Annotated in this window: 114 protein-coding genes, 4 tRNA genes, 2 pseudogenes and 1 riboswitch (2 of these 121 only partly in view); of the genes and pseudogenes, 75 read left to right on the forward strand and 45 right to left on the reverse strand. The window is 65.4% G+C overall.

What is annotated here, in order from left to right; genetic code table 11:
• Together BLP83_RS03830 and nagA are read left to right on the forward strand one after the other, a co-directional pair.
• Positions 1-860, forward strand: partial view of an L-threonylcarbamoyladenylate synthase gene (locus BLP83_RS03830; RefSeq protein ID WP_091239031.1) — the 3' portion only. It extends 106 nt beyond the left edge of the window; 860 of the gene's 966 nt are visible here — the last part of the coding sequence; its start codon lies beyond the left edge, outside the window; the stop codon is at positions 858-860.
• Positions 861-1137: 277 nt separating this feature from the next.
• Positions 1138-2280 (forward strand): N-acetylglucosamine-6-phosphate deacetylase, encoded by a 1143-nt coding sequence (gene nagA / locus BLP83_RS03835; RefSeq protein WP_091239033.1) that lies wholly within the window; start codon positions 1138-1140, stop codon positions 2278-2280.
• A 205-nt stretch (positions 2281-2485) separates the two neighbouring features.
• On the opposite strand, the gene BLP83_RS03840 is transcribed toward nagA, so the two are convergent.
• From BLP83_RS03840 to ppsR, 4 genes are all read right to left on the reverse strand, one after another.
• Positions 2486-2561, reverse strand: a tRNA-Glu gene (locus tag BLP83_RS03840).
• A gap of 8 nt (positions 2562-2569) precedes the next feature.
• Positions 2570-2645, reverse strand: a tRNA-Ala gene (locus tag BLP83_RS03845).
• A gap of 69 nt (positions 2646-2714) precedes the next feature.
• Positions 2715-3215: a DUF1249 domain-containing protein gene (locus tag BLP83_RS03850; protein WP_091239035.1), complete on the reverse strand. Its 501-nt coding sequence runs from the start codon at positions 3213-3215 to the stop codon at positions 2715-2717.
• A gap of 127 nt (positions 3216-3342) precedes the next feature.
• Positions 3343-4164 carry a posphoenolpyruvate synthetase regulatory kinase/phosphorylase PpsR gene (gene ppsR / locus BLP83_RS03855; protein WP_091239037.1) on the reverse strand — a complete coding sequence of 274 codons (822 nt, stop codon included), beginning with the start codon at positions 4162-4164 and terminating at the stop codon, positions 3343-3345.
• A 150-nt stretch (positions 4165-4314) separates the two neighbouring features.
• On the opposite strand from ppsR, the gene ppsA reads away from it, so the two are divergent.
• Positions 4315-6687: a phosphoenolpyruvate synthase gene (ppsA, locus tag BLP83_RS03860; protein ID WP_091239039.1), complete on the forward strand. Its 2373-nt coding sequence runs from the start codon at positions 4315-4317 to the stop codon at positions 6685-6687.
• Between the two features lie 217 nt (positions 6688-6904).
• Here ppsA and BLP83_RS03865 read toward each other — a convergent pair whose 3' ends face one another.
• The 7 genes from BLP83_RS03865 to BLP83_RS03895 form a co-directional block, all read right to left on the reverse strand.
• Positions 6905-7672 (reverse strand): oxygen-binding di-iron domain-containing protein, encoded by a 768-nt coding sequence (locus tag BLP83_RS03865; protein ID WP_091239041.1) that lies wholly within the window; start codon positions 7670-7672, stop codon positions 6905-6907.
• Positions 7673-7783: 111 nt separating this feature from the next.
• On the reverse strand, positions 7784-8860 hold the full coding sequence (alr, locus tag BLP83_RS03870) for an alanine racemase (protein WP_091239043.1): 1077 nt from the start codon (positions 8858-8860) through the stop codon (positions 7784-7786).
• A complete protein-coding gene (locus BLP83_RS03875) occupies positions 8857-10269 on the reverse strand; it encodes a replicative DNA helicase (RefSeq protein WP_091239045.1) in 1413 nt (470 codons plus the stop codon). Before BLP83_RS03875 ends, alr begins: the two co-directional genes overlap by 4 nt.
• A gap of 217 nt (positions 10270-10486) precedes the next feature.
• Complete coding sequence (gene rplI, locus BLP83_RS03880; protein ID WP_091239047.1) at positions 10487-10936, reverse strand: 50S ribosomal protein L9; 450 nt, start codon at positions 10934-10936, stop codon at positions 10487-10489.
• Between the two features lie 105 nt (positions 10937-11041).
• Positions 11042-11266: a 30S ribosomal protein S18 gene (gene rpsR, locus BLP83_RS03885; RefSeq protein WP_091239049.1), complete on the reverse strand. Its 225-nt coding sequence runs from the start codon at positions 11264-11266 to the stop codon at positions 11042-11044.
• Positions 11267-11284: 18 nt separating this feature from the next.
• Positions 11285-11689 carry a 30S ribosomal protein S6 gene (gene rpsF, locus BLP83_RS03890; protein WP_091239052.1) on the reverse strand — a complete coding sequence of 135 codons (405 nt, stop codon included), beginning with the start codon at positions 11687-11689 and terminating at the stop codon, positions 11285-11287.
• Between the two features lie 183 nt (positions 11690-11872).
• The gene (locus BLP83_RS03895) at positions 11873-12202 is read right to left on the reverse strand and encodes a HesB/IscA family protein (RefSeq protein WP_091239054.1); all 330 of its coding nucleotides are present in this window, start codon (positions 12200-12202) and stop codon (positions 11873-11875) included.
• 122 nt (positions 12203-12324) lie between these two features.
• Between BLP83_RS03895 and asnS the strand changes: the two genes are divergently transcribed.
• The 3 genes from asnS to BLP83_RS03910 are packed head-to-tail and all read left to right on the forward strand — an operon-like array spanning position 12325 to position 14362.
• Positions 12325-13725: an asparagine--tRNA ligase gene (gene asnS, locus BLP83_RS03900; RefSeq protein WP_091239056.1), complete on the forward strand. Its 1401-nt coding sequence runs from the start codon at positions 12325-12327 to the stop codon at positions 13723-13725.
• A gap of 9 nt (positions 13726-13734) precedes the next feature.
• Complete coding sequence (locus BLP83_RS03905; RefSeq protein WP_091239059.1) at positions 13735-14022, forward strand: hypothetical protein; 288 nt, start codon at positions 13735-13737, stop codon at positions 14020-14022.
• Positions 14023-14047: 25 nt separating this feature from the next.
• Complete coding sequence (locus BLP83_RS03910; protein ID WP_091239062.1) at positions 14048-14362, forward strand: hypothetical protein; 315 nt, start codon at positions 14048-14050, stop codon at positions 14360-14362.
• A 99-nt stretch (positions 14363-14461) separates the two neighbouring features.
• On the opposite strand, the gene BLP83_RS03915 is transcribed toward BLP83_RS03910, so the two are convergent.
• Positions 14462-16162 (reverse strand): SUMF1/EgtB/PvdO family nonheme iron enzyme, encoded by a 1701-nt coding sequence (locus BLP83_RS03915; RefSeq protein WP_143006531.1) that lies wholly within the window; start codon positions 16160-16162, stop codon positions 14462-14464.
• Positions 16163-16540: 378 nt separating this feature from the next.
• Between BLP83_RS03915 and rnd the strand changes: the two genes are divergently transcribed.
• Both rnd and BLP83_RS03925 read left to right on the forward strand, forming a co-directional pair.
• Entirely contained in the window at positions 16541-17644 is a 1104-nt protein-coding gene (rnd, locus tag BLP83_RS03920) for a ribonuclease D (protein WP_176763996.1), read from the forward strand.
• Positions 17645-17717: 73 nt separating this feature from the next.
• Positions 17718-17793, forward strand: a tRNA-Ala gene (locus tag BLP83_RS03925).
• Between the two features lie 315 nt (positions 17794-18108).
• On the opposite strand, the gene BLP83_RS03930 is transcribed toward BLP83_RS03925, so the two are convergent.
• A complete protein-coding gene (locus tag BLP83_RS03930; RefSeq protein ID WP_091239070.1) occupies positions 18109-19290 on the reverse strand; it encodes an MFS transporter in 1182 nt (393 codons plus the stop codon).
• Positions 19291-19465: 175 nt separating this feature from the next.
• Positions 19466-19546, forward strand: a riboswitch (Fluoride riboswitch).
• Between the two features lie 78 nt (positions 19547-19624).
• On the opposite strand from BLP83_RS03930, the gene crcB reads away from it, so the two are divergent.
• The 3 genes from crcB (at position 19625) to BLP83_RS03945 (ending at position 21355) form a co-directional block, all read left to right on the forward strand.
• On the forward strand, positions 19625-20026 hold the full coding sequence (crcB, locus tag BLP83_RS03935) for a fluoride efflux transporter CrcB (protein WP_091239073.1): 402 nt from the start codon (positions 19625-19627) through the stop codon (positions 20024-20026).
• Positions 20023-20346 (forward strand): DUF190 domain-containing protein, encoded by a 324-nt coding sequence (locus BLP83_RS03940; RefSeq protein ID WP_091239460.1) that lies wholly within the window; start codon positions 20023-20025, stop codon positions 20344-20346. Before crcB ends, BLP83_RS03940 begins: the two co-directional genes overlap by 4 nt.
• Positions 20347-20458: 112 nt before the next feature.
• Positions 20459-21355: a 5'-nucleotidase, lipoprotein e(P4) family gene (locus BLP83_RS03945; RefSeq protein WP_091239076.1), complete on the forward strand. Its 897-nt coding sequence runs from the start codon at positions 20459-20461 to the stop codon at positions 21353-21355.
• Positions 21356-21508: 153 nt separating this feature from the next.
• On the opposite strand, the gene BLP83_RS03950 is transcribed toward BLP83_RS03945, so the two are convergent.
• Together BLP83_RS03950 and BLP83_RS03955 are read right to left on the reverse strand one after the other, a co-directional pair.
• Positions 21509-22429: a hypothetical protein gene (locus BLP83_RS03950; RefSeq protein ID WP_091239078.1), complete on the reverse strand. Its 921-nt coding sequence runs from the start codon at positions 22427-22429 to the stop codon at positions 21509-21511.
• Positions 22430-22432: 3 nt separating this feature from the next.
• On the reverse strand, positions 22433-23659 hold the full coding sequence (locus BLP83_RS03955) for a hypothetical protein (RefSeq protein WP_091239081.1): 1227 nt from the start codon (positions 23657-23659) through the stop codon (positions 22433-22435).
• A 238-nt stretch (positions 23660-23897) separates the two neighbouring features.
• On the opposite strand from BLP83_RS03955, the gene BLP83_RS03960 reads away from it, so the two are divergent.
• The 19 genes and pseudogenes from BLP83_RS03960 (at position 23898) to BLP83_RS04055 (ending at position 39692) form a co-directional block, all read left to right on the forward strand.
• Positions 23898-24245 (forward strand): helix-turn-helix domain-containing protein, encoded by a 348-nt coding sequence (locus BLP83_RS03960; RefSeq protein WP_091239084.1) that lies wholly within the window; start codon positions 23898-23900, stop codon positions 24243-24245.
• Entirely contained in the window at positions 24242-25171 is a 930-nt protein-coding gene (locus BLP83_RS03965) for an ImmA/IrrE family metallo-endopeptidase (RefSeq protein WP_218121176.1), read from the forward strand. Before BLP83_RS03960 ends, BLP83_RS03965 begins: the two co-directional genes overlap by 4 nt.
• Before the next feature lie 1123 nt (positions 25172-26294).
• Entirely contained in the window at positions 26295-26756 is a 462-nt protein-coding gene (locus BLP83_RS03975) for a DUF2924 domain-containing protein (protein ID WP_245679942.1), read from the forward strand.
• Positions 26753-28165, forward strand: coding sequence for a recombinase family protein (locus tag BLP83_RS03980; RefSeq protein WP_091239093.1), 1413 nt, complete (start codon positions 26753-26755; stop codon positions 28163-28165). The genes BLP83_RS03975 and BLP83_RS03980 overlap by 4 nt, the downstream gene beginning before the upstream one ends.
• Positions 28162-28623 carry a hypothetical protein gene (locus tag BLP83_RS03985; protein WP_091239095.1) on the forward strand — a complete coding sequence of 154 codons (462 nt, stop codon included), beginning with the start codon at positions 28162-28164 and terminating at the stop codon, positions 28621-28623. The genes BLP83_RS03980 and BLP83_RS03985 overlap by 4 nt, the downstream gene beginning before the upstream one ends.
• 184 nt (positions 28624-28807) lie before the next feature.
• The gene (locus tag BLP83_RS03990) at positions 28808-29056 is read left to right on the forward strand and encodes a helix-turn-helix transcriptional regulator (RefSeq protein WP_091239098.1); all 249 of its coding nucleotides are present in this window, start codon (positions 28808-28810) and stop codon (positions 29054-29056) included.
• 144 nt (positions 29057-29200) lie between these two features.
• Positions 29201-29545: pseudogene (locus BLP83_RS18840) on the forward strand (DUF7173 family protein); the annotation flags it as partial.
• A 4-nt stretch (positions 29546-29549) separates the two neighbouring features.
• The gene (locus BLP83_RS04000; RefSeq protein ID WP_091239100.1) at positions 29550-30302 is read left to right on the forward strand and encodes a BRO-N domain-containing protein; all 753 of its coding nucleotides are present in this window, start codon (positions 29550-29552) and stop codon (positions 30300-30302) included.
• Positions 30299-31129, forward strand: a complete 831-nt coding sequence (locus BLP83_RS04005) for an ATP-binding protein (protein WP_091239103.1) — start codon at positions 30299-30301, stop codon at positions 31127-31129. The genes BLP83_RS04000 and BLP83_RS04005 overlap by 4 nt, the downstream gene beginning before the upstream one ends.
• A gap of 3 nt (positions 31130-31132) precedes the next feature.
• Complete coding sequence (locus BLP83_RS04010; protein WP_091239104.1) at positions 31133-31780, forward strand: hypothetical protein; 648 nt, start codon at positions 31133-31135, stop codon at positions 31778-31780.
• A gap of 9 nt (positions 31781-31789) precedes the next feature.
• Positions 31790-32263: a DUF6511 domain-containing protein gene (locus BLP83_RS04015; protein WP_091239107.1), complete on the forward strand. Its 474-nt coding sequence runs from the start codon at positions 31790-31792 to the stop codon at positions 32261-32263.
• Positions 32260-33000, forward strand: coding sequence for a PD-(D/E)XK nuclease family protein (locus BLP83_RS04020; RefSeq protein WP_091239108.1), 741 nt, complete (start codon positions 32260-32262; stop codon positions 32998-33000). The genes BLP83_RS04015 and BLP83_RS04020 overlap by 4 nt, the downstream gene beginning before the upstream one ends.
• Positions 32997-33227, forward strand: coding sequence for a DNA-binding protein (locus BLP83_RS04025; RefSeq protein WP_091239461.1), 231 nt, complete (start codon positions 32997-32999; stop codon positions 33225-33227). Before BLP83_RS04020 ends, BLP83_RS04025 begins: the two co-directional genes overlap by 4 nt.
• The gene (locus BLP83_RS04030; protein ID WP_091239111.1) at positions 33220-35502 is read left to right on the forward strand and encodes a phage/plasmid primase, P4 family; all 2283 of its coding nucleotides are present in this window, start codon (positions 33220-33222) and stop codon (positions 35500-35502) included. Before BLP83_RS04025 ends, BLP83_RS04030 begins: the two co-directional genes overlap by 8 nt.
• 143 nt (positions 35503-35645) lie before the next feature.
• The gene (locus BLP83_RS04035) at positions 35646-36110 is read left to right on the forward strand and encodes a crossover junction endodeoxyribonuclease RuvC (RefSeq protein ID WP_091239113.1); all 465 of its coding nucleotides are present in this window, start codon (positions 35646-35648) and stop codon (positions 36108-36110) included.
• Position 36111: 1 nt separating this feature from the next.
• Positions 36112-36315: a hypothetical protein gene (locus BLP83_RS04040; RefSeq protein WP_091239115.1), complete on the forward strand. Its 204-nt coding sequence runs from the start codon at positions 36112-36114 to the stop codon at positions 36313-36315.
• A gap of 22 nt (positions 36316-36337) precedes the next feature.
• Positions 36338-36700 carry a DUF6362 family protein gene (locus BLP83_RS04045; protein ID WP_245679943.1) on the forward strand — a complete coding sequence of 121 codons (363 nt, stop codon included), beginning with the start codon at positions 36338-36340 and terminating at the stop codon, positions 36698-36700.
• A 353-nt stretch (positions 36701-37053) separates the two neighbouring features.
• Entirely contained in the window at positions 37054-38454 is a 1401-nt protein-coding gene (locus BLP83_RS04050; RefSeq protein WP_091239119.1) for a site-specific DNA-methyltransferase, read from the forward strand.
• A gap of 44 nt (positions 38455-38498) precedes the next feature.
• Positions 38499-39692, forward strand: coding sequence for a site-specific DNA-methyltransferase (locus BLP83_RS04055; RefSeq protein ID WP_281187101.1), 1194 nt, complete (start codon positions 38499-38501; stop codon positions 39690-39692).
• Here BLP83_RS04055 and BLP83_RS04060 read toward each other — a convergent pair.
• The 8 genes from BLP83_RS04060 to BLP83_RS04090 all read right to left on the reverse strand — a co-directional run bounded on the left by BLP83_RS04060 (position 39652) and on the right by BLP83_RS04090 (position 42573).
• Entirely contained in the window at positions 39652-39876 is a 225-nt protein-coding gene (locus BLP83_RS04060) for a hypothetical protein (RefSeq protein ID WP_091239463.1), read from the reverse strand. The genes BLP83_RS04055 and BLP83_RS04060 overlap by 41 nt on opposite strands.
• Complete coding sequence (locus BLP83_RS04065) at positions 39876-40247, reverse strand: hypothetical protein (protein WP_091239125.1); 372 nt, start codon at positions 40245-40247, stop codon at positions 39876-39878. The genes BLP83_RS04060 and BLP83_RS04065 overlap by 1 nt, the downstream gene beginning before the upstream one ends.
• Before the next feature lie 101 nt (positions 40248-40348).
• Positions 40349-40561, reverse strand: coding sequence for a hypothetical protein (locus BLP83_RS18150; protein ID WP_143006533.1), 213 nt, complete (start codon positions 40559-40561; stop codon positions 40349-40351).
• A gap of 10 nt (positions 40562-40571) precedes the next feature.
• A complete protein-coding gene (locus tag BLP83_RS04070; protein WP_091239128.1) occupies positions 40572-40880 on the reverse strand; it encodes a hypothetical protein in 309 nt (102 codons plus the stop codon).
• A gap of 63 nt (positions 40881-40943) precedes the next feature.
• The gene (locus tag BLP83_RS04075; RefSeq protein WP_091239130.1) at positions 40944-41150 is read right to left on the reverse strand and encodes a DUF6900 domain-containing protein; all 207 of its coding nucleotides are present in this window, start codon (positions 41148-41150) and stop codon (positions 40944-40946) included.
• 89 nt (positions 41151-41239) lie between these two features.
• Entirely contained in the window at positions 41240-41836 is a 597-nt protein-coding gene (locus BLP83_RS04080; RefSeq protein WP_091239132.1) for a DUF3489 domain-containing protein, read from the reverse strand.
• Positions 41837-41941: 105 nt separating this feature from the next.
• Positions 41942-42211: a hypothetical protein gene (locus tag BLP83_RS04085; RefSeq protein ID WP_218121180.1), complete on the reverse strand. Its 270-nt coding sequence runs from the start codon at positions 42209-42211 to the stop codon at positions 41942-41944.
• An 89-nt stretch (positions 42212-42300) separates the two neighbouring features.
• The gene (locus tag BLP83_RS04090; protein WP_091239134.1) at positions 42301-42573 is read right to left on the reverse strand and encodes a hypothetical protein; all 273 of its coding nucleotides are present in this window, start codon (positions 42571-42573) and stop codon (positions 42301-42303) included.
• 97 nt (positions 42574-42670) lie between these two features.
• On the opposite strand from BLP83_RS04090, the gene BLP83_RS04095 reads away from it, so the two are divergent.
• The 31 genes from BLP83_RS04095 (at position 42671) to BLP83_RS04245 (ending at position 69158) form a co-directional block, all read left to right on the forward strand.
• Positions 42671-43207, forward strand: coding sequence for an elements of external origin (locus BLP83_RS04095; RefSeq protein WP_091239137.1), 537 nt, complete (start codon positions 42671-42673; stop codon positions 43205-43207).
• Complete coding sequence (locus BLP83_RS04100; protein WP_245679945.1) at positions 43204-45162, forward strand: phage terminase large subunit family protein; 1959 nt, start codon at positions 43204-43206, stop codon at positions 45160-45162. Before BLP83_RS04095 ends, BLP83_RS04100 begins: the two co-directional genes overlap by 4 nt.
• Positions 45163-45191: 29 nt before the next feature.
• Positions 45192-45683 carry a hypothetical protein gene (locus tag BLP83_RS04105; protein WP_091239140.1) on the forward strand — a complete coding sequence of 164 codons (492 nt, stop codon included), beginning with the start codon at positions 45192-45194 and terminating at the stop codon, positions 45681-45683.
• Position 45684: 1 nt separating this feature from the next.
• Complete coding sequence (locus BLP83_RS04110; RefSeq protein WP_091239142.1) at positions 45685-46077, forward strand: hypothetical protein; 393 nt, start codon at positions 45685-45687, stop codon at positions 46075-46077.
• Positions 46077-46298, forward strand: a complete 222-nt coding sequence (locus BLP83_RS04115; protein WP_091239143.1) for a phage head-tail joining protein — start codon at positions 46077-46079, stop codon at positions 46296-46298. Before BLP83_RS04110 ends, BLP83_RS04115 begins: the two co-directional genes overlap by 1 nt.
• 1 nt (position 46299) lies before the next feature.
• Positions 46300-47802 (forward strand): phage portal protein, encoded by a 1503-nt coding sequence (locus BLP83_RS04120; protein WP_091239145.1) that lies wholly within the window; start codon positions 46300-46302, stop codon positions 47800-47802.
• A 20-nt stretch (positions 47803-47822) separates the two neighbouring features.
• A complete protein-coding gene (locus BLP83_RS04125; protein ID WP_091239147.1) occupies positions 47823-49052 on the forward strand; it encodes a S49 family peptidase in 1230 nt (409 codons plus the stop codon).
• 1 nt (position 49053) lies between these two features.
• Positions 49054-49431 carry a head decoration protein gene (locus BLP83_RS04130; protein ID WP_091239149.1) on the forward strand — a complete coding sequence of 126 codons (378 nt, stop codon included), beginning with the start codon at positions 49054-49056 and terminating at the stop codon, positions 49429-49431.
• Between the two features lie 3 nt (positions 49432-49434).
• Positions 49435-50439, forward strand: a complete 1005-nt coding sequence (locus BLP83_RS04135) for a major capsid protein (protein ID WP_091239152.1) — start codon at positions 49435-49437, stop codon at positions 50437-50439.
• The gene (locus tag BLP83_RS04140) at positions 50439-50741 is read left to right on the forward strand and encodes a head-tail joining protein (protein WP_091239155.1); all 303 of its coding nucleotides are present in this window, start codon (positions 50439-50441) and stop codon (positions 50739-50741) included. The genes BLP83_RS04135 and BLP83_RS04140 overlap by 1 nt, the downstream gene beginning before the upstream one ends.
• Before the next feature lie 3 nt (positions 50742-50744).
• Positions 50745-51191 carry a hypothetical protein gene (locus BLP83_RS04145; protein ID WP_091239158.1) on the forward strand — a complete coding sequence of 149 codons (447 nt, stop codon included), beginning with the start codon at positions 50745-50747 and terminating at the stop codon, positions 51189-51191.
• Between the two features lie 4 nt (positions 51192-51195).
• Complete coding sequence (locus BLP83_RS04150; RefSeq protein WP_091239160.1) at positions 51196-51438, forward strand: DUF7210 family protein; 243 nt, start codon at positions 51196-51198, stop codon at positions 51436-51438.
• Positions 51435-52187 (forward strand): phage tail tube protein, encoded by a 753-nt coding sequence (locus tag BLP83_RS04155; protein WP_091239163.1) that lies wholly within the window; start codon positions 51435-51437, stop codon positions 52185-52187. The genes BLP83_RS04150 and BLP83_RS04155 overlap by 4 nt, the downstream gene beginning before the upstream one ends.
• Positions 52188-52195: 8 nt before the next feature.
• A complete protein-coding gene (locus tag BLP83_RS04160) occupies positions 52196-52588 on the forward strand; it encodes a DUF6631 family protein (protein ID WP_091239470.1) in 393 nt (130 codons plus the stop codon).
• 50 nt (positions 52589-52638) lie between these two features.
• Complete coding sequence (locus BLP83_RS18845) at positions 52639-52794, forward strand: hypothetical protein (protein WP_218121181.1); 156 nt, start codon at positions 52639-52641, stop codon at positions 52792-52794.
• Positions 52769-53413: a DUF6441 family protein gene (locus BLP83_RS04170; protein WP_091239169.1), complete on the forward strand. Its 645-nt coding sequence runs from the start codon at positions 52769-52771 to the stop codon at positions 53411-53413. Before BLP83_RS18845 ends, BLP83_RS04170 begins: the two co-directional genes overlap by 26 nt.
• Positions 53414-53416: 3 nt before the next feature.
• The gene (locus tag BLP83_RS04175) at positions 53417-57475 is read left to right on the forward strand and encodes a tape measure protein (RefSeq protein WP_091239170.1); all 4059 of its coding nucleotides are present in this window, start codon (positions 53417-53419) and stop codon (positions 57473-57475) included.
• Positions 57476-57485: 10 nt separating this feature from the next.
• On the forward strand, positions 57486-57893 hold the full coding sequence (locus BLP83_RS04180) for a hypothetical protein (RefSeq protein WP_091239173.1): 408 nt from the start codon (positions 57486-57488) through the stop codon (positions 57891-57893).
• Between the two features lie 12 nt (positions 57894-57905).
• On the forward strand, positions 57906-61511 hold the full coding sequence (locus tag BLP83_RS04185) for a hypothetical protein (RefSeq protein ID WP_091239174.1): 3606 nt from the start codon (positions 57906-57908) through the stop codon (positions 61509-61511).
• Positions 61512-61540: 29 nt separating this feature from the next.
• Positions 61541-62806, forward strand: coding sequence for a hypothetical protein (locus BLP83_RS04190; RefSeq protein WP_218121182.1), 1266 nt, complete (start codon positions 61541-61543; stop codon positions 62804-62806).
• 3 nt (positions 62807-62809) lie between these two features.
• The gene (locus BLP83_RS04195; protein ID WP_091239177.1) at positions 62810-63781 is read left to right on the forward strand and encodes a hypothetical protein; all 972 of its coding nucleotides are present in this window, start codon (positions 62810-62812) and stop codon (positions 63779-63781) included.
• Positions 63778-64167, forward strand: coding sequence for a hypothetical protein (locus tag BLP83_RS04200; RefSeq protein WP_091239179.1), 390 nt, complete (start codon positions 63778-63780; stop codon positions 64165-64167). Before BLP83_RS04195 ends, BLP83_RS04200 begins: the two co-directional genes overlap by 4 nt.
• Before the next feature lie 57 nt (positions 64168-64224).
• Positions 64225-66060 carry a hypothetical protein gene (locus BLP83_RS04205; protein WP_143006534.1) on the forward strand — a complete coding sequence of 612 codons (1836 nt, stop codon included), beginning with the start codon at positions 64225-64227 and terminating at the stop codon, positions 66058-66060.
• The gene (locus BLP83_RS04210; protein WP_091239183.1) at positions 66053-66274 is read left to right on the forward strand and encodes a hypothetical protein; all 222 of its coding nucleotides are present in this window, start codon (positions 66053-66055) and stop codon (positions 66272-66274) included. Before BLP83_RS04205 ends, BLP83_RS04210 begins: the two co-directional genes overlap by 8 nt.
• Before the next feature lie 81 nt (positions 66275-66355).
• Positions 66356-66655 carry a DUF6127 family protein gene (locus BLP83_RS04215; protein WP_091239185.1) on the forward strand — a complete coding sequence of 100 codons (300 nt, stop codon included), beginning with the start codon at positions 66356-66358 and terminating at the stop codon, positions 66653-66655.
• Positions 66652-66879, forward strand: coding sequence for a DUF7940 domain-containing protein (locus tag BLP83_RS04220; protein WP_091239188.1), 228 nt, complete (start codon positions 66652-66654; stop codon positions 66877-66879). The genes BLP83_RS04215 and BLP83_RS04220 overlap by 4 nt, the downstream gene beginning before the upstream one ends.
• 35 nt (positions 66880-66914) lie before the next feature.
• On the forward strand, positions 66915-67379 hold the full coding sequence (locus tag BLP83_RS04225) for a lysozyme (RefSeq protein ID WP_245679946.1): 465 nt from the start codon (positions 66915-66917) through the stop codon (positions 67377-67379).
• Entirely contained in the window at positions 67376-67876 is a 501-nt protein-coding gene (locus BLP83_RS04230) for a hypothetical protein (RefSeq protein WP_091239192.1), read from the forward strand. The genes BLP83_RS04225 and BLP83_RS04230 overlap by 4 nt, the downstream gene beginning before the upstream one ends.
• Positions 67860-67982, forward strand: a complete 123-nt coding sequence (locus BLP83_RS19355) for a glycoside hydrolase family protein (RefSeq protein ID WP_425388956.1) — start codon at positions 67860-67862, stop codon at positions 67980-67982. Before BLP83_RS04230 ends, BLP83_RS19355 begins: the two co-directional genes overlap by 17 nt.
• 89 nt (positions 67983-68071) lie before the next feature.
• Positions 68072-68398 carry a helix-turn-helix domain-containing protein gene (locus BLP83_RS04240; RefSeq protein ID WP_091239195.1) on the forward strand — a complete coding sequence of 109 codons (327 nt, stop codon included), beginning with the start codon at positions 68072-68074 and terminating at the stop codon, positions 68396-68398.
• A 10-nt stretch (positions 68399-68408) separates the two neighbouring features.
• A complete protein-coding gene (locus BLP83_RS04245; protein WP_091239197.1) occupies positions 68409-69158 on the forward strand; it encodes a DUF5131 family protein in 750 nt (249 codons plus the stop codon).
• Here the strand turns inward: BLP83_RS04245 and BLP83_RS04250 are convergent.
• The 14 genes from BLP83_RS04250 to BLP83_RS04315 all read right to left on the reverse strand — a co-directional run bounded on the left by BLP83_RS04250 (position 69153) and on the right by BLP83_RS04315 (position 89702).
• Positions 69153-70067, reverse strand: coding sequence for a three-Cys-motif partner protein TcmP (locus tag BLP83_RS04250; RefSeq protein WP_091239199.1), 915 nt, complete (start codon positions 70065-70067; stop codon positions 69153-69155). The genes BLP83_RS04245 and BLP83_RS04250 overlap by 6 nt on opposite strands.
• Positions 70068-70165: 98 nt before the next feature.
• The gene (locus BLP83_RS04255) at positions 70166-73015 is read right to left on the reverse strand and encodes an ATP-binding protein (RefSeq protein WP_091239202.1); all 2850 of its coding nucleotides are present in this window, start codon (positions 73013-73015) and stop codon (positions 70166-70168) included.
• On the reverse strand, positions 73012-74730 hold the full coding sequence (locus BLP83_RS04260; RefSeq protein WP_091239203.1) for a GmrSD restriction endonuclease domain-containing protein: 1719 nt from the start codon (positions 74728-74730) through the stop codon (positions 73012-73014). The genes BLP83_RS04255 and BLP83_RS04260 overlap by 4 nt, the downstream gene beginning before the upstream one ends.
• 12 nt (positions 74731-74742) lie before the next feature.
• On the reverse strand, positions 74743-77634 hold the full coding sequence (locus tag BLP83_RS04265; protein ID WP_091239206.1) for a DUF1156 domain-containing protein: 2892 nt from the start codon (positions 77632-77634) through the stop codon (positions 74743-74745).
• Positions 77635-78687: a hypothetical protein gene (locus BLP83_RS04270; protein ID WP_091239209.1), complete on the reverse strand. Its 1053-nt coding sequence runs from the start codon at positions 78685-78687 to the stop codon at positions 77635-77637.
• A complete protein-coding gene (locus tag BLP83_RS04275) occupies positions 78684-82211 on the reverse strand; it encodes a helicase-related protein (protein WP_091239211.1) in 3528 nt (1175 codons plus the stop codon). Before BLP83_RS04275 ends, BLP83_RS04270 begins: the two co-directional genes overlap by 4 nt.
• A gap of 31 nt (positions 82212-82242) precedes the next feature.
• Positions 82243-82449 (reverse strand): hypothetical protein, encoded by a 207-nt coding sequence (locus BLP83_RS04280; protein ID WP_091239214.1) that lies wholly within the window; start codon positions 82447-82449, stop codon positions 82243-82245.
• Between the two features lie 63 nt (positions 82450-82512).
• The gene (locus BLP83_RS04285) at positions 82513-83454 is read right to left on the reverse strand and encodes a WYL domain-containing protein (RefSeq protein ID WP_425388957.1); all 942 of its coding nucleotides are present in this window, start codon (positions 83452-83454) and stop codon (positions 82513-82515) included.
• 170 nt (positions 83455-83624) lie between these two features.
• Positions 83625-85016, reverse strand: coding sequence for a DUF3987 domain-containing protein (locus tag BLP83_RS04290; RefSeq protein ID WP_218121183.1), 1392 nt, complete (start codon positions 85014-85016; stop codon positions 83625-83627).
• The gene (locus BLP83_RS04295; RefSeq protein WP_091239218.1) at positions 85013-85897 is read right to left on the reverse strand and encodes a plasmid partitioning protein RepB C-terminal domain-containing protein; all 885 of its coding nucleotides are present in this window, start codon (positions 85895-85897) and stop codon (positions 85013-85015) included. The genes BLP83_RS04290 and BLP83_RS04295 overlap by 4 nt, the downstream gene beginning before the upstream one ends.
• Positions 85894-86814 (reverse strand): ParB/RepB/Spo0J family partition protein, encoded by a 921-nt coding sequence (locus BLP83_RS04300; RefSeq protein WP_091239221.1) that lies wholly within the window; start codon positions 86812-86814, stop codon positions 85894-85896. The genes BLP83_RS04295 and BLP83_RS04300 overlap by 4 nt, the downstream gene beginning before the upstream one ends.
• Positions 86811-88475: a recombinase family protein gene (locus BLP83_RS04305; RefSeq protein WP_218121184.1), complete on the reverse strand. Its 1665-nt coding sequence runs from the start codon at positions 88473-88475 to the stop codon at positions 86811-86813. The genes BLP83_RS04300 and BLP83_RS04305 overlap by 4 nt, the downstream gene beginning before the upstream one ends.
• A gap of 55 nt (positions 88476-88530) precedes the next feature.
• On the reverse strand, positions 88531-89004 hold the full coding sequence (locus BLP83_RS04310; protein WP_218121185.1) for a hypothetical protein: 474 nt from the start codon (positions 89002-89004) through the stop codon (positions 88531-88533).
• Positions 89005-89090: 86 nt separating this feature from the next.
• On the reverse strand, positions 89091-89702 hold the full coding sequence (locus BLP83_RS04315) for a type IV toxin-antitoxin system AbiEi family antitoxin domain-containing protein (protein WP_091239228.1): 612 nt from the start codon (positions 89700-89702) through the stop codon (positions 89091-89093).
• Between the two features lie 288 nt (positions 89703-89990).
• Here BLP83_RS04315 and BLP83_RS04320 point away from each other — a divergent pair, with 288 nt between their 5' ends.
• The 3 genes from BLP83_RS04320 to BLP83_RS04330 all read left to right on the forward strand — a co-directional run bounded on the left by BLP83_RS04320 (position 89991) and on the right by BLP83_RS04330 (position 92227).
• Positions 89991-90323, forward strand: a complete 333-nt coding sequence (locus BLP83_RS04320; protein ID WP_091239229.1) for a YegP family protein — start codon at positions 89991-89993, stop codon at positions 90321-90323.
• A gap of 112 nt (positions 90324-90435) precedes the next feature.
• A complete protein-coding gene (locus BLP83_RS04325; protein ID WP_245679947.1) occupies positions 90436-91164 on the forward strand; it encodes a restriction endonuclease in 729 nt (242 codons plus the stop codon).
• Positions 91165-91393: 229 nt separating this feature from the next.
• Entirely contained in the window at positions 91394-92227 is an 834-nt protein-coding gene (locus tag BLP83_RS04330; RefSeq protein WP_143006535.1) for a DUF3800 domain-containing protein, read from the forward strand.
• 305 nt (positions 92228-92532) lie between these two features.
• On the opposite strand, the gene BLP83_RS04335 is transcribed toward BLP83_RS04330, so the two are convergent.
• Together BLP83_RS04335 and BLP83_RS04340 are read right to left on the reverse strand one after the other, a co-directional pair.
• Complete coding sequence (locus tag BLP83_RS04335) at positions 92533-93081, reverse strand: hypothetical protein (protein ID WP_091239236.1); 549 nt, start codon at positions 93079-93081, stop codon at positions 92533-92535.
• A gap of 256 nt (positions 93082-93337) precedes the next feature.
• Positions 93338-93414, reverse strand: a tRNA-Arg gene (locus tag BLP83_RS04340).
• 137 nt (positions 93415-93551) lie between these two features.
• On the opposite strand from BLP83_RS04340, the gene amaB reads away from it, so the two are divergent.
• The 4 genes from amaB (at position 93552) to BLP83_RS04360 (ending at position 98289) form a co-directional block, all read left to right on the forward strand.
• The gene (gene amaB, locus BLP83_RS04345; RefSeq protein WP_091239239.1) at positions 93552-95087 is read left to right on the forward strand and encodes an L-piperidine-6-carboxylate dehydrogenase; all 1536 of its coding nucleotides are present in this window, start codon (positions 93552-93554) and stop codon (positions 95085-95087) included.
• Positions 95088-95270: 183 nt separating this feature from the next.
• Positions 95271-96317, forward strand: coding sequence for a quinone-dependent dihydroorotate dehydrogenase (locus tag BLP83_RS04350; RefSeq protein ID WP_091239241.1), 1047 nt, complete (start codon positions 95271-95273; stop codon positions 96315-96317).
• On the forward strand, positions 96314-97372 hold the full coding sequence (gene murB, locus BLP83_RS04355; RefSeq protein WP_091239244.1) for a UDP-N-acetylmuramate dehydrogenase: 1059 nt from the start codon (positions 96314-96316) through the stop codon (positions 97370-97372). The genes BLP83_RS04350 and murB overlap by 4 nt, the downstream gene beginning before the upstream one ends.
• Positions 97369-98289, forward strand: a complete 921-nt coding sequence (locus BLP83_RS04360; RefSeq protein ID WP_281187096.1) for a DMT family transporter — start codon at positions 97369-97371, stop codon at positions 98287-98289. Before murB ends, BLP83_RS04360 begins: the two co-directional genes overlap by 4 nt.
• Positions 98290-98302: 13 nt before the next feature.
• Here BLP83_RS04360 and BLP83_RS04365 read toward each other — a convergent pair whose 3' ends face one another.
• Positions 98303-99148: an FHA domain-containing protein gene (locus tag BLP83_RS04365; protein ID WP_091239247.1), complete on the reverse strand. Its 846-nt coding sequence runs from the start codon at positions 99146-99148 to the stop codon at positions 98303-98305.
• Between the two features lie 193 nt (positions 99149-99341).
• Between BLP83_RS04365 and BLP83_RS04370 the strand changes: the two genes are divergently transcribed.
• Entirely contained in the window at positions 99342-99626 is a 285-nt protein-coding gene (locus tag BLP83_RS04370) for a polyhydroxyalkanoic acid system family protein (protein ID WP_091239249.1), read from the forward strand.
• Positions 99627-99643: 17 nt separating this feature from the next.
• Here BLP83_RS04370 and BLP83_RS04375 read toward each other — a convergent pair whose 3' ends face one another.
• Positions 99644-100231 (reverse strand): hypothetical protein, encoded by a 588-nt coding sequence (locus BLP83_RS04375; RefSeq protein WP_091239251.1) that lies wholly within the window; start codon positions 100229-100231, stop codon positions 99644-99646.
• Positions 100232-100464: 233 nt separating this feature from the next.
• On the opposite strand from BLP83_RS04375, the gene BLP83_RS04380 reads away from it, so the two are divergent.
• Together BLP83_RS04380 and BLP83_RS04385 are read left to right on the forward strand one after the other, a co-directional pair.
• A complete protein-coding gene (locus BLP83_RS04380; protein ID WP_091239252.1) occupies positions 100465-101568 on the forward strand; it encodes a Glu/Leu/Phe/Val dehydrogenase dimerization domain-containing protein in 1104 nt (367 codons plus the stop codon).
• A gap of 132 nt (positions 101569-101700) precedes the next feature.
• Complete coding sequence (locus BLP83_RS04385; RefSeq protein WP_091239254.1) at positions 101701-102858, forward strand: isovaleryl-CoA dehydrogenase; 1158 nt, start codon at positions 101701-101703, stop codon at positions 102856-102858.
• Between the two features lie 326 nt (positions 102859-103184).
• On the opposite strand, the pseudogene lolA reads toward BLP83_RS04385, so the two are convergent.
• Together lolA and BLP83_RS04395 are read right to left on the reverse strand one after the other, a co-directional pair.
• Positions 103185-103815, reverse strand: a pseudogene (gene lolA, locus BLP83_RS04390) (outer membrane lipoprotein periplasmic chaperone LolA).
• 107 nt (positions 103816-103922) lie between these two features.
• Positions 103923-106277 (reverse strand): DNA translocase FtsK, encoded by a 2355-nt coding sequence (locus BLP83_RS04395; RefSeq protein WP_091239257.1) that lies wholly within the window; start codon positions 106275-106277, stop codon positions 103923-103925.
• A 175-nt stretch (positions 106278-106452) separates the two neighbouring features.
• On the opposite strand from BLP83_RS04395, the gene trxB reads away from it, so the two are divergent.
• The 4 genes from trxB (at position 106453) to infA (ending at position 109727) form a co-directional block, all read left to right on the forward strand.
• The gene (gene trxB, locus BLP83_RS04400; RefSeq protein WP_091239259.1) at positions 106453-107418 is read left to right on the forward strand and encodes a thioredoxin-disulfide reductase; all 966 of its coding nucleotides are present in this window, start codon (positions 106453-106455) and stop codon (positions 107416-107418) included.
• 111 nt (positions 107419-107529) lie between these two features.
• Positions 107530-108666: a GNAT family N-acetyltransferase gene (locus BLP83_RS04405; RefSeq protein ID WP_091239260.1), complete on the forward strand. Its 1137-nt coding sequence runs from the start codon at positions 107530-107532 to the stop codon at positions 108664-108666.
• Positions 108663-109397, forward strand: coding sequence for a leucyl/phenylalanyl-tRNA--protein transferase (aat, locus tag BLP83_RS04410; protein ID WP_091239262.1), 735 nt, complete (start codon positions 108663-108665; stop codon positions 109395-109397). The genes BLP83_RS04405 and aat overlap by 4 nt, the downstream gene beginning before the upstream one ends.
• 111 nt (positions 109398-109508) lie before the next feature.
• A complete protein-coding gene (infA, locus tag BLP83_RS04415; protein ID WP_091239265.1) occupies positions 109509-109727 on the forward strand; it encodes a translation initiation factor IF-1 in 219 nt (72 codons plus the stop codon).
• 205 nt (positions 109728-109932) lie between these two features.
• Here the strand turns inward: infA and BLP83_RS04420 are convergent, their stop codons facing one another.
• Both BLP83_RS04420 and BLP83_RS04425 read right to left on the reverse strand, forming a co-directional pair.
• A complete protein-coding gene (locus tag BLP83_RS04420; protein ID WP_143006536.1) occupies positions 109933-111978 on the reverse strand; it encodes a hypothetical protein in 2046 nt (681 codons plus the stop codon).
• Positions 111979-112094: 116 nt separating this feature from the next.
• Positions 112095-112323, reverse strand: the 3' portion of a protein-coding gene (locus tag BLP83_RS04425; protein WP_091239268.1) for a hypothetical protein. The gene runs 1625 nt beyond the window's last position; the window shows 229 of its 1854 coding nt (coding positions 1626-1854); the start codon falls outside the window, past its right edge — the gene reads right to left on this strand; its stop codon occupies positions 112095-112097.

Raw genomic sequence — 112323 nt, forward strand, 5'->3', positions numbered from 1 at the left:
GCGCGCGCGCACTCGATCCTACGGCGGTTGCACGCGTCTACGCGGCCAAGCAGCGGCCCCCGACCAGCCCCGTGATCGCCCATGTCGAGTCCATCGACCAAGCGCGAAGCCTTCTGCGAGAGTGGCCGCAGGCCGCCCAGCGGCTTGCGCAAGCCTTTTGGCCGGGCCCGCTTACGCTGGTCTTGCCCAAAGCCGACCATGTGCCAGACGTGTTGACTGGCGGCGGCCCGCGTCTTGGCGTGCGGCTGCCATCGCACCCTGTAGCCTTGGCCTTGATCCGAGCGCTCGGCGAACCCATTGCCGCACCGAGCGCCAACCGCTTCATGCAACTCTCGCCGACGCGGGCCGAGCATGTCGAGCACAGTTTGGGCGACGCCGTGGACCTGATCCTCGATGGCGGCGATTGCGCTTACGGTATTGAGTCGACCGTGGTGCGCATTGAGCCCGATGGAGCCACCCTGCTCCGCCATGGCGCCATCCCAGCCGCTCTGCTCGAGCAGGTGTTGGGTGCAGCCCTGAAGCACCCTCCTCGGCCCAGCAACGCATCTGGTGCAGTGCAGGACTCCCCCGGCCAGCATCAGCGGCACTACGCGCCACGCACGCCGCTGTTCCTGTGGCAGCGGGGTCAGGCACTGCCGCCTGGCCGTGGCGGGATGCTTGCGCTGGGCGAGCCCCCGGTGCAAGTGCAGGCCAAGGTGCGGATGCCAAAGGAGGCCGCGGCCTACGCGCAGCGGCTGTATTCCGAGCTGCACACCCTGGATGGCGCCTCGCTCGACTGGATCGCCGTGGAGGCGCCGCCGTCGGACCCCGCCTGGGCCGCCGTGCATGACCGTTTGCAGCGTGCCACATACGTTGACTGACCCGGTTGACCGCGCGTTGCGCGCTGGAGCCTTCAGCCCCGCTGAATCCTTCTCTCTCGAAACCAGCCAGAGCGCAGGCTTCGCTTCGGCCGACTGGGCGAGCTCCTTTCGGGCCCCACAGGCTGCACTGGGCTGAGCATTTGATGGCACGCGTGGGCGCGACCCGCATCACGCGCGCAAAGCAGGCAGAGTTGACGCCACGCCTGGGGCGGCTTGCGCCCTACCCTGTGCCGCCTCGTGCACCCGCCGGATCCCCCAGACTTACGGAGTCGTTTCGATGCAACAGCTCGTTCGCGCAGCCCGCGTCCTCAGCACTCAGGGCTGGTTGGAGCAGGCCGCGGTCGGTATCGACGGCGGCCGCATTGCCTGGCTCGGCCCCTCTGCACGGGCGCCGCAAGCGCAGACCGAATGGGATCTGGGCGAGGCCATGCTGGCGCCGGGCTTCATCGACCTGCAGGTCAACGGCGGCGGCGGCGTGCTGCTCAACGATGACTCCAGTGTTTCGGCGATGCGCCGCATCGCCGCGGCGCATCGCCGTTTTGGCACCACGGGCATTCTCCCGACGCTGATCAGCGACACCCCAGAGGCCACGCGCGCGGCGCTTGCTGCGGCGCGCGAGGCCGTCACCCAGCGCGTACCGGGGGTGCTCGGCCTGCATCTTGAGGGCCCCTATCTGTCGCCCGAACGGCGCGGCGTGCACCGTGCGGAGAACTTCCGGCAGATACAGGCGGAGGAGCGCACGGCGCTGCTCGCACACGGGCTGCCGCATTTGCTGATCACGCTGGCTCCCGAGGCGGTCGCGCCGCCCCTCCTGCGCGAACTGCGCGCAGCCGGAATCCGCCTCTCCGCAGGCCATAGCGCGGCAACGTTCGAGCAGGCCGAGGTTGCGTTTGCAGCCGGAGTCGACGGCGTCACGCACCTGTTCAATGCGATGAACCCGATCTCGGCACGGGCACCCGGTCTGCTCGGCGCAGCGCTTCTGAATACGGACGTGTGGGCAGGTCTGATCGTCGACGGTCACCATCTGCATCCGGCCAGCCTGCAGCTCGCGCTGCGCATGAAGCCCGAGCGCTGTTTTCTGGTCAGCGACGCCATGTCGCCGCTGGGCACGTCAATGCGCGAGTTCATGCTCGACGGCCGCCGTGTGCTGGTCCGCGACGATCGTCTGGAAACGGAAGACGGCACCCTTGCCGGCGCCTGCATCGACTTGTGCACGGCTGTGCGGGTCTGCCGCGAGCAGAGCGGCATCGCGCTGGAGGAAGTGCTGCGCATGGCCACCACCTACCCCGCCGACTTCCTTGGCCTGCCTGAACGCGGACGCATCGAAGTGGGCGCTTGGGCAGATCTGGTGCACCTCTCCCCCGATCTGCGTGCCCAAGCAACATGGCTCGAGGGCCAGCACCAACCCAGCGTGGGCTAGATCCACGGCGCGGCGCTTCGGCGCGCATGGCCGAGGTCATGCAGTGTGGCAACCGCGCAGTGCGATTCGATGTCGCGGAGCTTCCTCGGCCTTGCGTGTGTCTCGCCGACAGCGGCCGAATTGCCCTGCATTCGGCGAGTCGGGAGGCATTCGACGCGCAAACGAAAAGAGCCGCACCTTCCGGTGCGGCTCTTTTCGTGCCTGATGGCGTCCCCACGGGGATTCGAACCCCGGTCGCCTCCGTGAAAGGGAGGTGTCCTAGGCCTCTAGACGATGGGGACTAGGAAGGTGGTGGAGCCAGCCGGGATCGAACCGGCGACCTCTACAATGCCATTGTAGCGCTCTCCCAGCTGAGCTATGGCCCCACGTGCTGGAAAGACCGCCATCTTAGCTGAGAAATTCGATTCGTCAAGCCCTGTCCGAGAGGTTTTTTCTCAGGCGGCGCTGTCCGCACCCGCGGAGCCGGCTTCGAGCGCGATGGCCGAGCGCAGAGTGAAGCGCGAGTGACCGCGCTCCTCCAAGTATTCCAACCAGCGCCCGAGAAAACTGTTCATTCGCATGCGCGCATCGACCAGTTCGCGCGCCACGCTGCGAAGGCCCAGCATGTCCTCCCAGCGCTGGCTGACCTCGCAGTGGGTGACTTCCGCAAGGCGGGCATCCGTGTAGATGCGCACCATGGCCGACGGGTCGCGACGGCCACTGGCAGGGTCGATCAGTCCGTAGGTGAGGCGCAGCTCCAAGGTGTAGCTGTGGCGCTCGATCACCTCAAGTTGCAGTTCGATGCCATCACTGGCGAGCGAGCGATAGCCGCCGGGCACGAGATCGAGCAGAGGAAACAGACGCACCAAACGCCAATAGTTGTCGGCGTAGCGATCCATGAGCTGGCCCAATCGATTGGGCAGCGCGGTGACGGGGAGGACGGACAGTCGGGACATGCGCGCGAGCCTAGCACGTGGCCCGAGTCTCACTGCGTGACCGCAGGATGCCCGAACACGCGTGAGCTTGATCACCCGGCAGGTAAGCGTGGCGCCCGTCGCTGTCCCGGCCGTGCGGGAAGCCGCCTCAGTAGAGCTGACGCTCGATGCCCAGCGTCGACATCAGCTTGCTGGCGATCTCTTCGATCGAGGTGTGGGTCGTGCTGAGCACCGGAAGGTTCTCCTGCCTGAACAGCGCTTCCGCTTGGGCCACTTCGCTGCGGCAGGTTTCGATCTTGGCGTAGCGGCTGCCGGGACGCCTTGCCTCGCGCACCTGGCGCAGGCGTTCGGGGTCGATGGTCAGGGCAAACAGCTTCCTCCGGTAGGGGCGCAGGCGCTTTGGCAGTTCCCTGCCCTCCAGGTCTTCCTCGGTCAGCGGGTAGTTCGCCGCCTTCACACCGAAGTGCAGGGCCAGGTAAAGGCAGGTAGGTGTCTTGCCGGAGCGCGAGACTCCCACGAGGATCACATCCGCATCGTCGTAGTGCACGTCGATGCCGTCATCGTGAGTCAACGCGTAGTTGGTGGCGTTGATGCGGGCCTCGTAGGCGTTGTAATCGACCACCGCATGGGCCTTGTTGACCCGCGGCTGCCGGGGCTGTGCAAGCTCGGTTTCCAGGGGGCTGATGAAAGGCCGGAACACGTCGAGGATCAGCGCGCCGCTCTCGGCGATGATGTCGGTCAGGGTGCCGTCGACCACGGTGTTGACGACGATCGGCCGCTGGCCGCATTGCTGGCCACGCTGACGGATCCGTTCAGCGGCCTGCTGGGCCTTGTCGTAGGTATCCACGAAGGGGATGCGCTGGGTATCGAAGCTGACGCCTTCAAACTGGGTCAGCAGCGCGTGGCCGATGGTCTCGGCCGTGATGCCGGTGCCGTCCGAGATGAAGAACACCGGGCGCTGCGAGCTCATCCGCTATCTCCTTGATTCTAGCTGCTTGCGTCGGACTGGACTGGAATTGGCCTTGTGCCTCCCGGACGCGCCCATCATCATACGCGGCCTCGGCTGCCGCGCCGCAGCATTTGAAGCTGTTCACGCTTTCCCATCGAAGGAGCCCCTCCATTGAACGCGCACGTGCTCTGGCTGCATGAGCTTCGTCTGTCCGACCTCGCCCAGGTGGGCGGCAAGAACGCCTCGCTCGGCGAGATGATCGGCAATCTGAGCGGACTGGGCGTCTCGGTGCCTGGCGGCTTCGCGACCACGGCTTCGGCGTTTCAGGAGTTCATCCACGAGAACCAGTTGGCCGAGCGCATCCAGGCCAAGCTGGCGTCCTTCGACGTGGAGGATGTCGATGCACTCGCTGCCGCGGGCAATGAAATCCGCGGCTGGGTGATCGACGCGCCGCTGCCCAAGGTGCTGGACGCGGAGATTCGCACTGCCTACGCACGCCTCTGCGAGGAGGCCGGCGCGACCGAGGTTTCGGTCGCCGTGCGCTCGTCCGCCACGGCCGAAGACCTGCCCGATGCGAGCTTCGCAGGCCAGCAGGAGACCTTCCTCAACGTGGTCGGGGTCGATGCGGTGGTGCATCGGGTGAAGGAGGTGTTCGCTAGCCTGTACAACGATCGCGCCATCGCCTACCGCGTGCACCACGGCTTCAAGCACGAGGATGTCTTCCTCTCGGCTGGCGTGCAGCTGATGGTGCGCTCGGACATCGGCGCTTCCGGCGTGTTGTTCACCCTCGACACGGAGAGTGGCTTCCGCGACGCGGTGTTTGTCACCTCGAGCTACGGGCTCGGCGAGATGGTCGTGCAGGGCGCGGTGAATCCGGATGAGTTCTACGTCTACAAGCCCACCCTGCGCGCGGGCAAGCCGGCCGTGCTGCGTCGCCAGATCGGCGCCAAGCAGCAGCGGATGGTCTACTCCGACCAGCCCGGCGAGCGCGTGCGCATCGAAGCCACGCCCGAGGCCTTGCGCCGCAGCTTCTCGATCAGCGATGCCGACGTCGAAGAGCTGGCGCGCCAGGCGCTGACCATCGAAGAGCACTACGGCCGCCCGATGGACATCGAGTGGGCCAAGGACGGACAGACCGGCAAGCTCTACCTCGTTCAGGCGCGCCCGGAGACGGTGAAGTCGCGCGCCCGCGCCACCCAGATCGAGCGCTTCCACCTCTCTGGAAAATCCGATGTGCTGGCTCAGGGCCGCGCCATCGGCCACAAGATCGGCAGCGGTGTCGCCAAGGTCATCCGCTCGCTCAAAGACATGAACCGCGTCGAGCCCGGCGATGTGCTGGTGGCCGACATGACCGATCCCGACTGGGAGCCGGTGATGAAGCGCGCCTCGGCGATCGTCACCAATCGCGGCGGCCGCACCTGCCACGCCGCGATCATCGCGCGAGAGCTGGGCGTGCCTGCGGTAGTGGGCTGCGGCGATGCGCTGGATCGGATCCCGGACGGCGCACGCGTGACGGTCAGCTGTGCCGAGGGCGATACGGGTCTGATCTACGACGGCGAGTTGGCCTTCGAGCGCATCGTCACTGACCTCGAAAACATGCCCCCTGCCCCGCTCAAGATCATGATGAACGTCGGCAACCCCGAGCGCGCCTTCGACTTCGCCCAGCTGCCGCATCAGGGCATCGGCCTTGCGCGCCTCGAGTTCGTGATCGCCCGCCAGATCGGTGTGCATCCGAAGGCGCTGCTGGAGTACGCCAAGCAGCCAGCCGACATCAGGGCCAAGATCGACGAGCTCTCGGCCGGTTATGCGGACCCGGTGAGCTTCTATGTCGAGCGACTGGCCGAAGGCATCGCGACCTTGACGGCCGCATTTGCGCCGCATCCGGTGATCGTGCGCCTGTCCGACTTCAAGTCGAACGAGTACGCCAACCTCATCGCCGGCACGCAGTACGAGCCCCACGAAGAGAACCCGATGATCGGCTTCCGCGGCGCCAGCCGTTACGTCGACCCGAGCTTCCGCGACTGCTTCGCGCTCGAATGCCGGGCGATGAAAAAGGTCCGCGACGAGATGGGCCTGACCAATGCCTGGGTCATGATTCCGTTCGTTCGCACGCTGGAAGAGGGCCGCAAGGTCATCGAAGTGCTCGAAGAGAATGGCCTCAAGCGCGGCGAGAGCGGCCTCAAGATCATCATGATGTGCGAACTCCCCTCGAACGCCCTTCTGGCCGAGGAGTTCCTGGAACTGTTCGACGGCTTTTCGATCGGCTCCAACGACCTGACCCAGCTGACTTTGGGACTGGACCGCGACTCGGGCATCGTCGCCCACCTCTTCGACGAGCGCGACCCCGCGGTCAAAAAGCTGCTTTCGATGGCGATCCGCACTGCGCGCGCCAAGGGCAAGTACATCGGGATCTGCGGCCAGGGCCCTTCCGATCATCCGGACCTGGCCGAGTGGCTGCTCGATCAGGGCATCGAGTCGGTTTCGCTCAATCCCGATACCGTGGTCGATACCTGGCTGCGGCTGGCGAAGCACAAGGGCGCCTGACGGCGCCCTCGGGATTGGGGATTGGGGATTCGCAGCAGCGGGTCGCCTCGCCCCATCCGGCTCGCTCTTATCCAACTCGTTTCCGAGGGCCCGCTGATGCGGGCCCTCGACTTTTCGAGCCGCCTTGTCGCGGCCCCGTACCAGTCAGGCTCGCCGCAGCCCGCTCTTTCGAATACCCAATCCCCAATCACGAATCCCCAACCCCCGATCCCGGCTTTCAAACCCGGTAATTCGCCGGTCCCAGCAGATCGATGCCGCATTCCAGCTGCTCCAGCCAGCTCAGAAAGTCGCCGATGGCGGCACCCTTCATCGGCAGGCCGTGCTGCGGGACGATCATCTCGGGCTTGAGCTTGCGCACCATGCCGGCCCACAGCCGGCAGACGCGATTCCCGGCCATGTAGCGGCGGTGGAAGCCCTCCATGCGGCCGACCATTGAACTGAAGTCTTGGTAGGGCGCGTAGGCGGTGCCGGAGGCCACCATCGATGCGCCGACGTCGCCCGAGAACAGTATGCGGCTGACCGGATCCCAGAAGCTCAGGTTGCCCACCGAATGCAGGAAATGCGCTGGAAGTGCGCGCAGATGGGCGCTGCCCATCGGGATGTCGATGCCCTCGTCCGGCACGAGCAGGTAGCGGTCGCCGCCCGCGCCCTTCTGGTAGTGCGGCACGCTGTGCGGGATGAAGCGGCCCCACAGCTTCGAGCAGACGATGGTGCAGTCGCTGTACATCAGCCAGCGATCCACCGAGCCGATGATGTCGGGATCCTGGTGGCTGGCGAGGATGTAGGTCAGTTCGCGGGTCTGGACGTAGCGAGACATCGCGAGGTTGAGCGGGGTGTAGAGCAAGGCGCCGCCCGGATCGATCAGCGCGGATTTGTCGCCGTGCACCACCAGGAACTGGTTGGCCTGCACGCCGTCATCGCCGCGTACCAGATCGGGAAAGACGATGCACTTGTGCTCGGACGTGCTGAAAAGTTCAACGGCCATGGCGCAGACTCCGGATTCGAATGCGCGGCAGTCTAAGTGGCCGCTACCGGCGCGCTTTGATCGAGCGCAAGCGCCTTTCTCCAACCTGTCGGAAGTCCGCGAGGAAGATCGCTATTCCTCGATGAAGCGTACGCGCCGGGTGATACCACAGGCCAGCTCGTATCCGAGCGTTCCAGCGCTGCCCGCTACGGTTTCGATGGCCAGCCCCCTGCCCCAGGCCTCGACGGGAGAGCCGACCCGCGCCTGTGGCAATGCCGTAATGTCCACGGCGATGAGGTCCATCGAGACACGCCCGACGGTCGGCACTTGCACGCCCTCGACCAGAACCGGACTCCCGCTTCCGGCATGTCGGGGATAGCCGTCGCCGTAGCCGATGGCGGCGATTCCAATCCGCATCGGCGCCGGCGCGACGAAGCTGCCGCCGTAGCCGATCGCTGCCCCCGCGGGGATCTCCTTGACCGAAATCAGCCGCGTTGACAGGGTCATGGCCGGACGCAGACCGAGTTCCGCACCGGTTTGCCCTTCCACCGCGGACAGCCCGTAGAGCGCCCCACCCGGGCGCACCCAATGCCGATGCGCTTCCGGCCAGCCCAGCACGCCCGCTGAATTGGCGAGCGAGTGCTCCCCGGAAAGGCCTGCGGTCGCCGCATCGAAGCGAGCGATCTGTTCGCGCGTGGCCGGACACTTGAACTCGTCCGAGCGCGCGAAGTGGGTCATGAGCACGATGTCGGGATCGATCGTGGGCATGCCGCGCAGGGTGGCGTGGATCTTGGCGGCATCCTCGGCCGGAAAACCGAGGCGATGCATGCCGGTGTCGAGCTTCAGCCAGACCCGCAGCGGCGCGCCGCCGGCGTCGCTGCGCAGCAGCTCGATCTGGCTGGCGTGATGGATGACGGCGTCGACCTGCAGGCGACGCAGCAGAGCGAGATCGTCCGGCTCGTCAGGACCTGATAGCAGCACGATGCGCTGCGACAAGCCCGCCGCGCGCAGGCGCTCGGCGTCGGAGAGTGCGGCCACGCCGAAGGCATCCGCCCCCTGCAGGGCGCGCGCCACGCGCTCCAGGCCGTGCCCGTAGCCATCCGCCTTGACCACAGCCATGACCTTGCTGCCGGGCGCGCGGCGCCGGATCAGCTGCAGGTTGTGGCGTAGCGCGTCGGTGTGGACGGTGGCCGAAGTGGCGCGGCTCACTCGAAGCTCCCAGCAAAGCCTCCGGAGGCCAGGTTGTCGAAGCGGGTGTACTTGCCGTGGAAAGCCAACTTGACCGTGCCGGTGGGGCCGTGGCGATGCTTGCCGATGATGATCTCGGCGACGCCCTTCTCACCCGACTCGGGGTGGTAGTACTCGTCGCGATAGATGAACACGATCATGTCGGCGTCCTGCTCGATCGCGCCGGACTCGCGCAGGTCGGCCATGACGGGGCGCTTGTCGGTGCGGCTTTCCAACGAACGGTTCAACTGCGAGAGCGCGATCACGGGCACGTTCAGCTCCTTGGCAAGAGCTTTCAGGCTGCGCGAGATTTCTGAAATTTCGGTGGCGCGGTTCTCGCGATTGCCCGGCACCTGCATCAGCTGCAGGTAGTCGATGACGATCAACCCGAGGCCATGCTCTCGCGCAAGCCTGCGGCAGCGCGCGCGCAACTCGGTCGGCGACAGCGCCGGGGTATCGTCGATGAAGATTTTGGCCTCTGACAGCATGGTGATCGCATGCGTCACCCGGCTCCAGTCCTCGTCCTCGAGCTGGCCAGTGCGCAGCGCCTGCTGGTTGACGCGACCGAGCGAGGAAATCAGACGGAAGGCCAGCTGCGAGGCCGACATTTCCATTGAGAACACCGCGGCCGGCTTCTTGGTCTTGAGTGCCGCGTATTCGGCGACATTGAGCGCGAACGAGGTCTTGCCCATCGCCGGGCGTGCGGCGAGGATGATCAGGTCGGACGGCTGCAGGCCGGCCGTGTGCTCATCGAAATCGATGAAGCCGCTGGGCAGGCCGGTGATCTTGCCCTGGTTCTGGTAGCGCTCCTGCAGCACGCGAAAAGCGTCCTTCACCGCCGCGCGCATGCTCTGGAAGCCCTGTCGCCCGCGGCTTCCCGCTTCAGCGATGCGGAACACCTGCTGCTCGGCGACTTCCAGCAGCTCCCGCGCCGGCCTGCCGGCCGGCTGGTAACCGTCGTTGGCGATGTTGGTCCCAATGTCGATGAGCTGTCGCAACACCGACTTCTCGCGCACGATCTCCGCGTAGGCCGCGATGTTCGCAGCGCTGGGCGTGGTGCTGGCCAGTTCGACGATGTAGGCGCCACCGCCGATCAGCTCGCTCTCGCCCTGGCTGTCGAACCACTCGCCCAGGGTGACCGCGTCGCAGGGTTGGCCCTGTTCCGCCAGCTGGCCGATGGCACGGAAGATGAGCTGATGGTCGCGCCGATAGAAGTCTTCTTCGGTGAGCTTGTCGGCGACCTTGTCCCAGGCCTCGCCCGACAGCATCAAGCCACCGAGGACCGCCTGTTCGGCCTCGATCGAATGCGGCGGCACGCGCAGGCCATCGGCCCGCTCGTCGTGCGACTGGAAATTGCGATCGGGCTTGCGCCCCGGAAAGACTGCGGCCATGGGCTGTGGATTCTCTGCGGCGAGCGGCGCGCGGTGGCGCAGCGCGCGGACCCGGGATCATACGGGGGGCATCGGCTGCGCCGTTGCGCATAAGCCTGTGGATAAACTGGGCACATCTCATCACTTGAGATGGCTCCGACATCCGGCTCGGCTTGGCGCAACAAAAACGGGCGCCTTTCGGCGCCCGTTCGTGTTCGCTCGATGGCGCGTCGCCCTATCAGGCTTCGGGCACCACGATGACCTTGACCGTGGCTTCGACGTCGGCGTGCAGATGCACCACCAGGTCGAACTCGCCAACGCGACGGATCGGGCCTTCACCCATCACCACTTCGCTCTTCTCCAGCGGCAGGCCGGCGGCGGTGAAGGCCTCGGCGATGTCGCGCGGGCCAACCGAGCCGTACAGCTTGCCTTCGGTGGAGGCGTTGGCGGCGATGGTGACGCTGGCGCCTTCCAGACGCTCGCGGCGGGCTTCGGCGCCGGCCGCCAGTTCACGGGCGCGGGCTTCATACTCGGCGCGGCGCGCTTCGAACTCGGCGACGTTGGCAGCGGTGGCCGGCACGGCCTTGCCCTGCGGGACGAGGTAGTTGCGGCCGTAACCCGGCTTGACGTTGACCTGGTCGCCCAGGTTGCCGAGGTTGGTGACTTTTTGCAGCAGAACAAGCTTCATGAGGTGCTCCTGATCGTTAGCGGCGGTACTGAGACCGCCGCAGCCCCGAGGGCTGTCCGATGGATGGGAAGAAGCGCGCGGCCCAGCAGGGCGCGCGCGACCTGCTTAATGGTTGTCGCAGTACGGCAGCAGCGCCAGGAAGCGGGCGCGCTTGATGGCCGCAGCCAGCTGGCGCTGGTACTTGGCCTTGGTGCCGGTAATGCGCGAGGGCACGATCTTGCCGGTTTCGGTGATGTACTGGCGCAGGGTGTTGAGATCCATGTAGTCGATCTCGGTGATGCCCTCGGCAGTGAACTTGCAGAACTTGCGGCGACGGAAGAACTTGGACATTTCGATGCGCTCCGGGACTTAGACGGCTTCTTCGCTGGCGCGCTCGGCGCCGACGGACTCACCTTCAGAATCGTCGTCGCGGCGACGACGCTCCGGCTTCTCGTCCTTGCTCTTCAGGATCAACGAGGCTTCGGTCACCGGGCCTTCGCGACTGATCACCAGGTGGCGCAGCACGGCATCGTTGAAGCGGAAGCCCGCGACCAGCTCATCGAGCACGGCCTGCGAAACTTCGATGTTCATCAGTACGTAGTGGGCCTTGACCAGATTCTCGATCGGGTAGGCCAGCTGGCGGCGGCCCCAGTCTTCGAGGCGGTGGATCTTGCCGCCGTCGTTCTCGATCAGCGTCTTGTAACGCTCGACCATCGCCGGGACCTGTTCGCTCTGGTCCGGGTGGACCATGAACACGATTTCGTAGTGACGCATGGATGACTCCTTGTGGATGACGCTCCGGCGTTGGCCGGCGCGAAAGCCTTCCGCCGGCGGCGGTAAGGCAAGGTTGCCCGCGCAGGACGCAGGCAAGCCGCGCAAGATAGCGCAAGCCCGCAGGGCTGGCAAGGCTACGCCCTCCAGGGCCAGGGAAGGCCGTCGGGAATCGCTCCGCCGGGCTCAGCCGGCGGTGGTGAAGCTCTCGCCACAGCCGCAGGCGGCGGCGGCCTGCGGATTGCGGAAAGCGAACTGCTGGTTGAGCCCTTGGCGCACGAAGTCGATCTCGGTGCCGTCCACCAGCGGCAGGCTTTGCTCATCGACCAGCACCTTGACGCCGTCCTGCTCGACCACGGTGTCGCCGGCCTTGAGCTCGCGCGCCACGTCCACGGTGTAACCCCAGCCGGAACAGCCGGTGCGCTTGACGCCGAAGCGCAGGCCCAGGCTGCCGGGCTCACGCTCGATGAACTGGCGGACGCGCTCGACGGCGGCGGGTGTCAGGTGGATACCCATGGTCTGATTCCTTTCTGAGGCTGCGGTCTGGTGTGGCGCTTCGGGCGCAGGGGCTTCCGCTATGATTGCGGGCTGTCTGCAAACCTGCAAATCCTTTCACTAGCGGTGTTCAAGAGGAAGTCATGACGGTGCTCAGCGTGGTGGACGCCCTGCAGGGCGATGAATATGTCGGCCAGACCGTCAGCGTGCGCGGCTGGGTGCGCACTCGGCGCGATTCCAAGGCTGGTCTGAGCTTCGTCAACGTCTCGGACGGCAGCTGCTTCGACCCCATCCAAGTGGTGGCGCCGGCGGAGCTTTCCAACTACGAGTCGGAAGTGAAGCACCTCACTGCCGGCTGCGCGCTGATCGCCACCGGCGAGCTGGTGCCGTCCGCGGGCCAGGGTCAGCGCTTTGAGCTCAAGGCCGAGCGCATAGAAGTCGTCGGCTGGGTCGAGGACCCGGAGACCTACCCGATCCAGCCCAAGCCGCATTCGCTGGAGTTCCTCCGCGAGGTGGCGCATCTGCGTCCGCGCACCAACCTGTTCGGCGCGGTGACCCGCATCCGCCACTGCCTCGCGCAGGCCGTGCACCGTTTCTTCCACGAGAACGGCTTCTACTGGATCAACACCCCGATCATCACCACGTCGGATGCCGAGGGCGCGGGACAGATGTTCCGCGTATCCACGCTGGATCTCGCCAACCTGCCGCGCACCGACAAGGGTGCCATCGATTTCAGTCGCGATTTCTTCGGCAAGGAAGCCTTCCTGACGGTGTCGGGCCAGCTCAACGTCGAGGCCTACTGCCTCGCGCTCAGCAAGGTCTACACCTTTGGGCCGACCTTCCGCGCCGAGAACTCGAACACCACCCGCCATCTGGCGGAGTTCTGGATGATCGAGCCGGAAATCGCCTTCGCCGACTTGAACGACGATGCCAACCTGGCTGAGGCCTTCCTCAAGTATCTGTTCCGCGCGGTGCTGGAAGAGCGCGGCGACGACATGGCCTTCATCGCCGAGCGCATCGAAAAGACCGCCATCAGCCGCCTGCAGAACTTCATCGACTCGCCCTTCGAGCGCCTCGACTACAGCGAGGCCATCACGCTGCTGCAGAAGTCCGGCCGCAAGTTCGACTTCCCGGTCGAGTGGGGATTGGACCTGCAGACCGAGCACGAACGCTGGCTGACCGAGGAGCACGTCGGCCGTCCGGTGGTGGTGATGAACTATCCCGAGCACATCAAGGCGTTCTATATGCGCCTGAACGACGACGGCCGGACGGTAGCCGCCATGGATGTGCTGGCACCGGGCATCGGCGAGATCATCGGTGGCAGCCAGCGCGAGGAGCGTCTCGACCTGCTCGACAAACGCATGGCGCAGTTCGGCCTCGACCCCGCCCACTACCAGTGGTACCGCGACTTCCGTCGCTACGGCACGGTGCCCCATGCAGGCTTCGGGTTGGGCTTCGAGCGACTCGTCGTCTACACCTGCGGCTTGTCCAACATCCGCGATGCCATCCCCTACCCGCGCGCGCCGGGTCAGGCCGAGTACTGAGGATCAGCGATGGACATCCTCAGCATGTTCCTGCTTCTGCTGGTGACCGGCATTGGCCTCTCGGGCGCGACCGGCTATCTGATCTTCGGGCCGCTGGCCTATCGGCATCTGCAGGACCGCAAGGCCACCGTGGGCGGACACGCGTTCTCTCCGGCCTATCTTGGCTTCCTGCTGCAGGGGCGCTTCCGTGCGCTGCAGGATCGGAATTTGAACGGCCTGGCGACCCCAGCCCAGGTGCTGCTGTGGTGCGCGATCTTCGGTGCGGTCGGCGCAGTCCTGCTGCTGCTCGCCCTCTGAACCACAGTACAACTGGAGCAGCGCAATGAGCGACGTGGAAAGCGTGATCTCCACTCAGTGGTGGGTGGCCAGCCTCGGCAAGACCCTGATCTGGGCCCGTCTGGACCTGCTGTCCGAAGGCACCGCCCGGGTGTTTGACTGCGACGGCCGACAGGTGGCGTACGACAGCGAGGACTCCGCCCGCGCGGCCCTGCTGGATGCGGAGTTCCGGGCCTATGACGGGCTCGATGCCGAGGATGCCGAAGGGCTCGGGTTCTCTTTGGAGGCGGTGCAGCCGCCGCAGGCGGATTCGGATGAGGCGCTGCGGGAATTGATGGTGCAGCAGCTCGGCAAGCACTGAGGCCCGCTGCCTGCGCCTTGCTCGACCCACGAAGCCTTACCCGCCAAAAGCAAAGGGCCGCCGGAGGGCGGCCCTTTGCTTTGCGGTGATGCCCTGCGATCAGAGTTCGCGCGCGACGCGGAAGCCAAGACGCGCATTGGTCGTCGTGGGCGAAGCCGTCAGGCGGAAGGCAGAGCGCGCCTGGTCCGGCGAACTGGCCCAGGAGCCGCCGCGGATCACGCGCCGGTTGCATCCCGGGTTGACCCAGGCCGATCCGTCGCTGGGTGCGCGCTGATAGTTGTCGTGCCAGCAGTCCTCCACCCATTCCGAGACGTTGCCGTTGACGTCATGGATGCCGAAGCGGTTGGCCTCGTAGCTGCGAACCGGGGCTGGGCCCCAGTAGCCGTCCTCGTAGTCAGGGAAAGCATTGACCCAGTTGCGGCGGGTATCGCTGCGATCGCGGTCGCCGGTGAGGTTGCCGACCAGGCGTGTCGGGTTGCCCTCGCCCCACGGATAGCGCGTCTGCGTGCCGGCGCGAAGCACGTACTCGAACTCGGCCTCGGACGGCAGCCGATAGCGCTTGCCGGTTTGCTGCGACAGCCAGTCGGCGTAGGCCTTCGCATCCACCCAGGACACATGGATCACCGGCAGGTTGGCGGCGGCAGGGCGGCCGTTGTGGTCGCTCTCCCAGGTCACACCGCTGCGCGCGGTCATGCTGCCGCTGCGCTCGTCATAGATGGTCGAGCTGCCGTTCTGGCTGGCGCTGGGCGTATAGCCAGTGGCCTGGACGAACTCGCGGAACTGCCCCACCGTCGTCTCCGAGCGGGCCAGAGCGAAGCCGCGCTGGATGCGCACGCTGAAGCGCGGGCCCTCATTGCCCTTGCGGTCCGGCTCGTTGTCGGGCGAGCCCATCTGGAAGCTGCCCAGCGGGATCACCACCAGTTCGGGTGCGCTTCCGCCGGCGCTGAGCGGATCACTCAAGCTCTGCCCCGGACGCAGCGAGGCATAGCTGCGGGCGCTTTCGATCGCGGTTTTCAGCTGCTCGATGCCATCGGCGCTTGCGGACTCGCTTTCAAGCTGCGCCAGTACTGCCTGGGCCTGATCGACATTGCCAGCTTCCAAGGCGGCGTTGGCCTCGCCCAGCAGCTCGCGTACGCGCTGCTCGCGCAGCTCGTTGACGCGGGCACTGGCGTCCTGGACCGCTTCCGATCCTGGCGCGACCCGACCGGCATCAGCGAGCATGCGCTCGGAGTCACCGAAGTTCCCCGACTCTGCGGCCCTGGCGGCGCGTTCCACCAGCAATCGCTCCACGCGTGCCAGACCGTCCTGTGCGCCCGGATTGTTGGGGTCTCCGCGGAGGATCTGGCGATAGATCTCGGAGGCGTTCTCACCGGCCGGTTCGACGAGTTGGCCGGCGCGCTCCAGGCGCAGGGCTTCGGCCAGCAGGCTGGCGACCTCGCGACCTGAGTCGAGCTTGGCGCGCAGCGAGGCCAGCGCCGGACTGTCGGGGCGCAGTGGAGTGACCACACCGATGATGCGGACGGCCTCGTTGAAGCGCGCTTCCGCAAACGCCTGCTCGCCACGCTCCAGCAGCGCGTTCACGGTGCGGTCGATTCCCGCGCGCGCGGCGGCGTTGTCCGGTTCGTTCTGCAGTACCGCGGTGTACAGGCCGAGGGCGGTGTCGTCGGCGCCGTCCAGGCGCCCCGCTGCGAGCGCTCGCTCGGCTGCCGCCAGGGTCTCGGTAACGTTGAAATTGGGCAACGGGGCGTATTCCGGCGTCCACTCCTGGGCGACCGTGGCATCCATCAAGCGGCGGCGCATGCCTGCACCGCTCTCAGTCGTCTCGGTGCTTTCGTTGGCTGCAGTCTGCCGCGGATCCTCTTGTTGCGCGGCGCCGGCCCCGGCGGAATCGGGCGCGGAGGGCTCGGAGCCACCGCATCCGGACAACAAGATCAGGAGTGCAGCCAGACTGCTGCCTGCACCGATGAAACGCTTTGCCACCCTGCCTCCTCCCCGCCCCTGTGCGGGATTGTTGAATCCTCGGATCGCGGCCACAGGCACGCGGATACCGGTCTCACGCCGCTGTCAGGCGGCCGACCCGCGATCTTGAGGGGGTACGAAGCCGGTGAGCGTGATCCAGTTCAAAGGATGCAGGCAAAACGGCTATCTTGGGCGCCTCTCCGAGCCAGGAACCGCCGCATGCAGTGGATCGACACGCCCGCCGACGCCTCGCGCCTCTCCGCGTGGACCAGGGATTCAGGACCGATCGCCATGGACACCGAGTTCATGCGCGAGAAGACCTTCTATCCCGAGCTCGCCCTGGTGCAGCTCGGGCGTCCCGGCGAGGTGCTGCTGCTGGACGCGCCGCGGCTCGGGCGTTTGCCCGAGATGCGCGCGCTGCTTGATGCGCCCACGCTGAAGGTCATGCACAGCGCCAGCGAGGATCTGCAGGCGCTTCATCACGCCTACGGCTGCCTGCCGGCGCCGCTGTTCGATACCCAGATCGCCGCGGGCCTCGCGGGGTTGGATCCGTCGCTGAGCTACCAGAAGTTGGTGGCCGAGCTGTGCGGCGTCACCTTGGAGAAAGGCGAGACGCGTAGTGACTGGCTGCGCAGGCCCTTGAGCGAATCGCAGCTGCATTACGCGGCCGATGACGTGCGCTACCTGCTGCAGCCCTTTGAGGAGCTCTCCCGCCGGCTTGAGGCGCTGGGGCGTAGCGAATGGCTGCGCGAGGACTGCGAGCGTTCCCTCCAGCAGGCTGTCGAAGTCGACGACCCTCTGCCCCACTTGGCCGTGCGCCCCGCGCAAGGCCTGCCGCGCGCAGCCCAGGCCAGGTTGCGACGCCTTCTGCTGTGGCGCGACCGGCAGGCGAGAGTCGGCAACCGGCCGCGTAGCTGGATGCTGGATACCGGGCTCGCCGTGGACATCGCCCAGCGCGCGCCCCTGGACCGAAGCGCCTTCGAGCAGCTGCTCGACCGCAATCCCAAGTCGCCGCGACGCCGTCGTGACGAGCTCTTCGACCTGGCGAATGCCGAGCCGACCGCCGAGGAGCTTGATATACCGCTGGCCGAGCTGCCGGAGCCGAGTGAGCGTGATTTCCTGCGCAAGCTGCAGCAGGCAGTCGCCACGGTCGCAGCCGAACTCAAGATTGCGGATTCCATGCTGGCCTCGCGTCGGCACCTCGAGACGCTGCTGCGCGAGGGGCGCTGGTCGAAGCACCTGTCAGGCTGGCGCCGCGGGGTTCTCGAGGCCCGCCTGGCCCCGTTGCTGCCCCCAGAACAGGCGCGACGGGCGCAGGCCTGAGAACGGTCGACGGTTCGCTGCGCCCTGCCCCTCTTGGCAGCAGGTGCAGCGCTGGCTATCATTCGCCGCTCTTGGGGCGGTAGCTCAGCTGGGAGAGCGTCGCGTTCGCAATGCGAAGGTCGGGAGTTCGATCCTCCTCCGCTCCACCAATCCGTAGACAAGAACCGGCCCTCAAGGCCGGTTTTTTGTTGCTCGAAATCGCGTGTCGTTGCGGGATTTCGCGCGGTTTTGCCGGTGCCACGCGTACCAGGAACACCGCCAGAGTGTGGCCCGGTTCGCCTCCCTTTTCCTCTCTCTTCTCCACTTGCCCTCACCAACCGGCCGCGGTCGGCACCGGCAGAACCCTTGTCGTGGCGCGCAGTTACGCGGGTGTCGCGGAGATCGGTCGGAATTGAAGATTGGAGCAGCAATCGGGTTGTGAGAACCGAGGGCCGGCGCTTGCCGAACGGCGTGGGATCCGATGCTCACCGCGGACGTACCCACCACACCAACAACACGGCTGCGGCCGTTGCGCAAACTGCGGAGAACAGGAATGCCGCTTCGGCATTCGCTCCCTCGTAGATCCAGCCGAACACCACCGAAGCGGGCAGCAGCATCACGCCAGCCGTCATGTTGAACCAGCCGAATGCTGTGCCGCGCAGATCCTCGGGAGCAACGTCGGCCACGAGGGCTTTCTCGACCCCCTCCGTGGCCGCCAGAAACAGACCATAAAAAGCGAACGTCGCAAACAGTGCCAAGCCGTGCAGAGGCCACAGGCCCATCGCCAGGTAAAACAGGGCATACGCCAGATAGCCCGAGACCAGCAGGCGGCGACGCCCGTACCGGTCGGACAATGCCGATAGTGGCGCAGAGAAAAGCATCGCAACCGCGGACACTGCCGCCCATAGCAGGGGTATCTGCGCCTGCGGCACGCCCAGTTCGCTGGCGCGCAGCAGGAGGAACATGTTCGAGGAGTTTCCGAGCGTGAACAGCGCCACGACGAGCAGGTAGCGTCGGTAGGCTGCAGGCATGGCCGCCAGCCCGCCAGTCAGTCCAATCGGCGTCACCGGCCGACCGGCAGACTCAGGCTTGGTCGACGGTTCCTGCAAGGACATCGCCAGCCCCACGCAAGCCACCGCAGGCACCAGGGTCCACAGGAACACATCCTTGAGTGCCGCACCGCTGGCGAGAAGCGCTGCCGCCAGCAGCGGGCCGATCACGGCGCCCGCGTTGTCCATCGCGCGGTGCACACCGAATGCCAGTCCGCGGCGGCTGGCATCCACGCTGCCCGCCAGCAGGGCATCACGCGGGGATGTGCGCAAGCCCTTGCCCAACCGATCCGCGAACCTGATGGCCAGCAACCCCGGCCAACTCGTCACGAACGCGGTCAATGGACGTCCGAGGGCGGCCAGGCCGTAACCCACCACGATCCAGGGCTTGGTGTGTCGAGTGCGATCAACCAGCACGCCGGAAAACAGCTTCAGCAAACTGGCCGTGGCTTCGGCGATGCCTTCGATGATGCCGAGCGCCCTGGGGCCGGCCAGAAGCACCGATGTCAGGTACAGGGGCACCAGTGGGTACACCAGCTCGGATGCCGAATCGTTCACCAGGCTGATGAGTCCGATCAGCCAGACAGTGCGCGGCAGAGTTCGCAGGGATGTCAGCATGGAGGCGAATTGTGCCCTGGGTGCATCACGGGTGCCCGATTCTGCGCGCTGTCCAGGTGCTGCGCTCCCAAACTCTCGCTCGCCGAGGAGCCGTGTCCAGCCATCTGCACGACCGGCACGATGCGTCGGCGTGTGTCCCTGCCGGCCATTGACCGCGGTGCCGGACTCCGTGATGATCCGCTCTGGAGATGGCATTCCTCCATTCCTGCGCCGCAGGACAAACCGCCGCTTTCCGGCTGATGATGCCCGCCCTTTCGGTCACCCGAGGAGCAGGCGCGCCCATGAAATGCACGCCACGAGTCCTCGATCACAGCGAACGAGGAGTCGCGTCGTCATGGATTTCGCTTCCGTCTCAGGCATTTTCGTTGGCGCTGGCATTGGCGCACTCGCTCGTTGGGGGCTCGGGTTGGCCTTGAATCCCGTTTTCCCTACGCTCCCGCTCGGCACATTGGCTGCGAACGCGGTGGGATGCCTGCTCATGGGTATCGCGCTAGGCCTTTTCGACCACTTCCAGTCCCTCTCCCCGGCGTTGCGCCTGACCATCACCACTGGTTTCCTGGGCGGAATGACCACCTTCTCGACGTTCTCCGCCGAGACCACGACCCTGCTGTTGCGTGGCGAGTTCGTGTGGTCTGCGGCGACGATCCTGGCTCACGTCTTCGGCTCGTTGTTGGCGACCTTTACTGGCATTGCCGCGGTCAAGTTGATTCTGGGCCGCGTGGGAGGATGGGCATGAACGGATGGCATCTGCGTTTCTACACCTACGAGAACCGCAAGCATGGCGGGCTGTTGGTGTACGAGTGGCTGTTGGAGCAAGCCAAGCGGATGGGCATCCGCGGCGGCTCCGCCTTTCGCGCCATTGCCGGATACGGCCGCGACGGCCGCCTGCATGAGCAGCACTTCTTCGAACTGGCTGGCGAGCAGCCGGTGCTGGTGGAGTTTGTGGTCACCGAGGTCGAGGCGCGCGATCTCCTCGCGCTGCTCAGTGCGCATTCGCTGCATCTTTTCTATTCCCGGCAGGTCACGGAATACGGTGTGGTCGGCGATTCGGGCTGAACGATGTTGGGAACTGGATGAACTGGATTGAATTCGCGCGACGCGGTGAAATCGAAGCGCCGCGAAAGCACTGACTGCGGGTGGATCTCCCGCTGAAACCGGAGAGCGAACGATGAACTTCAAACCGAGCATCCTTGTCCTCGCACTGGCGTCGATGCTCACCGCGTGCCAGAGTCTGCCAACCCAAGAGACATCCGGCGCATCGAATCCTTCGGGCGTTCCTGATGCGCTGGCCTCGCCACCAGCGGATGACCGACTCAACGCGGTCGTGTGGCACCAGACATCGCAGGAATACCGACTGTCCGCACTCGGCATCTATCGGGCGGCCGAACGGCAACTGGACCGCGCACTGTCCAATCCGGATTGGGATGCACTGACCCATGAGGACCGGGACCGCCCCTTCGCCGGATTGCCGCCGGCAGTCATCGTCGATGTCGACGAGACTTGCCTGGACAATTCGCCATACCAGTCGCGGATGTTGCGCCAACGACGCGACTTCAGTGCGCTCACCTGGGCCGACTGGGTGCGCGAAGAATCAGCCGTTCCCGTGCCCGGAGCGCTCACCTTCGCGAAATCGGCAAATGCCCGCGGCATTCGAGTCTTCTACATCAGCAACCGTGATCACTCGCTCAATGCATCCACTCTTGCCAATTTGCGGACAGTAGGCTTTCCGGTCGAGAACGACGACCAGTTCCTGGGTCTAGGTGCCAGCCTGTCCGGCTGTGTGGATGTCGGCTCGGAGAAAGGATGTCGGCGCCGACTCGTGGGCCGCGAGTATCGCGTGCTGCTGCAGGTCGGTGACCAGATCGTCGACATGGTCACCGTTCATGACAACTCGCCTTCGGGACGCGATGCGGCCGTGGCGCCATACCTGCCATGGGTCGGTGAACGGTGGTTCGTCCTCCCGAATCCCAGCTATGGCAGTTGGGAATCTGCCCTCTACCGCGACGACCGATCGCTTCCCCAGGAACGGCGGCGTGCAGCGAAACTGGATGCTCTGCGCGATTGAGCCTGCGCGAGAAACCTGCGATGAGGTTTTTGGGGGATTGGCGCGGCTTGCCAGCGCCAACTTCCTGGTCTGACGAGCCGGACTTAGTTGCCTGGTAGCAACAGGCACTGATTGACTTCATACATGCTCTTTCGCTGCGATGCCGGCCAGCAACTACTGGTTCGCACATGGCATGCGGTAGAGGCCTTCCTTCTGGTTGGTGACGACCAAGGCTTCGTAGGCGCGCTTGGGCTCGGGATGCGCCTTGAACACGTCGATGGGCTTCGCGCTCTTGCGCCCGGCGCGGGTCATCACGTCCTCCGCCGAGCGGTCTTTGCCCTCGAACTCCCAGAGCGCGCGGAACACATCCGCCTGCGCCTTCGTGCACCGAATCGGCGCGCCGTCGTCGCCTTCCAGGTGCACGAGCCGGAAGTCCGCCGAAAACGGCCCATGCACGGGTGCCGTCGGATCGTTCCTGCGCCGTGTGGTGGTGACCGTCCCACGAGCGCCCAGGAACGAGATTGCTTCGCCGTGCAGCCGGAACCGTTCTTCCAGCGCCAGCCACTCCACGCCCGCATCCGTGGGCACACCGGCGGCAATCTGATGCGCCGGCGCGATCACATGCACCGGACCGTTGGCGGCGCGCACGCGATCCAACAGCCCAGGCTCTCGCCACAAACGGCGGATGTCGCGCGTCAGAACCACGGGAGTCTTCCCGGCATGACCCAGCATCCACGCGCCCGCGGCAAGCGCCGCAGACCCGCCATCCGACTCAATGCTCAGCGCTGCGCGGAGCCTCCGGTGTAGCCAGTTCTCGTCGAGCATGAGTGCTGCCAGGTCATCGGCATCAATTGGAACCGCACCGCACCCGGCGCAGCAGCATTCCAGATCGCCGTCTCGACCGCGCCGCACCTCGCCGCCATTCATTCCGCAGTAAGGGCATGGAACGATGCTGACGTTGTGCGACGTCGGCTTCACAGCCTTCGCCAGCGCGGGCAGGACGTCGACCTCGCTCTCCGACAGCCGCATCTTCATCACGGGCGCGCCGGTTGAGAACAAGCGGCACACCAGCGCCCACTGCGCATGCGCCGACAACGGTCAGCCCTCGATCATCGAGTGCGGCTGGGCGTCGGCCTGCGGGAAGTCGTCTGCATCCAGCGTCTGGCCGCGCGCCAGGATTCCCTTCTCGACGAGGTAGCGCTCGACGTTGGCCTTCATCACCGGATCGCGCATCGGAAGCCTCAACCGGCCCATGCTGGTCAATTCAGCGGTGACCACCCGATTCCTGCGCCCGGCCTCGCCCGGGTAGTAGAGGTTGATCTGCACCGCGGTCACCGTCCAGCCGCCCTCCAGTGGCGCCGACATCTCTTCCTGCATCAACTCGGTGACCGACTGATGCTGAGCCATCGCCGTCGCCGTGGCTTCGACCTTGAGCTTGCCGGTCGGGCTCAGCACCGTGATCTGCTTGAGTTGCACGGCGACGAAGCCATCCTTGATGGCCTGCGGGAAATCGACGCCTGCGCGGAACTGCGTGAGGTCGAGCTTCTCCGGCTTGATGCGCTTGGCATCGACGATCTGGCCCAACACGTGGGTAGCGAATTCGCTGGCCAGCATCTGGTGGAAGGCGGCGCCACCCTTGATCAGCGTGCGCACCACACCCGTCTTCTCGGAGTACTCCAGCATCCCGTGGATGCTCGGGTTGCCGACGCGGCGCGTCAGCGACGTGCCCTGGAACTCGAGGTGCAGCATCGCCAGACCCTTGACGTGCGCGGTCAGCAGGAACACGCCAGGGCTACGCTGGAAGATGGTGGTCTCGACACCGTCGCCGCAGCTCAGCATGCGCTGATAGAACTTCGAGACAGCCTGACCGAAGGCTGCGAGCGCGGGCTTGGTCATGTTCGGATGACGCTTGATACCCAGCGCATGCTGCTGGACCTGACTGCCCCGACGCTCGATGAAGTCGGCATCCAGCGCGTGGCGGAACAGGTCGGGATGGTGCCGGTAGAGCCAGAAGGCGCGATGCAGGTCGCTCTTGCAGCTCGCGAGCCCGATGAGGGCGCTGCCGCCGCTGGCGGCCGCCTGGAAGATAGCCTGCTGCCCCGGCCCGTCTGCCAAAGGCAGGCACGCATTCAGTTCGCCGACCAGGCGATCCTTGGCATCGATATCGGACCACTGGCGGACGCAGTCGAGCAGCGCACGCGAGGTTTCGGGGGTGTCGTCCCAGGCGAAGCCCAGCGGCACAGGCAGCGCGTGCTCAGTCAGGAGCTGATGGAGCGTGGCGTCGACCGGGAGTTCGAGCAGCACATCGACAAACGTTTTCTTCATTGCGGGGAGTTCCTTCAAAGGACTGGCAGTCGGGAGCTGGACAGCACGAGATCAGGCACAACGGGTGTCAGTGTTTGAAGGCAATGCTCCCTGCGTTTGTCGTGTAGCGAGATACAGCGAAAGGCTAGTACCCGGACTTCCGCTTGTCAATTATCGAGAGCGCCTCACCCCGCTGATGTATCTCGTGGCTATACTTCCGGCTCACGTCTTGAGACGCCTGTCCAGTAGAAGCAGACCGATGGCAACCACACTCGGAACCCGGCTTCGGCGCCTACGCGAAGCCAAAGGCATGACCTTGCAGCAGGTGGCCGACGCCGTCGGTTGCACCCGCGGCTACATCTGGGAACTGGAGATGAAGGACGGCCAACGGCCGTCGGCCGAGCGCGTGCTCCTGCTCGCGAAGACCTTCGGAGTCACGGTCGAGGACCTGATGGAGGAAACGCCTCGCCCAGTTCACGAAGCCAAGCCCGAGGACGTCGCGTTCTTTCGCGAATACGCTGGCATGACCGACGAGGAGAAGGAGCGCTACCGCCAAGCGCTCAAGCTGATGTTCCCGGGTCGCGGCGAGGGTGACGCGAAGTCGTGAGTGCGACGGCCCTAAACGGTTTCACCGCGGCCGCCACGGTTCTGAAGTGGTTGCGTGCCTGGCATGGAGACAACATGCCTGAAGCCACCGATCTCGACGTCGTGCGGCAGATGCTGCCGACCACGCCCTACGGCGCCGGCGTCCGAGAAATCAAGGCGCCGACGCCGCTCGACGTCAGCGGCTTCGAGGGCTGCTTGGTGCGCAACCCGGACGATCCCGCCGAATGGGGCATCCTCTACAAGCAACACGCAACACCCGAGCGCAGCCGCTTCACCGTCGCGCATGAGTTGGGCCACTTCGTTCTGCACCGTGCGCTGCAGAACCGCTTCGAGTGCGACAACCGCGGCGTTACGTCCGGCCAGTTCGACGGGCGGAACATCGAGCGCGAAGCCAACGAATTCGCCAGCAATCTGCTGATGCCGCTGGATCTGCTGCGGCGCTTCCTCGGCGATCAGCGCAAGGTCACGCTGCACTTGCTGAGCGACATCGCCCGCACCTTCGAGGTCTCGTTCGAAGCCTTGTGCCTGCGCTTCATCGAAGCCACCGACCAGCGCGCGATCTTGATCCACTGGGATCAGGGCTTCCTCAAGTACCAGCGGGCCAGCCGCAACGCACGCAAGACCGGCGCCTTCGTCCGCCAGCTAGAGTCTGCGCAAGAGCCGTTCGCCGGCACCCTGGCCGCTGACGCAAGCGTGGTGCAATGCTTCGATGGTGAGGAATGTTCCGCCGCGATCTGGTGCGCCGAGGAAGGCGCGCACATGAAGTTGCGGGAGTTCAAGCACACGTTCGTTAACCGGGATCGCGTGCTCACCCTCCTGCTACTCGAAAGTGCAGAGCCGCGAGACTGGGACGACTCTTGGAAGGACGAGTGCGTACCAGATACCTCAGATCGCTTCGCAGATTCCGGTCAATTTCCTGCCCACTGATCGTCGAAGGATTCCTTCCAAATGCACCAAGACTGGCCGGCAAGTTGCGCAATGGTCAAAGACGCAATGCGTGATCTGGTGATGCGTTTCGTCACCCCAATCAGCATGTCACTCGAGCATGGACACGGAGTGTCTTGGGCGACCGGGAACTATCTCGAGGTCTCGGGAAGTCGAATCCTGTTGACCAACCAACACGTCGTGGATGATGTGCCGACCGGCGGAGTACTCGCACACCTTCCAGGCCCCACTGATGACTACGTGGCTGTCACGCAACCTTGGTGCCGACGCTCCTACCCCGTCGACGCAGCTTGCGCGCCCACGCTATATCCTCAGTCAACAGGCATGAAGGAGGCGGTGCCGTTCGAACTTATTGACGGGCAAATGTTGGCGGAGCAGGACGAGTTGCTTTTTTGGATTGGATTCCCGGGTTACTCGGCCAATCGGCACGACGTGCCAACTGAAGGTCGGTTGCGCATGACTCGCTTTGGTGGGCCTCTAGAAACACGGGGATTGCCGATGCTGTCTCAGGTAATTCGTGGCTGGAACGGGGAAGGCGAAGATCTATTCAATCCCGACCTTCACGTTGCCGTCCACTACCCAAGTGAAGCGCAGCGTACGGCAAACGGGGAATTGACAGCACTGCCTCACGCAAAGGGCATGAGCGGTAGTTTGCTTTGGGACACGAAGTACTTGTCGCGCATGCGCCGTTCGGAAACTTGGTCTCCGGGCGATGCTCGGGTATGCGGATTGGTGTGGGGCGCCTTGGACCGCCCAGAGGTCGTGCTAGCCACAAAGATCGAGCATGTTCGAACGGCACTGGGTTGGCCATAAGGGCTTGCTGGCCCCGTTACTGCGCGCATTCCCGTTACAGCATAAGTTCTCGGCCAATAGCATGGGCGGCGTTGCAACACTGATCGCTAACCATGTTCCGTCAAGAACTCTTCTCAGATCACGATGAACCCCGCCACCCGCATCAGGAGGTAGCTGACATCCTGGCCGCCGCCTTCTTGCGCCTGTGTCGACGCGCTTCGTCATCGACAACCGCCGAGAGCGCGGTTGACCTTGGCTTCGGTGGCCAGCAGCGTGTTCATGCGAACCCCTCTCAACCGAAAGGAGTTCGCTGATGCCCATGCTCAACAAGCACCTCGATGCCGCGACTGTCGCCGCCCGCGTCGCTCAATTGCCGCACCTATCGATGGAGCAGCTGTGGGCGCTGTGGGATGACCACTTCGACGAGCGACCCGGCCACCACCAGCGCGTCTGGCTCGAATCGCGGCTCGCGTACCGAATGCAGGAGCGAGCTTTCGGTGGACTGAAGCCTTCGGTGCGCAAGCAACTGGAGGAGATCGGCCAGACCGGTCTACTGCCGCGGGCGATGCGGCGCGACGCCAACCGACTTCTGCCGGGAACGATGCTGACGCGCGTGTTCGACGACGTCGAGCATCGCGTGCTGGTCCGCGGGCCCAACGACTTTGAATACGACGGTCGGCGCTACACCAGCCTGACCGCCATCGCCTGCCACATCGCCGGCACGCGCTGGTCCGGTCCTGCCTTCTTCGGACTCACCACCAAGGAGCGCGCATGAAGCCGCAGCGCACTGCCTACGCGCCGCCGGCGCCGGTCGTCACCAAGAAGCGCTGTGCGATCTACACCCGCAAATCCAGCGACGAAGGGCTCGACCAGGAGTACAACAGCCTCGAAGCCCAGCGCGATGCTGGTCTGGCGTTCATCGCCAGCCAGCGCCACGAGGGCTGGATGGCGCTGGACGACGGCTACGACGATGGTGGCTTCTCGGGCGGCAACATGGAACGCCCGGGCCTGCGGCGCCTGCTCGCCGACATCGAGGCCAAGCGCGTCGACATCGTGGTCGTCTACAAGATCGACCGACTGACCCGTTCGCTTGCGGATTTCGCCAGGCTCGTCGATGTGTTCGACCGCAACAACGTGTCCTTCGTGTCGGTAACGCAGCAGTTCAACACCACGACGTCGATGGGCCGGCTAACCCTCAACATCCTGCTGTCCTTCGCGCAGTTCGAGCGCGAGGTCACCGGCGAGCGCATCCGCGACAAGATCGCCGCCAGCAAGGCCAAGGGCATGTGGATGGGCGGTGTTCCTCCGCTCGGCTACGACGTCGTCGAGCGCAAGCTCGTGGTCAACCCGCCCGAGGCGGCGCTGGTGCGCGATCTGTTCCGCCGATATGGCGAACACGGGTCGGCGGCGCGGATCGTGCGTGAACTCGCCGAGGAAGGTGTGACCACCAAGGCATGGGTGACCCAGACCGGCCGCCACCGGTCGGGCAGCCCCATCGACCAGAAGTTCCTGTTCAAGATGCTGCGCAATCGGATCTACCTGGGCGAACTGACCCACCGCGGCCGCGCCTATCCCGGTCAGCATCAAGCCATCGTCGCGCGAGAGGCGTGGGACGCGGTGCAGGCCTTCATGGAGCGCCGCAAACAAGGCCCGCGCGATGCACTGCAGAAGAATCCCGCGTTGCTCGCCGGCCTGCTGTTCGCGCCGGATGGTCAACGCATGATTCACTCGTACACCCGCAAGAAGAACGGGCGTTGCTACCGGTACTACGTCCCGCAGATGCACAAGCGCCATGCCGCGGGAACCCAGCGGAACGCCAACGTCCCTAACCTCGGCCATCTACCCGCTGCCGACCTCGAAAACGCAGTGCTGGCGCAGGTGCATGCCGCGCTCGCCGCGCCGGAAGTTCTGATCGGCGTGTGGCGCGCCTGCTTGCGCCATCCCGAAGGCGCCGGTCTGGATGAGGCGCAGGTCGTGATCGGCATGCGCCGCATCGGCGACGTCTGGGCGCAGCTGTTCCCGTCCGAGCAGCAACGCATCCTTCGGCTCCTGATCGAGCGCATCCAACTGCACGGCGATGGCCTCGACATCCACTGGCGCGAGGACGGCTGGATCGGCCTTGGCCGCGACGTCTGCGCCCACCCACTCGTCGAGGAGCATCGCGACCTGGAGGCTGCCGCATGAACACGCAGGCACGGAGGTTCGCCGTCACCATAGAAACCAAGGAGGATTCACGCAGCTACGTCAGCAACGGACAACGGGTCACGGTGGTCCCGCTGACGATCAAGCGCCGCCAGAACCGCAAGGTGCTGACCCCGCCACCATCCTCGGCGCCGGATTCCACGGTCGGCGGCTTCGACGAATCCATGATCCGAACGCTCGGGAAAGGCTTCCATTGGCAGAGGCAACTCGACGAGGGCCGTTACCCGCATGTCAGCGATCTGGCCCGGAAGCAAAAGCTCGAGCGCGGCTGGGTTTCAGAGATCTTGAGGATGACGCTGCTTGCGCCCGACATCATCACCGCCATCGTCGAAGGTCGGCAGCCTCGCCACGTCAACCTGCATGCGTTGCGCGGCCGCATCGACATCATCCCGCGCGACTGGAACGAACAGCGACGCCTGCTCGGTTTTCCCGAACGTTGACCTGATCCGAACACGCATCCACCCCAACGGCGAGCCTCGAGCTCGCCGTTGTCGTTTCTGGCGTCGGCGAACTACCGGCGAATATTTGCCATCGAGAAAATTCGCCAGTGCGTCCATCGGCAATTCGCCACTGAAAACCTGAAATGCCTCCACCGATTCCGCAGCGGAATCACAGGAGGAACAGATGCAAGCGCAAGCCCGCACCACCCCGCCCATCAGCGAACTGGCTCCCGGCGACCGCCGGGTTCTCAACGAAAACGAGGTCGCGAACCGCTGGGGCGTGAGCCCCAAGACCCTGCAGCGGTGGCGCTCGGAGGGCCGCGGCCCGAAGTACCTGAAGCTGTCCAAGCGCGTCGGCTACCCGCTGGAGTCGGTGATCGACTTCGAACGCCGGGTGCTGCACGAGTCCACCTACCAGCACGCGTCGGCGTGAGGTGGGGCCATGACTGCAATGACCGTTCTGCCCGACCGCCTCACGGCACTCAGCGTCGCTGACCTCGCCGCACTTCCGGCGCCTCAGCTCGCCGAGATCGTCCGCAACCTCGACGACCTTCTTACCTGACACAAGCAGCAGCGCGCCAAGGTCGATGCGGCACTCGACCAAAGCTACGCCGAGCGCATCCAGAAAGTTCGCGCCGATGCTGGCAAGGACTTCGGCACCGTGCACATCGACGACGGCGCCGTCCGCATCACCGTCGATGTCCCGAAGCGGGTGTCCTGGGACCAGACCAAGCTCGCCGCCATCGCCCAGCGCATCGCCGCTGCCGGCGAAAAGGTCGAGGACTTCATCGACGTCGACTACGCGGTCAGCGAATCGCGGTTCAACAACTGGCCGCCCTCGCTCCGCGAGCAGTTCGCCAGCGCCCGCACCGTGAAACCGGGCAAGCCGACCTTCCGCCTGACCACCATCTCCGAGGACTGAGTCCATGAGTACGCAACTCGCGCCCTTCAGCTTTGAAGGGCAATCGCTCCGCGTCGTCACCGATGAACAGGATCAGCCTTGGTTCGTCGCGGCCGATGTCCTGGCATCCCTGCAGTTGGATCGCAAGGCGCTCGAACGCCTCGACCCCGACGAGAAGGGGGTGAGTTCAATTCACACCCTTGGTGGTGATCAGGACATGACCACCGTCAACGAACCCGGTCTGTACGCGCTGATCCTCGGCAGTCGCAAGGCCGAAGCCAAGCGCTTCAAACGCTGGGTCACGCACGATGTGATTCCGGCCATTCGCAAGACCGGGTCGTACCTGACGCCGGGCACGCTTGCCACACTTCCGGCGCCGACCCACGACCGCGTCAGCGCCATCCTGCTGATCGGCGAAGCGGTCGCCAAAGTGCCGGGCGTCAAGGCCGGTATTGCGGCGGCGGCGACACTCACCTGCATCCAGGAAAACACCGGCATCACCACTGAGATGTGGCGGCGCGCGCTGCCGGCGGCGAACGAGCCGATGTGCGCCTTGAACGCCACCCAGCTCGGGAAGCTGCTGAATCGCTCGCCCAAGGCGACGAACCGGCTGCTGGCGGACAACGGTCTGCAGATCCGCAACGAGCGCGACGAGTGGGAGCTGACCGAGGCCGGCGAGGCCTGGGCGGAAGCCATGCCTTACTCTCGCAACGGCCACAGCGGCTACCAGATCCTCTGGAATCCCGCGGTCGCCGAGATGCTGAAGGAGGCCGCATGAGCCTCCCCATCATCTCCGCGCAGCAGCGCATGGCCGAGCGCAAGGGCGTGAAGCTGTTGATGCTCGGCAAGTCGGGCATCGGCAAGACCACTCGCCTGCGCGATCTCGATCCGTCGATGACGCTGTTCATCGACATCGAGGCCGGCGATCTCTCGGTGGCCGACTGGCCCGGCGACACCATCCGCCCGGCCTCCTGGCCGGAGTGCCGCGACCTGTTCGTCTACCTCGCCGGGCCGGACCGCTCGCTGCCGCCAGAGGCGGCGTTCTCGGTCGCCCACTACGAGCACGTCGTCGGCCAGTTCGGCGACGTTGCTCAGATCGACCGCTACGCGACCTTCTTCGTCGATTCGATCACGCAGATGTCGCGGCTGTGCTTCACCTGGTGCAAGTCGCAGCCGGGCGCCATCAGCGACCGCTCCGGCAAGCCCGATCTGCGCGCAGCCTACGGACTGCTCGGCCAGGAGATGGTCGGCGCACTGACCCACCTGCAGCACGCCCGCGGCAAGAACGTGGTGTTCGTCGCGATCCTCGACGAGCGCCTCGACGACTACAACCGCAGGGTCTTCGAGCCGCAGATCGAGGGCAGTAAGACCGGCCTGCAGATGCCCGGAATCGTCGACGAGGTCGTGACCCTCGCCGAGATCAAAGCCGAGGACGGCAGCGCCTACCGCGCCTTCGTCACCCACACGCTCAACCCCTACGGCTTCCCGGCCAAAGACCGGTCGGGACGCCTCGACCTGCTCGAACCGCCCGACCTCGGCGCACTGATCGCCAAGTGCGCGGCCACTGCCGCGCCGAACCCTGCCTCTGCCACTTCCAAGGAGTAATCCATGACCACGTCCAATGCTTCGAGCTGGAATGACTTCAACGACGCCGACACCCAGAGCGGCTTCGACCTGATCCCCAAGGGCACGTTGGTACCGGTGCGCATGACCATCAAGCCGGGCGGCTTCGATGAGCCGGCGCAGGGCTGGACGGGCGGCTACGCCACGCAGTCCTTCGAGACCGGCGCGGTGTACCTCTCGGCTGAGTTCGTCGTCACCGGCGGCGACTTCGCCAAGCGCAAGCTCTGGAGCAACATCGGCCTGTACTCGGCCAAGGGCCCGACCTGGGGCCAGATGGGCCGCAGCTTCCTCCGGGCCGCGCTCAACAGCGCACGCAACGTCCACCCGCAGGACAACTCGCCGCCGGCGGTCGCCGCGCGCCGCATCGCTGGCTTCCACGAGCTCGACGGCCTGGAGTTCCTCGCCCGCGTCGACGTGGAGAAGGACGCCAAGGGCGGCGACCGCAACGTGGTGAAGCTCGCGGTGGAGCCCGACCACCCCGACTACGCGCGCCTCATGGGCGTGCCGGCCCGCGGCCACGGGGCACCGTCGGCGCCCACGGCGCGCGCCGCCGCAGCACCGGCGCATTCCCCCGCACCGGCCATCGCCGCGCCAGCACGCGCGCCCACCGGCAAGCCGGCGTGGGCGAGCTAAGGAGGACCCTTGAAATGCTGGGTCTGCAAACGACAGGCACGCGGGTTCGGCCATGCCGACACCCGCTTCAAGCCGACCGATCCGCGCCACCACCACTGGGACTGGGTCTTCTGCTCGCGCCGCTGCCAGGACGCCTTTCACGCCCTGTACGGCCGCTGGAAGAACGCGCGCACTCAGGGAATCACCATTCCGGAGACCGACATGATCGATGCCACTGAGATCGAGCGCGCGTGCCTGCAGAAATGCTTGAAGGCTTTCGGCGCCGCCGCCGAAGCGATCGGATTCGACAAGCCGCTCGGCGAGTATGCCGAGCCCGAGGCCTTGCAGGTGATCGGCGCCATCGTCACCTGCTTCACCAACGCGATGGCGGCCCACCACGAGATGGCGAAGTACCCGCCCGTGCGCGGCATGCCCGAGGTGCGCGACCCGCTGACCGACTTTTCCGATCTGGAGGACAAGGCGTTCTGGGAGAAGTCGCCATGACGCTCGACTTCAATGCAACGGCAAGCGTCAGTGGCCAGGTCACGGCGCGCATCGACCGCGGCATGCAGGCGGCGCGCGCGAAGGAGAAGTCGCGCGACTACCTCGGCGCGTCGCGTCTGGGTGTCGAGTGCGAGCGCGCGCTGCAGTTCGAGTACGCCAAGGCGCCGGTGGACTACGGCCGCGACATCGACGGGCGGATGCTGCGCATCTTCCAGCCTGGCCACGTGATGGAAGACTGCATGGTGGCCTGGCTGCGCGATGCCGGCTTCGACCTGCGCACCCGCCGCGCCAACGGTGAGCAATTCGGCTTCGCCGACGCCGACGGCCGACTGCGCGGGCACGTCGATGGCGTGATCGTCGGCGGACCGGACGGCTTCGCCTACCCGGCGCTGTGGGAGAACAAGTGCCTCGGCGCCAAGGCCTGGCGCGAAGTCGAGTCCAAGGGGCTCGCCGTGGCCAAGCCGGTCTATGCGGCGCAGGTGGCGCTGTACCAGGCCCATCTCGAACTCCACGAACACCCGGCGATCTTCACTCCGATCAATGCCGACACGATGGAGATCTACGTCGAGCGCGTGGCGTTCAATGCGGCGCTGGCGCAGCAAATGACGGATCGCGCCGTGCGGGTGATCACCGCCACCGAGGCCGGTGAACTGCTTCCCCGCCGCTTCTTCGATGCGACCCATTTCGAGTGCCGGATGTGCGCCTGGCAGGACCGCTGCTGGAGGGCCGCAGCATGACGACGCCTTCGGACGACCACGTGCTTGGCGAGAAACTCGTCGACGCGCGCAGCGCTGCCATGAGTCTCAACCTGCCGTTGCACTGGCTGGCGCAAAAGCAGCAGCGCAAGCACCGCGGCATTCCGCACTACCGCGTCGGCAAGCTGGTGCGCTTCAAGCTCGGCGAGTTGCTGACCTGGATGCAGGCCCAGCAATCGGATGCCTCCGAGGAGGCTGCCCATGCTTGATTTCAACGAAGCCGACGCAGCTCCGCTCCCGGACCGCAGCGCACAGCGTGACGCCGTACGTGCGGCGCTGATCGCGCGGATCGACAGCGTGCTGTCGGCACTGTTCCCGGCTGGCAAGAAGCGCAAGGGGCTGTTCCTGATCGGCGACGTGATCGGCAGCCCCGGCGACAGCCTTGAGGTCGTGCTCACCGGCGACAAGATCGGGCTGTGGACCGACCGCGCCACCGGCGATGGCGGAGATCTCTTCGATCTGATCGCTGCGGCGCGCGGCATCGATCCGGTGAGCGACTTCCCGCGGCTGCTCGACGCGGCAGCGGACCTCGCGGGGCGTGTCCCGGCAACGCCGAGCAAGGCGTCGCGCAAGGAAGCGCCGGTCGATGATCTTGGGCCCGCCACGGCGAAGTGGGACTACCTCGACGCCGCCGGCATGCTGATCGCGGTCGTCTACCGCTACGACCCACCCGGGCGGAAGAAGGAATTCCGTCCCTGGGACGCGCGCCGCCGCAAGACGGCGCCGCCCGATCCACGGCCGCTCTACCACCAGCCGGGAATCGTCGCTGCCGCGCAGGTGGTCCTGGTGGAAGGCGAGAAGTGTGCGCAGGCCTTGATCGATACGGGCATCTGCGCGACCACGGCCATGCACGGCGCCAACGCGCCGGTCGACAAGACCGATTGGTCACCGCTGGCCGGCAAAGCCGTGCTGATCTGGCCCGACCGTGACAAGCCGGGCTGGGAGTACGCCACGCTCGCCGCGCAGGCGATCTTGTCGGCCGGCGCCAAGACCTGCCACATCCTCTACCCGCCCGAGGAAGCTGCTGACGGTTGGGACGCAGCCGATGCCATAGCGGAAGGCTTCGATGTCGCCGCCTTCCTCACGCATGGCCCGCGCCTGCAGATGCATGACGTGGCGGACGAAGCCGAGCCGGTCATCAGCAGCGACGAATCGGTGTGGGGCACCGAGGATGCGCTGGCGCTGGCCTTCACCCGTCGCTACCACCGCGACTGGCGCTACGTCGCGGCGTGGGGCCGCTGGCTGGTCTGGGACGGTCACCGCTGGCGCACCGAGGACACGCTGGCAGCGACCGACCTGATCCGCTGCGTCTGCCGGCACGCCGCCGTCCATGCCGACAACCCGAAGATTGCCGCCAAGCTCGCGACCTCGGGCACCGTCGGTGGCGTCGAGCGACTGGCGCGAGCGGATCGCCGGCACGCGGCCACCACCGCCGAGTGGGACGCCGACCCCTGGCTACTCAACACGCCCGGTGGCGTGATCGACCTCAAGACCGGCCGGCAACGCTCCCACGACCGCGCCGACCGGATGACCAAGATCACTACGGCGACGCCCAGCGGCGACTGCCAGATCTGGCGCCAGTTCCTGGCCGAGGTCACCGGTGGCGATGCTGACCTGCAGGCCTACCTGCAGCGGATGGCGGGCTACACACTGACCGGCTCGACGCAGGAGCACGCGCTGTTCTTCCTCTACGGCACGGGCGCCAACGGCAAGTCGGTGTTCGTGAACACCCTGGCCACGATCCTCGGCGACTACGCCGCCAACGCGCCGATGGACACCTTCATGGAGACGCGCACCGACCGGCACCCGACCGACATGGCGGGCCTGCGCGGCGCTCGCTTCGTGGCCGCCATCGAAACAGAACAGGGTCGGCGCTGGGCCGAGTCCAAGGTCAAGAACCTCACCGGCGGCGACAAGATCTCCGCACGCTTCATGCGTCAGGACTTCTTCGAGTTCTTCCCGCAGTTCAAGCTCGTCGTGGCCGGCAACCACAAGCCGGCCATCCGCAACATCGACGAAGCGATGAAGCGTCGCCTGCACCTGATCCCGTTCACGATCACGGTGCCGCCCGAGCGTCGCGACAAACATCTGCAGCAGAAACTCCTGGCCGAGCGCGACGGCATCCTCGCCTGGGCCGTGCAGGGCTGTCTCGACTGGCAGCGACTGGGTCGGCTCGATCCACCGCAGCAGGTCCTCGAGGCCACGGAAGAGTACTTCGAAGCCGAGGACGCGCTGGGCCGCTGGCTCGACGAGCGCTGCGTGCGCGAGGCCAACGCCAAGTCGCTGAGCGCCGAGTTGTTCACCGACTGGAAGCAGTGGGCCGATGCCGCGGGCGAGTTCATCGGCTCGCAGAAGCGGTTCTCCGATCTGCTGATCACGCGCGGCATCGAGAAGTGGCGCAACCCGTCTGGCCTGCGCGGCTTCCGGGGCATCGGCCTCAAGAGCCCGCCCAAGCCCGCTTACACCCCTTACGCCGACGACTGACGGCCATGCCGACGCATCCGACTGACGCATTTGACGCACGACGTCGTTACCTCTCCCGCGCGGGCGCGCGTGCACACGCCTCATGGGAGTTTCGACATAGCGCGTCGGATGCGTCAGTCCACACCGAATTAAGGACTGAACTCATGACGACGACGATTCTCGCCCTAGATCTGGGCACCACTACCGGCTGGGCGCTGCGCAGCAGCGACGGCGCCATCACCAGCGGCAGCGAGAGCTTCCGACCGCAGCGCTTCGAAGGCGGCGGCATGCGCTTCCTGCGCTTCAAGCGCTGGCTCGCAGAACTCAAGGACGTGGCCGGCGGCATCGATGCGCTGCACTTCGAGGAAGTGCGCCGGCATGTCTCGACTGACGCCGCGCACGCCTACGGCGGCTTCCTGGCCACACTCACCGCGTGGTGCGAGCACCACCAGATTCCCTACCAGGGCGTGCCGGTCGGCACGATCAAGAAGCACGCGACCGGCAAGGGCAACGCCAGCAAGGACCACGTGATCGCGGCGATGACCGCCCTCGGGCACGCGCCGGCCGACGACAACGAAGCCGACGCCCTGGCCCTGCTGCACTGGGCCATCGCCAGCCAGGAGGCGTGAGATGAAGATCCCGACGCCCACCTATCGCTGCCCCTTGGCGCGCATCCAGCCCGAGATCACGGACTTGGAACTCATGAAGCAACGCGGCTGGCGCGACCAGCACATCCTCGTCGCCCACCTGACCGACGACCGGCTCGACTACTTCGAGCGGGAGTTCGTGAAGGCCATTGGCGAGCGGCTATACGGAGGCGCGCGCCGTGGCTGACCGGACCTGGACGATTGACGCAGTGGCCGCGCGCTTCGAAGAAGCAGCCAGTACCAGCCGTCGCCTGCCACCCGTGCGTGTGCAGGGCTACTTCAATACCTGGCCGGTGATCGCCCGCAGCGCGTGGGAAGCCTTCTCGGCCGACGAGAAGGCTTATCGCCCGTTCCCACCGTCGCCGGCCGCCATCGACCGCATGCTGGAAACGATGCACTGGGTGCAGTGGCTTGAAGAGGAGCAGCGCCACCTGGTGTGGATGCGCGCCAAGCGCTACGGCTGGCGCGACATCACCATTCGCTTCGCTTGCGACCGCAGCACGGCGTGGCGGCGTTGGCAGGCAGCACTCGCACACGTTGCCGCCAAGCTCAACGGTGCGTGCATCGCGTAGGGTTTTGGCGTGTTTTGGCGGACCGCTCACCGCGATTGCGGTGACGGTGGGAAATGCGCGGCGATGAGTCCGCGCAACATTTTCGGCGATCCGTCGTAGGATTTCCTCCATGCTCGGGAGCAGTGGCGATGAAGCCACAGTGGCTTCGCCGCGACGCTCTTGGGGAAAAAGGGGTCCTTCCTGCCGGAAGTGCCATGCGGGGGGCGCGAGCGCGATGCATCGCTAGCGTGAGGGTGCGAACCAAGGTTCGCACGGTTCGCGGTTCGCACCCGGTTCGCACACCCACCATCGATTCCACTCCACCCGCCACGGCTTTCGTCGGCGGGTTTTTCATTTTCAGGACCCGCATCCGCGTGAACCCGCTGCACGTCGAGTACCGCCAGGTCGAGACGCTGATTCCCTACGCCCGCAATCCGCGCACGCACAACGATGCGCAGATCGCCAAGATCGCCGCGAGCATCGCCGAGTTCGGCTGGACCACGCCGATCCTGATCGACGCCGATCACGGCATCATCGCTGGCCACGGGCGTTTGGCGGCGGCGCGCAAGCTGGGTCTGGCCGACGTGCCGGTGATCGAACTGACCCACCTGTCACCGGCGCAGAAGCGCGCCTACGTCATCGCCGACAACCGCCTGGCGCTCGACGCCGGTTGGGACGAGGAACTGCTGGCGCTGGAACTCGCGGACCTCACCGAGGCCGGCTTCGATCTCGCGCTGACTGGCTTCGACGATGCCGAGCTGCAGTCGCTGCTCACCGATGCCGAGGCCGGCGACCCGGAGGCAACCGATGAGACGCCCGAGGAAGACGATGCGGCCGACGAGGTGCCCGACGCACCGGTGATTGCGGTATCGCGCCCGGGCGACGTCTGGCTGCTCGGCCCGCATCGCCTGATCTGCGACGACGCCAGCGACCGCGACGTGATCGCTGCGCTGATGCAGGACGACCGGGCGCAGTTGTGCTTCACCTCGCCGCCCTATGGCAACCAGCGCGACTACACCACCGGCGGCATCGCCGATTGGGACGCGCTGATGCGCGGCGTGTTCGCGCCACTGCCGATGGCCGACCAGGCCCAAGTCCTGGTCAACCTCGGCCTGATCCATCGCGACAACGAGTTCATCCCGTATTGGGATGCCTGGCTCGGGTGGATGCGCACGCAAGGTTGGCGGCGCTTCGCGTGGTACGTCTGGGACCAGGGCCCGGGTATGCCGGGCGACTGGGCCGGCCGCTTGGCGCCGAGCTTCGAGTTCGTCTTCCACTTCAACCGCGACACCCGCAAGCCGAACAAGATCGTGCCCTGCAAGTTCGCCGGGCAAGACACTCACCTGCGCGCCGATGGTTCGTCCACGGCCCTGCGCGGCAAGGACGGCGACGTCGGTGGTTGGACCCATGCCGGCCAGCCCACGCAAGACCACCGCATTCCCGACTCGGTGATCCGGGTCATGCGCCACAAGGGCAAGATCGGTGAAGGCATCGACCACCCTGCAGTGTTTCCGGTGGCGCTGCCGGAGTTCGTGATCGAGGCCTACTCGGCCGAGGGCGAGATCGTGTTCGAACCGTTCTGCGGCTCAGGCACGACGATCCTGGCGGCGCAGCGTACGGGCCGCATCGCGCGCGCCGTCGAGATCGCGCCGGAGTATGTGGACGTGGCGATCCGCCGCTTCCGCCAGACCTTTCCGGAGGTGCCGGTGCGCCTTCAGTCCACTGGCGAGAGCTTCGATGCGGTCGCCGCGGCGCGCGCAGGATCACCGGCATGACGCGCTCCTGGCTGGCTGAGAAGATCGAGCCGTGGCCGACCGACATGCTCATCCCCTACGCCCGCAATGCGCGCCAGCACTCGGACGCGCAGGTGGCACAGATCGCCGCCAGCATCGCGGAGTTCGGGTTCACCAACCCGATCCTCGCCGGCAGCGACGGTGTCATCGTCGCCGGCCACGGGCGTCTCGCCGCGGCACAGAAGCTGGGACTGGTTACGGTGCCGGTGGTCGTGCTGGACCATCTGTCCCCCACACAGCGCCGCGCGCTGGTGCTTGCCGACAACCGCATCGCTGAGAACGCGAGTTGGGATGAGGATCTCCTGCGGGTCGAGCTCGCGGACCTGCAGGACGCTGGCTTCGACCTGGACATCACCGGCTTCGACGCCGACGCGCTTGCAGAACTGATGGCCGGTGACGAGCCCGATGTGTCAGGGCAGACCGATGAAGATGCCGTCCCGGAAGTGTCGGATACGCCGGTGTCCCGTGCCGGCGACATTTGGCAGCTGGGACAGCATCGCCTTCTGTGCGGCGACGCGACCCTGACGGCGAGCTACGACGCACTGCTCGGCGAGGAGCGAGTGGCTATGGTCTTCACCGATCCACCGTACAACGTGAACTACGCCAACAGCGCCAAGGACAAGCTGCGCGGCAAGGACCGCGCGATCCTCAACGACAACCTGGGAGATGGCTTTTCGGACTTCCTCTTGGCGGCGCTGACGCCGATGGTCGAGCGCTGCGACGGCGCGATGTATGTGGCCATGTCGTCGAGCGAGTTGGACGCGCTGCAGACTGCCTTCCGTGCGGCCGGCGGCCACTGGTCGACGTTCATCATCTGGGCCAAGCACACCTTCACCCTGGGCCGCGCCGACTACCAGCGCCAGTACGAGCCGATCCTCTACGGTTGGCCCGAAGGCGCCGAGCGCCACTGGTGCGGCGACCGCGACCAGAGCGACGTCTGGCAGATCAAGAAACCGCAGAAGAACGACCTGCACCCGACCATGAAGCCGGTCGAACTGGTCGAGCGCGCGCTGCGCAACAGCTCACGCCCCGGCGATGTGGTGCTCGACCCATTTGGCGGTTCTGGCACGACGCTGATCGCCGCGGAGAAGTCCGGGCGCGTCGCGCGGTTGATGGAGTTGGACCCGAAGTACGCCGACGTGATCGTGCGGCGCTGGGAGGACTTCACCGGCAAGAAAGCTATTCGCGAGGCGGCAAACCAGGACTCATGCGCCAGTTGAATCGGCGCGAAGGCTCTTTGGTGTCTTCCTCCTCCGCGATGCGCCGCAGCAGTTGCATCGTGGTGAGATCGCGGGGCAGCACCGCGCACATTAAGCGCACGGTCTGTTCGATGGAGACGTCCTGACGCCGGTTGGCTATCAGCCACCGCAGCGCCTGCTCCCTTTCGGCAGCAGGCGTATTCATCAGGCGGCGCACGCCTCGTCGATGATGCCGCAGTGGATGACGAAGCCGGTGAGGTACGGCAACCCGCGCGGGATGCCGTAGTCCTTGCTGGCCTGGCGGCCAATCGTCCATCCCATCCACTTGCGCGTGGCGACGTTGATGGCGTCCGCCAGGGCGTTGCCTTCGTCGACGGCGTTGAGGACGTCGTCCGCGAAGTGGCGGCCAAATCGGCTGTCGAGGAAAACGCGCACGATGTCGAGGGATTCGCCGGTGGCGGTGGCGACCGCGGTCATGGCCAGGGGCCAGGCGGCCTCGGCGCGCTCGTTCATGGTCCCAAAGAAGCCCCAGCCCTCGTTGTGGGTGGCGGGGATCGTGTCGTGGGTCTGGCTCATGGTTGACTCCGTGGTGTGGGTGGCGACGCGTCCATGAACGCGCTGTTCCGCCCCAAAGCCAAGCGTTCTTGCGAAGAATCTTCGATCATTCTCGCGCCGAGTCAATCGGCGATCTCGACGGCGCCCGGGCCATTGCCTTCGGGGTCGGACAGGATCAGCAGGGTCCGCTGCTGACCATCCGGCATGGTCAGCACCAGCCCGAAGTATTCGGGCTCGAAGTCATCCTCGCCTGGCGCGGTCCGCGCCAGGGCAGTGACCGTCGCGCCCAGCAAAGGGCGCAACTGGTGCAGTTGGAAATCGACGTGACTGGGCATCGCGTGGACCTCACTCGGCTCGGACGCCGACGTACCGCCCGTAACGTGATCCGGACGGATCGACGTAGAGCGTCGTGCGATTGGGTGCGGTGACTTCCACCACGCTGCGCCCGCCGCCGTCCAGGAACCCGCCGCGCCCCGCCAACCAGTCGCGGTCAGCGAGCAACGCGGCGGTGAACGCGTCGTACTCGGCCTCCGTCATCGCGTGGCGCGACTCGATCTCGACGTAGTTCGCGAGGTCGCCGAAGCGAAGGCTGGCCAGGACCTCGGCGAGGTCGTTGGGCTTGCGGGCAAATCGGACTCTGATGTTCTCGATCATGGGGATCTCCGTGGCGTTGGGTGTGGATGCATGAACGCGCTGTTCGCGCGGGAAGCCAAGCAATTACTGCTTGGCTTCGTCCTGCTTCTGCATCCGGCCCGCCTGGCGGCGACCCTCCGCGATGCCCGCCTCATAGGCGGCCTGCAGCGCGTCGCGCAGGCACCACACGCCCACGTCGTGGAAGTCCAGGCTGTCGCGGTGGCGCGTCTCCAGGGTCTCGATGGAGAGGTGCGTCTGGGCGATGCGGGTGAAGAGTTGGTTGGCGGTCATGGCGGGTCTCCGGGTCGTGTGGCAACGACTCCATGAACGCGCTGTTCAAGCGAGAAGCCAAGCGTTTCCACCCGGCTTCTCGATCATGTTCAGGCGACGCGGTACACCCGCTCCGCGCCCTCGGCCTTCTCGGAGGTCAGGACCAGTCCGAGCTTCTTCTTGAAGGCGCCAGCGAAAGTGCCGCGCACGGTGTGTGCCTGCCAGCCGGTGCTCTCGCAGATCTGGCTGATCGTCGCGCCCTCGGGGCGACGCAGCATCCGCAGGACTTCGGCCTGCTTGCTGTTCTCGCGGGTGCGCGGCACGCGTGGCGCGTCGTTCGCCGTGAAGCTTGCCTCGGCGCTGGCGACCGCGGCCTCCATCGCCGCGTCGTCTGCCCCATCGGGCGCGATCTCCGCCGTCGCCGCCTCGGCGTTGGCGATGATCCGGTCCAGATTGGCCTCGAAGGCCGAGATCCGTTTCGGATTGATGCCCGGGCGCGGGTGGTTCATCGCGTCGTAGCCTTCGGCAGCGACGCACCAGCCGTCGCCATCGCGCGTGATCAATGCGCGGTTGAAGAGGCCATCGAGCACCTTGCTGCGGGCGCCGCCCTTGATGTTGTCCGGGAAGCGCTCGATGCGCCCGCCGGTGTGCTGGATGGCGGCGTCGAGGATGAGACGCTGGGTTTGGGTGAGTTCGGTCGTGCTCATGCTGTTGCTCCTGGTTTGGTTGGGGTGCGCGTGATGAACGCGCTGTTCGTCAGTGAAGCCAAGCGGAAAGCTGGCCGAGCGGGTCGCCCCGCCCGGCGCCGTGACTCAGTCCTCCGCGGTGTCGTCGTCCTCGCCCTCCTCGATCTCGTCGATGGTGTCCTGCAGGCTCACCATCGATTTGCCGAGGTAGCCGTGATCGTTGGTGACCGCGGTCGTGATGTGCGCGATCCAATAGGACTCGGCGCGCATCAGCGCCCCGTGCAGGCCGTTGCGGCGCAGCAGGCCGCGTGCTTGTTCGACCAGTTCCAGAATCTGGGACTGGATCTCGACAAGTTCGTCGATCACGTCTTGTCGGCTCTGGGTGGTGGTGCTCATGGGGTGCTCCGTGATGGTGTGGATGTGCTCGTTGCGGGGCACATGAACACGCTGTTCGCCAGTGAAGCCAAGCGTTGTTCGCAGCAAATTCAGGCTTCAGAGGACTTCAGCGCGGCGATGCCGGACTGCGCCAATTCCAGGGCTGCGGCGGCGAAGGCCGCCTCGGCCACCCAGGGCGCGGCACGGGCGTCGTCGAGCAGTTGGTCGAGCACGGGGCGCGCCTTGGCGCGCATCGCGGCGCAGGCCGACTCCAGGCGCGCGTGGCTGGCGCCAGCAACTTCCTTGCGGCAGGAGCGCACCAGCACCGTCATCGCGGCGTTGGCCAGCGCCTTCGCCACCGTGTCCAGATCAAGTTGGCTCATCGGTTCGTCCTCGTGATGGGGGACGGCGATGAACGCGCTGCGCGGAGGTGAAGCCAAGCGCTTTTCGTCGCTTCTTCGATGGGATTGAAAAGGGCCGATGGGACTGTCGATTCGCGCATACGCGCGGCACCGAGGTGTATCGGATGCCGCCGTTCGCAAAGCCATTGCTGCAGGCCGCATCACGCCCAACACCGACGGCACGCTGGACCCGGCGCAGGCCGACGCCCAGTGGTCACGCAACACCGAGGCCCCGCGCGTCGGTTCGCGCACACCGGCCGCTCGGGCGCCGGTGCCCACCGACGCTGCGCCGAGCGCCGATGCCGGCGCCGCCTTGCCCGCGGGCGGCGCATCCCTGCTGCAAGCGCGCACGGTCAACGAGGTGGTCAAGGCGCAGACCAACAAGGTTCGCCTCGCCCGCCTCAAGGGCGAGTTGGTCGACCGCAACCAGGCCATCGCCCACGTCTTCAAGTTGGCGCGAACCGAGCGCGATGCCTGGTTGAACTGGCCGGCGCGCATCTCGGCGCAGATGGCCGCGCGCCTGGGCGTAGATCCGCACACCTTGCACGTCGCCTTGGAGGCGGCCGTGCGCGAGCACCTGCAGGAGTTGGGCGAGCTGCGCCCGCGCATCGAATGATCGACACGATCTATGAGGGCGCTGCCGAGTTGGAGCGTGCCTGGCGCGAAGGCCTGCTGCCCGATCCACTGCTGACCGTGTCGGAGTGGTCGGATCGGCACCGGATGCTGTCGAGCAAGGCCTCGGCTGAGCCTGGGCGTTGGCGCACCAGCCGCACGCCGTACCTCAAAGCCATCATGGACTGCCTGTCACCGACCTCCGCGGTCGAGCGCGTGGTGTTCATGAAAGCCGCTCAGCTCGGTGCGACCGAGATGGGTTCGAACTGGATCGGCTACGTGATCCACCACGCGCCGGGACCGATGATGGCGGTCTGGCCGACCGTCGAGATGGCCAAGCGCAACTCGAAGCAGCGTATCGATCCGCTGATAGAAGAGTCCGGCGTGCTGGCTGAACTGATCGCCCCGGCGCGTTCGCGTGACTCGGGCAACACGATCCTGGCCAAGGAGTTTCGCGGAGGCGTGCTGGTGATGACCGGCGCCAACAGCGCAGTCGGGCTGCGCTCGATGCCGGTCCGCTACCTGTTTCTGGACGAGGTCGACGGCTATCCGCTCGACGTCGAGGGCGAAGGCGATGCGATCTCGCTCGCCGAAGCGCGCACGCGCACCTTCGCGCGGCGCAAGATCTTCATCGTCTCGACGCCGACGATTGCCGGTGCCTCGGCCATCGAGCGCGAGTACGAGGCCAGCGACCAGCGCCGGTACTTCGTGCCGTGCCCGCACTGCGCGCACCGGCAATGGCTGCGCTTCGAGCAACTGCGCTGGGACAAGGGTGCACCCGAGACCGCCGCCTACATCTGCGAGGCCTGCGACACTGCGATTGCCGAGCACCACAAGACCTGGATGCTCGAACACGGCGAGTGGCGTGCGACGGTAGACGTCGCCGGCAAGACCGCAGGCTTCCACCTGTCCTCGCTCTACAGCCCGGTGGGCTGGCGTGCCTGGCGCGATATCGCCGCGGCCTGGGAAGCCGCGATCAACAAGGAGTCTGGATCAGCCTCGGCGATCAAGACCTTCAAGAACACCGAACTTGGCGAGACCTGGGTCGAGGAAGGCGAAGCGCCGGACTGGCAGCGTCTAGTCGAGCGCCGCGAGGACTACCGCATCGGCACCGTGCCGCTCGGCGGCCTGCTGCTGGTGGGTGGCGCCGACGTGCAAAAGGACCGCATCGAAGTCTCGATCTGGGCCTTCGGACGCAGCAAGGAGTCCTGGCTGATTGAGCATCGGGTGTTGATGGGCGACACCGCGCGCGAAGGCGTATGGCGGGCGCTCTCGGCCCTGCTCGATGAGCACTGGACACACACGTCCGGCGCGTTGATGCCGCTGGTGCGCTTTGCGCTCGACACGGGCTTTGCCACGCAGGAGGCCTATGCCTTCGTGCGCGCCTGCCGCGACGCACGCGTCATGGCGGTGAAGGGTGCTGCGCGCGGCGCGGCCCTGATCGGCACGCCGACCGCAGTCGATGTCTCGCGCGATGGCAAGCGTCTGCGCCGCGGCATCAAGGTGTTCTCGGTCGCGGTCGGCATCGCCAAGCTCGAGCTCTACAACAACCTGCGTAAGAGCGCGGCGGTCGGCGACGATGGCGTCAGCCTCGTGTTCCCGACCGGCTTCGTACACCTGCCGCAGATCGATGCCGAGTTCGTGCAACAGCTCTGCGCCGAACAGCTGATCACCCGCCGCGACCGCAACGGATTTCCGGTCCGGGAGTGGCAGAAGGTGCGCGAGCGCAACGAAGCGCTCGATTGCTACATCTACGCGCGCGCTGCCGCCGCTGCGGCCGGACTCGACCGCTTCGAGGAACGCCACTGGCGCGACCTGGAGCGCTCGCTTGGCGTCGAACGCGCGCCCGAGCCCGCCTTCGCACTACCGATCCACGACCCGACCACCCCACGCGGTGGCCAGGCCCACCCGGGCGCGCCCATCCGGCGGCGCGTCGTCAAAAGCCGTTGGCTGTCGTAGCCCATCCATCCCACCTCAAGGAGTGCTTCATGAGTCTTGCTTCCCGTATCGAAAGTCTGGTCGTCCGCGTCGCCCAGGAGTTCATCGACGTGCGCGCCAAGACCGGCAACCTGGCCCAGCTCGCCACCACCGACAAATCCAACCTCGTCGCCGCGATCAATGAACTCAAGGACGCCGTCACCGCCACCAGCGGCATCGACGACGGCCAGATCTCGACCAGCACCACCTACTCGTCGAGCAAGATCGTCGATCTGCTCGACACCCTGAAGGCCGAGATCCTCGGCGGCGCCGATGCCGCCTACGACACGCTGCTGGAGATCCAGGAACTGCTGACCTCGGGCAGCACTGGCCTCGATGCGCTGCTGGCGGCGGTCAACAATCGCGTCCGCTTCGACGCGGCACAGGCGCTGACCTCCGAGGAGCAGGCGCAGGTGCGCGCCAACATCGGCGCCATCGCGAGCACGGAGGTCGGCGATCCCGAAACCGACTTCAGCGCGGTCTTCGAGGCGGCGCTGGCCTGACATGGCGCTGGTCGACCGCATCGCTGACCTCGCCATCCGCATCGGTCGGGTGCTGGCGTCGAAGATCGACGCCACGCATCCGGGCGTGGCCCGGGCGTGGGTGTGCTTTGGCGCGATCGATGGCGAGGTCGTCATCCGCGCAGCGCACCAGGTGCTGGCGGTCGACCGCACCGCGCCGGGGCGCTACCGCATCCACTTCGCCGTGCGCCTGCCAGACACCCACTACTGCTGGACGGCGCTCGCGCGCAGCTCCGTGGACCGCGGCCAGCAGCGGTTCGCCGTCGTGCGCGCCAAGGATGACCTCAAGACCGCGCGTTTCGTCGATGTGAGCTGCGCGACGGCCGCGTCGACCTTCACCGACTCGACCGAAATCAACGTCGTGGTGTACCGCTGATGGCCTTCACCTCCGACCACCTGGAGGCGCTGGAGTCCGCCCTGGCCAAGGGCGAGCGCCGCGTCACCTTCGGCGGCAACACCGTCGAGTACCGCTCCGTCGAGGAACTCCTGGCGGCGATCCGCGAAGTCAAACGCGGCATCGCCGAACAGGCGGCGAGCACCGGCCTGTGGCCAGGTGCGCCGCGCCAGATCCGGGTCACGACCCGCAAGGGCTTCTGAGATGACCTGGTTCGGCAAACTGCGCAGCTTCTTCGGTGGCCCGGTCCACGAAGCCTCGGGTCGTGGGCGCCGGTCGCTCGCGTGGATGCCCGGCAATCCGGGCGCGGTCGCGGCAATGCTGGCGACCGGCGTCGATTTGCGCATCAAGAGCCGCGACCTGGTGCGCCGCAATGCCTGGGCGCAGGCGGCGCTGGAGGCCTTTGTCGCCAACGCGGTGGGCACGGGCATCAAGCCGCAAAGCCTCTCGCCCGATGAGCGTTTCCGAGCCGACGTTCAGTCGCTCTGGCGCGATTGGACGGACGATGCCGACGCCGCCGGCCAAACTGATTTCTACGGCCTGCAGGCGCTCGCCTGCCGGGCCATGCTCGAAGGCGGCGAATGCCTGATCCGGCTGCGCCCGCGGCGGCCCGAGGACGGGCTCGCCGTGCCGCTTCAGATCCAGTTGCTCGAACCCGAGCACCTGCCAATGCACATGAACACCGATCTCGCGAACGGCAACGTCGTGCGCGCCGGCATCGAGTTCGATGGGCTCGGGCGGCGCGTCGCCTACCACCTCTACCGCGCCCATCCCGAAGACGGCCGCCTCGCGCCGATGTCCGGTCAGGGCGGTCTCGACACCGTGCGCGTCGATGCGCGCGAGATCGCCCACCTGTATCGCGTGCTGCGCCCGGGCCAGATTCGGGGCGAGCCGTGGTTGTCGCGCGCGCTGGTCAAGCTCAATGAACTCGATCAGTACGACGACGCGGAACTGGTGCGCAAGAAGACCGCGGCGATGTTCGCCGGCTTCGTGACGCGTCAGAACCCCGAAGATTCACTGATGGGCGAAGGCGCGCCGGATGCCGAAGGCATCTCGGTGGCGAGCCTGGAACCCGGCACGCTGCAGATCCTGGAGCCCGGTGAGGACATCAAGTTCTCCGATCCGGCCGATGTCGGCAGCGCCTACTCGGAGTTCCTTCGCACGCAGTTTCGCGCGGTGGCCGCCGCGATTGGCATCACCTACGAGCAGCTGACCGGCGACCTCACCGGCGTCAACTACTCCTCCATTCGCGCCGGCCTGCTGGAGTTCCGCCGCCGCTGCGAGATGGTGCAGCACGCCGTGCTGGTCCATCAGCTGTGCCGCCCGATCTGGGCGGCGTGGATGAAGCAAGCCGTGCTATCGGGGGCTCTCGTCGCGCCCGGCTTTGCGCACGGCGGCTCGGCGAGGCGCCGCCACTACCTGCAGGTGAAGTGGATTCCGCAAGGTTGGCAGTGGGTCGATCCCGAGAAGGAATACAAGGCGATGCTGCTGGCGATCCGCTCGGGCCTCATGAGCCGCTCGGAAGCGATCTCGGCGAACGGCTACGACGCCGAGGACATCGACCGCGAGATCGCGGCCGACAACCAGCGCGCCGACGACCTCGGCCTGGTGTTCGACTCCGATCCGCGCCACACCGCCAAGGATGGCGGCAGCACCCAACCGCCGGGCCCCGCGCCGTCGCCTGACGACGCCGACGCCGGAACCTGATCCACCAAGCAAGGAATTCCATGACCGTGCTGCCCCACCTGGCGGCGCGCCTCTTCGGCGTGCCCCTGGCCATCCATCGCCCAAAGCTCGACGTGATCGTGTCGGTCCTCGGCGCCCGCATCGGCGTCACCGACCACGATGCGCCATTGCCTTCGGCGCCGCCCCTGCGCGCCCACGGCGCCCACCCACCGCATATCGCCGTGATTCCGATCCACGGCACGCTGGTGCGCCGCACCGTGGGCCTGGAAGCGAGTTCGGGCCTGACCAGCTACCTGGCGTTGGCCGATCAACTCGATGCCGCACTCGCCAACCCGCAGGTTCGGGCAATCCTGCTTGATGTCGACTCCCCGGGTGGTGAGTCCGGGGGCGTGTTCGACCTCGCCGACCGCGTGCGCGCCGCCACACGATCCAAGCCGGTGTGGGCAGTCGCCAACGACCAGGCCTTCTCGGCGGCCTACGCGCTCGCCTCGGCGGCCACGCGGGTGTTCGTCGCGCGCACCGGCGGCGCTGGCTCGGTCGGCGTCATCGCGCTACACGCCGATCACTCGGTCAAGGATGCCAAGGACGGCATTCGCTACACGCCGGTGTTTGCCGGCGCACGCAAGAACGACCTGTCGCCCCACGAGCCGATCACCGATGCGGCCCACGCGATCCTGAGCCGCGAGGTCGAGCGCGTGTTCGGCCTGTTCGTGGACACCGTCGCCAAGCACCGCGGCCTCAGCGCCGAACAGGTGCGCGCCTGGGACGCCGGCCTGTTCTTCGGTGCCGACGCCGTGTCGGCCGGCCTCGCCGATGCCGTCGGCAGTTTCGACGACGCCTTGGCACAACTCACCGCTTCACTGTCTCTCCCGACGCCCACCTCGGGCGCGTCGGGCCTTGCTCGTTCCCTCCTGTCGGAGTCTTCCATGTCTGCTGAAACCGAACCCGTTGCCGCCGTCGTGGCGGACAGCGCCACCCCGCCTGCGCCGGTCGTGTCGGCCAGCGCCTTCGGCGTCGCCGAGTCGCTGGAGATCGCCCAGATCTGCACCCTCGCCGGTCGCCCGAACCTCATCGCCGGCTTCCTCGAAACCCAGACCGCACCCGATGCCGTGCGCCGCCATTTGCTCGCAGTGCTCGCCGACGACAGCCCGGAGATTTCCAGTCGCATCGCCCCCGATGCGCAGGCGCCGAGCTCAGCCGCCAGCAATCCGCTGATCGACGCCGCCCGCAAGCTCGCGGCGACCGCGACCGCCACCACCGGAGGTCACTGACATGGCCGAGATGATCGAGTCTCTGAACCTCGGCGACCTGCTCAAGTACGAGGCGCCGCACTTCTACTCGCGCGACCGCGTCACGGTCGGCGCCGGCCAGAGCCTGCCGCTCGGCGCGGTCGTCGGCCTGGTGACCGCAACCGGCCACTACGCGCGCATCGACCCGTCCGCGACCGATGGCCGCCAGGTCGCCGCGGGCGTACTGCTGCAGGCCTGCGACGCCACCCTCATCGACCGCGACGACGCTTTGATCGTCGCGCGCCACGCCATCGTCGCCCAGCACGCGTTGCAGTGGCCCGAAGGCATCACCGCCGCTGAAACCCTGACTGCGCTCGCGCAGTTGAAGGCGCTCGGCGTGCTCGTTCGCCACGGAGCCTGACCCATGAACAACCCCTTCGCCAATCCCGCGTTCTCGATGGCCTCGCTGACCGCGGCCATCAACCTGCTGCCCAATCGCTACGGCCGGCTGGAGCAACTGAACCTGATGCCGGCCAAACCCGTGCGTCAGCGCCAGATCCTGGTCGAGGAGCGCAACGGCGTGTTGAACCTGCTGCCGACCCAGCCGCCCGGTTCGCCGGGGACGGTCGGTCGGCGCGGCAAGCGCACGCTGCGCTCCTTCGTCGTGCCGCACATTCCGCACGATGACGTCGTGCTCCCGGACGAGGTCCAGGGCCTGCGCGCGTTCGGGTCGGAGACGGAAGCCGAGACGCTGGCTGGCGTCATCGCGCGACACCTCGACACCATGCGCAACAAGCACGCGATCACGCTCGAACACCTGCGCATGGGCGCGCTCAAGGGCGTGATCCTCGATGCCGATGGCTCGGTGCTCTACGACTTGTTTGCCGAATTCAAGATTGCGCCCAAGACCATCGCCTTCGACCTCGGCAACGCCAACACCAAGGTCAAGCCCAAGTGCATCGCCACGCTGGCCGCCATCGAAGACGGGCTCAAGGGCGAGTACATGAACGGTGTTCACTGCCTCTGTTCGCCGGAGTTCTTCACCGCGCTGACCAGCCACGGCAACGTCGAGAAAGCCTTCGAGAACTGGCAGAACGGCGCCATCCTGATCAACGACGTACGCCGCGGCTTCACCTTCGGCGGCATCACCTTCGAGGAGTACCGGGGCCAGGCCAACGATCCCGAGACCGGCGACGCGCGTCGCTTTATCGCGGCCGGCGAAGCGCACGCGTTCCCGCTAGGCACGCTCGATACCTTCGGCACCTACTTCGCGCCCGCCGACTTCAACGAGACGGTCAACACGCTTGGCCAGCCGCTGTATGCCAAGCAGGAACCACGCAAGTTTGACCGCGGGACCGATCTGCATACGCAGTCGAACCCGCTGCCGATGTGCCACCGCCCGGGCGTGCTGGTGAAGTTGACGCTCTGATGGGCTTCGTCGAACAGATCTTCGCCGCGGCCGCGCGGGCAGGCCTGCTCAAGACCGCCGTCTGGCAACCCGCCGATGGCAGCGCACCGCAGACCCAGGCGGTCGGTTTCTCGGCACCGGATACGACGTTGCTCGATGGTCTCGCGCTCGGCACCGACCTCGAGATGTCGTTTCCGGCATCGGCGTTCGTCGGCATCGCTGTGCGCGATGGCGTGGTCATCGACGGCATCGCGTTCCAGGTGCGCGACCTGCGTGCGGTGGGCGATGGCTCCGAACGCCGCGCGCGTCTGTCTCGGCTCTGACCCATGGCGGCCAACTCGCTGCGCGAGCGGATTCTGCTCGCGGTGCTCGATGCCGTGCGCGCGCCACTGCAGGCACTTGGGGCCACGGTGTATCGCTCGCCGACGGTGGCCATCACCCGCGAGCAGTCGCCCGCGCTGGTGGTGTTCCCCGAATCGGACGCGATCAGCGAGCGCGCCAATGACCGCGTCACCCGGCTGCTGACGATTCGGCTGGTGGCGCTGGCACGCGCTGTGCCGCCAGCGATCCCCGAGTCGGAAGCCGATCGTCTGCTCACTGCGGCACACGCCGCGCTGATGCGCGACGGAACGCTTGGCGAACTTGCGCTCGGCATCCGCGAGCAGGACGGCGAGTTCGAAATCGAAGACGCCGACGACCTCGTCGTCGCGCTGCCTGCGCGCTACGCCATCACCTACCGAACCCTGGCCCACGACCTCTCGATCCAAGGATGAGCCCATGACCCGACTCGTTGTGCTGCGCCCCCATACCCATGCGGGCAAGGCCTATGCCCCCGGCGACGCCATCGCGGTGTCGCCCGCCATCGCGGACTGGCTGATCGCCCAGGGCATCGCGCAACGCGAGGCCGCGACCGACGCGACCAGAACCCCGCTTGAAAAGGACTACGAGGAGGTCGGCACCGCCGCCGCTTCGCCGTCCACCACCAAGACTCCTCACCGCATCAAGGAATCCAAAGCATGAGCACCTACGCCAGTTTTCAGGGCCGCGTTTACCTCGGCAAGCGCGATCCCGCGGGCCATCCCATCGAAGTGCGCTCGCCCGGCAACGTCGCCGAGCTGAAGCTCTCGCTCAAGACCGATGTGCTCGAACACTTCGAGAGCCAGACCGGCCAGCGCTCGCTCGACCACCGTATGGTCAAGCAGAAGTCGGCGACCGTGAACCTCACCATCGAGGAGTTCACCAAGGAGAACCTGGCGCTCGCGTTGTACGGCAACCACGTCACCGGCGCGGGCGGCTCGGTCACTGACGAACCGGTCGGCGCTCTCATGCCGGTGGTCGGCGACCGCTACTTCCTCGCGCACCCGAAGGTCGCCGCGGTCGTGCTGACCGATTCTGCTGCGAGCCCGGCGACGCTGACCGCGGGCACGCACTACACCGTCGATACCGACTTCGGTGCCCTCCAGTTTCTTGACATCACCGGCTTCACGCCACCCCTCAAGGCCAGCTACACCTTCGGCACGGCGACCGAGATCGGCATTTTCACCCAGGCGCTGCCCGAGCGCTTCTTGCGCCTGGAGGGCATCAACACCGCCCAAGGCAATGCGAAGGTCCTCGTCGAGCTCTACCGCGTCGCCTTCGATCCGCTGAAGGAGATCTCCTTCATCTCCGACGAGTACAACAAGTTCGAGCTGGAAGGCTCGCTGCTCGCCGACACGACCAAGCCCTTCGATGCGGTGCTGGGTCAGTTCGGCCGGATCGTGCAGCTGTGAGCATGACCATGAGTGAACTGGAGAAACTCCTCCCGCAAGGCGTGTCCCTGACCATCGCCGGCGAGACCCTGACCGTGAAGCCGCTCAAAGTCGGGCAGCTGCCCGGCTTTCTGCGCGCGATCACCCCGGTGATGCAACAGATCACCGGGACCGGCATCGACTGGTGGGCGGTGATCGGCGAACGCGGCGGCGATCTGTTGTCGGCCATCGCGATTGCGGTCGGCAAACCGCGCGAGTGGGTCGACGACCTCGACGCCGATGACGCGGTCCTGCTCGCTTCCACGGTCATCGAGGTCAACGCGGATTTTTTTACCCGCCAGGTGATGCCGCGCCTCAGCGCGCTGTTCGCCCAGGTGGGCGACGCGACGAGCCCGGGTGGTTCGACGCCGCCCAGTCCCTGATCGGCCACGGCCACCGCCTCACCGACATCCACGACTACACGCTGGCGCAAGTGCGCGGTTTTCTGGCGGCCGTGAGCCGCGAGGACGCCGCGCGCGATGCGCGGCTGTTGTCGTTGATCGCGCTCGGTGCCCGTGGCGACGCCCGCCACCTCGACCAGACCCTCGACCGACTCACCACTCATGCGCATCTCGATCCGCATCGATAGTGCCGCCGCCAAAGCGCAACTGCGCCGCTGGGGCGGCGAGTTCCGCGACAAGGCGCACAAGGCAGTGTCGCGCGGCATCGCGGGTCAGGCAGTGGAGGTCAAGCAGGCGGTGCGTGCCCATGTGGCCGAGCGCATGACCGTGGTGCGGAAGTCCTTCGTGAAGGGCTTCACCGCCAAGGTGCTCGACCGCGACAAGAACCGGCTGCCGGCCCTGTACGTTGGCTCGGGCATCCAGTGGGCAGGCCTGCACGAGCGTGGCGGCCAGATTGCCGGGCGCATGCTGATCCCGCTGCATGGGCGCGTCGGTCGCAAGAAATTCAAGGCGCAGGTCGCCGCCTTGATGCGCGGCGGCAACGCCTACTTCATCAAGAACAAGCGCGGAAACATCGTCCTGATGGCCGAAAACATCAAGGACCACGACCGCACGCTCTCGGGCTTCAAGCGCCGGTACCGCAAGGCCGAAGGCATCGGCAGGCTCAAGCGCGGCGATGACATTCCCATCGCCGTCTTGGTGCCGCGCGTGGCGCTGCGTAAGCGACTCGACATCGAGCGGCTGGTGGCCGGGCACATCCCGCGTCTTGCCGCAGCAATCCAGCACCACCTCGAAACCCTGGACTGATCCGTGGCCAAACGCATCTCGGTCCTCGTCGCGCTGGATGGCGCCGACGAGGGTCTCAAGCGCGCGATCAACTCGGCCGAGCGCAGCCTCGGCGACCTCGCGTCCAGCGCCAAGACTGCCGGCGACAAAGCTGCAGCCGGCATGGCCGAGGTCAAGGCCGGCATGTCGGCCTTCGGCGATCAGATCGCGCGCGCCAAGACCCAACTGCTCGCGTTCCTGACGATCAACTGGGCCGCGGGTCAGGTGCAGGAACTGGTCCAGATCGCTGATGCCTGGAACATGATGTCCGCGCGCCTGTCGCTCGCGACCGCCGGACAGCGCGAATACCTCACCGCCCAGCGTGAGCTGTTCGCGGTCGCCCAGCGGATCGGCGTGCCGATCCAGGAGACGGCGACGCTGTACGGCAAGCTGCAACAGGCTGTGCGCCAGTTGGGCGGCGAGCAGCGGCAGGCTATCGAACTCACCGAGAGCATTTCGCAGGCGCTGCGCATCTCTGGTGCATCGGCGTCCGAGTCCCAGTCCGCGCTGCTCCAGTTCGGCCAGGCGCTGTCGGCCGGCGTGCTGCGCGGCGAGGAGTTCAACTCCGTCGTCGAAAACAGCCCACGGCTTGCCAAGGCACTCGCCGATGGCCTCGACGTACCCATCGGCCGCCTGCGCAAGCTGGCCGAGGAAGGCCGGCTGACCGCCGATGTCGTCATCGACGCCTTGATGAGCCAGAAGGATGTGCTGGCCGCCGAGTACACCCAGCTGCCGCAAACCGTCAGCGCGGCGTTCACCCGCCTGAGCAATGCCTTCGGCCAGTGGATCAGCCGCGTCGATGAGTCGACCGGGTTCACCAAGAAGCTGGCGGAAGCCCTCACGTGGCTGGCTGACAACCTCGACACGGTGATGGCGTGGCTCACGCGGGTCGCTGAGATCGGCCTCGGCGTGCTGATCTACCGGATGATCCCGGCCTTGATCATCGCCTGGCAGACCGCGGGCGCCGCCGCCGTCACTGCGGCGACCACCACCAGCGCCGCCTGGGCCGCGGCCAACCTGTCGCTCACGAATGCCATCGCCACCGTTGGCAAGCTCCGCGCGGCATTCGCGGTGCTGGCCGCCGCGATCATCGGGTGGGAGATCGGCACCTGGCTGCGAGAGAAGTTCGCCGTCGTGCGCGTGGCCGGTGTGGCCATGGTCGAGGTGCTCATGAAGAGCATCGAGTTCCTGCAATACCAGTGGGAGTCGTTCGCGGCGATCTTCACCGGCGACACGATGGCCGAGGCCACGGCGCGACACGAAGCGCGCCTCGCGCAGATGAACCAGATCTTCCGCGACATGTACGCCGACGCGCAGCAAGGCAGCGAAGCCGCCCAGGGCGCGATGAACACGGCGGCCAGTGCAGCCGAGGAAATCGCCAAGCGTCTGGAAGCCGTGCGCCAGGGCACGCAGGAAGCGGTTGGACGCGGCATCGAGGCCGTGCACGTCGCCGTCGAGAAGCTGAAGGCGCGTCTTGGCGAAGTGGAACAGGCGGCCGGCGCGGCATCGGGCACAGTCAACGATGCCACCGCCAAGATGGCCGAGGCCTACAAGGGCTTCACCGCGCTGGTCGAGGCCAACCTGCAGCAGCAGGTCACCGCGGTGAAGGCCCGCTTCGCCCAGGAGCAGGCGGAGCTGCAGACCACGCGCACGACCGAGCGCGAGCGCATCGTCGAGTCGACCAAGAACCTGTCGGAAGCCCTGACGCAGCAGGCGACGTTGCGCCAGCAGGCCTCGACCCAAACGCTGCAGCTGATCGACGCCGAGACCAGTGCTCGTCGTGAAGCGGCGATGCGCCAGGGCCAGACCGAGCAAGAGCGCATGGCCAACGTCCAGCGCGTCGAGAACGACATTCTGGCAACCAAACGCCAGACACTCGTGCAAGCGCTGAACGAGTACCGGCAACATATCGATGCGCTGAACGCCGAAGTCAATCGCCATCTCGCCGAAGTACAGCGCATCGAGGAGGCCAAGCGTCAGCTCACGATGTCGACGGAGGAACGCATCCGCGAGATCCGCCGCCAGGGCATGAGCGAGTACGAGGCCACCGAGGACCGCAAGCGCCAGATCACCGAGCTGCAGCAGAAGGCACGCGAAGCCCTGGCCCAAGGCGAGTTCGAGCAAGCCCGGCAGTTGGCGCAGAAGGCCATGGATCTCGCTGTGCAGGTGGCCAACACCCAGTCTGCGGAGGCCAAGCGCGGCGAGCAGGCGCGCCAACAGGCCGAGCAGTCGGCGACACAGATCGCGCAACTGCAGGCGCAGGCGCGCGAAGCCAGCGCCCGCAAGGAGTTCGAAACCGCGAACAGCCTGATGCAGCAGGCCGGCGAATTGCGCGCGCAGCTGGCGGCCAAGGCGCGCGAAGCCGATCAGCAGATCGCCCAAGGCAAGGACGGCGTGCGCCAGTCCATCGACCGCATCCGCGAGGCCGAGGAGATCTTGAACCGCGCGCTCGACGCCGAGGCGCAAGCGCACCGCAGCGCGGCCGATGCCGCGCGCTCGGCGCGCAACGAAATCCAGCGCACGCTGAGCGATACCGAGTCGCAGATCGACTCGATCACCGCGAAGCTGCGCGATGGCCTGACCCTCACCATCAACGCCGACACCGAGCGCCTGGACCAGGCGCTCGACCGACTGGATGCGGCGCTGGAGGAGAAGGAGTACCTGCTGAAGATCCAGGCCGATCTGCAGCAGGCCGAGCAGACGCTGCGCGAGTACGAGCAGCGGCTGAAGGACGGCCAGACTCTGCCGGTTAATGCCGACTTCACCCAGGCGCAGGAAGCGCTGGACCGGCTCAAGGCGTACGCCAATGAGTCGGCGCAGTTCGAGCTCAAGGTCTCCACCGAGAAGGCGCAGGCCGCAGTCACCAACGTCGAGCGCCAGATCGGCGCGCTCTCGCAGTTGCAGACCGAGTCGCGGCACCTGGTCCAGCACAACGCCGATGCGGCCCGCGCCGAGGTCATGAGCCTGGCCGGCATGCACACCACCAGCACGCACACGATCTACGTCACCAAGGTCGAGACCAACGCCACCGGCGGCCTGGTCGGCCGTGGCCTGCCGCGCTTTGCCCGCGGCGGCTCGGTGGCGCCGCCCGCTGTTGCATCACTATTCCCGCGGATGGCGGGCGGCAAGGTACCGGGCAGCGGCGATGCGGACACCGTGCCGCGCACGCTGGATGCCGGCGCCTTTGTGATTCGCAAAGCGGCCGTGCGCAAGTACGGCATCGCGGCATTGGCGCGGCTGACCAAGGTCGCGCGGTTCGCCAGTGGCGGCCCGGCCGGGATCTCGCCGGAGCCGCCACCACCGCCCTCAGCACCGAATCGGGCGCCGCCCGAGCGCCCCAAGCGCAACCGCTCCGTCGTCGAAGCCCTGAAACTTGTCGAGCTGGGTTATCAGGGCATGATGAGCTACGCCTCGGCCCTGTCCCGGTCCGGCGGCGCAGCCATCAGCCCGTTGTTCAAGATGAACACCGAGCGGAACTACGGCCGGCAGGCCAGCGTCGACAAGCGCTACCTGGAGCCGCTGCTCGGCATCAAGACGCTGACCGGACTCGAAGGCGGCATGGTCGAGGGCATCAAGCGTCGCTGGCGCTCGGCGATGGCGCAAGCGCTGCTGGTCGGCAAAGACCTCGAGCGCGACCTGATCACCTACATGGAAAGCCTCGAAGGCCAGTTCTTCGCGCGCGGCGGCATCGCCTCGTCCGACACCGTGCCGGCACTGCTGACGCCGGGCGAGTTCGTCGTGAACCGCGCGACGGTGTCCAAGTTCGGCGTCGGCTTCTTCGAGGCGATCAACGGCATGAAGGCGCCTACCCAAGCGCTGGCCGCGCGCACGCTGCGCAGTGTCCAAGGTTTCGCCACAGGCGGTTTGGTGAAGCCCACCGGCGCGGGCGTGCAGCGTCCCTCCCTGCTCGGCGAGCACGCGCCCACGCGCACGGTGCGCGTCGAACTCGCAGCGGGCACCCACAAGGTGGCCGCGACCATCGACGAACGCGACGAAGCCCGACTGCTGCGCGTGCTCAGCGCGGCACGCACCCGCACGCTCTGACCGGTTCCCCATGCAACTCCAACACCTCGCCACCAGCGACGTCCTGACCTTGCCCGACGATCTGCTGTGGGTCGACGAGCACGCGTGGACGCCCGCAGTGGCGTCGATGAGCTACCTGATCACTGGCGCGCTGCTGGTGCAGTCGGCCACGCGGCAGGCCGGGCGGCCGATCACGCTGGAAGGCGCGTTCGACATGGCTTGGGTCACACGCGCCACGGTCGGCACCCTGCACGCGTGGGCGAGTGTGCCGTTGACCGCCGACGACGGGCGCTTCGAGTTGCGTTTGCACGACGGCCGCAGTTTCGAGGTGGCCTTTCGCCACGACGAGATCTGCGTCGAGGCCGAACCCGTGCTCGGCTTTCCGGCGCGATCCGATGCCGACCGCTACCGATTGACGCTGCGCTTGCTGCAGCTCTGACTAGGACTCCCGATGCCCATTCTTGCAGGCGACGTGAAGCTCGTTGCCAGCCAGGTCATGGACGACGTCGCCGAAGGCGGCGGCGCGCCCACGTCCACCGTCATCGTCGATGGTGCGAGCAACTCGCTGTTCAACGACATCTCGGAGATGGATCGCGCCGGTGGCCGCGTGAACCTGCGCAAGGTCTTCGCCAGCGTGCAGACCGGCACCACCGACACGTATCTGGGCGGCAACGTCATCGTCGCCGAGGCGCCGAGCGATCCGCGCGTCGCGGTCACGATCTTTTCGACCGAAGAGATCTTCGACCGCCGCACCAACGCGCGCGACCGCATTGAGGCCTACCTCAACAAGGGCTCGCTTTGGAACGGCTACCTGCTGGAGAACCACATCACCGGCCAGCGCAGCGTCCAGTTGTTCCAGCGCGTTGGCGCCGAGTTGCCCGCCATCGGCAAGACCCTGTACCTGGTCGCCAACGAAGGCCTGGCGAACGAGTTCTCGCAGTACATCCGCGTCACCCGCGTCGCCTCGGAAACACGCACCTTCAGCTATGGCTCGGGCAGCGGCATCGTCGACTACGAAGCGGTGGTCGTCACCTGCGATCTGTCGGACGCACTGCGCTTCGACTTTCCCGGTTCTCCGCCAGATCGCCTGTTCACGATGGCGCCGGGCAAGACCAAGACCCGCGACACGGTGGTCGCCGATGCCGCCAAGTATTGCGGCGTGGTCAAGACCACCCAGCCGATCGCCATCGGCGATGTTGCCGCCAGCGTCAGTAGCATCTTCACCCAGCTGGTGCCTTCGGCGCAGACCGAAACGCCGCTGCTCGATCTGACCGCAGGCGGCACCTCCGAAGCCCTGGTCGAGTCGGCCAACGGCACCGTGAGCTACACGACCTCGGTCGGCTTCAACGCCTCTACCGTGCTGTCGGTCGGCAATGCAATCCAGCCCGGCACGCTGTCAATCAGCGTCAGCGGCGCCACGCTGACCGACAACGGCGGCCAGCTGATGGCGGGCGCCACCGTCATCGGCACCGTGAACTACGCTCGCGGCCAAATCGCGATGGCGACCAGTGCGCCGAACTACGGCGGCACCAAGACCATCACCTTCCGGCCCGCCGCCGCACCGATCCGTGTCGCCGACACCGCGGGCGTGCGCGTCGACATCGAGAACCGCGCCTACAACTACGTGCTCACCATCCTGCCGAGCCCGGCGCCCGGCACCTTGCAGGTGAGCTACCGCGCCCAGGGCAAGTGGTACGACCTGCGCGACAACGGCGCCGGCGTGCTCAAGGGCAGCAGCCCGGAGTACGGGGTCGGCACCGTGAACTATGGCTCCGGCACGGTGGCGGTGACCGTGGGCGCGCTGCCCGATGTCGGCAGCGAGATCGTCTATGCCTGGGGCGGCAAGGCCAACTACTTCAACCGATCCGACCAGACCATCGCGCCGCCCGCTGTCTCCTTGCAGCTGGCGCAGTCCGGCATCACGCCGCAGTCGGTCACGATCACCTGGAACGACGGTGCACCGCGCACCGCCACCGACGATGGCGCTGGCCGCATCACCGGTGCGGCGACCGGCACCATCCACTACCAGTCGGGCCTGATCCAGTTCACACCCGCCGCGCTGCCGGCTGGCGGCCAGACCTACAACGTCGCCTACACCTGGGGACCACCGACCGAGGAGGAGTTCCACGCGCCGATGCGCGATGGCACAGGTCGCATCGACGTCGAAGTGGAATTCGATGGCTTGATCCCGGGTACGGTCGAGCTGGAATGGAACCTGCTGATCGAGACCTTCGACTACATCTCGACGACGCCGGCCGAGCTGCAGCTCGTGCGCCCGGTCGATCCGATCAAGATCGTCCGCGACGACCGCAACGGCAATCTCAAGGACACGCAAGGCTTCGTCTATGGCACGGTGAACTACGCCACCGGCGTCGTGCGCTTCCTGCCCGACACCATCGTGCGCATTCCCGTGGGGCGCTATTCGGTGACCCAGATCGGGCTCACGCGCAATGCCGATGGGACCCTCGTGCCGGTCTATCGCAATGTGTTCTCGCATTGGGAGTACGTGACCGCGGGCGCGTCCATGCCCATCGACGAAACGGCGTGGGCGAAGGTGCGCTATCGCGCCACCGGCACCTCGAACTCGGTCGCCGAGACGTTCACCGCCAGTGGCCTGGCGTTGGATCTGACGCCGAGCTTCGCCGAGCCCATCGTGCCTGGCAGCGTCGGCTTCACGCTCGGTGGCAAGACCTACTTCGACCGCCTCGGCAGCCTGTACTACGACCTGAACCCGGTGAACGGCGCGGCGACGCTTGCCGGCGCCATCAACTACGCCACCGGCGCGGTGACCTTGAGCGCGTGGGTACCGGGCCAAGGCACGGCGGTCCAACTGCGCTCGCTGCTCACCAGTCTCGATGGCACGCCGGTCGACGAGGTCACCTTCCGCATTCCGGCCTCGCCGGTGCGGCCGTCGAGCCTGCAGTTACTGGCCACGCGGTTGACCGGCGGCACGATCAACGTGAGCGCCGACAACCACGGGATCATTGCCGGGGCGGGCATCACCGGTGCCATCGACTACGAGACCGGCGTCGTCCGCGCACGCTTCGGGTCGTGGGTGGTCGCCGCCGGCAACGAGGACGAGATCTGGTTCGATCCCGATGGTGTGGTCGTGCTCGATGGCGTGCCCAAGGTGTTCAAGCCGGCGCCAGTGTTCGCCGACACCATCAAGTACAACGCCGTCGCGTACTCCTACCTGCCGCTTGATGCCGACCTGATCGGGCTTGATCCGGTACGACTGCCGCAGGACGGGCGCGTGCCGATCTTCCGGATGGGCGACTTTGCGGTGATCGGCCACACCGAAACGGTCGGCCCGCTGACCGCCAGCGTCGGCCAGGTCATCGACTGCAATCGCGTGCGCCTGTCGCGGGTGCGAGTGCTTGATGGCAACGGTGTGGTCGTTACCGCCGGCTACACCGTCGACCTGGAAGCGGGCCGCGTGACGTTCACCGACGTCACCGGCATCGCCCAACCGGTCACGGTCGAGCATCGCATCGAAGACATGGCGCAAGTGTCCGACGTGCAGATCTCCGGGCGCCTGGCCTTCACCCGGCAGATCACCCACGACTACCCCACCGGTTCCAACATCTCTTCGGCGCTGGTCTCCGGCGACCTGCGCGCCTACGTGTCGCGGCTGTTCGATCAGGCGACCTGGAACGGCGCATTCACTGACGCACTGGTTGGCAATGCGGCCACCGCCACGTTCAACGATGTGCTGGCGCCGATCACGGTGACCAACGCCGGCGCCATCACCGAGCGCTGGGCGATCCAGTTCACCAACACCACGGCGTTCCAGGTCATCGGCGAGCACGTCGGCGTGATCGCCACCGGCACCACCGCCAACGATCTGGCGCCGACCAATCCGGCCACCGGCAAACCCTACTTCACGCTGCGCGCACTCGGCTGGGGCTCGGGCTGGGCAGCCGGCAACGTGCTGCGCTTCAACACCATCGGCGCGCTGTTCCCGGTCTGGGTCGTGCGCACGATCCAGCAAGGCCCGGAGACCGTCACCCGCGATGCCTTCACCTTGCTGGTGCGCGGCGACGTGGACCGCCCCTGACGCACCCCTGATTTCGAGGAGTCTGATTCGTGAGCAACAAGGTCAAGTGGATGCACAGCGGCATGACCGGCGCGCCGGTGCTGACCAACAACTGGGGCAGCCTCACCGCGCTGCTCGACGCACTGCTCGTCAACGGATTCCACCTCAAGGCGGTGTCGTCGTTGACCCGCGACGGCGCCACCGCGACGGCCGTCGTGGGTTCCGCGCACGGCTATCTCGTCGACCAGGTAGTGCGCATCGAAGGCTGCGAGGAGCCCGAGTACAACGGCGACTTCACCATCACCGCCATCACTCAGGACAGCATCCAGTTCAGCGTTTCGGGCGAACCGGCCACACCGGCGACGACGGTCCTTGGTATCAGCGCCAAGATCGCGCCGCTCGGTTTCGAGATCGCCTTCACCGGCGAGAACAAGCGCGCGTACCGCACGCCCAATCCACTCTCGAATCGACCGCTCCTGCGCGTCGACGACAGTCTGCCCGAGGGCTACACGACGACCTGGGCGAAGTTCGGACGCGTCACCCTGGCCGAGAACATGGTCGACATCGACACCTTCGTGGGTGCTCGCGCGCCCTTCGATCCGGCAGCGCCCACCCGCAACGAACTGCCTTCAGGCAGCGGCACTTCGATGTACTCGGGCTGGTTCAAGTGGTACTTCGCCCGCAACAACACGCCCGAGACCTACGGCGACAACGGCGCCGGCGCCCGTAGTTGGGTCCTCGTCGGTGATGACCGCGGATTCTTCCTCGCCTGCGCCTCTGGCTGGGGTGGCGACCGCCGCGTGCTCTACACCTTCACCGACTTCGATAGCTACAAGCCGGGCGACAACTACGCGTCGTTCCTGACCGCCTCGGACCGCTACCGCACCGTCAGCGAGTGGCCGAACAGCTACCCGAACCAGGATTCCTACTCGACGCACTCGCTGGATACCACCGGCAAGATCTGCATGCGCGACTACACCCAGGTCGGCGGCAATGTGCGCCTTGGGCTGTTCTCGTTGAACGACGGCAACAACCAGAACGTCTCCGGGCGCTCGGCCAGCATCCCGTTCCCGAACGGTCCCGACTACGGACTGATCCTGCATCCGATCTACCTGCGCGAGAGCAGCGGACACCTGCGCGGGATGCTGCCCGGCATGTACTGGATCCACCAGAACCAGCCCTACGCGCATCTGACGCTGATCGACCAGGTGCTCGGCTACCCCGAGCGCAAGTTCCTGATCGTCACGCTGGACTACGCGCATGAGGGCAACACCAGCGGCTTCGCCTTTGACATCACCGGGCCCTGGAGACCCTGAGTCGTGGCCTATCCCTTGGACGAGGATTTCCTCGCGGGTATTCCTGCCGGATTCGCCAGCGCGGGCGGCGCCGGTGGCGTCACGCCCATCTGGAATGAAGCGGCGCAGGCCGTCGATCTGGTGTTCTCGCAGGCGCAGAACTTCTGGCGCATCGACGCGGCCGAGATCACGGAGAACTTCTGGTTCGAGATCGAAGCCGAGGTGATGGCGATCACCTACTCATCGGCCTGCTTCGGGTTCTGGCTCTGGACCGGCTCGGGCGCCTACGAGGGTCACCGGCTGATCGCCTGGCAGCAGCAGTGGCATCACAGCTTCTGGGATGCCGGCGGAAACCAGTACGAGCTGACAGCGCACGCCGCTGCACCGTGGGCGGTGACTGGCGCTCGCCGGGCCCTGCGCATCGACGTGAAGCGTGGCACCGATGGCATCTGGCAGTACCGCGTGAGCGACAACGATGGCGTCGTGTGGGAGGGCTACAAGCGCCACTACGCGCGCTTCCGGCCCTGCATCTATGGGTACGGCCTGACCTTGCGCGTGCACCGCGTCGCCGGTGGCGTGCCGAGCGCGCTGCCCGACCCACCGGAAGCGCAGTACCGCGCACTGCCAGCCATCGTGGGACGCACCCAGCCGGTGCCGGATCTGGCCGCCTTGCTGCGGTACTCGCACCGCGCCTTCCATCGTCTGGCCGGCACGCGCAATCACTACTACGCCGGCGATCACCACATCACAGGCACCGTGAAAGAGAAGAACCTGCCCGAGGATCGGCCGGTGTCGCGGCGCGTGCTGCTGTTCGATGAGCGCACACATGCGGTGGTGCGCGAGACCTGGAGCGATGCGGTGACCGGCGTCTACCGCTTCGAGCGGATCAGCCCGGTGCCGCGCTATCTGGTGATCGCCTACGACCACAAACACAACTTCCGCGCCGTGGTCGCAGACAACCTGCGCGCCGAGCCAATGAACGGGGTGCCGGTGTGATCCAGATCTCCGACGAACTCAACGCGTACCGGCTGCAGGGCGTCATCACCTTCCTGGCGCTCGGCACCGAGCAGGCGCGCGCTCACGTCTACGCCGGTCCGCGACCGGGATTTGGCGAAGCGCCACAGGGCCCGCTGCTCGCGTCCATCGTGCTGGCCGAACCGCTCGGAACCGTCGTCGACGGCGTGCTCGAGGTCGCGCCGACGAACGAAGCCCTGATCCTCACGACCGGCGAGGCAACCTGGGCGCGCATCGTGAACGGCAACGGTGCGCTGGGCTGGGACTGCGACGCGTCCGATCTCGAAGGCATGGGCGAGTTGCGTCTGCCGACGACCACGCTGTACGCGGGCGGCTACACCCGCATCCTGACGGGACTGCTGGGGTGATCACCTATGGCGTCCATCGATCTGCGGCTGGCGCACCCGCCTGGCAGCACGCACCTCGTGCTGGGTGGCGATCCGGGCGGATCGCAGCCTCCGCAGGATGCGCAGCTGGTCGGCGCCTTGCCGGCGCTGCGCTTCGAAGCGCTGGCCATCCCGAATGCATCGGCGACGCTGGTCGCGACGTTTCCGGCGCTGGAGATGATCGTCGAGGCGCGCTATGCCTCCCGGGCGGCGCGTCCGCTGGTGGGGCGGACGGCATCGTCCTGGCAACGCGGGCGCGGGTTCGAGGAGGGCGCCGAGCACCGCACCGCCGCCACCGATCAACTGCCGACGACCGCGGGCACGTCCTGGCAGGCTGGTTGGGTGCTGGACGCCAACGTGACGTCGAGGCGCGCTGCGACCTTGCGGCGCGCGCCAGTCTCAGCGATCACGCGGTTTCAGGGCGCATCGGCACGCTCGCCCGGCGAGCTCCAGGTTCCACATGCTGAGTCGCTGCGTCTGCGCACGACAGGCCCGGTGCGCTACGAGAACGCGAAGCGCCTCGACGCGCTCGCGCGGCGCCTGCATCACGAGGACGGTCTGCGGGATCGGCATCGGCCAACCACCTCGCGCTTTGATGTGGCGCAGAAGCTCCCGAGTCGGCGCTTTTTCGAAGCCATCCAGGTCGCCACGGCGCTTCGTCGCTGGGCGGGTGCACGCTGGCAGAACGCGATGCGACCGCCGCCCGGGCGCCATCCAGTGCGCCCGGACGATCCCGAGCCGCCGTTCGTTCCTTGCTACACGCCAAATCCGCACCTGCGCTTTTCCGCACCGGCAGCTGCGAATGGCCACCTGGTGTTCGTCTGCGAGCGGCGCCCCGATCCCGGCCAAGACGGCCCGGTCGTGGTTCCGATCCGAAGGGTCTACATCGTGCTGAATCACGTCACGCTCCATCGCTGGCCGGATGGCGCACCGGTCCCTGTGATCTCACTGTCGCTGAGTCTCGACGTCGACTCCTGGGCCTGGGGATTCGAGGCGACGCTGCCCGCCATTGCCGAAGCGCTGATCGCACCCACCGATGGCGCGCCACCGGTGGAGCTCGTGGCGCACGTCAACGGTACTGATTTCCGCGTGCTCGCCGAGAACCTTAGTCGCGAGCGCAGCTTTGGCGATGCGAGCCTGCGCCTATCCGGGCGCGGCCGCACCGCAGCGCTTTCGGCGCCCTACGCGCCGGTGATGCACTTCGGCAATGCCGACCCGCGCACGGCACGGCAATTGATGGACGACGTTCTGACCGTCAACGGTGTGCCGATTGGCTGGACCATCGATTGGGCGCTCACCGACTGGAACTTGCCTGCAGGCGTGTTTGCACACCAGGGCACCTGGATCGATGCGCTCGCCGCAATCGCCGCCGCGCCGGGCGGCTACCTGTTGCCGCATCCGTCCGACGCGATCCTGCGCGTGCGCCACCGCTACCCCGTGGCGCCGTGGGACTGGCATGCGGTGACGCCGGACCTGGTGCTGCCGGTCGATGCGGTGTCGCGCGAATCCGTGCGCTGGCTGGATAAGCCGGCGTACAACCGGGTGTTCGTGTCGGGCCAGACTGCCGGGGTGCTGGGCCAGGTCACGCGCGCCGGCACGGCCGGCAATCGGGTTGCGCCGATGGTCGTCGATGCGTTGATCACCGAAGCCGTCGCAGCACGCCAGCGCGGCACTGCGATCCTGGCCGACACCGGGCAGCAGTTCGAGGTGGGCCTGCGCCTGCCTGTGCTACCGGAGACCGGCATCGTCGAGCCCGGGACCTTCGTCGAGTACCAGGACGGCAGCGTCGCGCGGCTCGGCATCGTGCGCTCCACGCGCGTGGAAGCCAGCTTCCCGGAGGTCTGGCAAACGCTGGGCGTCGAGTGCCATGCATAACCTCTACCGACAGTTCCGTCAGTTGCTGCCCGAGCCGCCGCTGCAAGCCGGCATCGTGATCGAGGTCGGCGCCAGCCGCGTCGTGATCGCCTTACCAGGTGGCGGACTCATCCACGCCCGCGGCGAAGCGACGCTGGGCCAGACCGTGTTCGTGCGCGATGGCGTCATCGAAGGCGAGGCGCCGTCCTTGCCGCTGGAAGTCATCGACATCTAACCCACACCCCTTCCGTTGCTTCACCCCTGAAACCCGCTCCGGCTGCCGCTGGGCGGGTTTCGTCATTTCTGGAGACCCACGATGACCGACGACACCGATGTACTGACCAACGAATCGACGCTGCTCCTGCGACACGAGGATTTCGATGAACTGTTGAACCGCGCTGCCGAGCGCGGCGCCGAGCGTTGCCTCGCGCACCTGGGGCTGGAGAACGGTCATGCCGCGAAGGACATTCGCGAGCTGCGCGATCTGCTGGAAGCGTGGCGCGATGCCCGTCGCACGGCGTGGCAAACCCTCATCAAGGTGATCACCACCGGCATCCTGGCCGCGCTGCTGGTGGGAGCCGCCATCAAGCTGAAACTGATGGGTGGCGTGCAATGACCGCCAAGCCGAAGATCTGCCTGCTGGATGACTGGCGGCGCGTGCTGCGACGTGCCTGGAGCATCCGTTTCTCGCTGCTGGCCGCAGCCTTCACGGCGGCGGAAGTGGCCGTGCCGCTGTTCGGCGACACGCTGCCACGCGGCGCGTTCGTGCTGTTGGCCTTTGCCGCCAGCATCGGAGCGACCATTGCGCGCATCGTGGCTCAGCCGGGGATGGAGCGATGACCCGGCCGCCAATGGCGCGCAGGACGGTGGCCGGCATGACGCTGTCCGCCGCCGCCCTGGTTGGCATCCTGCTGCACGAGGGCTACACCGACCGCGCGGTGATTCCGGTCAAGGGCGATGGGCCGACCATCGGGTTCGGCACCACCACCGGGGTCAAGTTGGGCGACACCACCACTCCGCCGAAGGCACTGGCTCGGGCGCTCACCGATGTGCAGCAGTTCGAGGGTGCGCTCAAGCAGTGCGTGACCGTACCCCTGGCCCAGCACGAGTACGACGCACTGGTGAGCTTCTCCTACAACGTCGGCAGCCGCGCGTTCTGCCAGTCCACGCTGGTCAGGAAACTCAACGCCGAGGACTACGCGGGAGCCTGTGCCGAGTTGCTGCGCTGGCGCTTCTTCCGGGGAAAGGACTGCGCGCTGCCCGACAACGCCCGGCTGTGCGGCGGGCTGGCCAAGCGGCGTGATGCCGAATATCGGCAGTGCATCGGGGATGCGTCGTGAGCGTGATTCCATGGCCGTACCGGCTGTTGGCCTTGGCGGCGCTCGGCCTCGCCCTGGTCGGCTTCGGCTGGGTCAAGGGCGCGAGGCACGTCCAAGCGCAGTGGGATGCCGCCGCCCAGCAACAAACGCTTCAGGCCACCACCATCCGCGAGCGTCAGGCGCAAGCCGCCGTCAAGGTCGTCACCGAATACGTCGACCGCGTCCGCGTCGTCCGCGAAAAGGGCGACACCATCATCAAGGAGGTCCCCGTCTATGTGCCCGTACAAGCCGATGCTGCTTGCACTATCAACCGTGGCTTTGTGCGCCTGCACGACGCTGCCGCCGCAGGTGAACTGCCCGAACCCGCCGGAGATGCTGATGCGGCCGCCGCAAACATTGCGCTCTCTGCCGTCACCGGAACCGTCGCCGCCAACTACCGAACCTGCCACGAGAACGCCGAGCAGCTAATTGCGTTGCAGGCGTGGGCTAGGGAGATGGGGATTGCGAGGAAGAACTAGGGGCGCGGCCGCGAGCGAACTGCGCCGATGGGTCTATGGCGGCGGCAGGGTACTGCCAGGCCTCGTCGCGCGTCGTGCGACTGAGGCGCGGATGATTTCGCCCTGACCGGAAGGCAGGCTGCCGCTTCGCCGGCATGCACCTCAAGCATAATTGCGGTATCCTATGCACATGGCGCATAAACCGGACAGGCGAGCATGGAGCCGATCACCCGAATACCGGATCTCATCAAGAAGGCCAGAAACGGCCGAAACCAGCAGGAGTTCGCGGCAATTCTGGGAATCACTCAGTCAACCCTGAGCCGGTACGAATCCGGGAAGTCAAACCCGAAGGCCGAACTGATCGAGACGTGTATGCGTCTGGTGCATGACGCAACAAACCAGCAGCACCCGTCCGCAGACCAGTTGGCCGACCGAGTGCGGATCGCTCTGGCCGATCCGCGTATGGGGCAGGCGCGATCCGCGCTCGCGAAGCTCGTCGATGCCTTCGCTGTCGAACACACACAAAGCACAACGGCGAATTGAGGAGAACACCATGGCAACGCAATCAGCCATCGAATGGACCGAGCAAACCTGGAACCCGACAACCGGATGCACGAAGGTGTCACCGGGCTGCAAGCACTGCTATGCCGAAGTGATGGCGCGTCGTTTGCACGCGATGGGCGCGCCGGGCTACGAGAACGAGTTCAAGCTCACGATTCACGAAGACCGGCTTCAGCAACCCTCGATGCGCAAGAAGCCGACCACGTACTTCGTCAACAGCATGAGCGACCTGTTTCACGAGGACGTTCCGGACAAGTTTCTCGACCGCGTGTTCGAGGTCATCCGTGCGACGCCGCAGCACACCTATCAGATCCTTACCAAACGCGCGGAAAGGCTGCCCGAGTATTTTGCTCGGCGCTCATGCCCTCAGAACGTGTGGCTTGGCGTGTCGGTCGAAAACAAGAAGTACGGCGTGCCGCGCATTGACTACTTGCGCAGGGTGGAAGCGCAGATCCGCTTTCTCTCGGTCGAGCCGCTGCTCGAAGATCTGGGACGCATCGACCTGACCGATATTCACTGGGTCATCGTCGGTGGGGAATCCGGCCACAAAGCGCGCCCGATGAAGGAAGAATGGGTCGCGAACGTGCAAGCGCAGGCTGAAGTCGCTGGCACTGCCTTCTTCTTCAAGCAGTGGGGCGGATGGGGCGCGGATGGGATCAAGCGTCACAAGAAAGCAAATGGACGCGAGTTCCGAGGAAGGACCTGGGACGATTACCCGCAGGCACTGGAATTGGCGCTATAGCGTATCCAAAATGTCCTTGGCGATCTTTGTCGCGAGACCGTACGCCTTTGGCGCGGGATTCGATGCAGCGAAGTAGAGCGCGAAAAGCGGCGCCCCGCAGGGATTCTTGGAATCGCCGCCCTGGTAAAGCACCTTGGGATCTGTGACGGCGGGAAACAAACCCTTCAAGCGCTTCGAAACGAATTCAAGCATCTGCCGGTGATCGCTGTCTCGCACATCGCCATTGCTGCCACCGAACATATCGGACTGAGGATTCTGCGCGTAGAAAGCCTGACGCCAGTCATCGGTACCAAGGACTCGGGTCAGGGATGCTTCCTTGTCGGCATCCATGGCGTCGGCACTCTTGGCAGCTTGCCGATACAGCCCGGCATACGGAAACAAGTACCAGACATCGACGGCGCCAGTCTTGGCAATCGCCTCAAGCGTTGACCACTCGACATGCATTCCGAACGGGTCGAGAAACAACACGGCCCGTTCGTTTCGCCATTGATACTGCGCGCAAATGGCTTTCAACGCAGCATTGGCGTCGCTTTGGATTACTTCGATAGTCTTTCCAGGATACTCGGCGCTGAGCGCCTTGAGTGCGTCCAGCTTCTTGGCACGAAGTTCGATGAAACAGAATTTGTGGAACGAAGGGCTGGTAACCAACGCCCTACGAGCAGAACCATCGATAGTCTGCTTCTCGCCGTCGACCTTGATGTCGCAGCGACCGGTGCCTGCGAAGGCATCGACGTAGAGGCGCGTAAAGCTCTGCTTGCTCAGCGCGGTATTGAATGCTGTCAGGTACTTTTCAAGCGCTTCGAGCTTGATGCGAGTCCAGGCACCACCGAAAGTATGTTGATCATCCGCGCCCCTCTCGGAATCATCATCCGCGAGGAGGTCGTGACTGTTGGCATTTGGCGTTCCCATATCATCACCTCATCATCAGGAGCCCACGCCTTATACGACGCTTCACGACCACGGCAAGCGCCGTCTTCGTGTGGAAGTGGCAATACCGGCTTGGACGCTCATTCGCCAGCCTCAAATTCCGCGCCCTTGAACTTCAGCACATTGCAGTTCTCTTTCACTGCGCGCTGCAGTCCGTCGTCGAAGCCGGTGGCGGAATCGGCTTGGATTTCGATGGCGATCTTCACCTTCACTCCAGGACGCATGGTGAATTGCTGGACGACCTCATCGACCAGATCGGCGAACTGCTTTTTCGCCAGGAACGGGTCCAGCTCGATGTTGCCGTAGAAGTGCTTCTTCGGGGTTTGCGCGGTTGCGGCACTGCCGGACCGATAGTCGCCCTTGCCGGGGTCTTCAACTCGAGGCGTGACACCATCGCTGGTGCCCACCGAAGCGGTACCTGCGCTCCCTGCGGCTTCTGAAGTCTTGGCTCGCGATGCTTCCTCTGCTGCACGCAGTGCGTCCATGTAGGCTGCTGCGGCGAACGGCTCGATCAGGAGCAATGACGAATCCATGATCAGGGAGGTGCGCTTGCCATAGACGAAGCCGATGTAGCGACCTTCATCCTTGCCCTGCGCGAATCCGAAGAAGTCGGGGCTCTCAGCGCCGGCAGCCATGGTCATCTGAAAGACCGTGTCGTCCTTCAGTCGCGGCAGGTAGAGCTGTTGGCAGGATTGCTGCCAGACATGGATTGCGCTGACCTCCTTGACTTCGTCCTTCCAGAACCAGTCCTTCAGAACCTTGGCCAGGTGGATCGGCGCCCATTCGTTGATGAGCAACTCGTTCTCTTTGAGCACGCGCTCGATTTCTTGCGACCAGTTCTGCGCACTTGGGTTGACCTGGAAGTGCTCCCAGCGCAGGTCTGACAAGCCCTTGCCCGGGCGTGCTTCCTGCATCGGTGCCACGAGCCACTTATAGGTCTCTCGAATCATGCGACGCACGGTTTCCTCGGCCTGCTCCAGACTCGCGTTGGCCTGCTTGGCCATCAGGTTGTCGAGAACGATTCGGTTGTCCTTGTAGTCAGCCACGATGCTGCGCCACGCCAGGAACGAGCGAACGTGGTCTTTCAGCCGGCTGACGCTGTCGTAGTCGGCAGCCAGGAAGATCAGCCGGTTTTGCTTGAAACGGGGCTGGTCGCCGCGCTTCTTGAGGATCTCGGTTGCGCGGTCGATGGCCAGGCTCTGGCCACTCTTGCTGAATGCGGCATCGGGCGGCAGCACAACCAAGCGCAGCGCCCAGTCGTCCGGCACGTCGCCGCTGTCGGTGAACACGTGAATGCCGCCAAAAACGCCACTTGAGAAACCGCGCTGGACGCGCTCGCGGACGGTCGGAAAGACATCCTCCTTGTCCTGGAAGCGGCGTTTGCGCTCCTCCATCTCCCTGCGCAGATTGGGCCGCGTGTCGAGCCAGAATCGGTTGTTGGCATGGTTGAGGTAATGCAGCCGGTCGCCAAGGCGGCGCAGCGCGTCCTTGAACAAGCCGACTTGCTGGCCTGGCTGGATGACACCTAGCATGATGCGTTCCATCTCCAGTCCTCGCACCAGCTGGTTCGTGGTGCTTGGCGCGCTGCCCAGAAACACCGCACGTGCTGAGCGACGACAGGCTTGCACGCTGCCGAAGCGGGTGTCCTTGTTCTCAATCTCGGTGGTCTCGGCGCGCTCACCATCTACGTCGCGCTCAATCACCGGGTCCCAGCCCTGAGGCAGGTAGTAGATGACTTCGTTGCGCACATCGGCGTCATACAGCGGCAGACTGCCCGGCATGATCAGCGGGTCATTGTTGCCATCCTTCCAAAGGCGGTGGATGACTTTGGCCATCAACTTCAACACGCCTCGGGTGCGCTGGAAGCCGTCGAGCGTCGACCAGTCCTCGTAAAGTCGGTCGAACACCTCCGGGTGAATCGGATATGCGTGTACCAGTCGGTCGAGATAGCGGCTTTCTTGGGTCTCCTGCGGGAAGTCCTCGCGGTTTCCGGTGTAGAAGTCGGCGAAGGCTCGGCACACCGACTCCATGGCCATCTTGTCGTTGATCGACGTGAACAAACGCCGGCGGACGATCTCAAACGCTTCTTCCGTGGCGACGGGCTTCCAAAGCGCCTGCACCCGTCCGAAATGGTGCGACAGCGTCTCCAGCGCCTTCACTCCCCGCTGGCTGCCGGCCTCCTTGTCCGACTCTGGTAACGAGGCCAGTAGTACAGCCGAGGGCACGGCTTTCAAGGCCTCGGTGAGCGCTTGGATGAACGACAAGTTGGAGTCGAAGCTCCCTCCGGTCAGTGTCTTTCCCTCTTCGAACTGGCGCACGTAGGCCACCAACTCGTCCACCAGGATGACGCACGGTGCGCAACTCGACAGGAGCGTCTCCAAAACCGTCTTGCCTGGTGATGTGCCCGAGGTGTCCGCGTCTGCGACCAGCGCATAGCCTTCAGCGCCACCAAGTTGCCACGCCAGGTCACCCCAGAGCGTGCGCACGACCTGACCTTCGCGCTGCAACGGCTGATTGGGCGACGACTTGATCCCGTCGAGTACCGCGATCCGAGCACGCGGAAGTTCGGTGATCTGCGCCGTATCCAGAATGCCGGCAACGCCCTGCAAATCGCTGGCTGGCACTTCGCCCTTGGCCAGGTGATATACCGCCAACATCGTGTGCGTCTTGCCGCCGCCGAACGCCGTCTGCAACTGGATGACCGGGTCGCCGCCCTTGGCCGACAGTCGTTTGACGACCGAGTCGAGCAGCAGGCGCATGCCTTCCGTGATGAAGGTGCGCTGGAAGAAGAGCACCGGGTCCTGGTACTCGGCGGTGGCGGTTCCCGCGTGCACGCGCGACAAATCGGCCGCGAACTCTGCTTGCTGGAAGGTGCCCTTGAGCACGTCTTCGTGCGGCACAGCAATCTGCCGCCAGGGCTTGATGGTCATGCCGTGGTTCCTCCGACGGTCTGCAACATGTAGCTGAACTTTTCTTTGATCAGCGCCTTGCGCGCTTCGACGAAGTCCTCAAAGCGCTCGAGCTCCCACAGCGCCGGGTCATCCGGAATCAAGTGCATCTCCAGATAGCGACGGTGCGCTTCGTCGGAATCGAATCGACTTCTGGCGAACCACTCGTTGGGCGGCTTCCCGCTCTTTGCAGCGAACCCGTTTTCATCCGCGGTAAGCAGCATGCAATTCGCAATCTGGTCGCGCTGCTCCTGCCGAAAGTGAAGCAGGTTGCGCTTGCCTGTGTCCGGATTGATGTCCTTGACTGTCTTCAATAGGCTCTGCGGAAAGATGTGATCTACCTGGGGGCCGTTGCCGGCAAAGGCGGGCGTGTAGTTGAAGTCCCGATACCAGAGGTTGAAGAACAGGTGGATGGCGCTCGATCCATAACCCTGCTTGAAGATCACGTCTGGAGTGATCTCAAGATTGCGACCATCAGCACGAACAACACCGTAGACCTCCGGCAACACGAAATCGCCGTTCTCCTGGATGCTTCGCACCAATTTGTCGATGAGATTGTCTGGCCCACCGCTGAACACGCCGGTGATCAGGGCGCGCAGCAGGAACTCAGCAAGGCCCGTGTTGCTCGCGAACTTCTCCGGGAAGTGGTAACGGTAGAAGATCAAAGGAATGAGGGCCAGGTACGACGGAATGGCCTTGTCGGATCTGATGTAGGTCTTGCTGACGACGAAATCCCGGACTGACTTGATCGCGCCGGACAGTTCTTCCCACTTCTCGACGATCTCTTCCTTGGTCTTACCGTCGCGAAACTTGCTGACTTCATATCGCGCGCCGCGACCGAGCGTCGTCAAGCAGGCCTTCAAGACAAAATCACGGTCGAAGTCGAAGCCGCCCTGGTTCAGATCCTCAAGCAAAGCTTCCATCGCGCCATCGGCATCGTCCCAACTCGAGGTCAGAAGCGAGAACAGGAGGTCCGACTTGCCGAGCTTTGTGCCGCCGGAATTGGCGCGGATGAAGATCTCCACGATGTCATCTAGGCGGTACGCGTCAGGGTTATCGATGCCATCGAGTTCCTGATAGGTCAGGTTGTCGTCGTTGACGAACTCCTGCCGTGCTCGCGCGATGTTCAGCTGCAGCAGTTCGTCTTCGGACTCGGACAGCGCTTCCGGCGCAGCCTTTCGCACTTCCTTGGCAATCTGAAGGTCCAGCTTGTTTGTCTGGAATACGATGTCTTTGAAACGCACCCACGGCCATTGCGCTTGAGCTTTCGCCTTGAAAGCAAAGCGGTAGCGAATGTCCTCCGGCGCAACTTTCTGCTGCCCGCTGAGCACGTCAAAGTAGAGTTCCTTGCCTTCGTAGCTACCCTTCAAACCGATGAAAAGGCTCTGCAAGCGTTGCTGCCCATCGAGCACCATCATCTTCGGGTGAGTGTTGTCGGGCACGTAGTAGTCGGTCAGCTTGACGCCAGAGTGATAGACATCGATGAAGCGACGGTGCTTGACCGGCTCCTTGGTCTTCCAGACAAGCAAGGTACTGATCGGGTACTCGCGCATGATCGAGTCGAACAATCGACCAATCTGCTCTTCGCTCCAGACGAAGGGGCGCTGAATATTGGGAAGCCAGAAGCCACCCCACTCAGACTCGTCGTTGTTGAGGTACGAGACGAGCTTGCGAATCGAAAGTTTCTTGTTCTGCACCCGTCCTCTCCCTTACACGTCCATTTCGGCCTGCGCGCCGGCAAAGCCGACTTCGCCTGCAGCCTGTTCAATCGAAGTCCACGCCGTGACAAGCTCGTTGTATGCGCGCGCCTCTTCGGCCCAGCTCTTGCGCTCGCAGAGCGTGTAGAGGCGATAGGCCAGGGCGCGAATCGGTTCGGCACGGGAAGGCATGCGGGACAGCAGCGCACCGGCGGCGGATTCGCCTTCCTGGTTGAGTGCGCGAATCATCTGATGCAGGGCTTCCCACACGGGAACTCGCGTGTCGGCTTCCGGGTTCCAGTCGCGCGGCATCTCGGCCCACTTCAGCAGGCGCAAGTCGCCTTTGCCTGAAGCCACCACGCCGGCCTCCGTCAGGCCAGCCACGCTGGTGCCCTTGGCGCGGGCGAGCACGTCGGCATCGCCGAATTTGCCGGTGGCCCAGCCCTGGCCCTCGAACCAGTGCAAGCAGAACTGGGTGTCGTGGTCGAAGTCGTCCTCGGCCAGGAAGCGGTTGATGAGCTGCAGCGCTGTGCGCACGCTCATCGGTTTGCCGTCGGCTTCCAGTACCGCCGCATATTGGCTGAAGATCGCCATGCCTGGGCCGATGATGGCTTGAGACAGGTCGACTGGCGCCACCGGGCTGTTGACGCCGCCGCGGGTCATGTCCATCAGCGCTTCGGGCAGGACGGCGTTCAGCTCTCGGATGAACTCGCGGCGGCTGACGGTGGCGGCGTCGGCGGGACGCTTGCGGCAGACTAGAACGATGCTGGATGCGAGCGCATTGGCGCCGGAACCGATCATACGGTTGCCCAGCTCGGTGCGCATCGGCCAAGTCCCGGTAAGCGCAAAGCCGGCACGGATCACCGCATCGAGGAAGGTCTCCCAGCCAGTGCTGGAGGTGCCTGCGTCGCCCTTGGTCTCCGCTTGCTTGAAGGCGTAGTAGATAGTTACCGGAAACGCGGGATGCGCCTGCTCTGCGAGGTTGTGCATGGCGCGAGTCATGCCGTCGAGGAAGAATGTCTCGGCTTTCTCTTTTGTGCCATGGCGGTAGGGTGTGGCCACCAACTCTTCAGCCTTGGGCACGGCGAGCGTGGCGTAAAGGTCGGGAAAGATTGGCTTCAGGCTCTTACGTAGCCAGACGTAGAAAAAATCAGACAGGTCGGCGTAGCCGATGTTGTCGTAGTAAGGCGGGTCGGTGGATACGACCTTATTTGCACTCACCGTCTGCGTCCCAGCATCAGCCTGTCGCCCGTAACCGGGCCGTTGGCATGAGGCTGCACGACAAAGCACATCCGCGATTCGATCAATCGCACTATCAGCACTCGCCGCGATCCCGGAAAACAAATTTGCTTCTGCGTAATCCCACGTCATTGGGATCGCCTGTCTGGAGAACACGTTTCGAATTCCAGGCTTCCTACCTTGTCCGTCCCTCAGATCCCATGAGCATATTGACGATGAGCGATCTGCGAGTCGACTGACGGAGAAAGCCAAACACGTGCTTACGGCCTGCGCGTAAGCCGTCGCACAGATTCCGCCAGCATCCAATCCGATGCCGTCGTCTGCCATTCCCGCTCTGACCGCGTCCCTCCGGCACTCTTCGACTACACGCTGCACTAGATCCGAAAAGGTGTTTAGCGCCACTAGTTGACGAGAAGTGAAGAGATCACCAAAAACATCCAGACCGTAGTTGGAAACATTGACACGACACTTGCCGTGCAGCTTCGCATCTGGTTTCCACTCTGGCTCCGCCGACCGAGCGACGAATTCCTGAGATTCAGTTGGTGACAGATAGACTCTGCCATTCGCGCCTTCAGCCACAATGGCCATGAGCCGCTGACCCATGCGCCCAGCTGCGCCTTCCGCGCGGATGTATTTGTAATCAATCGGCGCATCGGAAAATAGGCAATAAAACCCGCCCCGCTTACCTGCCCCCGTACCACGATTCGCAGGCTCTGCCGGGATTCCAACTTTAACGGTGAAGCGAAAGGAATTTCCCTCGATCACAGGCTCGACGTACGCTTCTTTGCCGTGAGCGCTCGACAAGACGAAGGTCGACGCAAGCGGCACGCAAGCATGGCTGAATGCGGGGTTCGGACTTCTCACCGTACGCGCCCATAGCCAGGCAACCACTGTGAGCTTTTGCCCGAGCAGCGGCTTGAGGTCTGGGCGCTCAGCGGCCATCTCAGCGGTGACCTCGATCTGAGGGTACAGATGCCCAATCCGCTTTTCGGCCTCGGCCCGCATCCACTCGCCGTAACGGCGCACGTCTTCGGCCAGGCCTTTCGCGCCAGACCAATCTTCAGTCAGCCGCCCCTGTCTATCCCCAGAAATGTGCGGTCCGACCGGCGCGCGTCCGGCAAAGCGAGGCGGAATCTCGATCATCACCTTGTTGATGGTCACCGCCACTGGATTGAGATCGCTGGCGTAGCTCTCCAACCCTAGGCGCTGAGCCTCCAGCGGCAGCGCGCCCCCACCCGCGAATGGATCATGGAAAGCGGGCAGCTTGTCCGGATTGAACAACTCGGCCGCCTGCGGGTGACCCTTGTTAAGCGCGCAGGTCTCGCGCCAGCTCTTCCAAATTTCCTCGCGGGCGCGTGTGAGCACCTCCTCATCGTTGGTGTTCTCCCACTGCACCAAGTCTTCAATGATCTTGAACAGGCGCTCGCGCTCGACTTCGGCCTTCTCCTTGTTCACCCCGCGGCCCAGGTGGCGCTCGTAGCCAGGGTCATTGACCATTTGCGCGAAGATCACCGCCCGAGCAGCCGCCAATGGCCGACGCGCCCACCACAAGTGCAGCGTGCTGGGGTGGCCATGGCGAATCGACTTCTCGCGCGCGGCAGCGACGTTGATGGCGTCGAGCGGCAGGGCAACTTCGATGAGTTTCTTTGGGGTCTTGATGTTCATCTATTCGTCTTTTTCCCAGCCAGCCTTGCCATCGCAGTGCTCGCAACCATCCCAGAGACTGTTTTCCATGTCGCCGGTGCTGAAATCGCTACACCATTCACATTGCTCTACTTGTTCCGAGACTTCGAAACAACTGGTGCAGAAGTAGTGGTCATCACGTCGCACCACCGTGTGGTAGCTCTGGCAGTTGCCGCAGTTGGCTGGCTGCCAGCCGTCGTCACCATCTCTGGCTGCCATATGTGCGGCATCGTGATCCTCCAACGCGTCGAACACATGCTCGGGTTCGATCTTCCTACCGCAATGCACACACGATGCGAAACCCTCATTGGCGATCACGATAGATTCGCTGCAGTGCGGGCAATCGATGTGGACCTGGGTTTCGATGTGATCACACACCAGACAGCGCAGCGACGAAATTCGGTCGTCGATCTCCTCGGGGACAGCGGCTTTGAGGGCGCAGGCACTGCACGTTCTTGGCTTTTTTCCGGCCTTTCGAGCGGCATCCAGCTCGGCCTTTAGCGCGGCGAACTTCGCGCCGAGGTACTTCCGATGCCCCTTCATAGAACGATTCGCCCGTGCGATTTCCGAGCGGAACTCTCGAAAGTATTCGCTCCATCGATTCAACAGGCGATGCAGATGGAACCAGGCCCGGCAATGCTCGGCGACGATCTGAGCCTTCGCCTTGTCGTCGGTGTCCAAGTCGGGATGGAAAAAGTGAACCATCTTGTTGCGATGGTTCGCCATGGCGCGAAAGCTGCCGTGGGCATCGTCCCCGATATCCTCGCCTGCGACATCTCGCAAGCGCGCACGTGAATCCTCCAAGGTCACGGACATGAAGTCGCCAGCGATGAACTTCGCAAGATTGGCTTGCTCCGGCTTGGAAACGATCAGCGACCAGTGCTCTTTCATCAGTCGCGCCTTCAGCAGCATCTCAACCGCCGCACAGAAATGGATGACCGAGTATTTTGGAGCCTTGTCGAACTCTTCAATGCCGCGTTCCAAGAAGTCAAACGCGTTTCTGGTCAACGAATCGAAAATCTCGTCCTGATTCATGCAACTCGCTCCGCTCGCGCCATGAGCTGGTCGAGGTCGAGATTGATGCTGGTCACAGCCCAGTCAGGCTCTTGGGTGAAGGGCTGGCGCACGTAGAACGGCCCCTCGAACTGATCACCGTCGACGATCACGATGGCCAGAATGAATTTTTCCGACTGATTCAGGCCGTACAGGATCTCGTTCCGCGTCACGGTAATCGTGGCTTGGCCCTTGGTGCGGCCCTTGACCTCGATGTGCCGCGACGGCGGCAGTCGACCGTCCAGCGGCTTCGGCAAACTGGTGATGTCCCAACCGCACTTGTCCGCGGACACGTCGATGACGTCGTGGCCCAGGGCGCGTTCTGCATCCATCACAGCGCGCATCGCCATTTGCTCGACGCGAGCCCGGGCGGCGGCGTCGGCCGACCAGCCCGACTGCCCTTTGCGTTGCAGCAGCAGCCCAGCAGGGATGATCAGCGAACCACCCAGGATGACGGGAGTGGCTGAAATGACATGTCGCATTGCCAGCAGCTCTTTCTCGCGCGACTCACGGCGGGCTGTCAGGTCGTCGATGGTGCGGCGCACATTCTCCAACGTCAGGCGCACGTCTTTTCCGGCGGCAATGTCGTCCTGCAGCTTGATGTAGCGGTCGGACCAGAAGTTGATTTCCTTGACCAGCCGTTCGTGCACGGCGGCCAGCGTCTTGTCGACCGTCTTCTCGCGGCGCGAACGCACCTCATCGAAGTGTTCGGGCACGAGGTGGGCCGAGGCATGCGCCAGCGCCACCTGTTCCAGATCCTTGGCGATCCAGGGCGCGGTCAGCACATCCTCGATGAGCGCCATGTCGTCCGCAGCGATCGGCTCCAGATCAAGGTGTGGCGCCCAGCCGGCGTTGATGGCGTTGCCCTTGGGGTCGATCTCGACGAACTGCATGCGACGAGAAACCAGATGCGAGGGATCAGCACCTTCCTTCACCGAGTGATCGATGATGAACATCACCTTCGGCGCCAGACCCATGTCGCTGGGGTCGATCAGCACGGCCCCTTGCTTGAGCTTGTTGCGGTGGGCTTCGAGCACCAAATCCGTCACGGACTGCATGAGCGGGTGCGCAGGGTGCAACAAGCTAGCCATGGGCGCACCGACGCGGTCGGTCAGCCGCACGAATTGCTTCTCGAAACAGACCCGCTCGTACCGGCGGAGCACAGGGTCTGCATTGCGGCGGTCGCGCCCGGTGATCTGGCGGTCACGCTCGCGAATGATGGCCGGCACATTGGTGATCTCGTAACGACCCTGCTCACGCGACCGCAGTTCGCCGCCCAGTTGCTGGAAAGCCTGACTGAAGAACGAGCGGATGAAGAAGGGCTGCAGCTTACGCGCCTCGGCCTTCTCCATTTCCTCCTTGACCGCGAAGAGGCGCTTCTCGTCCATTACCTCTTCGCACAGTGCGTTGCGCTTGATGATGTCTTCGAGGTGACGGGTATCGAGCGCGCCTTCCACCTTGCGCAGCAGTCGTGCACGGACCTCGGGATCTGAGCCGTAGCGGATGGCTTCGATCAGCAAGTCCTTCAGACTGCGGTCTTCGAACACCTCACCCAGGATGTCGAAAACGCGACCACCGAGGGCGGCGCGCTCAATCTCGAGCTTTTCGAAGAGGCGCTGAAACACGTCGCCTTCGCGCGTCTCGGACGCCACCATGTTCCAAAGGTGGCAGACCTCGGTCTGACCGATGCGGTGGATTCGGCCGAAGCGCTGTTCCAATCGATTCGGGTTCCACGGCAGGTCGTAGTTGACCATCAGGTTGGCGTTCTGCAAGTTCACGCCTTCACCGGCTGCGTCCGTGGCGACGAGTACGCGCGCAGCCGGGTCGTTGCGGAACATCTCCTGCACCTTGCGGCGCTCTTCGCGCTTGACGCCGCCGTGGATCATCACGACAGCCTCTTCGCTGCCGATTAGGCCGCGGATCTTCGTGGCGAGGTAGTTCAGCGTGTCGCGGTGCTCGGTGAAGATGATGAGCTTGCGTTGCCGACCAATAGCGTCGTGCATCTCCGGCGTGTCCTGCAGTAGGCGTGAGAGTTCATCCCACTTGCGGTCCTGACCGGAGTGCACGACCTGGCGGGCCTGCTCTTCCAAGGCTTCGAGGATGATGATCTCGGCCTCAAGCTCCTGGATGGTCTGCGCGGCGGTGGCCTGATCGACCACCGCTTCCTCGAAGTTCTCGTAGTCATCGGGCGACAGCGTGTCGGCCGATTCCCAAATGTCTTCGGGAACGCCGTTGGCGCCGGTACCGGCGAGGGTTTCTGCCAGCGACCGTCCCCGCTGACCCAGCTTCTCTTCCTCAACTCGACGCTTGAGCTTGTTGCGACGGCGTTTGAGCGACTGGTAGATCGCCTCTGGGCTCGACGCCAGCCGACGCTGCAGCGAAGTCAGTGCGAAACCAACGGTGCCCTTGCGCCCGCCGTCGGCCAACTGGTCTGCCTTGGCGAACTCGGTCTTCACGTACTCGGTCACCGCGGCGTACAGCGCGGCCTCCAAGTCGGACAGCTTGTAGTTGACGGTGTAGGCTCGACGCTCGGGGAACAGCGGGGTGCCGTCGAACTTGAGTAGGTCTTCCTTGACCATGCGGCGCATCAGATCGGTGACATCGACCTTGTGGGCGCCGTCTCGAAACTTGCCGTAGAAGCGGTCGGCATCCAGCAGCGACATGAACAGCTGGAAGTCCTCTTCCTTGCCGTTGTGCGGCGTGGCTGTCATCAACAGGAAGTGCCGAGTTATGGAGCCCAACAGCTCGCCGAGTTGGAAGCGCTTGGTCTTGTTGACCTTGTTGCCGAAGTAGCTGGCCGAGAGCTTATGCGCCTCGTCGACCACTACCAGATCCCAGTGCGACAGCCGTAGCTTCTCCTGCAGGTCTTCGGCGCGTGCCAACTGATCGACGCGAGCGACGAGCAGGTCGATGTCGTCGAAGGGATTGCCGCTGCGGGACTGCTCAACCTGCTCGCGCGAAAACAGCGTGAACGACAGCCCGAACTTCTCGAACATTTCGTCCTGCCACTGCTCGACGAGACTGCCGGGCGCGACGATCAGCACGCGCTTGGCGTCCGCGCGCATCAACAGCTCGCGGATGAACAGGCCAGCCATGATGGTCTTGCCGGCGCCGGGATCGTCTGCCAGCACATAGCGCAGCGGTTGGCGCGGCAGCATCGACTCGTAGACTGCGGTGATCTGGTGCGGTAGCGGCTCCACGTTCGACGTGTGCACTGCCATCATCGGATCGAACAGGTGAGCCAGGTTGATGCGATAGGCCTCGGCGGCGAGCTTGAAATCTTCGCCAGGCGCATCGAAAGCCCAAGGACGCCCTGCTTCCGCGAGCGAGAGTTTGATCTCGTCGGTGCGGAACAACATGCGTTCCAGGAGCTTGCCGTCGGCGGTCTTGTAGTAGACGGTCAGGGCGTTGTCACCGACCGGCTCGGTCGTAACGATGCGCACCACCTGCCCGGGTTCCAGACCCGAGATGGCGGCATTCCTCTGGATCTGTTCGAGCTTCAGCACGGTGCGCCTCTTGTCGTTCCAACCCGATGGATCAGGGCTTGCGCCGGTTGTAAGGCGACTGATTGGTGGGCTTGAGAGAGACGCTGGTCTCGCTTGCCTTGGCGCGTACCGAGTCTTCCGTTCGACCCATCTTCAGGCCGATGACACGGGTGGGCGTGTTTTCCTTGGCGAGCTGCGCGAGCTGTTTAACGTCAGCAGGCGTCCACTGCTTGCCGTGGTTGGAAGGAGACTTAGCCATGGTCGAACTCCTCGAAGGTGCGATGCTCAGGGGAAAAACAGGGATAGGTGATCGGCATCTTGGTCACCACTCCCTACTCGATTCGCCATACCCCGGCGCGAGCACCAGGTTGGTCACGCCATACAGCGCTTGGCGATTGCGCAGCCACAGGCGGTACTCGCCCCCTTTGAGGCTGTGGTTTTCGGTGCAGTCGACATTCCAGCGCCGCAACAAGTAGCCCGCCAACGCGGCGCGGGCGCGAACCTTGAGAACGCCACGATCCATGCCGTACTCGGCCTCGATGGTGTCGGGGTGCTGGACGTTGGCAGGATGCGGAACGAGCTCCAGCTCCGTGATCCGATTCCACTGAATGTCTTGACTGGGCGACTCGTCGTCACCGACCGAGCCGGCGACAATGCGAGCGTCATCAAGGCGCCCCAGAACGAAATCGCGGAACTCACGGCTGCGGCGGTCATAGGCACGGACGTGCCAACGCAAGCCGCTATCCGCCAGTGCGAAGGGAACGATTTCTCGCCTTGTGAGCCCGCTGGACAGTGCGCGGTAGGAGACTTCAACAGCGGAGCCCTGATGGATGGCGCGCGTCAACACCGACAGGATTTCCAGATCGACCTTACCCGGCAGGCTAGTCCCCTCGTGCGCGACGATGCCTTTCCAGCGGATCGGCTCACCATCACCGTAGCCCTGCGACACCCAGGTCAAGACGCGCTCTGCCGGAAAGTCGAACAGCGGGCGGAACCAGGAGCTGCGGACGTAGACCTTGCCTTTGGTGTCGTACTCCATGTTGCCCGGCACCAGTTCCTTGTACTGAGCGATGTCGCGAGTCGCTGCCGCGGCCTGGATGCCAAAACGCGTCACCAAGTCCTGCCGGCGGATTTCCCCAACGAACCGCAGACGTAGCTCGACAAACGCCAGCCGGTCGCGTTGCGCCTGGGTCATTTCAGAGAGCCGGTCTGTTGACATGTTCGTGCGCTGGCTTCCGTAGCTTTTGCGGAAGCGTACGAGCATCCTAACCGAACGTCAACAACTACTATTTTGATCTTTCATGCGCCGCATTTTGATTATAACAAGATCAGGGATGAGCAAGTGAGGGAAGTGGCGAAATCAGCGAAATTAGCGCAGGGCTGGCCACTTGCGGCCTTCCGGGGCCGGCGAAACCAGCGAAAAAATCCCCGGCCCTACGCCGCAGCTAGCCGGTACACCCTCGAAGGCGCGCCGGGCGCCCCGTCGGCACGCTCGCTCCACTGCACTGTGATCCTTGGTGGCGTGGCCGCCAACAGGTGCTCCAAACACGCGTCGATCCGCGACTTTGACACCTTGCCACGAAAGCACTCGGTGTTGATTTGGCTGCGCGTGGCCTGGCCACGCTCGCGAAGGTAGACCAACACGCGGTTCGACAGATCCAGCAGTTGCGCCAGCTTCGCTTCTTCGGCGGCGCTGACGAAGACGAAACGCACGGATGCCGTGGCGTGCCGAATCCACGCCATCGCGGCATCGATGTGTATCGCGTCGATTCGCGTTTTCAGATCGGTGAGCGCCATGAGCATCGCGAGCCGGAGCAACATCGGCGCGCGGCGCTCCAACAGCGCGCCGACCACGCCATCGCCCAAGTCGTCGTTCAGTTCACCGCGGTAGAACTTGGCGTAGCGCCATTGGGCCTGCGGCGACAGCTCCACCCGCAGATGGTCGCGTTCGTTGTGCCGGTCGGCGCGAGTGAAGGCCAGTACCTCACGCGTCCTGCGCGCCAACTGCTCGACATCTGCCTGCGGCGTTTCCTTCGGGAACGGCAGCATCCGCGTGCGCTCGGCCCAGATCATCAGGAAGCGATTGGCGAAACCATTGGTGAGATCGCGCGAGCTCATCAGGCCGGTGAGTTCCCCAGGCGAGATCGCGCCACTCACGCAGACGTGCGGATCGCTGGCATAGAGCCGGTTCGACTTGGTGGCAGGCTTGAGATCGACGCCATCCCAACAGTCGCGTAGCGCTGCCGACAGCGTGTTGCCGTCGCGCCGCCCCTGATGCAGCACGTTGGCAAACTCGGACTCGACGACCCAAAGCCGCTTGTCCTCGATGGCAAGTACGTCCTGCCGGCCCTGCCGGTAGCCGTCATGCATCAAAGCCACGAGTCCTTCGCGGCTGGACAGGCCGCCACGATGGACCTGCGGAGCCAAGGGTCCGTCCATCGCGCGCAGCGCCCGATCAATGCGCAGCACCAGCGACACGGCGTCGCCTTTGCGACCACGGCCCGAGCGCCCAACGTGCAGGCAGAACAGGCGTGCATGGTGTCGGGTGTTGCCGATGGGGAGGTACACGCCGCGCCCGATGGCGCAGGACAGGTAGGTCATGAAGTTCGCCGCGATGGCGTACGCGTTGGTCTCGGTGCCCTCACTGCCCGCGCGGGCGACCTCGCCGATCAAGCCGTAGAGACAGGCGGAGTCGGCCTGCGGTGCATTGCGGTGCGCGAGCGCCGCCATCTCGTCGTCAGCCACACCGCCAAAGTGCTGCGCGTCGGACGCTGCGCTCGCTGCGTCCAGGTCGGGCAGACCCGCAGTGGTGACGCCGCCATTCACTTGTCCAGCGACGTGGCTTGGACGATGCGCCCGAATTCGGTGAGCATGTCCGAGTGCTTCTGGGTGAGAAAACGAAACACCGCCTCATTGCCCAGCAGCTTGCCGAGATATCCCCGGGCCAGCACCAGGTTGAGCATGTCCTGGCTGTAGGACTGCTCGATCAGTTTGAACTGCTCGTGCAGGTTCCCCATCTCGCGCTCCATCTTCATCATCTGGCCCGCGGTGACGCCCTCCATCTTCTTGGGTTTGGTTTCGCCGACCAGCAGGTTCGCAGGCGTGGCGACCAGCAGCGCTCGGGCGAAGGCCACGGTCAGGTTGTTGGAGGACAGCATCAGCTCCACGCACTCGACCTGCCGTGTCGGCTTCATCTTGCGCAGCACTGCACTGAGGTGGAACGAGAACTGCTGATCCTTCAGCAGCTCGGCGGTTTCGGGCGCGATGCCTTCGAGCAGGTTCAGTTTCCGGAAGATGCTGGTGACGTCGACGTCCAGCGCCTCGGCGAGTTTGGCGGGGGTGACCACGCCTTGCTTGACGGCGCGCTGGATCATCACGTGCTCCTGGATCGTCGAGAGCCGGTTGATCCGGTTGTTGTAGGTGTAGCTCTCGTCGTCGGTGGCGATCAGGCATGGCGCGTCGGTGTAGCCCAGTTCTGTCAGCGCCGCCATCCGTGTATGGCCATCGAGCAGCAGGTGTTTGCCGGTCTTCTTGTCCTTGGGACTGACCGACAGCGGCTCGATCAGGCCGACTGCCTTGATCGAGGCTGCGATCTGCTTGAACTTGCGGGTCTCGGTCAGGCCCACCGGCTGCTTGTGCGAGAGCAGGATCGCGTCAAGCGGTAGTGTTTGCGGTTGGAACAGGAAACCCAGCGGCACGGTGCTCATGCGCTGCCCCCGCGCGGCCAGACCCGATCCGCCAGGTACTGCGGCAAGGTGTCCAGCCCCTCGGCACGCAGCAGGTTGGTGAAGTTCTCGTCGGCGAGCAGCTCGTGTAGCGCACCAACGACGAACAGCAGGCAACGCTGCGCGAACTCGGCCTTCTTGACCATCTGCTTCTGTCGCTCAACCTCGCGCTGGTAGCTACGCACGAGGCTCGACGGCGTGACATCCGTTGATGGCGCGTTCTTGCGCGATGACGCGCCGCGCGCGAGCGACCGGCCCAGCGTGCGACGGCGCTCGATCACGCGCCGCGCCTGGATCAACTGGCTGCCCCGCAGCTTGCCGGATTCGTAGGCATCTTGCAGAGCCGACTGGATCGCCTTGTCGTCGTTGCCCGCGCCTGCGATGGTGATCGCCGAATTCAGTGGGATGCGTCCCGATTCGACCGCCATCAGCAGGCGCTCCTCACCGTTGTTCAGCAGGTACAGCACGCCTTGGACGTATTCGGTGCTGAGGCCGGTCTTGTCGGCAATGGCCTTCTTGTCGTAGCCCTTGTCGCGCAACTGGCCGATGCCGACCAGCAGTTCCACTGGATGAAACTTGCGCCGAGCAATGTTCTCGGTGAGGCTCATGATGTACGCCTCTTCCGTGCCTACCTCCACCACGAGCGCCGGGATGCTGTCCTGCTTGAGCGTCTTGTACGCCTTCAACCAGCCTTCGCCGCAGATGAGCAAGTAGTGCTCGCCGCCATTCGTGCCCGGACGCGGCGTGACTGTGATGGGCTTCTTCAGACCGATGTCGCGGATGTTGCCGACGATCTCGTGGAACACGCGGTGATTGCGCTCGCGCGTGTTGAGCACCTCGATGCTACCGATGGGAATCATCCGCAGTTCGGCGCCGCGGTGTTGCTTGTTCTGACTCATGCGGCCCTCCGAATGCGGTAGCGCCGGGTCATGCCATAGAGGTACTCGAGGCCATCGAAGCGATAGCTGTCGAACTCGATGGCGTTGCGGTCGGCGAGGTGAATGCGTTGCTGGCCGAAGTCCAGGCGCGGCAGCAGGTAGTAGTCGAGCGGGGCTTGATTGGTCTCGTCGAGTCGGACGGCGACCGTGATGTCCGGCGCAAGGCTTGTGTCGAAGCGCACTTTCCAGCGGCGGCGACCGTCGTCGAGCAATTGGCAGCGCGACAACACCAGCGATACGGTGAACTCGCGGTTGATCGTGAGGAGGTCGGTCGCGGGATCGCGTTCGACCGCACCGCCGACCTCGCCGATCCTCCGCTCGGTCTGACCGACGATTTCCGGGTGCAGACGGCGCAGGAACTGATTGACCTCCAGATACTGGTAGTCCCGGTCCGGCGTGAAGCCTACCGTTTGGTAGGCGCGGATCAGGCTGCCGAAGCGATGCGCGTATGCGGCTGACGACGGCATGCCTTCGGCTTCGTCGATGATCAGGCCGGAGAGGTAGCCGTGCTGCTGGAACAAGCGGCGCAGCTTCTCGATCAGTTCCTCGTCGCTGAAGCGATGCGCACGTTCGCGCAGGATGCCCTGTGCGGTGAAGAACATTTCGGGCGGTACGATGCCCTCGAACGCGCCTTCCTTCTTGATCCACATCTCCGGTCGGTTCACGACCCGGTGCTTCTTGAGCTTGAACGAGCGGCGGTTATAGACGTTGTTTCCGATGTACTTCTCGTTGGACAGCACCTCGCGCACCGTGGCCCGCGTCCAGTCACGGCCGAGGTCGGTGAGGATGCCCCTGGCGTTGAGCCGGTCGGCGATCTCGGTTTCGAGCAGGTTGCCCTCGACGAACCAGCGGTAGATCTGGTTGACGTTGGCGACTTCGAGGTCCGGACCCGGCATCAGGATCACTCGATCGGTTTGCAGGCTTTTGTGCTCACCGCGCGACAGTTCGCCTTTCACCGATCCGGATTGGTCGATCAGCACGCGGCGCAGGCCGTAGCCCGCAGGCCCGCCTTGCCGGAAACCCAACTCGATCAGGCGGCATTGTCCGGCGAACACCTTGGCCGACAGCTCTCGGCTGTATTCGCCCGCCATCGCGCGCTTGACGCCTTTGACAATGGTAGACACGGGCGAGCCATCGTTTTCGAACTGCTCGGCGCAGTAGGCGACTTGGATTCCGGCGCGGCGGCAGATGTATTCGTAGTACGCGCTCTCGTCGGCATCCTGAAACCTGCCCCAGCGGCTCACGTCGTAGACGAGGATGATCTGGAAATCGACCTTGCCCGCCTGCACGTCGGCGATCAATTGCTGGAGTGCCTGTCTGCCGTCGATGCGCAGCCCGCTCTTGCCCTCGTCGGCGTAGGTGCGGACGATCTCGAGGTTGCGTCGGGCGGCGTACTCGCGGATTTTGTCGCCCTGGTTCTCCGTCGAGTACTGCTGGTGCTCGGTGGACATCCGCACGTACTGGGCCGCGCGGAACACCGTTTGTCTGGGCTCGTCCTCAGTAGGCGCGCTGGCATGCATGGGCTCGGTCACTTTGCTGGTGGCGAACTCTCCAGCCGCTGCCTTCCATGGATTCTGGCCCGCCTGACAGCTGCGTAGGCCCGCAAAATCCTTGTAGAGCAATGGGTTCAAGACGCCGGATACGCACGACGCTAGCGATGGCTCTGCAGGCTGTCGATCACGTCATCTCTTGACGCGTCCATCTTTCGCGGTCAGCCGCCGCCACCGGTGTGATCTCGACGATCCACGAACCGTCGTTGTTGCCGGGGAGATCGGGACGCATGCTGATCCAGTAGAGATCCCGCGGCAGGACGGACACGTCCATCTTTACACGACTGGCCGCGATCCTCGGCGACGCATGACGTGGCGCGTCGCTCCCCGCGGAATTGTCGCGATCTCTCGCGGCGGACGCTTGCTGCGCCTGTCGCCAGTCTCGCCAGTAGCCGCCGTTTCTGGCCGACCACGCTCGTTGCGCGGCACGCTGATTGGCTTGATAGTCGGAATCGGTGCGCAGCTTGTCTTTCTGCCACTGGCGCTTGCGCGCCCGCTGGCACTCGGGCGAGGAACAGTAGGCTTGGTCGGGAACTTGCGGGCGGGGTTCGAAGGTCTTGCTACAACCGGCACAGTGTCGGGGCATCGTCGGGGTCTCCATGCATGTCCACTGGAAACCGCGACCGATCAGCGCGACCGGAGGATCACGCGCGCGAACTGGCGCTTCATGGGAGCGAAGCCACGCAATTACTCGTGGGCGACCATCTCCATATAGGGGCGCATCACGTTGGCGACCCGGCAAAACCCTGCGTACCGCCACAGGTCATCCGCCGAGGCCTTTCGCGCCCTCCAGGCATCCTTCAGCGCCTCCATCGCCACATCCAGCCCGATCTTGTTGCGGTGCTTGAAGCAGTCCACGACCGTCTTGGCCGCGCCGTAGACCCGCAGATTCACGCCGTCGCGCCGATGTTCCTCGATGCCCGCGGCGTGGACGTCGCCTGTCATCTGCACCATCCGAATCGGCGGCCAGTCGATTCGGGGCGGGTGGCTGCCGCGCGGCATAGCGATCCAGACCTGGCGCGGCAGTTGCGTCGTGAGCCCGTGGAATTGCAATGCGGTGAGCATGCAGAACACGGCCTGCGGCACCTTGGCCGCCACCACCACGAGGCTTTCGTGCTCCGACGTCGGATGATTCGGCAGGCGGTAGAGGCCACGCCCGACCTTGTCCAGCAGGCCAGCGACGGTCATGCGCGTCAGGACGGCCCGGGGCACCTCGATGACATCCAGATCACTGGCGCGCAGGAGCCCCTTCCGGCTGGCCAGATCAAGGACACGTTGGGCTTGTGTGTCGGCGGGCATGGCTCGAAGCATGTTCCGTTATTTCATCCAATACAATGTATCGACGATAAATAGAAACTTTCGGCACACGGCCAAGTTGCGGCGGACGCATACCACTCCGACGCCCATTTCCGTCCATTCATGGTGCGACGGTGGCCTGCTCGATTCCGCGCTTGAGAATCGAACCACCCGAACAGCGACTACTTTGGCGACCACGCGAGTGGGGCGTGGACCGTGTTGACGCCGCCTGACGTCGTGTCAGGGTATGCATCGCGGTAGAGTTGCAGGTTCCAGCGAAGGAGCAAACGCATGGCCGGCAAGTTCGTGGTGAAGACCGCCAGCAACGGCGAGACGTATTTCCGCCTGCAGGCGGGCAACGGCGAGACCATCCTCAAGAGCGAGATGTACTCGTCGAAGGCGGCCGCGCTCAACGGCATCGAGTCGGTTCGCAAGAACGCGCCCGACGACGCGCGTTACGAGCGCAAGACCGCGGCCGGTGGCCAGTTCATGTTCAACCTGAAAGCCGCCAACCACCAGGTCATCGGCACCAGCGAGACGTACAAATCCGAAGCATCGCGCGAGGGCGGCATCGCGTCGGTCAAAGCCAACGCGCCGGATGCCAAGGTCGACGACCAGACGTGACGATCCGCAGATCGATCAGTACGAGGGTCTGCGGGTAAGCATGGCGCGTCGGAACCCATTCCTACTCGATGTCCTGGCGCGCGCACCGTGGCCGGTCGGCTTGATCGCCGGCGTGGCGGTGCTGATCGCAGCGGAGGTCCTGGCGACCGTCCTCGGCAATCTGCAGAATCCCTATCTCGCGGCCATCGGGAAGCAGCTTGCCGGCGGCGCTCTCAACCCGCTGTTCTGGCTGCTCGCCGCCTTGTGCTGGCTGGCGGCCTTGTTCTCGTTTTTCGGCCAGAAGCAACGACAGAAGCTACTGGAAGCCCAGTCTGGCCTCGATTCGCTTCGGGCCATGAGCTGGCGCGATCTGGAGAGGCTGGTCTCCGAGGCCTATCGACGAATGGGCTACCAGGTCGACGAAACCGGCCAGGGAGGCGCTGACGGCGGGATTGATCTGGTGCTGCGACGCAACGGCCAAATGACCCTGGTGCAGTGCAAGCACTGGCGCACGCAACGTGTGGGGGCACCCGTCGTGCGCGAGCAGTTCGGACTACTGACGCACCATCGGGCCGCCGCCGTCATCATCGTGACCACCGGTGATTTCACGCCCGAAGCCAAGTCCTTCGCCGAGGGCAAGGCCATCGAGTTGATCGCTGGCCCGGAGTTGCTGGCGCTGGTTCAGAGCGTGCAGCGCCAATCTCCACCCAGCGTCGCCACGTCCACGACGCAACTGGCGGCGTCGGAACAATCTTGCCCGACCTGCGCGGCACCCATGGTCAGACGCACGGCACGGCAGACCAAGGCGGACTTCCTCGGGTGCTCCAGGTTTCCTGCATGCCGCGGAACGCGGCCGATCTGACGTGCAGGCAGCCGGGTGCGCGGTGCGACATCTCGCAGTTGAACTCAAGCCTTCGCGTATGGTCTGAGTTGACGTCAGCCTGCCGCGCGTTCAGCACCAAGTCATTGACTTTGCACGCAACTCCCCGCATCATGTCGTCAGATGCTTGCATCTAACCGTCGAACTGGGGAAACCTGGGCGACAAATCCTAAGGCCGCTCACGCGGCCTTAGTTGTTTCTGGGGAACCTGATGCATCTTTGCTACGTCGACGAAGCAGGTTGTCCTGGAGCGCTCCCCTCGGCGACATCCGACGTTCAGCCGGTCCTTGTGATCGCGGCCTTGTTCGTTCCCCAGTCGCAGCTGGCCTTGCTGACGCGAGATTTCTTGCAGCTCAAACGGCACTTCAACCCAGGACTTGCACCGGCTTCGTCGCCATGGCTGGACTTGGCGAAATGTGAGATCAAAGGTGCTGACCTCAGGCGTGACCTGCGTTGTGCTGGCCGCAACCGCCGACGCGCAGTAAACGGATTCCTCGACCGAGTCCTCGGATTGCTGGAGCGGGCGAACGCCAAGCTCGTCGCTCGCATCTACATCAAAGGCCCAGGGAGTCCATTCAATGGCCGCGCCGTCTACACATCCTCGGTGCAGGCGTTGTGTGCTTCGTTCCAGCACTTCTTGGCCGTCCAAGACTCACGAGGTTTCATGGTTGCCGATTCGCGCACGCCCGCACTCAACTCGGTTGTGTCGCACTCGGTGTTCACGCAGAAGTTCAAGGCAACGGGCGATGCCTACGACCGCATCTTGGAGATGCCAACCTTCGGCCATAGCGAGAACCACGTTGCGCTTCAGATTACCGATTTCCTTTGCTCTTCCGTGCTCAGCCCGATGGCAACCAGCACGTACCGCCCAGGCTACATAAATAGCGTCCATGTCCACGCCCGTGACGAAGACATCCGCAAACTCTACGCGCCAAGGATCAAGGCACTGAGCTACCGGTACAACGACGGCCTACGTCCGAAAGGCGGTCTGACAGTCAACGATGCGATCCAACAGCGACACGGCGGCTTGATGTTTCGCCCGTAGGTCGTGCAGTCGTAGTGCGGGTTCGAATGCCGAGTTGAGGATCGAACCCACGACCATCGAAAGCCACGCATGTACGCGGTCGTGGTGGGAAGACGCAGTGTCGCCTCGGATTTCCCCTGTTCTGCAACGACCGCCGCGGGTTTCCCCGCTGCTGGATAAGACGGGTTCGTGCCCGAGGTACACTCCGCCACCAAGATTTCATCGGAAAACCGGCCCTCGCGGCCGGTTTTTTGTTGCCCTCGGTTCGACTGCTTGCGTGGACGGCGGTCGATGTCAGGTCGCGTCAGCGGTGCCTTGGGGATCGATCAGTCACAGGTGACCCGCATGGCAGCAAGATCACGCTCAAGGCTGTTGCGGTCGCCACCCCCGCAACCGTCGTCACCGTAGACCGAGCCCTTGATCGTCACATCGATCGCATAGGGTTTGGGCACCTGGAATCCCTGCGACATGAGATAGCTGCACACGGTGCGGGTGATGGTCTTTCCCAGGTCAGCGATCTGATAGGCGCTGATTCCTCCCGAGCCACAGGCCGCCGGTCGCTCCCCAGGTGTGGCCGCGTGCGCGGCCATGCATGCCATCAGCGCCTCGCTGGCCCGCCGTCGGCATCGATTGGGCACCGTGGCCCCGCAGCCTCGGGTGGCGGAAAAGCCGAACGAGCCATCCCGGTTGGCCACTCCGCCGATGACCTCGGTGACGGGAACGCGTGTGCCGCCGTCAGCCGATTCGATCACGCTGAGATGCAGGCGATACCCCGCTGAACAACTGCGCTCGATGTTCTGGGCAAGCGCGAGGCACGGAAACGCGGTCGAACCGAAGCCGATCGCAAGCAAGGCAAAAGCGCGCGCAGCAGCCATGGCATGACTCCAGAAAGTGTGGCCACAAGCTTGCACCTAGCCCGCGAGGTTGCCTTGACGCGTGTCAAGTGCGAACTGGACCGCGAAGTCTGACCGACCGCGCTGGACCGCGAAGTCTGACCGACCGCGGACGACCGAGGTTCAGGCACCACGAGATTCGCCGATGGGGGGGCGCTGAAGAGAGCCCGCCGCGATGCCGGCACGGAGATGCCGGCACGGAAAGGAATGCGCCCCTCTGCGGCGGCTCGGCGAGCACTGGCGCCCCCGGCGCGATTCGAACGCACGACCTTCCCCTTAGGAGGGGGACGCTCTATCCAGCTGAGCTACGGGGGCTGAAGTCGCGGATTCTGCCATGGTCGGCAGCATCGCGGAGCGAACAGGGTTGCCGGCAGGGCTGTAGTAAACTGCAACATCAGCCGCGCCCGCTCGGGTCGCCGGCGCCCTCTTCGTTTCCTTCGCAGGTATTCCGCATGAGCTCCCAGCTGCTGCAGGCCCTCGGCCTGTCCGCCGTCAATTCCGGCACCTATCTTGGCAACGGCGAATGGTCGACCACCAACGATGCCGGCGTGCTGCAGTCGATCAATCCGACCACCAACGCGCTGATCGCCGAAGTGCACGCCAGCAGCGAAAGCGACTACGAGACGGTGATCGCCCGCGCGCAGGCCGCCTTCAAGACCTGGCGGACCACCCCTGCCCCGCGTCGTGGCGAGGCCGTGCGCCTGTGCGGCGAGGCGCTGCGACGCCACAAGGACGCGCTCGGCTCGCTGGTCGCGCTGGAGATGGGCAAGAGCAAGCCAGAGGGTGACGGCGAAGTCCAGGAGATGATCGACATCGCCGACTTCGCGGTGGGCCAGAGCCGCATGCTCTACGGCTACACCATGCACTCGGAGCGCCCCGGCCATCGCATGTACGAGCAGTATCACCCGCTCGGCCTGGTCGGAATCATCAGTGCCTTCAATTTTCCCGTGGCGGTCTGGGCGTGGAACTCCTTCCTCGCGGCGATCTGCGGCGACATCTGCATCTGGAAGCCGTCCAACAAGACACCGTTGACCGCGATCGCCTCGATGAAGATCTGCAACGAAGCCCTGCGCGAAGCCGGCTTCCCGGACATCTTCTTCCTGATCAACGACGCCGGCATCGAGCTGGCCCAGCGCTTCGTCGACGACCGTCGCATCCCGCTGATCAGCTTCACGGGCTCCACCGAAGTGGGCCGCACGGTGGGTGAGCGCGTAGCGCGCCGCATGGGCCGCAGCCTGCTGGAGCTGGGCGGCAACAACGCCATCATCCTGGATGAGACCGCCGACCTGAAGCTGGCCATCCCCGGCATCGTGTTCGGTGCGGTGGGTACCGCCGGCCAGCGCTGCACCACGACCCGCCGCCTGCTGGTGCACGAATCGATCTATGACACCGTTCTGGCCACCCTGGTCAAGGCCTACAAGCAGGTCGAGGGCAAGATCGGCGATCCCACCGACCCGGCCAACCTGATGGGGCCGCTCAACAGCCGTGGCGCCGTGCAGCAGTTCCTGGCCGCGATCGAGAAGGCCAAGGCCAGCGGCGGCAAGGTCGAGACCGGCGGTGCCGCCATCGACCGCCCCGGCAACTTCGTGCTGCCGACCATCATCACCGGGCTGAAGAACAGCGACGAGGTGGTGCAGCACGAAACCTTCGCGCCGATCCTGTACGTCATGAAGTTCAAGACGCTGGACGAGGCCATCGAGATGCAGAACGGGGTGCCGCAGGGCCTGTCGTCCTCGATCTTCACCCAGAACCTGAAGGCGGCCGAGCAGTTCCTCTCGGCAGCGGGTTCTGACTGCGGGATCGCCAACGTCAACATCGGCACCTCGGGCGCCGAGATCGGCGGCGCCTTCGGCGGTGAGAAGGAGACCGGTGGCGGTCGCGAGTCGGGTTCGGATGCGTGGAAGGTCTACATGCGTCGCCAGACGAACACGATCAACTACTCGAACGCCCTACCTCTGGCACAGGGCATCCGCTTCGACATCGATTGAGCTAGCTGGCCGGGGCGGGGCCTTCGAGGTCCCGCCCCGATGGCGGGTCGGGCGCTCGACGGGGAGCGGGCGCTATCGAGGGGTTCCGGCCCCGTTTCCCGGTTGTGGGTTTGTGTTCCTTCGGGTGGGACGCCCTGGCTGCGTCAGTCTCCCTTTGCCGGCTCCAAGTTCGGAAACCTCTCCATGTACACCTTCGCCCGCCCGCTGCTGATGATGATGGACGCCGAACGCGCCCATGACCTCGCGCTTTCCGGGCTCTCCTCGCTCTATCGACTGGGCCTGAACCCCCTGGTCGCGCAGCGTTCCAAGCCGCTGCCGGTGAAACTCTGGGACCTCGAGTTTCCGAATCCGGTCGGGCTCGCGGCTGGCCTCGACAAGAACGGCAGCCACATCGACGCGCTGGGGGCTCTGGGTTTCGGCTACATCGAGATCGGCACCACCACGCCGCGCCCGCAGGAAGGCAACCCGAAGCCGCGCATGTTCCGCCTGCGCTCGCACGCCGCGGTCATCAACCGGATGGGCTTCAACAACGAGGGTGTCAACACGCTCTTGGCCAACGTCGAACGCAGCCGCTACCGCGGCGTGCTTGGCATCAACATCGGCAAGAACAAGGACACGCCCAACGAGCGTGCCTTCGAAGACTACCTCTACTGCCTGGAGCGCGTGTTCCCGGTGGCGAGCTACGTCACCGTCAACATTTCCTCGCCCAACACCGCGGGCCTGCGCGACCTGCAGAGCGCGGACGAGCTGCACCGCCTGTTGAGCCAGCTGCGTGAGGCGCAGGAGCGCCTTGCCGCCAAGCATCGCCGACGCACCCCGATTCTCATCAAGGTCGCTCCCGACCTGAGCGACGAGCAGATCGAACGCATGGGCCTGATCCTGGCGGCTGCCCGGGTTGATGGTGTGATCGCCACCAACACCACGGTGGATCGCCTGCCGGTCGAGGCGCACCCGCTGGCCAAGGAAGCCGGCGGCCTGTCAGGGCGGCCACTGTATGGCCGCTCGACCTGGGTTCTGCGTCATTTGCGATCCCACCTTCCGGCCTCGATCCCGCTGATCGGAGTGGGTGGCATCCACACCGGTGCGGATGCGGTCGGCAAGATCACCGCCGGCGCCACCCTCGTCCAGCTCTACACGGGCTTCGTCTACCGAGGGCCGATCCTCATCCGACAGTGCGTGGAGGCGATCCGGCGCCGCCGCGAGCAGCCTGTGCGCGGCCTGTCTCGATGAGCGCAGCGGTGGCCTGGCGCAGCGATGTCGAACTCGCCGACCTCAACACCTTCCATGTGCGCGCACGCGCCCGGCGCTTCTGCCGGGTGGAGAACGTCGATGCCCTGATAGAGGCCGCGGCGGACTGCCAGGCTCGGCACGTCGTGCCCTTCGTCCTCGGAGGGGGCAGCAACCTGCTGATCCTGGGCGATCTCGATGTGCCGGTGATCCAGCCGGCCCTGCTGGGTCTCTCGATCACGCCGCTGGACGGAGATCGCGTCGAACTGCAGGCGGCGGCCGGCGAGCCATGGGATGCCGTGGTCAGCTTCGCCTGCCGCGATGGCCTGTGGGGCGTCGAGAACCTCGCGCTGATTCCAGGCAGCGCGGGCGCGGCGCCGGTGCAGAACATCGGCGCTTACGGCGTGGAGCTGGGGGATCGTCTGGCCTGGGTCGAGGCGCTGGACCTGGGCGACATGAGCTTGCGGCGCTTGCCCAGGGAGGAACTCGCGCTCGGCTATCGCGACAGCCGGTTCAAGGCCGAGCGCGGTCGCTGGATCATCACCCGCATCGCCCTGCACCTGCTGCGCAGCGCGCAGCCGAAGCTTGGCTACGCCGGCCTGCGCGAAGCCTTCGGCGATGGCGAACCGACGACCCCCGGGCAGGTGGCGGACGCGGTGCGCGCGATCCGTCGGCGCAAGCTGCCCGACCCGGCTCAAGTCGGCAATGCAGGCAGCTTCTTCAAGAACCCGGAGCTGCCGGACGCGAGCGCGGCCGTCCTCGCTGCCGAGCATCCAGGCCTTCCCGTCTATCCGGGCACCCGACCGGGCTTCAGCAAGCTGTCCGCGGGCTGGCTGATCGAGCGCGCGGGCTGCAAGGGGCTGCGGCATGGCGATGCCGGCGTCTCGGACCAGCATGCCCTCGTGCTGGTCAACCACGGGGCAGCCTGCGGGCGCGAACTCTTCGAGCTCGCCGAGGACGTGCGCGAGCGCGTGCGGCAGCGATTCGGAGTCCGGCTTGAGCCGGAGCCGGTCATCCTGGGTGGGATGGGCGCGGCCGTCGAGAGTCCAAGCCCGTGAGCGCTGGCGCGCTCGCTTCGGCCCAGGTGTGGCGGGCAGTGCTGCTGATGCTGGCCAGCGCCTGCCTGTTCGGCTGCATGGCAGTGGTCATCCGGCTTGCTTCGGCGCAGCTGCATCCCTTCGAGATCGCGTTCTTCCGCAACCTGTTCGGCTTGGTGTTCGCCCTGCCCCTGCTGCTGCGCCATGGCCCCGGCCTGCTCAAGACCTCGAAACTCCCGCTGTATTTCTTTCGTTCGACGATCGGCATCATCTCGATGCTTTGCGGCTTCTGGGCCATCGTGAACCTGCCGCTGGCGCAGGCGGTTTCGCTGTCCTACTCGACACCCCTGTTTGTGACCATCGGCGCCGTGCTGGTCCTTGGCGAGGTGGTGCGCGCACGGCGCTGGACTGCGGTGGCCCTGGGTTTCGTCGGCGTCATCCTCATCTTGCGGCCGGGCGCGGAGTTCAGTCCGGGCGTACTGGTCGCCCTGTTGGCGGCGGCGCTGAGTGCGGCGGTGGCGATCAGCATCAAGTTCCTCTCGCGCACCGAGAAGCCCGACGCGATCGTGCTCTACACCACCCTGCTGTGGGTGCCGCTGTCGCTTGTCCCCGCGCTGTGGGTCTGGGAGAACCCGCAGGGCATCACCTGGCTGTGGATTGTGCTTGCCGGTTTCTTCGGCACCGCCGGGCACATGTTCTGGGCGCGCGCTCTGCAGCTCGGCGACGCGTCCATGCTCACGCCCATCAGTTTCCTACAGGTGCCGATTGTGGCCACGGCAGGCTATCTGCTGTTCGAGGAGCATCTCGACGCTTGGATCGTGGTCGGCGCCGGCATCATCTTCCTGGCAAACGCCTACATCGCCCACCGCGAGGCGCAATTGGCGCGGCGCGCGGTTACCGATCCCGAAATCGCCAACGAACCGCCCGCTGCCCGCTGAGGGCAGGGCGGCTTCAGTGCGGGGCGTACAGGAACAGGGCGATCAAGGCCCCGGCAATGGCTGCGGCGGCTGCAATCAGCCAGAGGAAGTTGAATCCGCGCGCTGCCTCCCTGGCCGCGACGGCCGAGCTGGCAGGCGCTGCCGATACGGCAGCCTGCGCTACTTCAGTCGAGCGCATGGGCCTAACGGGCGTGTGCGGGTCTTCCCGTCGCCCCGGGCGCAGACCTGGCGCTTCCAGCACGAAACGTGCAGTCCCCACCCGCAATTGGTCGCCGGGAAGCATCCAGCCCGCCACGAGCGGATGCCCGTTGAGTTCGAAAGGCGCCGGCTGGAGGTTCGATTCCGACTGCACCAGACAGCGGTCACCGTACCAATGCAGGCGCACCTGGATGGGCGCGAGGCCGTCGTCGTCAAGGCAAAGATCCGCCCGCTCGCTGCGGCCGATGCTCAGGCTGGGCGCGAAACCGAAGCTACGCCCGAAGTAGGGTCCGCAGACGCCGCGGAGTACCACGCGAGGTCCTCCCGGACGCGCTCCGTCGCCCATCTGTCCCGCGGGCGGCAGCGGAGCGTTGGCGATCGACCCGAGAATCTGCACACGCACGCGATTGAGCGTCAGAACGTCACCTGCCCGCAACAGCGCCAGACTGCGAACCGGTCGCGCATTGAGATAAGCCAACGCGCCCGGAGCGAGCCGCAGCGCGCAAAGCCTTCGCTCAGGCTGAAGCTCGATGCGCGCGTGTCCTGGCAGCAAGCCCGCCGAAGGCAGGCAGACCGTATCCCCGGCCTCCGAACCAATGCTGAGGCTGCCGCGTGTCAGTTCGAGGTCGGCATGCTCGCCGTTGGGGAAAGTGAAGCGCATGCGGCATCCTAACGCGTGCCTCGCCCGCCATCTAGCGACGCACGGCAGGGGCGGGGGCGGGCTGCGCGGCTGGCACTTGCGAGGGCGGCGCGCTTACTCTGCACACTCTCAGCGCACGCCGGCCCACGTCCTCGCCCGTCTCTGCCGATCGAGCCCTCGCCCTTCCTGTTCCTGATCGACGAACCCCGCCAACATGCCGAGCATCCAGATCTCCCGCCGCCACACGCGAACCCTGAAGGACGCGCGGGTGGCCATCGAGCACGTCGCCGAAAAGCTGGCGGAGAAGTTCGCTGTCGAATACGCCTGGGAGGGCAACACCCTCCACTTCGAGCGCATGGGGGTGAACGGCAACATCGCGCTCGGTCGCGGCAAGGTCGACATCGTCGTCCAGCTTGGTTTCCTGTTGTCGGCCCTGCGCGGGCCCATCGAGACCGAGATCCACCGCTACATCGATCGTGAACTCGGCCCCGAGGAGTAGGCGCCCGAGCGCCGTCATCAGCGCGGCGGGCGGATGTCGATCGGGGTCTCGAAGTCGTAGACGATGCGGACGCTGTCCTTACGGCGCTTGCCACTGGTCGAGGTCAGCTGGCGCGGCAGGCCACTGTCTTTGCACACCGCCATTTCGGTGGTGCTGTCGCTGGACACGCCCATGAACTTGCCCCGGGTGGTGTAGCGGTAGCTGACCGCATCGCAGCCTTCGACCATGCCTTCGCCGATTCGCTCGACCTCGGCCAGGCCGCGCTTGCCCTCTTCGATGGCCTCGGCGCTGTAGGCCTCGACCATGCGCGACATGTTCATCGGCATCTGCATCCAGTTGCCGTTCACGCGCATCCAGGTGCCTTGCGGCAGCAGGATCATCTCGCTATCGGGCGAGCGCATGTGGAAGCTCGACGGCAGCTGCACGTCCATTTCCTGCGTGGTGGTGCGGCCACGGCTTTCGACCTCCATGCGCATGCGGTAGCTGCCGTGGTCGAGGGTCTTCTGCCATGCGGCCACGACTTCGTCGCGAGCGTCGGCGAGGGCGGCGTCGGCGCCGAGACTGGCGAAAGCGATACAGCACAGCAGGGACAGCGGTCGGTTCATGGGGAACTCCGTGGGGACTGGGGGAATCACCGGGCGCATCGTCAGAAAAGCGCAGGTGTACGCAAACGTACGGAGAAAGTCGACGGAAACCGACATCCTTGCAGCGCAAGTTTGCGCTGCAGCGCAGGGTGTAGCCGGCGAATGTCCGGGCTAGAATGCGCGGCTTCCCGGATCCGATTGCGTATCCGGGCGTTTCCACGCAACGGGCCGCCCCCGCCCCACCGGAGTCTGCAATGATCTTCGAAACCCTGTCGCGCACCGGCCATGAGCAGGTCGTGTTCTGCCACAACGCCGATGCCGGCCTGAAGGCCATCATCGCCATCCACAACACCGTTCTGGGTCCGGCTCTGGGTGGCACCCGCATGTGGAATTACGCGAGTGACGAGGAAGCGTTGAATGACGTCCTGCGTCTGTCGCGGGGCATGACCTACAAGGCCGCGGTGTCGGGCCTGAACCTCGGCGGCGGCAAGGCCGTAATCTGGGGCGACCCCAACAAGGACAAGTCGGAGGCCCTGTTCCGCGCCTTCGGCCGCTTTGTCAACTCGCTGAACGGCCGCTACATCACCGCCGAGGACGTTGGCATCGACGTCAACGACATGGAGTATGTGCTGAAGGAAACCGAGTTCGTCACCGGCGTGCACCAGGTCCACGGTGGCTCGGGCGACCCCTCGCCCTTCACCGCCTACGGCACCCTGCAGGGGCTGATGGCGGCGATGCACGTCAAGCTCGGCCATGAGGAAGTCGGCAAGCTGAGCTACGCCGTGCAGGGCGTGGGCCATGTCGGCATGGAGTTCGTCAAGCTGCTGCGCGAGCGCGGCGCCAAGGTCTACGTCACCGACATCAACCAGAAGGCCGTGGCGCGCGCGGTCGAGGAGTTCGGCTGCGAGGCTGTGGGGCTTGACGAGATCTACGACGTGCCGGCCGACGTGTTCTCGCCGACCGCGCTGGGCGGCACCCTCAACGACAAGACCATCGACCGCATCAAGGCCGGGATCATCTGTGGCGCGGCGAACAACCAGTTGGCCAATGACGGCATCGGCGACGAACTGCACCGTCGCGGCGTGCTCTATGCGCCGGACTACGCGGTCAACGCAGGCGGCCTGATGAATGTCTCGCTGGAGATCGACGGTTACAACCGCGAACGCGCCATGCGCATGATGCGGACGATCTACTACAACCTCGGCCGCATCTTCGAGATCAGCGCCCGCGACAACATCCCGACCTACAAGGCCGCCGACCGGATGGCCGAAGAGCGCATCGTCGCCATCGGCAAGGTCAAGCTGCCGCACATGGGCAACTCGGCGCCGCGCTTCCTGGGCCGCATGCGCAACGGCTGATCCGCCCTGGCGCGATGACGCGATGCGCATGCCCGCTGCGGCATGCTCATCGCGTCAGATCCCTGCCCGTCTTCCTTACAACGCCTTGTGCACGCCTGTCGGCGCTGCACGCAGACCCATCGGAGCCAGCCCATGCGAGCCTTTGAACTCGGCGAAGACATCGACAGCCTGCGCGAAGCCGTGGCGCGTTTCGCCGCCGCCGAGATCGCCCCGCGCGCCGAAGCCATCGACCGCGACAACGCGTTCCCGGTGGACCTGTGGCGCAAGCTCGGCGAGATGGGACTGCTCGGCATCACCCTGCCAGGCGAGTACGGCGGCTCGGAGATGGGCTATCTCGCCCACCTTGTGGCGATGGAGGAGATCTCCCGCGCCTCCGGCTCGGTGGGCCTGTCCTACGGCGCGCACAGCAACCTCTGTGTGCAGAACCTCTACAACCATGGCACGCCCGAGCAGCGCGCGCGCTTTCTACCCAAGCTCTGCAGCGGCGAGTTCGTGGGTGCGCTCGCGATGAGCGAGCCGGGTGCTGGCTCCGACGTGGTCGGCTCGATGGCCTGCCGCGCCGAGTTGCACGGTGACACCTGGATCGCCAACGGCAACAAGATGTGGATCACCAACGGCCCCGACGCCGACGTGCTGATCGTCTACATGCGCACCGCCGACAAGTCGGAGGGCTCGCGCTGCATGACCGCCTTCCTGATCGAGAAGGGCATGAAGGGCTTCCGCACCGCGCAGAAGCTGGACAAGCTGGGCATGCGCGGCAGCAACACCTGCGAGCTGGTGTTCGACAACTGCGAGATCCCGGCCGCCAACGTGCTCGGCGAAGTGCACCTCGGCGTCAAGGTGCTGATGTCCGGCCTGAACAGCGAGCGCCTGGTGCTTTCCGGCGGGCCGATCGGCCTGATGCAGGCGGCCATGGACATCGTCCTGCCCTATGTGCGCGAGCGCCGCCAGTTCGATTCGCCGATCGGCCGCTTCGGCATCATGCAGGCCAAGATCGCCGACATGTACACGGCGTTGCAGTCCTCGCGCGCCTTCGCCTACTCGGTGGCCCGCGAGTACGACCGCGGCGTGCGCTCGCGCGTCGATGCCGCCAGCTGCCTGCTGCATTCCTCCGAGTCGGCGGTGAAGGTGACGCTGGAGGCCATCCAGACCCTGGGCGGCAACGGCTACATCAACGACTACCCGACGGGTCGCCTGCTGCGCGACGCCAAGCTCTATGAGATCGGCGCCGGCACCAACGAGATCCGTCGAATGCTGATCGGGCGCGAGCTCTTCGAAGGGCGGTTCTGAGAAAGGCCGGGATTGGGGGCGAGATGGCTCGCTTGCGCGGCACTGCCGCGCGAGCCATCGAACGCCCGAGCGCTGCGCGCGAGGGCCGGGAAGGGACTCGTCGGGTTGAGCGTGTAGTTCCAACGTCGACTCGGCGTCTCCGCTCCGTGCTCACGCATACCTAGGACCGCGTCAGACAAGCTGCTGCATAGGGTGGGCCTGGCCCACCGGAGCTGAAGGCTCGCCGCATCCACCTCTCGAAGCGCGCCTTCGATCTGCCGTGTGCGTTCCGCGAAACGCTCGCCCCATCCCGCTTTCTAAGCACGGCAGCGAATGGCCGCCTCGCCTCACTCCCCCAGCGGCAGCACCTCTGCAGAGGGCGTGTAATCGCCCACGACGTCGGCATTCGCCGGCACCTGGAAGCGGAAGAAGCCCGCCTCGAAACGCGGATTGCGCTGCCACTCGCTGAAGCTGATGCGCGTGCGCTGACCCAGCGAATCGATGAACTCCATGCGCGCCAGGGTCTGTCCGTCGATGCCCAGCAGCGCGGTGCGGATCTGGGCGTCCGCCAGCTTGGATTCCAGCTCGATCCACTCCAGCCCGTCGCGCCGGCCCGCACTCTTCGAGTTGAACTGCCGCTGCCGCTCTTCAGGGTCGATCAGCGCCAGCAGCGGACTCTGCTGCTCGTCCTCGATCTGCCGGCGCACCGTCACCTGCTCCAGGTCCGGGTCGTAGATGAAGAGGTGCTCGCCGTCAGCGACGATCAGCTGCGGAAACGGGGTCTCGTACTCCCAGCGCAGCTGGCGCGGCACCGCCAGTGCGATGCTGCCGCTGGTCTGCTCCTTGAGCGTGCCGTTCTGGTCCAGCACCTGCTGCTCGAAGCGCCCCTGAAGGCCGCTGAGACCGGCAGTGAAGCCGTCGATGACCGCCTCGGCGTCCGCAGCGAACAGGGGCAGCGAGACGAGGCTGAGAACGCAGGCAGCGATGAAGCGCATGGGCGCAAGTCCATTTGGGTGGGAGGCGCGCGGAGTCTGGACCGCGCGCGCTTAATCGATGCCTGACAGGCGAAAAGGCTTCGAGGAACTTCAGTCGCCGCGCGGCGGCACCAGCACCGTGCGGTCGCCGTTGTGCTCGGGCGGGCTGACGATGCCGGCGGCTTCCATGGCCTCGATCAGGCGCGCCGCGCGGTTGTAGCCGATCTTCAGCCGGCGCTGCACGCCGGAGATCGAGGCGCGGCGGGTTTCCATCACCACCTGCACCGCCTGGTCGTAGAGCGCGTCGGCCTCGGGGTCACCGGACTTGAACTCCTCCGGCAAGCCCGTGGCGCCGACCACCACACCGTCGCCGAGGGTCTGCACCTCGTCGAGCACGCCTTCCAGGTAGTCAGGGCCGCCGCTGATCTGGCGCAGGTGTTCGACCACCCGATGCACTTCCTCGTCGCTGACGAAGGCGCCGTGCACGCGGTCCGGCATGGCCGTGCCGGGCGGCAGGTAGAGCATGTCGCCATGGCCCAGCAGGGTCTCGGCGCCGGACTGATCGAGGATCGTGCGCGAGTCGATCTTGGAGCTGACCTGGAAAGCGATGCGCGTCGGAATATTGGCCTTGATCAGGCCGGTGATGACATCGACCGAAGGCCGCTGGGTGGCGAGGATGAGGTGAATGCCGGCAGCACGCGCTTTCTGCGCGAGACGCGCGATCAACTCTTCGACCTTCTTGCCGACGATCATCATCATGTCGGCGAACTCGTCGATGATCACGACGAGGTAGGGCAAGGTCTCCAGTGCGCGCGGCGCCTCACCCAGTTCCGGGTTCGGCTTGAACAGCGGGTCCATCAGCGGCTGGCCCGCGTCGATGGCGTCGCGCACCTTCTTGTTGAAGCCGGCCAGATTGCGGACGCCGACCGCGGCCATCAGCTTGTAGCGGCGCTCCATCTCGGCCACGCACCAGCGCAGGCCGTTGGCGGCTTCCTTCATGTCGGTGACCACCGGCGCCAGCAGATGCGGGATGCCCTCGTAGACCGAGAGCTCCAGCATCTTCGGGTCGATCATCAGCATGCGCACGTCGTTGGCGGTGGCCTTGTACAGCAGGCTCAACACCATGGCGTTCAGCGCCACCGACTTGCCCGAGCCGGTGGTACCGGCGACCAGCAGGTGCGGCATGCGGGCCAGGTCGACCACCGTTGGGCGACCGCCGATGTCCTTGCCGAGCGCCAGTGCCAGCGGCGAGCTGATCTTGTCGTACTCCTTCGAGCGCAGGATCTCCGACAGGTAGATGATTTCGCGGTTGGCGTTGGGGATCTCCAGGCCAATCACCGATTTGCCCGGAATGACGTCGACCACGCGCACCGACTTCACCGACAGGCCGCGGGCGATGTCCTTGTCCAGCGAGGAGATCTGGCTGCCCTTGATGCCGGGCGCGGGCTCCATCTCGAAGCGGGTGATGACTGGCCCCGGATAGACGCCGACCACCTGCACTTCGATGCGGAAGTCCTTGAGCTTGAATTCGATCTGCCGCGACAGCGTGGCCAGGGCCTCGTCGGAGTAGCCCTTGGGCTGCGGCTTGGGATCATCCAGCAGCGACAGCGGCGGCAGTGCACCGTTCTCACCCAGCGAGACGGTGAACAAAGGGATCTGCTGCTCGCGCTGGGCGCGCTCGCTGCGTTCGGGCGCCGGCGGCTGCGGCTCGATACGCACGGGCTCGCGCTTGGCGCGCTTCACCTTCTCCTCGCGGCGCACTTCCTCGCGCTCGGTGATCGCCGCGCGGGCAACACGGTATTCGCTGGCGGCATGCACCTGCTTGCGCCCGCGCTCGGCCAGCCACAGCACGCCGCGACCCAATCGATCCATCAGGCCGAGCCAGGACAGCCCCGTGGCGAGGGTGATCGACAGCAGCAGGAGTGCGAGCAGGAACAGGCTGCCGCCGGCGAAGCCGATGCCGCGGGTCAGCGCCGAGCCGACGAGACTGCCCAAGAGGCCGCCGGCCTGCATCGGCAGATCGCTGCCCCAGTCGGTGTAGTGCAGCGCGGCCATGGCGGAGCTGGCGACGAGGAAGCCGACCACACCGATCAGGCGCAGGGCCGGCGTGAGCGGAGTCTCTTCGTCAGCCGCGCGCGGTCGGAGGGCGACCGCCGCGATGATGCCGGCCAGCACCGGCACGAAGTAAGCGGTCAGACCGAAGAAGGAGAACAGCAGGTCGGCGAAGGTGGCGCCGGCCAGACCGCCGAAATTGCGGATTTCGCCGGTGATCTCGCCAGCGCGCGACCAGCCTGGATCCTGCGGGCTCCAAGTCCACAGGCAGGCCAGCACGTAGAGCAGCACCGGCGCCAGCAGCAGGATCAGCGCTTCGCGCCAGAGGCCACGACGGTTCTCGGCAATCACCGGCTTGCGGGAGTCTTCCTTCGCTCGTGACACAGGTGCGCGGATCCTTGGGTTTCGCCACATTGACGGGCGTCGATTCTACACCTGCCCTCCGCAGGGCTTGCGCTTCATGACAGCCCAGCGAACGGCAGCTTGATCGACTCAGGAGCAACCCCCATCCTTGCGGGCTGGTCAGGTCAACCCGATGGGGTCGACCCTCCCCCTTCCTCTGCAATGCCGCGCCCGCGGCGGAGATCCCATGAGCGCATCCCCCCTGCCCGTCCGTCACTGTCCGCTGCTGATCCTGGGGTCCGGCCCGGCCGGCTGGACGGCCGCCGTCTACGCCGCCCGCGCCAACCTGAAACCCGTCGTCATCACCGGCCTGCAGCAGGGTGGCCAGCTGATGACCACCACCGAGGTCGACAACTGGCCGGGCGACGCCCATGGCCTGATGGGTCCTGACCTGATGGCCCGCATGCAAGCGCACGCCGAGCGCTTTGAAACCGAAGTCGTGTTCGACCACATCCACACGGCCGATCTGTCCAAGCGCCCGTTTACCCTCACGGGTGACTCGGGCGTCTACACCTGCGATGCCCTGATTATCGCCACCGGCGCCACCGCCAAGTACCTCGGCCTGCCCTCGGAAGACGCCTTCAAGGGTCGCGGCGTCTCGGCCTGCGCGACCTGCGACGGCTTCTTTTTCCGCGACCAGGACGTCGCCGTGATCGGCGGCGGCAACACCGCGGTCGAAGAGGCCCTGTATCTGTCGAACATTTGCCGCAAGGTCACCGTGGTCCACCGCCGCGACAAGTTCCGCGCCGAGAAGATCCTGCAGGACAAACTGTTCGCCAAGGAAAAGGCCGGCAAGGTCGAGATCGTCTGGAACCACGAGGTCGAGGAGTTCCTTGGCGACGACAGCGGCATCACCGGCCTGCGCATTAAGAGCCGCGAGGACGGCAGCAGCCGTGACCTCGCGCTTACCGGGGTGTTCGTGGCCATCGGCCACGCGCCCAACACTTCGCTGTTCGAGGGCCAGCTGGAGATGAAGAACGGCTACCTGAAGATCCGCAGCGGTATCGAGGGTGGGGCCACCGCCACGTCGGTGCACGGCGTATTCGCGGCCGGCGATGTCGCCGATCAGGTCTACCGCCAGGCCATCACCTCGGCCGGCTTCGGCTGCATGGCCGCGCTCGACGCAGAGAAGTTCCTCGACGGCGAGCATTGATCTGTTCGTCGCTTGGCGGTGTCGGGCTGGCACCGCCAAGCAAGGCGCACTCACTGCGTTTGCACGGGGCCTTGCCCAGCGTGATGCCAACTCTTCGGACCCCTGCCCCGCATGCCGCTGCGCCATCGCTTCGTTCCGCGTCTTGCCGAGGTCGATGCTGCCCGTTGGGACACGCTGCGCGGCAGCGATGATCCGTTCACCTCACACGCCTTCCTCTCGGGGCTGGAGGAGAACGGCTGTCTGCGGCCGCACTGGGGCTGGACGCCGCACCATCTGCTGATCGAGAACGAGGCGGGCGAACTTCAGGCTGCCGCGCCCTGCTACCTCAAGACCAACTCGCACGGCGAGTTCGTGTTCGACCACGCCTGGGCGGACGCCTATGACCGCGCCGGCCTCGACTACTTCCCCAAGCTGCTGGTGGCGGTGCCCTACTCGCCCGTCACCGGGCCGCGACTGCTCTGTGGCGGTGATGCAAGGCTTCGCGCCGAACTGCTGCGCGCGCTGGAGAGTTTCACGAGCGAGCATCGGCTCTCGGGCGCGCACATCAACTTCCATCCGGCCGACGAAGCCCCCGACGGGGCATGGCTGGCCCGCACGGACATCCAGTTCCACTGGCACAACGCCGGCTACACGGACTTCGAGGACTTCCTCGCCGCGCTTTCGTCGAAGAAGCGCAAGAACCTGCGCCAGGAGCGCGCGCAGGTGGCGCGCGCTGGCATCCGCCTGCGCCGAGTGCACGGTGATGAGGCCAGCGCCGAGGAGATCGCCACCGCGCACAGGCTCTACTGCCGCACCTTCGACGACAAGGGCAACCACGCCGCGCTGACGCTCGAATTCTTCCACCATCTCGCGCAGCGCCTCGGTCGTGGCCTTCTGCTGGTCCTGGCAGAGCGCGGGGACGACGTGATCGCGATGGCGCTGTGCCTGCGTTCGGCCGACACCCTCTACGGTCGCTACTGGGGCTGCTTCGAGGAGGTGCCGGGCCTGCACTTCGAGTGCTGCTACCACCAGGGCATCGAGTACTGCATCGAGCAGGGCCTGAAGCGCTTCGAGCCTGGTGCGCAGGGCGAGCACAAGCTCGCGCGTGGCTTCCTGCCGCAGCTGACGCACTCCAGCCACTACTTGCCGATGCCGGCCTTCCGCGATGCCGTGGCGAGGTCGCTCGTGGACGAACGCCGCTGGCTGGCACAGTACCGGCAGGAACTGCTGGCCCACAGCCCCTACCGGCAGGAGGACAGTCGCGGATGAGCTTCCGATTACCCGAACTCGGCGCTGATCCGCGTTCGCCCTTTCCGCCGGTCGAGCAGGCCCTGCGGGATCCCAACGGCCTGCTGGCCTGGGGCGGCGGACTGGAGCCCCAGCGTCTGCTGCGCGCCTACGCGCAGGGCATCTTTCCGTGGTTCTCGCCGGGCGAGCCGCCGCTGTGGTGGAGCCCCGACCCGCGCATGGTGATCGCCACCGATGCCCTGCACCTGACGCGTCGCTTCCGTCGCGAACTGCGCGGCCGCGATTGGTTCGTGACCGCCGACCGCGACTTCGAGGCCGTCATCACCCACTGCGCCAAGCTGCCGCGCCGCGGCCAGCGCGGCACCTGGATCGTGCCGGCGATCCGCCGCGCCTACATCGAGCTGCATCGGCTGGGCCACGCGCATTCGATCGAGGCCTGGGACGGCGGACGATTGATTGGCGGGCTTTACGGAATCAGCCTCGGACGCGCCTTCTTTGGAGAGTCCATGTTCACCCTGGAATCGGGCGCCTCGAAATGCGTGATCGCGGCGCTGTGCTGCCGTCTCGCCGAGTGGGACATGCCCCTGCTCGACGGTCAGGTCGAGTCGGAACACCTTGCGAGCCTCGGTTTCAGGCCGATCCCGCGCCCGCGGTTTCTTGCTGACCTGGGCAGGCTGTGCGCCGGGGCGGGCCGCATCGGCTCTTGGACGGAGGCGTTTGGCGAAGTCCAGGCCCGCTCGCTGGCCCACTGAGCCCGTTGCATCGGACCGGCCAAGCCGCCCCGCGCTTTTCCCCTGCGGCCCGCCGTGGCAGAATGCGCGACTTGTCCGCGGCCCGCTGGCCGCTTCCAGACCCAAGACCGAATGTCCAAAGACGATTCCATCGAGATGGAGGGCACCGTGTTGGAGACCCTTCCCAACACCGTGTTCCGCGTGAAGCTCGAGAACGGCCACGTGGTGACTGCCCACATCTCCGGTCGCATGCGCAAGAACTACATCCGCATCCTGACCGGCGACAAGGTGAAGGTTGAAATGACGCCCTACGACCTCACCAAGGGTCGTATCACCTACCGGATGAAGTGATCGGAAAACAAAACCCCGGCCTGCTCCAGCAGGCCGGGGTTTTGTTGTGCCCGTCGATCTGTGGGCGTACTTGCCAGAGAGTCCGACAGCGCGGATCGATGGGATACATCGGGCCGAGCCACTCGCCTGCACTCTGCCTGGCAGGCAGCGTCTGTGGATCGATCGGGATCGCCTTCCATGGCGCTCCCGACCGAGATTCGCGCCGTCAGAGAGCGGTCTCGAAGCCGTTCGAGAACAGTGCATCCGGCGAGGGTGCGGCGGCGCCGGGTACCAGGGTGTCGACCCGCACGCTGGCAGGCGTCCCCGGCTCGGCCACGCCCAGCGAGCCGCTGCCTGCCTGCGGAGCCTGCGTGGTGGTGAGCGAGAAGCGGAACATCACGCCCCAGTTCAGCGGATTGTTCGGCGCAGTCGGCGTGCCTGCGGCCTGCCAGACGAGGCTTGAACCCACCCGGCTGAGCGTCCAGTTGTTGGCCGAATCGAGATCGCCATCGGCGAATTCGGTGGAGATGAGCTCGGCGTCTTCGGGAAACGGCAGCTCGAAGCGATTGAAGCCGTTGTTGCGAAGCACGCGCAAATTGGGCTCGGCTCCTTGGGTCACGGCGCGGGCGAAATCGAAGTTCATCACTGCGTAGTCGTAGCGGTACTGGCCGCCGCCGAGGTCGTTCACCCGCAGGGCGACACGCAGGCTGCCATCCCCCGTCTTGATATCCGTGCTCCGCTCGTTGGGTGCCGTGGTGTCAGGCGCCACCCACCGCCCCAGCGCCGCGCCGAGACGCAAAGGTGTGCCATTCATGCTGTTCCAGGCGCTGCCGGTCCAGTTGAAGGTGATGGGCAGCGACTGCATCGTGTTCTGGATGTTGATGTCGTCGCGGACGATGTACCAGGACTCCGCGAAATAGGTGGCACCCGGATTCAGGCTGGTATCGATGAACTGCTCGATCACCGGCATCCGGAACGCGTAATTGCTGCAGTCCGTGCCGCCGACATTGACACAGGGCGAGCTGGTGTCGCGCGCGCCGTTGCAGTCGGCGTCGTAGACCGAACCGCAGCGTCCCCACTGCCCCGTGAAGGGCAGGATCTCGTTGCGCGGACCCAAGTCGGTGATCGCATCATTGTTGCCGGTGCCATAGGTATCGACACAGCCGCGGCCGAGGATGTGGTTGTTGCCCGGATTGACGTCGCAGGGCGAGTTGGTGGTCAGCCAGGCGTGCTTCACGCCGGAGCGTCCGATCTGCTCGATGCGGCCGGTGGAATCGACGCGGTAGAGGTTCCAGATCAGGTAGGGGTGCTGGTCGTTGCCGTGAGGCGCGAAGTTGCCGCTGAACTTCTGCCACCACGGCACATCGGCCGCGTAACGCGCTGTACTGGTGCCAAGTGGGTCGCCAGCGACGGTGGCGATCAATGGATTGCCGAGGTTGGACTCGTCGGCCGAACCGGTTCCGCGGTTGTTCCGCAGGGTCGAGCTGGGAGTGAAGACCACGAGTCCGGTGTTCTGCCCGCCAGGGCCATCGGCTGCGTTCTGTTTGCGGGTGTACTGCAGGTTGAAGCTGCTCATGAAGACATCGACTTCGTACACCCCGCCGTTGGGGGCCGGGCTTCCGTGCCAACGTGAACTGCCCTTGGGCCGGGCGATGACGGCGCCCGGCGTGGCGATGCGCGCGTACATCTCAAGGCCCGCCACCACCCAGCCGGCATAGGCTCGGTTGCCGAGGGCGGCCGCGAGCTCGGGCGCGATGCGCAGATCCATGGCGCGTACGTTCATCTGGGGAACGTCGCCGCCCTCCAGCTTGTACATGAGACGGTCGATGTAGAACCAGGCTTTACCGTCCGCGCTAATGACATCGAGCTGGAATGGATGCTTCGGGCTCGGACGCAGCACCAGATTGCTGAGATCGATGTCGAGGTTCTCGCCAGTCAACCGAAAACCGCCGCGGGACTGCAGGCGACCGCCCGCGAAGCCAGCGAAGTCGGAGGAATTCTCTACGCGTATCTCGAGACCGGCCGCTTCGCGCAGGGCAATGCGTTCCACATGCGGTTCGTCACGCACGTCGAGCCGATCCTTCGCGGGACTCACGGTGAATCCGAGATCCCCCATCAGGTCGCGGTTCCAGTTGAAGCGCAGCTCGCCGCCCCAGACCATCCACTGCTGGGCGTTTCTGGCGGCTTGAGCCTGGCTCTCGACCACCTGCGCAGTGGCGAGAGGCGTAATTGCGAGTGCGGCGAGAAGCGCCGCAGGAAGATGCTTGAACATCGATACCCCCAAGACCCTAGGTTTGAACGCGCACTCTTTCCCAGTGCTGCGCTCGCTGTGTGCAAACCATCACGCCTGAATCCACTCACCGCCGCCTTCTCGAGGGCAGGCAGGGATCAAGGCACCTGCGCCGAAGCGCTTTCCATCAAGATCGGCGGTGATCTTCCGTAAGCCGGGTTGGACCACAGCCCATAAAGATAGGCACCGCGACTCAGATTCTGCGGGCCGACATCGAAGGGCCGGCCAGGCCCACCCTCACACATCGCGTTTTCGCCCTCGAAGTCGCGTTCCACGGCCTGATCGCGGAGAAACTCGACGTACTCCTTGCTGGAAATCTGGAAGTGC

Source organism: Aquimonas voraii (assembly GCF_900101825.1).
Taxonomy (GTDB): domain Bacteria; phylum Pseudomonadota; class Gammaproteobacteria; order Xanthomonadales; family Xanthomonadaceae; genus Aquimonas; species Aquimonas voraii.

Bases quoted from the DNA above. Each gene is read 5' to 3' on its own strand.
- nagA (WP_091239033.1), top strand. From the start codon at position 1,138: ATGCAACAGCTCGTTCGCGCAGCCCGCGTCCTCAGCACTCAGGGCTGG.
- BLP83_RS03850 (WP_091239035.1), bottom strand. From the start codon at position 3,215: ATGTCCCGACTGTCCGTCCTCCCCGTCACCGCGCTGCCCAATCGATTG.
- ppsR (WP_091239037.1), bottom strand. From the start codon at position 4,164: ATGAGCTCGCAGCGCCCGGTGTTCTTCATCTCGGACGGCACCGGCATC.
- BLP83_RS03865 (WP_091239041.1), bottom strand. From the start codon at position 7,672: ATGGCCGTTGAACTTTTCAGCACGTCCGAGCACAAGTGCATCGTCTTT.
- BLP83_RS03875 (WP_091239045.1), bottom strand. From the start codon at position 10,269: ATGGCCGCAGTCTTTCCGGGGCGCAAGCCCGATCGCAATTTCCAGTCG.
- rplI (WP_091239047.1), bottom strand. From the start codon at position 10,936: ATGAAGCTTGTTCTGCTGCAAAAAGTCACCAACCTCGGCAACCTGGGC.
- rpsR (WP_091239049.1), bottom strand. From the start codon at position 11,266: ATGTCCAAGTTCTTCCGTCGCCGCAAGTTCTGCAAGTTCACTGCCGAG.
- rpsF (WP_091239052.1), bottom strand. From the start codon at position 11,689: ATGCGTCACTACGAAATCGTGTTCATGGTCCACCCGGACCAGAGCGAA.
- BLP83_RS03895 (WP_091239054.1), bottom strand. From the start codon at position 12,202: ATGGGTATCCACCTGACACCCGCCGCCGTCGAGCGCGTCCGCCAGTTC.
- asnS (WP_091239056.1), top strand. From the start codon at position 12,325: ATGACGGTGCTCAGCGTGGTGGACGCCCTGCAGGGCGATGAATATGTC.
- BLP83_RS03905 (WP_091239059.1), top strand. From the start codon at position 13,735: ATGGACATCCTCAGCATGTTCCTGCTTCTGCTGGTGACCGGCATTGGC.
- BLP83_RS03910 (WP_091239062.1), top strand. From the start codon at position 14,048: ATGAGCGACGTGGAAAGCGTGATCTCCACTCAGTGGTGGGTGGCCAGC.
- BLP83_RS03915 (WP_143006531.1), bottom strand. From the start codon at position 16,162: ATGCGCCGCCGCTTGATGGATGCCACGGTCGCCCAGGAGTGGACGCCG.
- rnd (WP_176763996.1), top strand. From the start codon at position 16,541: ATGCAGTGGATCGACACGCCCGCCGACGCCTCGCGCCTCTCCGCGTGG.
- BLP83_RS03930 (WP_091239070.1), bottom strand. From the start codon at position 19,290: ATGCTGACATCCCTGCGAACTCTGCCGCGCACTGTCTGGCTGATCGGA.
- crcB (WP_091239073.1), top strand. From the start codon at position 19,625: ATGGATTTCGCTTCCGTCTCAGGCATTTTCGTTGGCGCTGGCATTGGC.
- BLP83_RS03940 (WP_091239460.1), top strand. From the start codon at position 20,023: ATGAACGGATGGCATCTGCGTTTCTACACCTACGAGAACCGCAAGCAT.
- BLP83_RS03945 (WP_091239076.1), top strand. From the start codon at position 20,459: ATGAACTTCAAACCGAGCATCCTTGTCCTCGCACTGGCGTCGATGCTC.
- BLP83_RS03955 (WP_091239081.1), bottom strand. From the start codon at position 23,659: ATGAAGAAAACGTTTGTCGATGTGCTGCTCGAACTCCCGGTCGACGCC.
- BLP83_RS03960 (WP_091239084.1), top strand. From the start codon at position 23,898: ATGGCAACCACACTCGGAACCCGGCTTCGGCGCCTACGCGAAGCCAAA.
- BLP83_RS03975 (WP_245679942.1), top strand. From the start codon at position 26,295: ATGCCCATGCTCAACAAGCACCTCGATGCCGCGACTGTCGCCGCCCGC.
- BLP83_RS03980 (WP_091239093.1), top strand. From the start codon at position 26,753: ATGAAGCCGCAGCGCACTGCCTACGCGCCGCCGGCGCCGGTCGTCACC.
- BLP83_RS03985 (WP_091239095.1), top strand. From the start codon at position 28,162: ATGAACACGCAGGCACGGAGGTTCGCCGTCACCATAGAAACCAAGGAG.
- BLP83_RS03990 (WP_091239098.1), top strand. From the start codon at position 28,808: ATGCAAGCGCAAGCCCGCACCACCCCGCCCATCAGCGAACTGGCTCCC.
- BLP83_RS04000 (WP_091239100.1), top strand. From the start codon at position 29,550: ATGAGTACGCAACTCGCGCCCTTCAGCTTTGAAGGGCAATCGCTCCGC.
- BLP83_RS04005 (WP_091239103.1), top strand. From the start codon at position 30,299: ATGAGCCTCCCCATCATCTCCGCGCAGCAGCGCATGGCCGAGCGCAAG.
- BLP83_RS04010 (WP_091239104.1), top strand. From the start codon at position 31,133: ATGACCACGTCCAATGCTTCGAGCTGGAATGACTTCAACGACGCCGAC.
- BLP83_RS04020 (WP_091239108.1), top strand. From the start codon at position 32,260: ATGACGCTCGACTTCAATGCAACGGCAAGCGTCAGTGGCCAGGTCACG.
- BLP83_RS04025 (WP_091239461.1), top strand. From the start codon at position 32,997: ATGACGACGCCTTCGGACGACCACGTGCTTGGCGAGAAACTCGTCGAC.
- BLP83_RS04030 (WP_091239111.1), top strand. From the start codon at position 33,220: ATGCTTGATTTCAACGAAGCCGACGCAGCTCCGCTCCCGGACCGCAGC.
- BLP83_RS04035 (WP_091239113.1), top strand. From the start codon at position 35,646: ATGACGACGACGATTCTCGCCCTAGATCTGGGCACCACTACCGGCTGG.
- BLP83_RS04040 (WP_091239115.1), top strand. From the start codon at position 36,112: ATGAAGATCCCGACGCCCACCTATCGCTGCCCCTTGGCGCGCATCCAG.
- BLP83_RS04055 (WP_281187101.1), top strand. From the start codon at position 38,499: ATGCTCATCCCCTACGCCCGCAATGCGCGCCAGCACTCGGACGCGCAG.
- BLP83_RS04060 (WP_091239463.1), bottom strand. From the start codon at position 39,876: ATGAATACGCCTGCTGCCGAAAGGGAGCAGGCGCTGCGGTGGCTGATA.
- BLP83_RS04065 (WP_091239125.1), bottom strand. From the start codon at position 40,247: ATGAGCCAGACCCACGACACGATCCCCGCCACCCACAACGAGGGCTGG.
- BLP83_RS18150 (WP_143006533.1), bottom strand. From the start codon at position 40,561: ATGCCCAGTCACGTCGATTTCCAACTGCACCAGTTGCGCCCTTTGCTG.
- BLP83_RS04070 (WP_091239128.1), bottom strand. From the start codon at position 40,880: ATGATCGAGAACATCAGAGTCCGATTTGCCCGCAAGCCCAACGACCTC.
- BLP83_RS04075 (WP_091239130.1), bottom strand. From the start codon at position 41,150: ATGACCGCCAACCAACTCTTCACCCGCATCGCCCAGACGCACCTCTCC.
- BLP83_RS04080 (WP_091239132.1), bottom strand. From the start codon at position 41,836: ATGAGCACGACCGAACTCACCCAAACCCAGCGTCTCATCCTCGACGCC.
- BLP83_RS04085 (WP_218121180.1), bottom strand. From the start codon at position 42,211: ATGAGCACCACCACCCAGAGCCGACAAGACGTGATCGACGAACTTGTC.
- BLP83_RS04090 (WP_091239134.1), bottom strand. From the start codon at position 42,573: ATGAGCCAACTTGATCTGGACACGGTGGCGAAGGCGCTGGCCAACGCC.
- BLP83_RS04095 (WP_091239137.1), top strand. From the start codon at position 42,671: ATGGGACTGTCGATTCGCGCATACGCGCGGCACCGAGGTGTATCGGAT.
- BLP83_RS04100 (WP_245679945.1), top strand. From the start codon at position 43,204: ATGATCGACACGATCTATGAGGGCGCTGCCGAGTTGGAGCGTGCCTGG.
- BLP83_RS04105 (WP_091239140.1), top strand. From the start codon at position 45,192: ATGAGTCTTGCTTCCCGTATCGAAAGTCTGGTCGTCCGCGTCGCCCAG.
- BLP83_RS04110 (WP_091239142.1), top strand. From the start codon at position 45,685: ATGGCGCTGGTCGACCGCATCGCTGACCTCGCCATCCGCATCGGTCGG.
- BLP83_RS04115 (WP_091239143.1), top strand. From the start codon at position 46,077: ATGGCCTTCACCTCCGACCACCTGGAGGCGCTGGAGTCCGCCCTGGCC.
- BLP83_RS04120 (WP_091239145.1), top strand. From the start codon at position 46,300: ATGACCTGGTTCGGCAAACTGCGCAGCTTCTTCGGTGGCCCGGTCCAC.
- BLP83_RS04125 (WP_091239147.1), top strand. From the start codon at position 47,823: ATGACCGTGCTGCCCCACCTGGCGGCGCGCCTCTTCGGCGTGCCCCTG.
- BLP83_RS04130 (WP_091239149.1), top strand. From the start codon at position 49,054: ATGGCCGAGATGATCGAGTCTCTGAACCTCGGCGACCTGCTCAAGTAC.
- BLP83_RS04135 (WP_091239152.1), top strand. From the start codon at position 49,435: ATGAACAACCCCTTCGCCAATCCCGCGTTCTCGATGGCCTCGCTGACC.
- BLP83_RS04140 (WP_091239155.1), top strand. From the start codon at position 50,439: ATGGGCTTCGTCGAACAGATCTTCGCCGCGGCCGCGCGGGCAGGCCTG.
- BLP83_RS04145 (WP_091239158.1), top strand. From the start codon at position 50,745: ATGGCGGCCAACTCGCTGCGCGAGCGGATTCTGCTCGCGGTGCTCGAT.
- BLP83_RS04150 (WP_091239160.1), top strand. From the start codon at position 51,196: ATGACCCGACTCGTTGTGCTGCGCCCCCATACCCATGCGGGCAAGGCC.
- BLP83_RS04155 (WP_091239163.1), top strand. From the start codon at position 51,435: ATGAGCACCTACGCCAGTTTTCAGGGCCGCGTTTACCTCGGCAAGCGC.
- BLP83_RS04160 (WP_091239470.1), top strand. From the start codon at position 52,196: ATGAGTGAACTGGAGAAACTCCTCCCGCAAGGCGTGTCCCTGACCATC.
- BLP83_RS04170 (WP_091239169.1), top strand. From the start codon at position 52,769: ATGCGCATCTCGATCCGCATCGATAGTGCCGCCGCCAAAGCGCAACTG.
- BLP83_RS04180 (WP_091239173.1), top strand. From the start codon at position 57,486: ATGCAACTCCAACACCTCGCCACCAGCGACGTCCTGACCTTGCCCGAC.
- BLP83_RS04185 (WP_091239174.1), top strand. From the start codon at position 57,906: ATGCCCATTCTTGCAGGCGACGTGAAGCTCGTTGCCAGCCAGGTCATG.
- BLP83_RS04210 (WP_091239183.1), top strand. From the start codon at position 66,053: ATGCATAACCTCTACCGACAGTTCCGTCAGTTGCTGCCCGAGCCGCCG.
- BLP83_RS04215 (WP_091239185.1), top strand. From the start codon at position 66,356: ATGACCGACGACACCGATGTACTGACCAACGAATCGACGCTGCTCCTG.
- BLP83_RS04220 (WP_091239188.1), top strand. From the start codon at position 66,652: ATGACCGCCAAGCCGAAGATCTGCCTGCTGGATGACTGGCGGCGCGTG.
- BLP83_RS04225 (WP_245679946.1), top strand. From the start codon at position 66,915: ATGACGCTGTCCGCCGCCGCCCTGGTTGGCATCCTGCTGCACGAGGGC.
- BLP83_RS04240 (WP_091239195.1), top strand. From the start codon at position 68,072: ATGGAGCCGATCACCCGAATACCGGATCTCATCAAGAAGGCCAGAAAC.
- BLP83_RS04245 (WP_091239197.1), top strand. From the start codon at position 68,409: ATGGCAACGCAATCAGCCATCGAATGGACCGAGCAAACCTGGAACCCG.
- BLP83_RS04250 (WP_091239199.1), bottom strand. From the start codon at position 70,067: ATGGGAACGCCAAATGCCAACAGTCACGACCTCCTCGCGGATGATGAT.
- BLP83_RS04255 (WP_091239202.1), bottom strand. From the start codon at position 73,015: ATGACCATCAAGCCCTGGCGGCAGATTGCTGTGCCGCACGAAGACGTG.
- BLP83_RS04265 (WP_091239206.1), bottom strand. From the start codon at position 77,634: ATGAACATCAAGACCCCAAAGAAACTCATCGAAGTTGCCCTGCCGCTC.
- BLP83_RS04270 (WP_091239209.1), bottom strand. From the start codon at position 78,687: ATGAATCAGGACGAGATTTTCGATTCGTTGACCAGAAACGCGTTTGAC.
- BLP83_RS04280 (WP_091239214.1), bottom strand. From the start codon at position 82,449: ATGGCTAAGTCTCCTTCCAACCACGGCAAGCAGTGGACGCCTGCTGAC.
- BLP83_RS04285 (WP_425388957.1), bottom strand. From the start codon at position 83,454: ATGCTCGTACGCTTCCGCAAAAGCTACGGAAGCCAGCGCACGAACATG.
- BLP83_RS04295 (WP_091239218.1), bottom strand. From the start codon at position 85,897: ATGAGCACCGTGCCGCTGGGTTTCCTGTTCCAACCGCAAACACTACCG.
- BLP83_RS04300 (WP_091239221.1), bottom strand. From the start codon at position 86,814: ATGAGTCAGAACAAGCAACACCGCGGCGCCGAACTGCGGATGATTCCC.
- BLP83_RS04310 (WP_218121185.1), bottom strand. From the start codon at position 89,004: ATGGAGACCCCGACGATGCCCCGACACTGTGCCGGTTGTAGCAAGACC.
- BLP83_RS04315 (WP_091239228.1), bottom strand. From the start codon at position 89,702: ATGCCCGCCGACACACAAGCCCAACGTGTCCTTGATCTGGCCAGCCGG.
- BLP83_RS04320 (WP_091239229.1), top strand. From the start codon at position 89,991: ATGGCCGGCAAGTTCGTGGTGAAGACCGCCAGCAACGGCGAGACGTAT.
- BLP83_RS04330 (WP_143006535.1), top strand. From the start codon at position 91,394: ATGCATCTTTGCTACGTCGACGAAGCAGGTTGTCCTGGAGCGCTCCCC.
- BLP83_RS04335 (WP_091239236.1), bottom strand. From the start codon at position 93,081: ATGGCTGCTGCGCGCGCTTTTGCCTTGCTTGCGATCGGCTTCGGTTCG.
- amaB (WP_091239239.1), top strand. From the start codon at position 93,552: ATGAGCTCCCAGCTGCTGCAGGCCCTCGGCCTGTCCGCCGTCAATTCC.
- BLP83_RS04350 (WP_091239241.1), top strand. From the start codon at position 95,271: ATGTACACCTTCGCCCGCCCGCTGCTGATGATGATGGACGCCGAACGC.
- murB (WP_091239244.1), top strand. From the start codon at position 96,314: ATGAGCGCAGCGGTGGCCTGGCGCAGCGATGTCGAACTCGCCGACCTC.
- BLP83_RS04365 (WP_091239247.1), bottom strand. From the start codon at position 99,148: ATGCGCTTCACTTTCCCCAACGGCGAGCATGCCGACCTCGAACTGACA.
- BLP83_RS04370 (WP_091239249.1), top strand. From the start codon at position 99,342: ATGCCGAGCATCCAGATCTCCCGCCGCCACACGCGAACCCTGAAGGAC.
- BLP83_RS04375 (WP_091239251.1), bottom strand. From the start codon at position 100,231: ATGAACCGACCGCTGTCCCTGCTGTGCTGTATCGCTTTCGCCAGTCTC.
- BLP83_RS04380 (WP_091239252.1), top strand. From the start codon at position 100,465: ATGATCTTCGAAACCCTGTCGCGCACCGGCCATGAGCAGGTCGTGTTC.
- BLP83_RS04385 (WP_091239254.1), top strand. From the start codon at position 101,701: ATGCGAGCCTTTGAACTCGGCGAAGACATCGACAGCCTGCGCGAAGCC.
- BLP83_RS04395 (WP_091239257.1), bottom strand. From the start codon at position 106,277: ATGTGGCGAAACCCAAGGATCCGCGCACCTGTGTCACGAGCGAAGGAA.
- trxB (WP_091239259.1), top strand. From the start codon at position 106,453: ATGAGCGCATCCCCCCTGCCCGTCCGTCACTGTCCGCTGCTGATCCTG.
- BLP83_RS04405 (WP_091239260.1), top strand. From the start codon at position 107,530: ATGCCGCTGCGCCATCGCTTCGTTCCGCGTCTTGCCGAGGTCGATGCT.
- aat (WP_091239262.1), top strand. From the start codon at position 108,663: ATGAGCTTCCGATTACCCGAACTCGGCGCTGATCCGCGTTCGCCCTTT.
- infA (WP_091239265.1), top strand. From the start codon at position 109,509: ATGTCCAAAGACGATTCCATCGAGATGGAGGGCACCGTGTTGGAGACC.
- BLP83_RS04420 (WP_143006536.1), bottom strand. From the start codon at position 111,978: ATGTTCAAGCATCTTCCTGCGGCGCTTCTCGCCGCACTCGCAATTACG.